This window comes from Sphingomonas sp. CROZ-RG-20F-R02-07, from assembly GCF_022662335.1.
Lineage (GTDB): Bacteria > Pseudomonadota > Alphaproteobacteria > Sphingomonadales > Sphingomonadaceae > Sphingomonas.
In genome coordinates this window covers 1-112625 of sequence record NZ_JAKNQJ010000007.1, presented here as the reverse complement: position 1 = coordinate 112625, position 112625 = coordinate 1, and the positions used below count along the sequence as shown (strand labels likewise).

The 112625-nt window shown below is 68.5% G+C and carries 106 protein-coding genes and 1 tRNA gene (1 of these 107 running past the window's edge); 62 read left to right on the top strand and 45 right to left on the bottom strand.

Annotated elements, in window-relative coordinates; genetic code table 11:
- Positions 1–373: the 5' portion of an alpha/beta hydrolase gene (locus tag L8H00_RS12210; RefSeq protein ID WP_242097614.1), read on the bottom strand. It extends 482 nt beyond the left edge of the window; the window shows 373 of its 855 coding nt (coding positions 1–373); its start codon is at positions 371–373; the stop codon falls past the left edge of the window.
- Positions 374–561: 188 nt separating this feature from the next.
- Here L8H00_RS12210 and parC point away from each other — a divergent pair, with 188 nt between their 5' ends.
- Both parC and L8H00_RS12200 read left to right on the top strand, forming a co-directional pair.
- Positions 562–2811, top strand: coding sequence for a DNA topoisomerase IV subunit A (gene parC / locus L8H00_RS12205; protein ID WP_242097678.1), 2250 nt, complete (start codon positions 562–564; stop codon positions 2809–2811).
- Between the two features lie 156 nt (positions 2812–2967).
- A complete protein-coding gene (locus L8H00_RS12200) occupies positions 2968–4542 on the top strand; it encodes an EAL domain-containing protein (RefSeq protein ID WP_242097677.1) in 1575 nt (524 codons plus the stop codon).
- Here L8H00_RS12200 and L8H00_RS12195 read toward each other — a convergent pair.
- Genes L8H00_RS12195 through L8H00_RS12180 form a run of 4 tightly spaced genes read right to left on the bottom strand, consistent with a single transcriptional unit; the run spans position 4515 to position 7437 of the window.
- Positions 4515–5717, bottom strand: coding sequence for a CCA tRNA nucleotidyltransferase (locus L8H00_RS12195; RefSeq protein ID WP_242097613.1), 1203 nt, complete (start codon positions 5715–5717; stop codon positions 4515–4517). The genes L8H00_RS12200 and L8H00_RS12195 overlap by 28 nt on opposite strands.
- The gene (locus L8H00_RS12190; RefSeq protein ID WP_242097612.1) at positions 5708–6304 is read right to left on the bottom strand and encodes a CoA pyrophosphatase; all 597 of its coding nucleotides are present in this window, start codon (positions 6302–6304) and stop codon (positions 5708–5710) included. The genes L8H00_RS12195 and L8H00_RS12190 overlap by 10 nt, the downstream gene beginning before the upstream one ends.
- Positions 6301–6888 (bottom strand): DUF1285 domain-containing protein, encoded by a 588-nt coding sequence (locus L8H00_RS12185; protein ID WP_242097676.1) that lies wholly within the window; start codon positions 6886–6888, stop codon positions 6301–6303. Before L8H00_RS12185 ends, L8H00_RS12190 begins: the two co-directional genes overlap by 4 nt.
- Positions 6889–6942: 54 nt before the next feature.
- On the bottom strand, positions 6943–7437 hold the full coding sequence (locus L8H00_RS12180) for an N-acetyltransferase (RefSeq protein WP_242097611.1): 495 nt from the start codon (positions 7435–7437) through the stop codon (positions 6943–6945).
- A gap of 77 nt (positions 7438–7514) precedes the next feature.
- Here L8H00_RS12180 and L8H00_RS12175 point away from each other — a divergent pair, with 77 nt between their 5' ends.
- The 3 genes from L8H00_RS12175 to L8H00_RS12165 are packed head-to-tail and all read left to right on the top strand — an operon-like array spanning position 7515 to position 8829.
- Positions 7515–8147: a glutathione S-transferase N-terminal domain-containing protein gene (locus L8H00_RS12175; protein WP_242097610.1), complete on the top strand. Its 633-nt coding sequence runs from the start codon at positions 7515–7517 to the stop codon at positions 8145–8147.
- Positions 8148–8185: 38 nt separating this feature from the next.
- A complete protein-coding gene (locus L8H00_RS12170; RefSeq protein ID WP_242097609.1) occupies positions 8186–8557 on the top strand; it encodes a dihydroneopterin aldolase in 372 nt (123 codons plus the stop codon).
- Positions 8558–8565: 8 nt separating this feature from the next.
- On the top strand, positions 8566–8829 hold the full coding sequence (locus L8H00_RS12165; RefSeq protein ID WP_242097608.1) for a Rossmann fold domain-containing protein: 264 nt from the start codon (positions 8566–8568) through the stop codon (positions 8827–8829).
- 2 nt (positions 8830–8831) lie between these two features.
- Here L8H00_RS12165 and L8H00_RS12160 read toward each other — a convergent pair whose 3' ends face one another.
- A complete protein-coding gene (locus tag L8H00_RS12160; protein WP_242097607.1) occupies positions 8832–9698 on the bottom strand; it encodes a hypothetical protein in 867 nt (288 codons plus the stop codon).
- A 257-nt stretch (positions 9699–9955) separates the two neighbouring features.
- On the opposite strand from L8H00_RS12160, the gene L8H00_RS18870 reads away from it, so the two are divergent.
- From L8H00_RS18870 to L8H00_RS12135, 4 genes are all read left to right on the top strand, one after another.
- Positions 9956–10594, top strand: a complete 639-nt coding sequence (locus L8H00_RS18870; RefSeq protein WP_347340728.1) for an energy transducer TonB — start codon at positions 9956–9958, stop codon at positions 10592–10594.
- A gap of 54 nt (positions 10595–10648) precedes the next feature.
- Positions 10649–11449: a MotA/TolQ/ExbB proton channel family protein gene (locus L8H00_RS12145; RefSeq protein ID WP_242097674.1), complete on the top strand. Its 801-nt coding sequence runs from the start codon at positions 10649–10651 to the stop codon at positions 11447–11449.
- Positions 11450–11547: 98 nt separating this feature from the next.
- Positions 11548–12030 (top strand): biopolymer transporter ExbD, encoded by a 483-nt coding sequence (locus L8H00_RS12140; RefSeq protein ID WP_242097606.1) that lies wholly within the window; start codon positions 11548–11550, stop codon positions 12028–12030.
- Positions 12031–12067: 37 nt separating this feature from the next.
- Complete coding sequence (locus L8H00_RS12135) at positions 12068–12493, top strand: biopolymer transporter ExbD (RefSeq protein WP_242097605.1); 426 nt, start codon at positions 12068–12070, stop codon at positions 12491–12493.
- A 94-nt stretch (positions 12494–12587) separates the two neighbouring features.
- On the opposite strand, the gene L8H00_RS12130 is transcribed toward L8H00_RS12135, so the two are convergent.
- Genes L8H00_RS12130 through dcd form a run of 3 tightly spaced genes read right to left on the bottom strand, consistent with a single transcriptional unit; the run spans position 12588 to position 14894 of the window.
- On the bottom strand, positions 12588–13319 hold the full coding sequence (locus L8H00_RS12130) for an ABC transporter ATP-binding protein (protein ID WP_242097604.1): 732 nt from the start codon (positions 13317–13319) through the stop codon (positions 12588–12590).
- The gene (locus L8H00_RS12125; RefSeq protein WP_242097603.1) at positions 13316–14320 is read right to left on the bottom strand and encodes a hypothetical protein; all 1005 of its coding nucleotides are present in this window, start codon (positions 14318–14320) and stop codon (positions 13316–13318) included. Before L8H00_RS12125 ends, L8H00_RS12130 begins: the two co-directional genes overlap by 4 nt.
- A 19-nt stretch (positions 14321–14339) precedes the next feature.
- Entirely contained in the window at positions 14340–14894 is a 555-nt protein-coding gene (dcd, locus tag L8H00_RS12120; protein WP_242097602.1) for a dCTP deaminase, read from the bottom strand.
- Positions 14895–15027: 133 nt separating this feature from the next.
- On the opposite strand from dcd, the gene L8H00_RS12115 reads away from it, so the two are divergent.
- Complete coding sequence (locus tag L8H00_RS12115; protein WP_242097601.1) at positions 15028–15357, top strand: hypothetical protein; 330 nt, start codon at positions 15028–15030, stop codon at positions 15355–15357.
- Between the two features lie 84 nt (positions 15358–15441).
- On the opposite strand, the gene L8H00_RS12110 is transcribed toward L8H00_RS12115, so the two are convergent.
- From L8H00_RS12110 to L8H00_RS12100, 3 genes are read right to left on the bottom strand one after another with little or no spacing between them, the layout of a single operon-like run.
- The gene (locus tag L8H00_RS12110) at positions 15442–15906 is read right to left on the bottom strand and encodes a cytidine deaminase (protein ID WP_242097600.1); all 465 of its coding nucleotides are present in this window, start codon (positions 15904–15906) and stop codon (positions 15442–15444) included.
- Entirely contained in the window at positions 15903–16586 is a 684-nt protein-coding gene (locus tag L8H00_RS12105) for a GH25 family lysozyme (RefSeq protein WP_242097599.1), read from the bottom strand. The genes L8H00_RS12110 and L8H00_RS12105 overlap by 4 nt, the downstream gene beginning before the upstream one ends.
- Positions 16579–17061: a UPF0262 family protein gene (locus tag L8H00_RS12100; protein WP_242097598.1), complete on the bottom strand. Its 483-nt coding sequence runs from the start codon at positions 17059–17061 to the stop codon at positions 16579–16581. The genes L8H00_RS12105 and L8H00_RS12100 overlap by 8 nt, the downstream gene beginning before the upstream one ends.
- Before the next feature lie 115 nt (positions 17062–17176).
- Here L8H00_RS12100 and L8H00_RS12095 point away from each other — a divergent pair, with 115 nt between their 5' ends.
- A complete protein-coding gene (locus L8H00_RS12095; RefSeq protein ID WP_242097597.1) occupies positions 17177–18667 on the top strand; it encodes a replicative DNA helicase in 1491 nt (496 codons plus the stop codon).
- A gap of 184 nt (positions 18668–18851) precedes the next feature.
- Here the strand turns inward: L8H00_RS12095 and L8H00_RS12090 are convergent, their stop codons facing one another.
- The 7 genes from L8H00_RS12090 to L8H00_RS12060 form a co-directional block, all read right to left on the bottom strand.
- Positions 18852–19610 carry a phosphoadenylyl-sulfate reductase gene (locus L8H00_RS12090; protein ID WP_242097596.1) on the bottom strand — a complete coding sequence of 253 codons (759 nt, stop codon included), beginning with the start codon at positions 19608–19610 and terminating at the stop codon, positions 18852–18854.
- The gene (locus tag L8H00_RS12085; RefSeq protein WP_242097595.1) at positions 19603–20052 is read right to left on the bottom strand and encodes a DUF934 domain-containing protein; all 450 of its coding nucleotides are present in this window, start codon (positions 20050–20052) and stop codon (positions 19603–19605) included. Before L8H00_RS12085 ends, L8H00_RS12090 begins: the two co-directional genes overlap by 8 nt.
- Positions 20045–21682 (bottom strand): nitrite/sulfite reductase, encoded by a 1638-nt coding sequence (locus L8H00_RS12080; RefSeq protein ID WP_242097673.1) that lies wholly within the window; start codon positions 21680–21682, stop codon positions 20045–20047. The genes L8H00_RS12085 and L8H00_RS12080 overlap by 8 nt, the downstream gene beginning before the upstream one ends.
- 63 nt (positions 21683–21745) lie before the next feature.
- Complete coding sequence (locus L8H00_RS12075) at positions 21746–22042, bottom strand: DUF2849 domain-containing protein (protein WP_242097594.1); 297 nt, start codon at positions 22040–22042, stop codon at positions 21746–21748.
- Positions 22039–22827, bottom strand: a complete 789-nt coding sequence (cobA, locus tag L8H00_RS12070; protein WP_242097593.1) for a uroporphyrinogen-III C-methyltransferase — start codon at positions 22825–22827, stop codon at positions 22039–22041. Before cobA ends, L8H00_RS12075 begins: the two co-directional genes overlap by 4 nt.
- Positions 22828–22918: 91 nt before the next feature.
- The gene (gene astD / locus L8H00_RS12065) at positions 22919–24334 is read right to left on the bottom strand and encodes a succinylglutamate-semialdehyde dehydrogenase (RefSeq protein WP_242097592.1); all 1416 of its coding nucleotides are present in this window, start codon (positions 24332–24334) and stop codon (positions 22919–22921) included.
- A gap of 37 nt (positions 24335–24371) precedes the next feature.
- A complete protein-coding gene (locus L8H00_RS12060) occupies positions 24372–25730 on the bottom strand; it encodes a protein adenylyltransferase SelO (protein ID WP_242097591.1) in 1359 nt (452 codons plus the stop codon).
- Between the two features lie 37 nt (positions 25731–25767).
- On the opposite strand from L8H00_RS12060, the gene L8H00_RS12055 reads away from it, so the two are divergent.
- From L8H00_RS12055 to L8H00_RS12030, 6 genes are all read left to right on the top strand, one after another.
- Complete coding sequence (locus L8H00_RS12055) at positions 25768–26646, top strand: alpha/beta hydrolase (protein ID WP_242097590.1); 879 nt, start codon at positions 25768–25770, stop codon at positions 26644–26646.
- Between the two features lie 34 nt (positions 26647–26680).
- Positions 26681–27787, top strand: coding sequence for a glycosidase (locus tag L8H00_RS12050; RefSeq protein ID WP_242097589.1), 1107 nt, complete (start codon positions 26681–26683; stop codon positions 27785–27787).
- A gap of 66 nt (positions 27788–27853) precedes the next feature.
- Positions 27854–28984: a glycosyltransferase family 4 protein gene (locus tag L8H00_RS12045; RefSeq protein WP_242097588.1), complete on the top strand. Its 1131-nt coding sequence runs from the start codon at positions 27854–27856 to the stop codon at positions 28982–28984.
- A 66-nt stretch (positions 28985–29050) separates the two neighbouring features.
- Positions 29051–30454 (top strand): nitronate monooxygenase, encoded by a 1404-nt coding sequence (locus L8H00_RS12040; RefSeq protein WP_242097587.1) that lies wholly within the window; start codon positions 29051–29053, stop codon positions 30452–30454.
- Between the two features lie 75 nt (positions 30455–30529).
- Entirely contained in the window at positions 30530–30763 is a 234-nt protein-coding gene (locus L8H00_RS12035) for an addiction module antitoxin (RefSeq protein ID WP_242097672.1), read from the top strand.
- A gap of 87 nt (positions 30764–30850) precedes the next feature.
- Positions 30851–31090, top strand: a complete 240-nt coding sequence (locus L8H00_RS12030; RefSeq protein WP_242097586.1) for a type II toxin-antitoxin system RelE/ParE family toxin — start codon at positions 30851–30853, stop codon at positions 31088–31090.
- Between the two features lie 4 nt (positions 31091–31094).
- Here the strand turns inward: L8H00_RS12030 and L8H00_RS12025 are convergent, their stop codons facing one another.
- Positions 31095–32105 (bottom strand): D-glycerate dehydrogenase, encoded by a 1011-nt coding sequence (locus tag L8H00_RS12025; RefSeq protein ID WP_242097585.1) that lies wholly within the window; start codon positions 32103–32105, stop codon positions 31095–31097.
- A gap of 97 nt (positions 32106–32202) precedes the next feature.
- Here L8H00_RS12025 and L8H00_RS12020 point away from each other — a divergent pair, with 97 nt between their 5' ends.
- Positions 32203–32694: an SH3 domain-containing protein gene (locus L8H00_RS12020; protein ID WP_242097584.1), complete on the top strand. Its 492-nt coding sequence runs from the start codon at positions 32203–32205 to the stop codon at positions 32692–32694.
- Positions 32695–32729: 35 nt separating this feature from the next.
- Here L8H00_RS12020 and L8H00_RS12015 read toward each other — a convergent pair whose 3' ends face one another.
- A complete protein-coding gene (locus L8H00_RS12015) occupies positions 32730–33917 on the bottom strand; it encodes an acetyl-CoA C-acyltransferase (protein WP_242097583.1) in 1188 nt (395 codons plus the stop codon).
- Between the two features lie 98 nt (positions 33918–34015).
- On the opposite strand from L8H00_RS12015, the gene L8H00_RS12010 reads away from it, so the two are divergent.
- The 12 genes from L8H00_RS12010 to L8H00_RS11955 all read left to right on the top strand — a co-directional run bounded on the left by L8H00_RS12010 (position 34016) and on the right by L8H00_RS11955 (position 51990).
- On the top strand, positions 34016–34267 hold the full coding sequence (locus L8H00_RS12010; protein WP_242097582.1) for a hypothetical protein: 252 nt from the start codon (positions 34016–34018) through the stop codon (positions 34265–34267).
- Positions 34263–35015: an A24 family peptidase gene (locus L8H00_RS12005; protein WP_347340730.1), complete on the top strand. Its 753-nt coding sequence runs from the start codon at positions 34263–34265 to the stop codon at positions 35013–35015. Before L8H00_RS12010 ends, L8H00_RS12005 begins: the two co-directional genes overlap by 5 nt.
- Positions 35012–35422 carry a hypothetical protein gene (locus L8H00_RS12000; RefSeq protein ID WP_242097581.1) on the top strand — a complete coding sequence of 137 codons (411 nt, stop codon included), beginning with the start codon at positions 35012–35014 and terminating at the stop codon, positions 35420–35422. Before L8H00_RS12005 ends, L8H00_RS12000 begins: the two co-directional genes overlap by 4 nt.
- 14 nt (positions 35423–35436) lie before the next feature.
- Positions 35437–36846, top strand: a complete 1410-nt coding sequence (locus L8H00_RS11995; protein WP_242097580.1) for a coniferyl aldehyde dehydrogenase — start codon at positions 35437–35439, stop codon at positions 36844–36846.
- Positions 36847–36928: 82 nt separating this feature from the next.
- Positions 36929–38995 (top strand): malate synthase G, encoded by a 2067-nt coding sequence (locus tag L8H00_RS11990; RefSeq protein ID WP_242097579.1) that lies wholly within the window; start codon positions 36929–36931, stop codon positions 38993–38995.
- Positions 38996–39091: 96 nt separating this feature from the next.
- Entirely contained in the window at positions 39092–41266 is a 2175-nt protein-coding gene (locus L8H00_RS11985) for a BamA/TamA family outer membrane protein (RefSeq protein WP_242097578.1), read from the top strand.
- A complete protein-coding gene (locus tag L8H00_RS11980) occupies positions 41266–45495 on the top strand; it encodes a translocation/assembly module TamB domain-containing protein (RefSeq protein WP_242097577.1) in 4230 nt (1409 codons plus the stop codon). Before L8H00_RS11985 ends, L8H00_RS11980 begins: the two co-directional genes overlap by 1 nt.
- A 58-nt stretch (positions 45496–45553) precedes the next feature.
- On the top strand, positions 45554–47029 hold the full coding sequence (locus L8H00_RS11975; RefSeq protein ID WP_242097576.1) for an NAD(P)/FAD-dependent oxidoreductase: 1476 nt from the start codon (positions 45554–45556) through the stop codon (positions 47027–47029).
- Positions 47030–47073: 44 nt separating this feature from the next.
- Complete coding sequence (locus L8H00_RS11970; protein ID WP_242097575.1) at positions 47074–47709, top strand: CerR family C-terminal domain-containing protein; 636 nt, start codon at positions 47074–47076, stop codon at positions 47707–47709.
- Positions 47706–48893, top strand: a complete 1188-nt coding sequence (locus L8H00_RS11965) for an HlyD family secretion protein (protein WP_242097574.1) — start codon at positions 47706–47708, stop codon at positions 48891–48893. Before L8H00_RS11970 ends, L8H00_RS11965 begins: the two co-directional genes overlap by 4 nt.
- 2 nt (positions 48894–48895) lie before the next feature.
- Positions 48896–50503, top strand: coding sequence for a DHA2 family efflux MFS transporter permease subunit (locus tag L8H00_RS11960; RefSeq protein WP_242097573.1), 1608 nt, complete (start codon positions 48896–48898; stop codon positions 50501–50503).
- Positions 50500–51990, top strand: a complete 1491-nt coding sequence (locus tag L8H00_RS11955; RefSeq protein ID WP_242097572.1) for an efflux transporter outer membrane subunit — start codon at positions 50500–50502, stop codon at positions 51988–51990. Before L8H00_RS11960 ends, L8H00_RS11955 begins: the two co-directional genes overlap by 4 nt.
- Before the next feature lie 45 nt (positions 51991–52035).
- On the opposite strand, the gene L8H00_RS11950 is transcribed toward L8H00_RS11955, so the two are convergent.
- Positions 52036–52935, bottom strand: a complete 900-nt coding sequence (locus L8H00_RS11950; RefSeq protein WP_242097571.1) for a hypothetical protein — start codon at positions 52933–52935, stop codon at positions 52036–52038.
- Here L8H00_RS11950 and L8H00_RS11945 point away from each other — a divergent pair.
- From L8H00_RS11945 to L8H00_RS11935, 3 genes are all read left to right on the top strand, one after another.
- On the top strand, positions 52885–53697 hold the full coding sequence (locus tag L8H00_RS11945; protein WP_242097570.1) for an EAL domain-containing protein: 813 nt from the start codon (positions 52885–52887) through the stop codon (positions 53695–53697). The genes L8H00_RS11950 and L8H00_RS11945 overlap by 51 nt on opposite strands.
- A gap of 685 nt (positions 53698–54382) precedes the next feature.
- Positions 54383–56167 (top strand): ATP-binding protein, encoded by a 1785-nt coding sequence (locus tag L8H00_RS11940; protein ID WP_242097569.1) that lies wholly within the window; start codon positions 54383–54385, stop codon positions 56165–56167.
- Between the two features lie 66 nt (positions 56168–56233).
- Positions 56234–56626 carry a response regulator gene (locus L8H00_RS11935; RefSeq protein WP_242097568.1) on the top strand — a complete coding sequence of 131 codons (393 nt, stop codon included), beginning with the start codon at positions 56234–56236 and terminating at the stop codon, positions 56624–56626.
- Here L8H00_RS11935 and L8H00_RS11930 read toward each other — a convergent pair.
- The gene (locus L8H00_RS11930) at positions 56623–57459 is read right to left on the bottom strand and encodes a class I SAM-dependent methyltransferase (RefSeq protein WP_242097567.1); all 837 of its coding nucleotides are present in this window, start codon (positions 57457–57459) and stop codon (positions 56623–56625) included. The two genes, L8H00_RS11935 and L8H00_RS11930, sit on opposite strands and share 4 nt — an antisense overlap.
- A 42-nt stretch (positions 57460–57501) precedes the next feature.
- Between L8H00_RS11930 and L8H00_RS11925 the strand changes: the two genes are divergently transcribed.
- The 6 genes from L8H00_RS11925 (at position 57502) to L8H00_RS11900 (ending at position 61046) form a co-directional block, all read left to right on the top strand.
- Positions 57502–58230 carry a ComF family protein gene (locus L8H00_RS11925; protein ID WP_242097566.1) on the top strand — a complete coding sequence of 243 codons (729 nt, stop codon included), beginning with the start codon at positions 57502–57504 and terminating at the stop codon, positions 58228–58230.
- A 31-nt stretch (positions 58231–58261) separates the two neighbouring features.
- Entirely contained in the window at positions 58262–58519 is a 258-nt protein-coding gene (grxC, locus tag L8H00_RS11920) for a glutaredoxin 3 (protein WP_242097565.1), read from the top strand.
- On the top strand, positions 58516–59340 hold the full coding sequence (locus tag L8H00_RS11915; protein WP_242097564.1) for a carbon-nitrogen hydrolase family protein: 825 nt from the start codon (positions 58516–58518) through the stop codon (positions 59338–59340). Before grxC ends, L8H00_RS11915 begins: the two co-directional genes overlap by 4 nt.
- Entirely contained in the window at positions 59337–59756 is a 420-nt protein-coding gene (locus L8H00_RS11910) for a DUF1178 family protein (RefSeq protein ID WP_242097563.1), read from the top strand. Before L8H00_RS11915 ends, L8H00_RS11910 begins: the two co-directional genes overlap by 4 nt.
- A 170-nt stretch (positions 59757–59926) precedes the next feature.
- Positions 59927–60910, top strand: coding sequence for a VacJ family lipoprotein (locus L8H00_RS11905; protein ID WP_242097562.1), 984 nt, complete (start codon positions 59927–59929; stop codon positions 60908–60910).
- 59 nt (positions 60911–60969) lie between these two features.
- A tRNA-Arg gene (locus L8H00_RS11900) sits at positions 60970–61046 on the top strand.
- Between the two features lie 407 nt (positions 61047–61453).
- Here the strand turns inward: L8H00_RS11900 and L8H00_RS18865 are convergent.
- Positions 61454–61588, bottom strand: a complete 135-nt coding sequence (locus tag L8H00_RS18865) for a hypothetical protein (RefSeq protein ID WP_277924414.1) — start codon at positions 61586–61588, stop codon at positions 61454–61456.
- 60 nt (positions 61589–61648) lie between these two features.
- Here L8H00_RS18865 and L8H00_RS11895 point away from each other — a divergent pair, with 60 nt between their 5' ends.
- From L8H00_RS11895 to L8H00_RS11880, 4 genes are all read left to right on the top strand, one after another.
- Complete coding sequence (locus L8H00_RS11895; RefSeq protein ID WP_242097561.1) at positions 61649–61918, top strand: hypothetical protein; 270 nt, start codon at positions 61649–61651, stop codon at positions 61916–61918.
- Between the two features lie 44 nt (positions 61919–61962).
- Positions 61963–62160, top strand: coding sequence for a hypothetical protein (locus tag L8H00_RS11890; protein ID WP_242097560.1), 198 nt, complete (start codon positions 61963–61965; stop codon positions 62158–62160).
- Between the two features lie 306 nt (positions 62161–62466).
- Positions 62467–62676, top strand: a complete 210-nt coding sequence (locus L8H00_RS11885) for a hypothetical protein (protein WP_242097559.1) — start codon at positions 62467–62469, stop codon at positions 62674–62676.
- Between the two features lie 102 nt (positions 62677–62778).
- Entirely contained in the window at positions 62779–63282 is a 504-nt protein-coding gene (locus tag L8H00_RS11880) for a response regulator transcription factor (RefSeq protein ID WP_242097558.1), read from the top strand.
- Between the two features lie 5 nt (positions 63283–63287).
- Here L8H00_RS11880 and L8H00_RS11875 read toward each other — a convergent pair whose 3' ends face one another.
- Together L8H00_RS11875 and L8H00_RS11870 are read right to left on the bottom strand one after the other, a co-directional pair.
- A complete protein-coding gene (locus tag L8H00_RS11875) occupies positions 63288–65777 on the bottom strand; it encodes an ABC transporter permease (RefSeq protein ID WP_242097557.1) in 2490 nt (829 codons plus the stop codon).
- Positions 65774–66475, bottom strand: coding sequence for an ATP-binding cassette domain-containing protein (locus L8H00_RS11870; protein WP_242097556.1), 702 nt, complete (start codon positions 66473–66475; stop codon positions 65774–65776). Before L8H00_RS11870 ends, L8H00_RS11875 begins: the two co-directional genes overlap by 4 nt.
- A gap of 50 nt (positions 66476–66525) precedes the next feature.
- On the opposite strand from L8H00_RS11870, the gene L8H00_RS11865 reads away from it, so the two are divergent.
- Positions 66526–67143, top strand: coding sequence for an arylesterase (locus tag L8H00_RS11865; protein WP_242097555.1), 618 nt, complete (start codon positions 66526–66528; stop codon positions 67141–67143).
- Between the two features lie 24 nt (positions 67144–67167).
- On the opposite strand, the gene L8H00_RS11860 is transcribed toward L8H00_RS11865, so the two are convergent.
- On the bottom strand, positions 67168–68103 hold the full coding sequence (locus L8H00_RS11860) for an oxidoreductase (protein ID WP_242097554.1): 936 nt from the start codon (positions 68101–68103) through the stop codon (positions 67168–67170).
- A gap of 118 nt (positions 68104–68221) precedes the next feature.
- Here L8H00_RS11860 and L8H00_RS11855 point away from each other — a divergent pair, with 118 nt between their 5' ends.
- Complete coding sequence (locus L8H00_RS11855; RefSeq protein WP_242097553.1) at positions 68222–69280, top strand: oxidoreductase; 1059 nt, start codon at positions 68222–68224, stop codon at positions 69278–69280.
- Complete coding sequence (locus L8H00_RS11850) at positions 69271–70461, top strand: MFS transporter (protein ID WP_242097552.1); 1191 nt, start codon at positions 69271–69273, stop codon at positions 70459–70461. The genes L8H00_RS11855 and L8H00_RS11850 overlap by 10 nt, the downstream gene beginning before the upstream one ends.
- Before the next feature lie 209 nt (positions 70462–70670).
- On the opposite strand, the gene L8H00_RS11845 is transcribed toward L8H00_RS11850, so the two are convergent.
- Genes L8H00_RS11845 through L8H00_RS11835 form a run of 3 tightly spaced genes read right to left on the bottom strand, consistent with a single transcriptional unit; the run spans position 70671 to position 74679 of the window.
- Positions 70671–72725 carry an alpha-glucosidase gene (locus L8H00_RS11845; RefSeq protein ID WP_242097551.1) on the bottom strand — a complete coding sequence of 685 codons (2055 nt, stop codon included), beginning with the start codon at positions 72723–72725 and terminating at the stop codon, positions 70671–70673.
- A gap of 59 nt (positions 72726–72784) precedes the next feature.
- Positions 72785–73852, bottom strand: coding sequence for an LLM class flavin-dependent oxidoreductase (locus tag L8H00_RS11840; protein ID WP_242097550.1), 1068 nt, complete (start codon positions 73850–73852; stop codon positions 72785–72787).
- A complete protein-coding gene (locus tag L8H00_RS11835) occupies positions 73849–74679 on the bottom strand; it encodes an aldo/keto reductase (RefSeq protein WP_242097670.1) in 831 nt (276 codons plus the stop codon). Before L8H00_RS11835 ends, L8H00_RS11840 begins: the two co-directional genes overlap by 4 nt.
- A 229-nt stretch (positions 74680–74908) precedes the next feature.
- Here L8H00_RS11835 and L8H00_RS11830 point away from each other — a divergent pair, with 229 nt between their 5' ends.
- The gene (locus L8H00_RS11830) at positions 74909–77341 is read left to right on the top strand and encodes a TonB-dependent receptor (RefSeq protein ID WP_242097549.1); all 2433 of its coding nucleotides are present in this window, start codon (positions 74909–74911) and stop codon (positions 77339–77341) included.
- A gap of 58 nt (positions 77342–77399) precedes the next feature.
- On the opposite strand, the gene L8H00_RS11825 is transcribed toward L8H00_RS11830, so the two are convergent.
- From L8H00_RS11825 to L8H00_RS11790, 8 genes are all read right to left on the bottom strand, one after another.
- Positions 77400–78650: an MFS transporter gene (locus L8H00_RS11825; protein WP_242097548.1), complete on the bottom strand. Its 1251-nt coding sequence runs from the start codon at positions 78648–78650 to the stop codon at positions 77400–77402.
- A gap of 50 nt (positions 78651–78700) precedes the next feature.
- A complete protein-coding gene (locus L8H00_RS11820; RefSeq protein WP_242097547.1) occupies positions 78701–79738 on the bottom strand; it encodes a LacI family DNA-binding transcriptional regulator in 1038 nt (345 codons plus the stop codon).
- A gap of 109 nt (positions 79739–79847) precedes the next feature.
- Positions 79848–80294, bottom strand: coding sequence for a periplasmic heavy metal sensor (locus tag L8H00_RS11815; RefSeq protein ID WP_242097546.1), 447 nt, complete (start codon positions 80292–80294; stop codon positions 79848–79850).
- Positions 80295–80296: 2 nt separating this feature from the next.
- Positions 80297–80695: a hypothetical protein gene (locus L8H00_RS11810; protein WP_242097545.1), complete on the bottom strand. Its 399-nt coding sequence runs from the start codon at positions 80693–80695 to the stop codon at positions 80297–80299.
- Positions 80688–81248, bottom strand: coding sequence for an RNA polymerase sigma factor (locus L8H00_RS11805; protein ID WP_242097544.1), 561 nt, complete (start codon positions 81246–81248; stop codon positions 80688–80690). Before L8H00_RS11805 ends, L8H00_RS11810 begins: the two co-directional genes overlap by 8 nt.
- A 105-nt stretch (positions 81249–81353) precedes the next feature.
- Positions 81354–81602 carry a hypothetical protein gene (locus L8H00_RS11800; protein WP_242097543.1) on the bottom strand — a complete coding sequence of 83 codons (249 nt, stop codon included), beginning with the start codon at positions 81600–81602 and terminating at the stop codon, positions 81354–81356.
- A 96-nt stretch (positions 81603–81698) separates the two neighbouring features.
- Positions 81699–83468, bottom strand: coding sequence for a chloride channel protein (locus L8H00_RS11795; protein ID WP_242097542.1), 1770 nt, complete (start codon positions 83466–83468; stop codon positions 81699–81701).
- Entirely contained in the window at positions 83465–85237 is a 1773-nt protein-coding gene (locus tag L8H00_RS11790; RefSeq protein ID WP_242097541.1) for an SLC13 family permease, read from the bottom strand. The genes L8H00_RS11795 and L8H00_RS11790 overlap by 4 nt, the downstream gene beginning before the upstream one ends.
- A 244-nt stretch (positions 85238–85481) precedes the next feature.
- Here L8H00_RS11790 and L8H00_RS11785 point away from each other — a divergent pair, with 244 nt between their 5' ends.
- From L8H00_RS11785 to L8H00_RS11760, 6 genes are all read left to right on the top strand, one after another.
- Positions 85482–87803: a TonB-dependent receptor gene (locus L8H00_RS11785; RefSeq protein ID WP_242097540.1), complete on the top strand. Its 2322-nt coding sequence runs from the start codon at positions 85482–85484 to the stop codon at positions 87801–87803.
- Between the two features lie 221 nt (positions 87804–88024).
- Positions 88025–91225: an efflux RND transporter permease subunit gene (locus L8H00_RS11780; RefSeq protein ID WP_242097539.1), complete on the top strand. Its 3201-nt coding sequence runs from the start codon at positions 88025–88027 to the stop codon at positions 91223–91225.
- Entirely contained in the window at positions 91218–92372 is a 1155-nt protein-coding gene (locus L8H00_RS11775) for an efflux RND transporter periplasmic adaptor subunit (protein WP_242097538.1), read from the top strand. The genes L8H00_RS11780 and L8H00_RS11775 overlap by 8 nt, the downstream gene beginning before the upstream one ends.
- Positions 92329–93753, top strand: a complete 1425-nt coding sequence (locus tag L8H00_RS11770) for an efflux transporter outer membrane subunit (protein ID WP_242097537.1) — start codon at positions 92329–92331, stop codon at positions 93751–93753. The genes L8H00_RS11775 and L8H00_RS11770 overlap by 44 nt, the downstream gene beginning before the upstream one ends.
- Complete coding sequence (locus tag L8H00_RS11765; RefSeq protein WP_242097536.1) at positions 93750–94343, top strand: hypothetical protein; 594 nt, start codon at positions 93750–93752, stop codon at positions 94341–94343. The genes L8H00_RS11770 and L8H00_RS11765 overlap by 4 nt, the downstream gene beginning before the upstream one ends.
- 122 nt (positions 94344–94465) lie before the next feature.
- Positions 94466–96397, top strand: coding sequence for a CocE/NonD family hydrolase (locus L8H00_RS11760; RefSeq protein ID WP_242097535.1), 1932 nt, complete (start codon positions 94466–94468; stop codon positions 96395–96397).
- 143 nt (positions 96398–96540) lie between these two features.
- On the opposite strand, the gene L8H00_RS11755 is transcribed toward L8H00_RS11760, so the two are convergent.
- The 6 genes from L8H00_RS11755 to L8H00_RS11730 are packed head-to-tail and all read right to left on the bottom strand — an operon-like array spanning position 96541 to position 102409.
- Positions 96541–98166 (bottom strand): hypothetical protein, encoded by a 1626-nt coding sequence (locus L8H00_RS11755; protein ID WP_242097534.1) that lies wholly within the window; start codon positions 98164–98166, stop codon positions 96541–96543.
- On the bottom strand, positions 98166–99155 hold the full coding sequence (locus tag L8H00_RS11750; protein WP_242097533.1) for a Gfo/Idh/MocA family oxidoreductase: 990 nt from the start codon (positions 99153–99155) through the stop codon (positions 98166–98168). Before L8H00_RS11750 ends, L8H00_RS11755 begins: the two co-directional genes overlap by 1 nt.
- The gene (locus L8H00_RS11745) at positions 99152–100108 is read right to left on the bottom strand and encodes a zinc-binding dehydrogenase (protein WP_242097532.1); all 957 of its coding nucleotides are present in this window, start codon (positions 100106–100108) and stop codon (positions 99152–99154) included. Before L8H00_RS11745 ends, L8H00_RS11750 begins: the two co-directional genes overlap by 4 nt.
- Positions 100108–101034: a glycosyl hydrolase gene (locus L8H00_RS11740; protein ID WP_242097531.1), complete on the bottom strand. Its 927-nt coding sequence runs from the start codon at positions 101032–101034 to the stop codon at positions 100108–100110. Before L8H00_RS11740 ends, L8H00_RS11745 begins: the two co-directional genes overlap by 1 nt.
- Positions 101031–101813, bottom strand: a complete 783-nt coding sequence (locus tag L8H00_RS11735) for a TIGR04290 family methyltransferase (protein WP_242097530.1) — start codon at positions 101811–101813, stop codon at positions 101031–101033. The genes L8H00_RS11740 and L8H00_RS11735 overlap by 4 nt, the downstream gene beginning before the upstream one ends.
- Positions 101810–102409: a histidine phosphatase family protein gene (locus L8H00_RS11730; protein WP_242097529.1), complete on the bottom strand. Its 600-nt coding sequence runs from the start codon at positions 102407–102409 to the stop codon at positions 101810–101812. Before L8H00_RS11730 ends, L8H00_RS11735 begins: the two co-directional genes overlap by 4 nt.
- Positions 102410–102620: 211 nt before the next feature.
- Here L8H00_RS11730 and L8H00_RS11725 point away from each other — a divergent pair, with 211 nt between their 5' ends.
- From L8H00_RS11725 to L8H00_RS11690, 8 genes are read left to right on the top strand one after another with little or no spacing between them, the layout of a single operon-like run.
- On the top strand, positions 102621–103736 hold the full coding sequence (locus tag L8H00_RS11725) for an SDR family NAD(P)-dependent oxidoreductase (RefSeq protein ID WP_242097528.1): 1116 nt from the start codon (positions 102621–102623) through the stop codon (positions 103734–103736).
- A complete protein-coding gene (locus L8H00_RS11720; RefSeq protein WP_242097527.1) occupies positions 103733–104803 on the top strand; it encodes an NAD-dependent epimerase/dehydratase family protein in 1071 nt (356 codons plus the stop codon). Before L8H00_RS11725 ends, L8H00_RS11720 begins: the two co-directional genes overlap by 4 nt.
- 23 nt (positions 104804–104826) lie before the next feature.
- Positions 104827–105900, top strand: a complete 1074-nt coding sequence (locus tag L8H00_RS11715; RefSeq protein ID WP_242097526.1) for a glycosyltransferase family 4 protein — start codon at positions 104827–104829, stop codon at positions 105898–105900.
- Positions 105897–107006 carry a glycosyltransferase gene (locus tag L8H00_RS11710; protein ID WP_242097525.1) on the top strand — a complete coding sequence of 370 codons (1110 nt, stop codon included), beginning with the start codon at positions 105897–105899 and terminating at the stop codon, positions 107004–107006. Before L8H00_RS11715 ends, L8H00_RS11710 begins: the two co-directional genes overlap by 4 nt.
- Complete coding sequence (locus L8H00_RS11705; protein ID WP_242097524.1) at positions 107003–108091, top strand: glycosyltransferase; 1089 nt, start codon at positions 107003–107005, stop codon at positions 108089–108091. Before L8H00_RS11710 ends, L8H00_RS11705 begins: the two co-directional genes overlap by 4 nt.
- Entirely contained in the window at positions 108088–109161 is a 1074-nt protein-coding gene (locus tag L8H00_RS11700; RefSeq protein WP_242097523.1) for a glycosyltransferase, read from the top strand. Before L8H00_RS11705 ends, L8H00_RS11700 begins: the two co-directional genes overlap by 4 nt.
- Positions 109162–109175: 14 nt before the next feature.
- Positions 109176–110192: a UDP-glucuronic acid decarboxylase family protein gene (locus L8H00_RS11695; protein WP_242097522.1), complete on the top strand. Its 1017-nt coding sequence runs from the start codon at positions 109176–109178 to the stop codon at positions 110190–110192.
- On the top strand, positions 110189–111199 hold the full coding sequence (locus tag L8H00_RS11690; protein ID WP_242097521.1) for a glycosyltransferase family 4 protein: 1011 nt from the start codon (positions 110189–110191) through the stop codon (positions 111197–111199). The genes L8H00_RS11695 and L8H00_RS11690 overlap by 4 nt, the downstream gene beginning before the upstream one ends.
- Before the next feature lie 6 nt (positions 111200–111205).
- Here the strand turns inward: L8H00_RS11690 and L8H00_RS11685 are convergent, their stop codons facing one another.
- Positions 111206–111469: a hypothetical protein gene (locus L8H00_RS11685; RefSeq protein WP_242097520.1), complete on the bottom strand. Its 264-nt coding sequence runs from the start codon at positions 111467–111469 to the stop codon at positions 111206–111208.
- A gap of 50 nt (positions 111470–111519) precedes the next feature.
- Here L8H00_RS11685 and L8H00_RS11680 point away from each other — a divergent pair, with 50 nt between their 5' ends.
- Positions 111520–112494 carry a flippase-like domain-containing protein gene (locus L8H00_RS11680; protein ID WP_242097519.1) on the top strand — a complete coding sequence of 325 codons (975 nt, stop codon included), beginning with the start codon at positions 111520–111522 and terminating at the stop codon, positions 112492–112494.
- Positions 112495–112625 lie beyond the last annotated feature (131 nt).

Sequence of the window (112625 nt, the reverse complement as noted above, 5' to 3'; positions counted from 1 at the left end):
CGCGGCGCGTGTCGAGGTGGAAGCGCGCCGCGTCCGCCCGCAGCCGGTCCGCGGCGGCCGCGACGTCGGCAAAGGTGCCGGGATAGCCGCCGCCGGCGCGATCGACGCCGCGATAATCGATGTTCCACACCGCGATGCCGCTGCGCCGCAGATCGGCGGCGATCCAGTTCATCAGGCTGCGGTCGGCGATGCTGGTCGTCCAGCAGCCGCCATGCACCATCAGCACCACGGGATGCGGACCTGCGCCCGCGGGCAGCCACATATCGACCTTCTGCATCTGGTCGGCGCCATAGGCGATCGTGGCGTCCGGCACGGGCTTTGCCCGCCCGACCAGATCGGGCCAGGTGAGCGGCGTGAACGGGGCGGCGGCCATGGCGGGACTCGGGAGCAGGAGGGCGGACGCGAACAGCGCGATAAGTTGGCAAAGGTGCCGCGCAGAGCGCGTGTTCGGGCGGGCAGGGGGATGGTTGTCGTGCATCGCCAACACCCTGGCAGATGCCGAGGCGAGAGGACAGGCGGGATGACAAAACGGGAACGGCCATGCTATCGCCGATCCCGACGATGGCCAGCGACTTCAAAGACCCTTTCGACGCGATCGTGGATGCGCCCTTCGACAGCGCGCTGAGCGAACGCTATCTCGTCTATGCGCTGTCCACCATCACCGCGCGGTCGCTGCCCGATGTGCGCGATGGTCTCAAGCCCGTCCACCGGCGGCTGCTATGGGCGATGCGGCTGCTGAAGCTCGATCCGGCGCAAGGCTACAAGAAATGCGCGCGCGTCGTGGGCGACGTGATCGGCAAATACCATCCGCATGGCGACCAGTCGGTCTATGATGCGATGGTGCGGCTCGCGCAGGATTTTGCGCTGCGCTACCCGCTCGTCGACGGACAGGGCAATTTCGGCAATATCGACGGCGATAATGCCGCGGCCTATCGCTATACCGAGGCGCGGCTGACTCAGGTCGCGATGGACCTGATGGACGGCCTCGACGAAGAGGCGGTCGATTATCGCCCCACCTACAATGGCGAGGAGCAGGAGCCCGAGCTGTTCCCGGGCCTGTTCCCCAATCTGCTCGCGAACGGCGCCGCCGGGATCGCGGTGGGCATGGCGACCAACATTCCGCCGCACAACGCCGCCGAGCTGCTGGAGGCCGCGATCCTGCTGGTCGACACGCCCGAGGCGGACGACGACGCGATCCTGGCGCATGTGAAGGGCCCCGACTTCCCGACCGGCGGGCTGGTGGTGGATCCGCCCGCGGTGATCCGCGAAAGCTATGTCACCGGGCGTGGTGGCTTTCGCGTCCGCGCGCGATGGACGATCGAGCGCGAAAAGGGCGGCGGCTGGCAGGTCGTGGTGAGCGAGATCCCGTACGGCGTGCAGAAGGGCAAGCTGATCGAGCAGATCGCCGGGCTCATCAACGACAAGAAATTCCCGATTCTGGCCGATGTGCGCGACGAATCGGATGCGGTGGTGCGGATCGTGCTGGAGCCGCGCAGCCGCACCGTGGACGCGGGCGTGCTGATGGACGGGCTGTTCCGCCTGTCCGATCTCGAGACGCGGATCAGCCTGAACCTCAACGTGCTCGACAAGGACCGCACCCCGCGCGTGATGTCGCTGCGTGAGGCGCTGGCGGCGTGGACCGAGCACCAGTTCGTCGTCCTGCGGCGACGCACCGAGCACCGGCTGACCAAGATCGCCGACCGGATCGAGCTGCTCGACGGCTATCTGATCGCTTATCTCAACCTCGATCGGATCATCGAGATCATCCGCACCGAGGACGAGCCTAAGCAGGTGATGATGGCTGAGTTCGGCCTGACCGATCGCCAGGCCGAGGCGATCCTCAACATGCGGCTGCGTTCGCTTCGCCGGCTGGAGGAGTTCGAGATCCGCGGCGAGCGCGACAAGCTCGACAAGGAACAGGCCGCACTGACCGCGCTGCTGGCGGACCCCAAGAAGCAGCGCGCGCGCATGAAGCGCGATCTGGCCAAGATCCGCGATCGTTACGGGCCGGAGACGCCGCTCGGCCGGCGGCGCACGGGGATCGAGGAAGCGGCGCCCACGCGCGACATCCCGCTGGAGGCGATGATCGAACGCGAGCCGATCACCGTGATCCTGTCGCAGCGCGGATGGATCCGGGCGCTGCGCGGCCATGCCGATCTCGCCGCCTCGGATGCCGCGAAGTTCAAGGAAGGCGATGGTCCCGCCTTCGCGTTTCACGCGCAGACGACCGACAAAATCCTGCTCGCTGCCGAGAATGGCCGCTTCTTCACGCTGGGCGCGGACCGCCTGCCGGGCGGGCGCGGCTTCGGCGAGCCGGTGCGCGCGATGATCGATCTGGATGGCGGGATCGGGATCGTCGCGCTGATGCCCGCCAACAAGGTGCAGCGGTTGCTGGTCGTGGCGAGCGACGGCCGCGGTTTTCTCGTGCCCGTCGCCGACGTGCTGGCCGAGACGCGCAAGGGCAAGACGGTCGTCACGCCGCGCGCGGGCGCGGTGCTGAAGGTGGTGCGGCCGGTATCGCCCGCGCATGATTACGTGGCGGCGATCGGCGACAACCGGCGAATGCTGGTGTTCCCCCTGAACGAATTGATCGAGCTTTCGCGTGGGCAGGGCGTGCAGTTGCAACGCTATCGCGACGCCAGCCTGTCGGATGCGATCACCTTCGTCTTCGCCGAGGGGTTGAGCTGGCCGATGGGCGGCGACAGCGGGCGGACGCGCACCGAAAGCGACCTCGGCCTGTGGCGCGCGGCGCGCGGCGCGGCGGGGCGGATGCCGCCCAACGGCTTCCCGCGCGACAATCGTTTTCAGTAATTCGTCGGGGCTTCCGGGGGTCTGCTTTAGAGAGGATTAACGAAGCGACGTTATTGCTTTGGGACAATGACCGTCGCTCTTTCCTCGATACACGCCGCGATGCTGGCGGACGATTCGATCGTGAAGAGCACGATCGAACTCGTTCCGATCCCGGCGATGGTGGTCGCGCGCGCGGTGCCGACGCTGGTGATCGTGGCGGCCAACCGCGCATCGCGGATCGCCGGGTTCGATGCCGCCGAAGGCGCGATGCTGTTCCACGCGCTGGGCGAACGGATCGAGCGGTTCCTGGATGGCACGGCGCCGGCGATCGAATTTCCCTGGAGCGTCGGCGAGGCGATCGAATCGCGCTATTATCAGGTTACGATCTCGCGATCGCCCTTCTGCCCGGCGGGACGCTGCGCGGTGATGATGGTCGATCAGACGTCGCAACGCCACACCGAACGCAGCCTGCGGCGCGAGATGACCACCGACAGCCTGACCGGGCTGCCGAATCGCGAAGGCTTCGGCAACCTGATCGAGGAAGTGTATGCCGACCGCGCCCATCACGCGGTGCTGGTGATCGATCTCGATCGGTTCGGCCAGCTCAACGCCTGTCTCGGCGGGCTGGTCGGCGACGAGCTGCTCATCACGGTCGCCCGCCGGATCAAGGGCGCGCTTCGCGCCTGCGACATGCTCGCGCGGATCGGCGGCGACGAATTCGGCATCCTGATGGCGCTCGACGACCATCCGGACGATGCGCATCAACTGGCGACGCGAATCCAGCGCTCGCTCTCCGCACCGTTCCGTCTGACCGATTTCGAGATCAGCGTCGAATGCTCGATCGGCATCGCTTTCGGTTCCGACGAGGGTGACGATGCCGAGGAGATGATCCGCCACGCGCAATTCGCGGTGAAGCGCGCCAAGGTCAGCGGCAAATCCGAATCCTACCAGCCCCAGGCCTTCGTGATCGCGCGCGAACAGTTCGGCATGGAGACCCAGTTGCGCCGCGCGATCGAGGAACGCCGGCTGCGGCTGACCTATCAGCCGATCCGCGATCTCTCGAGCGGGCGGATCGTCTCGTTCGAGGCGCTCGCGCGCTGGACCGGGCTCGACGGCCAGGATCACGATCCCTCGCGCTTCATCGCGGTGGCCGAGGAATCGGGGCTGATCGTTCCGCTCGGCCGCTGGGCTTTCGACGAGGCGGCGCGGACGCTTGCGGGATGGGACAAGGCGGCCGGCGGCGATTGCGGGGTCAAGGTGGCGGTGAACCTCTCCGCGATTCAGTTGCAGCGCGATACGATCGCTTCCGTCATCGAAAGCGCGCTGACCGCAACCGGTCTGTCGGGCGAGCGATTCACGCTCGAGCTGACCGAGAGCGCGATCGTCACCGATCCCGACCGGATCGCCGGCACGATGCGCGCGCTGAAGACGCTCGGCACCACGCTCGCGATGGACGATTTCGGCACCGGCTATTCCAACCTGGCGATGCTGCAGAAGTTGCCGATCGACATTCTGAAGATCGACCGCAGCTTCGTGACGGGCATGCTGGCGGACCGCGACAAGGTGGCGATCGTGCGCGCGGTGCTGAGCCTTGCCCAGGCGCTCGGCATGAAGACCACCGCCGAGGGGATCGAGACGATCGAACTCGAGCATACGCTGGCCGCGATGGGCTGCACCTATGGGCAGGGCTATCTCTATGCCCGGCCGCTGGAGCCGGACGCGGCCTATGCGCTGATCGCGCGCAGCGCCTGAGCGACCGCGTCGTCGGCGATTGCCGCGGTGCGCGCCGCATCGGGAAAGCCCTCGGCGATCCACCGGGTCTCGATCGCGCGCAGCGTGGCGGCGACCTGCGGCCCCTTGCGCAGCCCGCGTTCGACCAGCGCACCGCCCGCGATCGGCAGCGTGGGCGGCGTCCAGCCGATGACGGCGCGCGGATCCTCGCCCGCCAGCAACAGGCGGTCGACCGCGCTCGTCTCGCCGGCGCGATAGGCGAGCGCAGGGGGCCCTTCGCTGCCGATGCCGGCGCTGGCCGCCACCAGTCGCTTGCGGTTGGCGTTGGAGAGCTTCAGCCGCGCCGCCACGCCATCGGCCTGGGCGGGCGGCAGGATCGCGGCGAGGCGCCGGATCGGATCGGGCGCGACTCCCGCCGCGTGCTCGCGCGCGGCCAGCGCGGCGAGGCGTTCGACGCCCGCCGCGTCGATCTCGGGCAGCACCGCGCGCAGGATGCCTTGTTCCACCATCAGCCCGATCACCGGCACCGCGGCGGGCGCGACCAGCAGCTTCAGCATCTCGCTCGCGATCCGTTCGCGCGACAGCGCCATCAGGTCGTTCGCGCGCAGCCGGCAGGCCTCCAGGCCCGCAGCATCCACCACATCGCCGAAGCGCGCATGGAAGCGGAAGAAGCGCAGGATGCGCAGATGATCCTCCGCGATGCGCTGCAGCGGATCACCGATGAAGCGGACGCAGCGCGCGGCGAGATCGTCCAGTCCGCCGAAATAATCGGTCACCGCGCCAGTCGCCGGATCGGCATAGAGCGCGTTGATCGTGAAATCACGGCGTGCGGCATCCTCGCGCCAATCGTCGCTGAACGCGACCACGGCGTGCCGGCCGTCGGTGGCTACATCCCGGCGCAGCGTCGTCACCTCCACCGGACCCGATTCGAGGATCGCGGTGACGGTGCCGTGCGCGATCCCGGTCGGTGCCGCGCGGATGCGGGCCGCGCGCAGCCGGTCGAGCACGTCGTCGGGCAGCAGCCGCGTCGCCAGGTCGATGTCCTGCACGTCGAGGCCGCCCCCGAGGCCCAGCAGCGTATCGCGCACCGCGCCGCCGACGATCCGGGTCATGCCCTGATCCGCGCCCAGCGTGCGCGCAAGCTCCGCCAGTCCGGCGCGATCGCGCCATGGGGCGGGGGGTAGCGTCACGCCCATCGCAGCCGCCGCGCCAAGTTGACGATCATCGCCGCGGTCGCGCCCCAGATCCGGCGGTCGCCCCAGGTGATCTCGTAATAATGCCGCTCCCGGCCCTGCCATTCGACCGCGGCCTCGACATGGTTCGCCTCGTCCAGCAGGAAATCGAGCGGCACCTCGAACACGCCGGCCACCTCGGCGGCGCTCGGCACATAGGGGAAATCGGGGGGCACGATGCCGATCACCGGCGTCACCGCGAAGCCCGTGCCGGTGCGATACCGGTCGGCGATGCCGATCACCTGCACGCGCTCGGATGGCAGGCCGATTTCCTCGTGCGCCTCGCGCAGCGCGGCCTCGATCGGGCCGGCGTCGGTCGCGTCGATCCGGCCGCCGGGAAAGGCGATCTGCCCGGCATGGCGGCGCAGCGTATCGGTGCGCTGCGTCAGGATCAGGCCGGGCGACGCGCGATCGGTGACGGGCACGAGCACGGCGGCGGGCAGCAGCGTCTCGCCGCCACGCAGGTCGAGATCGTGCGAATCGGCGGTCAGTAGCACCGCGCCCGTCTCGCCATGCTCCAGCGCATGCGCCAGCCGCTGCGCCAGCATCACGGCCGAACCGGGAAGAAGGCGCCGTCGCTCCAGATGCCGGGTTCCGCTTCGCCCTCGGCGCCATGGTCCGTGCCGCCGCCGGCGGCGATCGCACGTTCGGCGAGTTCGTAATAGACCGGCCGCGCGACCAGCGCCTCCATCCCGCCGCGGACGTGGAGATAGGGGCGGGGGCCGTCCTCGCCATCGGCGAAGCGCAGCGCGTGCGCGGGGCCCGCGGTGACGAGATCGCCGGTGTTGAGCCGGAACGCGAGCCGCGCGTCCCGGCCCTCGCCGTCCGCCTTCATCTCGACCGCGACGAAGGGCGCGTCGTCCACCGCGATGTCGAGCTTTTCGACCGGGGTGACGAGCACGTAACGCCCGTCCGCCTCGCGCCGCAGGATCGTGGAGAACAGCCGCACCATCGCCTCGCGCCCGATCGGCGTTCCCTGGTGATACCAGGTGCCGTCGCGCGCGATCCGCATCTCGCTGTCGCCGCAGTGGGTGGGGTTCCATTTGTCGACCGGTGGCAGCTTCGCCTCGGCGGCGAGCCGCGCGATCTCGGCGAGGCTGAGGGTGGCGAGATCGGGGATGGCATCCATCGGCATGCGTCGCAGGTAGGCGCGGGGGCGGGGCACGTAAAGCGCCCAGCGGCGGGGTGCTCAGGCGGGCCCCAGCATCCCGGCGGCATCGGGCACGCCGGCCCCGCGCGCCAGCAGTCGGCGCATCTCGACCGGACCCGGCAGCCGCCAAGCGCCGGTGCGATCGGCGGTGAAGCCGAAGAAGCGACCATAATATTCCGGGTCGCCGATCAGCATCAGCGCGTCGAGGCCCTGCGCATCCGCGGCCTCCAGCGCGTGCGTCATCAGGGCACGGCCGATACCGCCGTCCTGCCAGCGCGGCTCGACCGCGACCGGGCCGACCATCACCAGCGGCACCGCGGCGCCCGCATCGGTGGCCAAGCGGATCGGCCAGCACTGGATCGTGCCGACGAGCGCGCCCTGGTCGATCGCGGCGAAGCTGAGCGCGGGGATCGCCGAGCCGCTGCCGCGCACCCGGTACGCCGTGCGCTGGTGGCGATCGAGCCCGAAGGCGTGATCGAGCAGCGCTTCGACGGCGATCGGCGCGACGTGCGACAAGGGCTGAAAATCGGTCACCGGCTTCCCCTGCCGGCGTGGACACAGCCGGCCGCGCGCCTTACCCCGCGCGGGCGACAGCGCAAGGGGAGCGATGGATGAAACTCTATGATGCCGCCTGGGCCCCGTCGCCTCGGCGGGTGCGCATCGTGCTGGCCGAAAAGGACATCGCCGTTCCTCGCATCGCGATCGACCTGCGCGCGGGCGAACAGCTCGGCCAGGCCTATCTGGCGATCAACCCGCGCGGCACCGTGCCCGCGCTGCTGCTCGACGATGGCGAGCTGATCGCCGATTCGGTCGCGATCTGCCGCTATTTCGAGGCCTTGCAGCCCGCCCCGCCGATGTTCGGGACAACGCCGCGCGACGTGGCGGCGATCGAGGGCTGGACGCGGCGGGTCGAGCAGGAGGGCTATGCCGCCGCCGTCTATGCGTTCCGCAACGGCAACCCGGCCTTCGAGGGGCGGGCGATTCCCGGCAAATGGCCGCCGATCGCGCGCCTGCCCGAACTCGCGGCGCGCGCGGGCGTGATGTGGGCGGCGTTCGTCGACGCGCTCGACGCGCATCTGGCCGATCGCGAATGGATCGCGACCGATCGCTACACCTTCGCCGACGTGAGCGCGCTGGTCGCGATCGATTTCGCGCGCGCGGCGCGGCTGATGGTGCCCGACGCCGCCGCGAACCTGCGGCGCTGGCATGCGGCGGCGAGTGCGCGGCCGAGTGCGGCCGCCTGACGCTTCCTTCGCCTGCCGTCTCTGCTAAGGCGCGCGGCATGGACGATACCCTGCAACTGGACGTGCACGACATCGAGGTGCCGGTGCTGACCGGCATTTATTCGGAGGAGACGCACCTGCCGCAGCCGCTGCGCATCTCGCTGACGGTGGATCTCGCCTGCCCGCCGGCCTTCGCGCCCGACACGCCGCTATCGGCCTCGAAGAACTATCTCGATCTGAAGCATGCCGCGACGACCGCGCTGCCGGTCGGCGTGCACTTCACGCTGATCGAGGGCGTGGCGGATCATATCTGCGAGACGCTGTTTCTCCAGGATGCGCGCGTGCTGCGGGTGAAGGTGAAGATCGTGAAGCTCGCAATTTCCGAAAACGGCGAATCGATCGGCATCACGCTGGTGCGCCACCGGCGATGAGTGTGGCGGTGCTGGCGCCCGCCGACGATATCGTGCCGCTGGTGCGCGGCGCCTCGGGCGAGGCGCTCACCATCGTGATCGCGCCCGGCCGCGATCGGCTGGCGCTGGCGCTGGCGCTCGCCGCCCTGCCGCCGCTCGCGATCGAGCGCGCGCCGATGCGCGTCAACGCGGTGCTGCCGCGCCCCGGCGCCGCGCCTGTCGATGTGGAGGCCGCGACGCATTTCCTCGAACGCGCGGTATCGACGACGGGGCAGGTGCTCGAGATCGGCTGAGATCAGCCCCGGGGCGGCTGGCTGCGCGCGCAGGGCCCGAGCGTTTCGATCACGAACCGGTAATCCGCGCGCGCCGAATCGGCGTCCGCGGGGGAGAGCGTGGCGGTGCTGTGATCGGGCAGAGTCGCGGGCAAGGTGCAGGCGAGCCGATACCAGAGCAGCGTTTCGGGCGCGGGCGCCGCGGCGGCTTCGTCGACGATCTCGCTTAGCGCCACCGCGAAGCGCGGCCGCTCGCCGGGCCGGCGCAGCACCGACAGCGAAACGGGGCGGCCGTCCGCCGTCGTCAGAAACACCTGCGTCTCGCCTTCGCCGGGTAGCGCCCCCGCCACATAAAAGGCGTTGCCCACCCCGGTGATGACCGGCGGCGCATCGGCGGCGAGCGTCGCGCGGGCGATCGTGCGCACGCGCGAGTCGAGCTCGGGAGCCCAGTCGCGCTGCGCCTCGGGGCCGACGAGCTGGAGCTGGCCCGGCGTCGCAGCGACGGACCGCGCGAACAGCAGCACGCGCGCCTTCTTGAACTTCGGCAGGCGGCCGCCTGGATCGGGCGCGACGTCGAGCAGGTAGCCGATCCGGGCGGGCATGTCGGTGGGGCCGCGCAGCAGCGCCAGCACGTCCGCCTCGACATAGAGCCGGACCAGGCCCGGTGCGAGCCCGGTGGCCTCCGCGCCCTTGATCCGCGTGGTCGACCGGATCGTGGCGTCCGCGATCACCGGGGCGGCCAGCACCAGATCGGCCAGATCGGCATACCCGATCCGCGAATGTTCAGTATCGGCGGGCACTTGCGCGCCGGCGGCGCTTGGCGCGGCGATCGCGACCAGCGACAGGGCGAGGACGAGGCGGGCATGGCGGCGGGGTCGGGCGGCGGTCATGCCCTCCCGGCTACGCCTTTTGATCTGAATGTTACAGAAACAAGTTGGTGGAGGGGCGATTGAACGTTTGTTGCGCCGACAAAGCGTTTGCGTGTCGGATAACGTAACGGTAGGACTCGGGCACTGCGCGGGGCCCCGAGGCCTCGGTGACAGACGGTTGGAAGCCTCCCGACGCTCCGGCGGAGGGGCCAGTCGTTGCAATTAGGGAGTGTCATTGCCGAATGGCTTATACTGACCAGAAGATGTCCGGGGGCAAGGTGACCGCGATCGTGATCGTGGTCCTGATCCATGTCGCACTGGGCTACGCTTTCATTACTGGTCTTGCATACCAGTATATTAAGAAGACGACGGAGAAGCTGAACACGTTCGACGTGGCGCCGCCGCCGCCGCCGCCGCCCGACGTTCCACCGCCGCCGCCTCCGCCCAACCAGCCGAACCTGCCGCCGCCGCCCACCACGGTGGTGTCGCCGCCGCCGATCGTGCCGCCCACCGCGACGTTCACGATGCAGACGACGCCGGTGATTCCGCCGAGCCAGCCGGTTGCGCCCCCCGCACCGCCGGCTCCGCCGAACCCCCCGGCACCTCCGGTGCGTGTGGTGTCGCAGGCGGCCGTGGCCAAGGGCAATCCGGGTCAGTATTTCGGGCCGGACGCCTATCCGCCTGCAGCCCAGCGTGCCGAGGCACAGGGCCGCGTGGTGGCGAAGCTCACGATTGGCACCGATGGTCGCGTGACCGACTGCACGGTTACGTCGTCGAGCGGCAATAGCGATCTCGACAACACCACCTGCCGGATCGCGAAGCAGAAGGTGCGGTATACACCGGCGAAGGACGAGAGCGGCGCCGCGATTGCTTCGACCACGACGTTGCCGGTGCGTTGGGTCCTGCCAAGGGACTGATTGTCGGAAGTCAGATTCATCTTTTAGCGATTGGTTCAGAAGGAAAACTCGATGATGCTCATTTCCATTCTCGCCGCGGGCGGCGAAGCGGCCGCCAAGGGCGCCAGCCCCTACGGCCTCCAGCAGTCGCTCCGCGAAGGCGGCCTGATTTCGCAGACCGTGTTCAGCATCCTGGTGCTGATGTCGATCGTGTCGTTCTACATCCTCTTCTCGAAGCTGTTCGAGCAGCAGAAGATCATGAACCAGGCCAAGCGCGTGCGTCAGGGCTTCTGGAACGCGAACTCGCTGCACGAGGGTGCGGCCAAGCTCGACAAGAACTCGGCCTACAAGCAGATCGTCGACGACGGTCTCGCCGCGCAGGCGCAGCATGCCAAGCTGACCGATCCGGTCGAGGCACATGACTGGCTGCATGGTTCGCTCGCCCGTTCGGAAGCGGCGATCAACTCGAAGCTGGGCGGCGGTCTCGCCTTCCTCGCGACGGTCGGTTCGGTCGCGCCGTTCATCGGCCTGTTCGGCACCGTGATCGGCATCTACCGCGCACTGGTGAAGATCGGCGCGTCGGGCTCAGGCTCGATCGACCAGGTCGCAGGCCCGGTCGGCGAGGCGCTCATCATGACCGCGCTCGGCCTGGTCGTCGCGGTTCCGGCCGTGCTCGCCTACAACTGGCTGCAGCGTCGCAACAAGTCGATCGCGGAAGACCTGTCGGCCTTCTCGAACGACGTGCTGGGCTTCCTGGCCTCGAACGGCGCGGTCCGCCCGGCGGCGCCCAACGCCCGTCCGACCAACGCCGCGACGACCAAGCCTTCGGCGACGACGACGGCCGGCCAGACCGGCGGCGTTCCGCCCCGCGCCTGAACGACCCGGCGCTCCGGGAGGATGGGCCCCCCCCCCCTCCCGGCGTACCCGCTCCGGCACCGATGCCGGTGGCTGAACGAAGATAGGATCATTCGCACATGGCGATGAGTGTTGGTGGCGACTCCACCGAAAAACCGATGTCGGACATCAACACGACGCCGCTGGTCGACGTCATGCTGGTGCTCCTCATAATCTTTCTGGTGACGGCGACCGTCGCGGTGCAGGCGGTGAAGCTGAAGCTCCCCGACGTCCGCTTCGATCCGACCACCACCAAGCCCGAAAACGTGTCGCTGTCGATCACCACCGACGATGCCGGCCAGTGTGCGGTCTACTGGAACATGACCCGCGTCTCGCATGACGAACTGCTCAACCGCGCGGTCGCCAAGCTGAAGACCGAGATCGCGCGCCAGGGCGGCGCCGGTGCCGCCGGCCTCGAATTGCCGGAAGCGCATATCCGCGGCGACGTGAACACGCCGTACAAGTGCATCGGTGGCGCGATCTACACGATGCAGAACGCCGGCTTCGCCAAGGTCGGATTCATCTCGTCTCCGCCCCCGGGCGAAGGCGTGACGCGGCTTTGAGCCCGCGTCCGTCCAGCGACATCAGGAGTAAACTAGCATGGCAATGAGTGGCGGCTCCGATGACGGCGAGCCGATGATGGAAATGAACATGACGCCGTTGATCGACGTCCTGCTCGTTTTGCTCATCATGTTCATCATCACGATCCCGATCCAGACGCATGCGGTGAAGGTCGATCTGCCGGTCAATTCCAAGAACAACCCGCCGCCGATCGATCCGCAGAAGAACAAGGTGTCGATCAGTGCGGACGGCCAGGTCGCCTGGAACGGCACCCCGGTCGACGAGGTGACGCTGCGTCAGTATCTTGACCAGACCGCGAGCATGAACCCCGAGCCCGAACTGCACTTCCAACCCGATCCGCAGGCGCGGTACGAGGTGGTCGATCGCACGCTGGCCGTGGTCAAGCGTTCGGCGATCAGCAAGCTGGGCTTCATCGGCAACGAGCAATATCGCAACGACTTCTAATCCCCGGATCGAAGACGGTGCGACAAAGGGGCGGTCCGTTGCGGGCCGCCCCTTTTCCGTTGGTGAAGGCCGGACGCGATGAGGCCCGCTACACTCAACGCGTGGCGCCTGTGCGAAGAATTTCGATCATTTCGCGCTCGAACGCCTGAGGCGCCTGCGTCGCGCGGCTGAGCGTCTCGGCATCGAACGTCAGCGCGATTCGGCCGTCCGCCAGGACCACGCCCGTATCGCAGCTCGCCGCCAGCAGGCCGAGATCGTGAAGCGCGGTGACGAGCGTCAGCCCGCGCCCGACCATCGTTCGGAGCGCCGCGCGCAGATCGAACGCCGCCACGGGATCGAGCCAGTTGAACGGCTCGTCGAGGATCACCGCGTCATGGCCGCCGGCGAATGCCGCCGCGATCGCGATGCGCTGCCGCATGCCCGCGGAACAATCGCCGATCCAGCGATCGCGAAGCGCATCGAGCCCCAGCGCCGCCCGTAGCGGCTCGAGTGCCGGCCATGGGTCGCGCGCACGGCCGCCGACGAGCGCGATCAGGTCGCGCGTGCGCAGCGAATCGGGCAGGCTTTCGGCTGGCGGCAGGAACCCGAAGCGCTCTGCGCGCGCGGTGCGATCGGCGGTTCGCTCCACGCCATCCACCCGACAGGACCCGCCTGCGGCAAAGGGCAGTCGTCCGGCGATGGCGCGCAAGAGGCTCGTCTTGCCCGATCCGTTCGCGCCGATCAGCCCGAACCACGATCCGGCCGCGATCGTCAGCGCGACGTTATGGACGACGCGCGTCCCGTCGCGATCCACCGACGCATCGTGCAGATGAACGGCCGGGGTCATGCGAGCAGCCATGTCCGCGCCGATGCGCGACGCCCGACACGCCAGAGCAGCGCGACGACGACCAGCGGAAGCGCGACCGGCATCGCCACGCCGACCAGCACGAGCAGCGCGCTCACGACCGAGACGAGACCATCGGCAAAGCGCCGGCGGTGGAGCCGATAGGTAAGGATGCGCAGCAGCATCAGCAGCAGGCCAGCGGCCGCCACCGCGACGATCAAGGCCGCGACCATCCCCCCGGCGATCGGCAGGCCGCCGCCCGCGCCGATCCCCGCCAGGGCCAGCGTGCCCCGGCCGCGGGTCGTGGCGATCCGGCTCCATCCCCAGCCGGCGGCGGTCTGGAACCGGATCGCCGCATCGTCCACGATCGTGAGCGCGAGCGTTGCGATCCCAGTCGCGACGGCCGCTACCGCCACGAGCATAGCGTGGCCCGATCCACCGAACCGCATCCCCAGCAGCACGAGCAGCAGCGCCGCACCGGCGGCGACCCCCGCATGCGGGCGGCCGAGCCATTCGCGCAGCGTCCGCCCGATCTTCGCGCCGCCCGGCGAGGGATGTGGAACGAAGCGATCGATCGCGCCGAACGCCATGCCGACCAGATAGCCGATCGTCGCCGCCACCAGCAGCGCCGGCCGCGCGCCGAGCACCAGGATCGCGAGCGCCGCCCAGCCATACGCGTGCCAGATCGCGGAATAGCGCCAGCGGGTCGCGCGGTGCAGCGCATCTGCTGCTAGCGGGCCGTCCGTTGTGTGATGCGCGAGCCGTGCCCCGATCGACCGGGCGACGGTCGCGCCGAACAGGACGCCGATACCGAACCCCACACCCGCCGCCGTCCGGCACGGCCGATCGGCCAGCGCGCCATGCGCCGCTGCGACCGGCAGGAGCAGCAGAAGCGCCAGCAGGGCCCGATCGTGCCAGCGCGCGAACGTCGCGCGCGCGGCGTTCGCGACGATCCGCCGGTCGTAACGGAACAGGCGATCCCGATCGGGTGCCGTTCGGTCCACCGCGCCCGTCAAGCCCGGCTTACAACTTGGGCAGCGTCACGCCGCGCTGGCCCATATATTTGCCCGCGCGATCGGCATAGCTCACCTCGCAGGGTTCGTTGCCCTGCAGGAAGAGAAACTGGCACGCGCCCTCATTGGCATAGACCTTGGCGGGCAGGGGCGTGGTGTTCGAGAATTCCAGCGTCACATGCCCCTCCCAGCCGGGCTCGAGCGGGGTGACGTTCACGATGATCCCGCAGCGCGCATAGGTGGATTTGCCGAGACAGATCACGAGCACGTCGCGCGGCACGCGGAAATATTCCACGGTGCGGGCGAGCGCGAAGGAATTGGGCGGGATGATGCAGCAATCGGTCTTGCGGTCGACGAAGCTGTTGGCGGCGAAATCCTTCGGATCGACGATCGCGCTGTCGACATTGGTGAAGATCTTGAAGTCGTCCGCCACGCGCGCGTCATAGCCATAGGATGACAGGCCATAGGAAATGCAGCCGTCGCGGCGCTGCGATTCGACGAACGGCTCGATCATGCGCTGGCCGATCGCGGCCTCGCGTATCCAGCGGTCGGACAGGACGGACATGCGGTGTTCCCTTCGCCCCGTCTTTGCGGGGGCGGCGCGGCGAGGGCAAGGGGCAGGCGGCGCGCACGTGACACGATCCGCGCAACCAATTTCGGCGCTGCGACGTTGAACGGCCGAAACAAAGGAGAACGACATGAAGAGAGCGATTGGAGTCACTGCGCTGGCGATGATGGTATCGGCCCCGATGCTCGCGCCGACATCGGCCTTCGCGCAGCGCGACGATCGCCGGTATGAGCGCGACGACCGCAATTATCGTGGCCGCGATGGCCGCCAGATCAAGTGCGGGTCGGGCAACGGCGCGGTCGGCACGATCGCAGGCGGCGTCGGTGGCGGGTTGCTCGGCAGCGCGCTGGGCGGCGGAACGCTCGGCACGATCGCGGGCGCGGGTGGCGGCGCGCTGCTCGGCCGGCATTTCGACAAGAAGAATACCGCGTCGAAGAACCGCAAGAACAACGGCTGCTGACCAGCCGAACCGGCCCTGATGGCCGGGTGAAGGTCACTACGGAAGACGGGACGGGTCGGCAGCCATGCCGGCCCGTTTCGCCGTTCAGCCGATCCCCAGATCGCGCGGCCCGAACGCATCGGGCAGCAATGCGGACAGGCGATAGCTGGTCACTTGCTCGCCCTCGGCCGCGCCGCAATGCACCGGCAGGTCGATCCCCGCCATCTGCGACGCCTCGTTCAGCACCTGGCGGCACCGGCCGCACGGGCTGACGGGGACGAGACCGGTCGGGCGGTTCCGCGCGTCCATCGCGCCGCCGATCACGCCCACCGCGACGATCTCGCGCAGCCGCCCCGCGGCGCTGGCGGTCGCGACCGCCACCGTCTCGGCGCAGAGCGATAGGCCATAGCTCGCATTCTCGACGTTCGCGCCGGTGACGATCCCGCCGTCCGCCATCAGCAGCGCCGCCCCCACCGCAAAGCGCGAATAGGGCGCATGGGCGTTGAGAGCGGCGGTCCGTGCCGCGGCGATCAGCCGAGTCGCATCGTCGTGCAGGTCTTCACCGTTCATGGCGCCACCACATCCCAATTCACCGGTCCTTCGACGCCCTCGATCCGGCGCAGGTCGCTCGCGCGCCACATCGCCCAGGGCCGCGCCGCATAGCCTGGCGAGAGGAAATCGCCCACCACCCAGACGGGACGGTGCAGCGTCTCCGACAACGCATAGGCCGACTCGACGGGCTTCGCGATGCGCAGCAGGATCGGCTTGCGGGTATGCGCCTCGACCATCGTGGCAAAGCGCGCGAGATCGGCGACGAGCGCCTCGCGCGCCGGACGCGCGGCGCAATCGTCGTGGAACGCGATATCGACCGCGGCGGGAAGCGCTTCGTCGTCGCGTGCCACCAGGGTGTTGAACGCGTTCGCTTGCGGCGCGGCCGGCTGGCAGAGCGAATAGACGTGCACCGCGCCGCGCCGCAGCCCGGCCTCGCCGATCGCTGCCCAGTTGGCCTCGAAGGCGGAGTCGCGCCGGTCCGCGCCCGACGTCGCGACGATATAGGCGAACGCTGCGCCGTTCGCTTTCACGCTGCCCCATTCGACGGGCGGCGCATCCTCGGGCAGGTCGATCCCCTGGAAGGGGTAGCGGGCGGGGGCGGGCGCCCAGTGCGTCGCCCAGCTCCACGCCGCGATTCCGGCGATGCCGATCACCGCCAGCAGCACGGCGACGCGCGCCAGGCCATAGCGATCAGCCACGGATGTGGAGCACGCAAATCAGCGTGAACAGCCGCCGGGCGGTGTCGAAATCGACCGCGATCTTGCCGGCCAGCCGCTCCATCAGCAGCTCGGCCGCTTCGTTGTGGACGCCCCGCCGGGCCATGTCGATCGTCTCGATCTGCTGCGGCGTGCTCGCGCGGATCGCCTGGTAATAGCTGTCGCAGATCGCGAAATAATCCTTGATCGGCCGCCGGAAGCGCCCGAGCGCCAGCACCAGAGTCTCCAGATGCGTGCCATCCTCGCGGTGCATGTGGATGCCGAGCCGCCCTTCCTCCGATTCGAGCTTGATCCGGTAGGGCCCGGCATAGCCGTCCGCCTGCGAACGCTGCGGCGCGAAATGATTGCCCTCGATCAGGTCGAAGATCGCGATCCGGCGTTCCTGGTCGATATCGGCCGAGCGCCAGCCGAGGCTGCGCTCGTCGAGCTCTACGGCGATGATCCGCGGGTCGGCCATGCGCCAGCGTTAACGAAGGTCGTATCGCCTGTCACTTGTCCCGATCACGACTTATCCCCATCATTCCGTCGCGCGCGGCTTGGGGCCGGGCGCGGCCGGGGGTACAAGGCCGGGCATGGCCACTCTCGCATTCCCCACGCCTGCCGCGCCCGAGCCGCAGCAACTGCCCCGCAACGTCGAGGCGGAGGCCGCCATGCTGGGGGCGATGATGATCGACAACCGGCTGGCGGACGATGTGGTCGACCGGCTCGACCCGGCGCATTTCTTCGAGCCCGTGCACGGCCGGATCTTCGCTGCGATCAAGACGCTGCGCGGCAACGACATGCTGGCGACGCCGGTGACGCTGCGCCCGATGTTCGAGGCGGACGAGGGGATGCGCGAGCTGGGCGGCCCCGCCTATCTCGCCGGGCTGACGGGCAGCGGCGCGGGGTTGATCGGCGCGCGCCAGTTCGCGCAGCAGATCTACGATCTCGCCATGCTGCGCAGCCTGGTGAGCGTGGGCCGCACCTTGGTGGAGCGTGCGATGGACACGTCCGAAGAGGTGAACCCGCGCGCGCAGATCGAACAGGCCGAGGAGGAGCTGTTCAAGGTTTCCGCCGACGGCGGCAGCGAGAACACCGTCAAGACCTTCGCGCAGGCGACCACCGCTGCGGTGAAGATGGCAGAGCGTGCGCTCAATTCGGGCGGCAACCTGTCGGGCGTGACGACCGGCATCGACTCGATCAACGCCAAGATCGGCGGCATGCACCATAGCGATCTCATGATCCTCGCCGGCCGCCCCGGCATGGGCAAGACATCGCTCGCCACCAACATCGCGTTCAACGCCGCGCGACGCTGGATGCGCGACATGGCCGACGGGATCGCGCCGGCCGATTCGGTGGGCGCCAAGGTAGCGTTCTTCAGCCTCGAAATGTCCGCCGATCAGCTCGCGACGCGTATCCTGGCCGAACAGTCGCGGATCAGCTCGGAAAATCTGCGCATGGGCAAGATCAGCCGACAGGAATTCGGCCAGCTCGCCGCCGCCGCCGCCGAACTCGAAAGCCTGCCGCTGTTCATCGACGATACCGGCGGGCTCAGCATCGGCGCGCTCCACACCCGCGTGCGGCGGCTGCAGCGGCGGCACAACAACGAGATCGGGCTGGTGGTGGTGGATTACCTCCAGCTTCTGACCGGTTCCGGCAAGAGCAAGGACGGCAACCGCGTGCAGGAAATCTCCGAGATCAGCCGTGGGCTCAAGACCATGGCCAAGGATCTGAACGTGCCCGTGCTGGCGCTCTCGCAGCTCAGTCGCGCGGTGGAGAGCCGCGAGGACAAGACGCCGATGCTGTCGGATCTGCGCGAATCGGGCTCGATCGAGCAGGACGCGGACATGGTGTGGTTCGTCTATCGCGAGGATTATTACGTCGCGTCGAAGGAGCCGAAGCGCCCCGTCGAGGGCGACAGCGCCAAGACCTTCGAGGATCATGCCGCCTGGGCGACCGAGATGGAGCGGGTCTATGGTCTCGCCGAGCTGATCGTGGCGAAGCAGCGCCATGGGGCGACGGGCAAGGTGCGGATGAAGTTCGATCCGACGATCACCAAATTCTCGGATCTGGCGGAATATTGACCCAAGTCCCTCTCCCGGTGGAAGAGGGAGAGCCCTAAGACGGGGTGACTGTTGGCTCGATCCAGCCTCTCAGTCCGTTCGTACTGAGCTTGTCGAAGCACCTGTTCCGCCGTTGAGGGTGTGCGTGTGGCACAGGCCCTTCGACGAGCTCAGGGCGAACGGATCAAAGTAACGTCATCAAACTCTAGAACACCGGTTCCTCGCCCGGCGCTTCGGGGACGTGGATGCCGCATTCCACCTTGTCCCATCCCCGCCAGCGGCCCGCGCGCGGATCTTCGCCGGGCTTGACCTTGCTGGTGCAGGGCGCGCAGCCGATCGACAAATAGCCTTGCGCCTCCAGCGGATGGCGGGGCAGCGCGTGCTTGTCGAAATAGGCCTCGAGCCGCGCCTTGTCCCAATCGGCCAGCGGGTTGAGCTTAAGCCGACCCTCGTCCGCCTCGAAGCGCGGGATGGCGGCGCGGGTCTTGGCCTGGAAACCCTTGCGGCCCGAGATCCATGCGTCGAACGGCGCGAGCGCACGGCGCAGCGGCTCCACCTTGCGCAGGTCGCAGCAGCCGTCGGGATCGTAGGACCAGCGCAGCCCCGTCGCATCGCGCGCCGCGAGCAGCCGGGGATCGGGGCGGAACACGCGCAGATCGGTGAAGCCCAGCCGCTCGGCGAGCTCGTCGCGGTACGCCAGCGTCTCGCCGAACATCTTCTGCGTGTTGGTGAAGATCACCGGCACGTCGCGATCGACCGCGGCGATCATGTGGAGCAGCACCGCCGATTCGGCGCCGAACGACGACACCGCGGCGATCCGCCCCTTCAGCTCGCCTGCGAGCAGCTCGGCGAGCAGATCCTGCGTCGCGACGCCGGTGAAGCGCGACTGCATCGCCGCCGCGTCGTCGGGCGTGAAGGCGGGGGACACGTCGATCGTGTCGAGCCGGCGCGCGGCATTAGCCATGACGCAATTTCCAGATCGGCACCGCGCCGGCCGCCGCCTTTTGATAATGCTGGTCGTAGCGGGTCAGCGCGCGATCCAGCGCGGCGGGATCGATCGGGGCTTCGGGCGCGAAGCTGTCGAAGCCGCAGCGCCGCATGAGCGGCATCTGGTCGACCAGTACGTCGCCCGCCGCGCGCAGCTCGCCGGCATAGCCGGCCTCGCGCAGGATCCGGCCCGCGCTGTAACCGCGCCCGTCGCGAAAGCTCGGGAAGCTCACCTCGACGAGTGCGAGCCGCTCGAGATAGGGCAGTAGCGCGCGCGCATCGTCGCCCGCCTCCAGCCGCACCGCCGTCGCGTTGGTCTGGCCGGCGAGGAATGCGTCGAGCGTGACCGCGGGTTCGTCGTGCGCGGCGTCGTCGCGGAAGCGGAGCAGATTGTCGGTATCGCCGGCGAGATCAGCCATAGATCGCCTCCTTGAAGCCTTCCATGCCGAGCCGGCGATAGGTGTCGAGAAACCGCTCGCCCTCGTGGCGCACGTCGAGATAGCGGTCGGTCACGCGCTCGATCGCATCGACAACGCCGTCTTCGGAAAAGCCCGGCCCGGCGATCTTGCCGAGGCTCACATCCTCCGCGCCCGAACCGCCGAGCAGGAGCTGGAAATTCTCCCTGCCCTTCTTGTCGACGCCCAGAATGCCGATGTGGCCGGCATGGTGATGGCCACATGCGTTGATGCAGCCGCTGATCTTCAGCTTCAGTTCGCCGAGATCGCGCTGTCGCGCCGGATCGGCGAAGCGCGCGCCGATCTTCTGCGCCAGCGGGATCGAGCGGGCGTTGGCGAGGCTGCAATAATCGAGGCCGGGGCAGGCGATGATATCGGTGATGAGATCGAGATTGGCCTCCGCCAGCCCGGCATCGACCAGCGCCTGCCACACGGCCGGCAGATCGGCGCGGCGGACATGCGGCAGGACGATGTTCTGCGCATGCGTGACCCGCAGTTCGTCGAAGCTGTAGCGTTCCGCCAGATTCGCCATCACGTCGATCTGTTCGGCGGAGGCGTCGCCCGGAATGCCGCCCGCGGGCTTCAGGCTGATCGTGACCACCGCATAGCCCGGCTGCTTGTGATCGCGGACATTCTGTCCGACCCAGTGATCGAACGCCGGTGACGCGTCCGTGTCGTCATGCGCGGGAAGACCGTCGGTTTCGAACGCTGGCGCGGCGAACATCGCGGTGATCCGCGCCAGTTCGGCGGCGGGCGGATCGAGCGCCAGCGCCTTCACCGCGGCGAACTCCTCCTCCACCTGGCGTGCATAGTCGGTCGCGCCGATCTCGTGGATCAGGATCTTGATCCGCGCCTTGTAGATATTGTCGCGCCGGCCATAGCGATTGTAGACGCGCAGGCACGCCTCGAGATAGCTCATCAGGTCGTCGGCGGTGACGAAGTCCTTGATTTCGGTGGAGATCATCGGGGTGCGGCCCATGCCGCCGCCGACGAAGATCGTCGCGCCCAGCACGCCGTCGCGCTTGGTCAGGCGGATGCCGATGTCGTGCAGCCGCATCGCCGCGCGATCCTCGTCCGCGGCGATCACCGCGATCTTGAACTTGCGCGGCAGATAGGTGAATTCGGGATGGAAGGTGCTCCACTGGCGGATCAGCTCGGCCCAGGGGCGCGGGTCGGTCACCTCGTCCGCGGCGGCGCCGGCGAACTGGTCCGACGAAATGTTGCGGATGCAATTGCCGCTCGTCTGGATCGCATGCATCTCAGTCGTCGCCAGCTCGGCGAGGATGTCGGGCGTGTCGGCCAGCTTGATCCAGTTGAACTGGATGTTCTGCCGCGTGGTGAAATGCGCATAGCCGCGATCATAGGTGCGCGCGATATGCGCGAGCATCCGCATCTGTCGCGCGTCGAGCGTGCCGTACGGAATCGCTACGCGCAGCATGTAGGCGTGGAGCTGCAGATAGAGCCCGTTCATCAGCCGCAGCGGCTTGAACTGGTCTTCGGTCAACTGCCCTGCGAGTCGGCGCTCGACCTGATCGCGGAACTCCGCGACGCGGGTGTCGACCATGGCCTGGTCGTAATGATCGTATTTATACATGAGCGTGCCCGGTGTTGTTCGCGCGAGGACGCGAAGGCGCAAGGAAGGAAGCGTGAACGATCGTCATATCACCCAGCTTCCCGCATCGGGATCGGCGGGTTTGAGCGTGAGATCGGGGCGCACCGTGGGGCCGAGCGCGCGGATACGGTCCTTGATGTGCGCGGGGCGGGGGCCGTCCGGGGTCATCGTGGCGTCGATCACATAGGCGACGGTCACGCGGCGTGCGCCTTCCTCGGCGCGTGCGATCGGTTCGCCTTCGGTGCCGACGTCGCCCGCCTCCTCGATATGGCGCGACCAGCCGCTGCCCGTCCACCAGATCACGTCACCCGTGGGCAGATCGTTGCCCGTCAGCAATTTCATGCCGCCGCCTCCGCCATTCGCGCCCAGCGCGCGAGCTTGTCCTCGGCGTCCGACAACTCGACCACCTCGCCGACGACGATGATCGCCGGGCTCTGCACGCCCTCGCGCGCCACCATCGGGCCAAGATCGGCCAGCAAGGTGCGCATCGCCCGCGCGCCCACCAACGTGCCGCGTTCGAGCACCGCGACCGGCATGTCGGGCGCAACGCCGTCCGCCATCAGCTTGTCGGCGATGTCGGTCGCGGTCGCGACGCCCATATAGATCACCAGCGTGCGCCCCTGGCCGGCGAGCCCCGCCCAATCCTGTTCGGACAGGCCCTTGCACTGGCCCGCGACGAACGACACCGCCGAACTGTGGTCGCGGTGGGTGAGCGGCAGCATCGCTTCCGCCGCACAGCCGAGCGCGGCCGACACGCCGGGGATCACCGCCACGGGCAGGCCGGCGGCGCGTACCGCCTCCACCTCTTCGCCGCCGCGGCCGAACACGAAGGGATCGCCGCCCTTCAGCCGCACGACGACGCTGCCCGCCTTCACATGCGCGACGATCAGCGCGTTGATCGCCTCTTGCGGCAGCGTGTGGCGCGCGCGCTGCTTGGCGACCGAGATGCGCTGCGCGGTGGCGGGCGCGAGATCCAGCACGCGCGGGTCGATCAGTCCGTCATGCACGACGACGTCGGCGATGCGCAGCGCCTCGACGGCGCGGACGGTGAGCAGGCCGGGATCGCCCGGCCCTGCGCCCACGAGGATGACGCGCCCGCGGGCGGTGGGATCGAGCAGCGTGGCCATGAGGCGCGATGTGGTGCCTGGCGGCGTTGCGGGCAAAGCAGCGATGCTTGGGTTGCTGTTAGACGGGCTATCCGCGTGCGCGTTCACGGTTTCATGCGTCGCGCAGGCCGATGCCGATCGCCGCGCGCGCCGCATCGGCTTCGTTCGACACCACCGGATAGGCGCAATAGTCCGCGGCATAATAGGCGCTGGGCCGATGGTTTCCGGACAGGCCGATGCCGCCGAACGGCGCGCCGCTGGAGGCGCCGTTGGTCGGCCGGTTCCAGTTGACGATGCCGGCGCGCGCATTGGCCCAGAACCGGTCGTACAGCGCGGGCGTCTGGCTGATGAGGCTGGCCGACATGCCGTAGCGCGTCGCGTTGGCCTCGCGGATGGCGCCATCGAAATCGTCGGCGCGGATCACCTGGAGGATGGGGCCGAACAGTTCGATGTCGGGGCGTTCGGCCATGCCGGTCACGTCGATCAGCGCCGGGATGAGGAACGGGCGATCGGGCACCGGCCGTTCGAGATGGCGGATCGGGCGACCGCCGCGCATCATGAGCGTGAGGAAGCTTTCGGTCAGCTGGTCGGCGGCTTCGTTGTCGATCACCGGGCCCATGAACGGCGCGGGATCGGCATGGGGTTCGTCCACGACGATACGGCCGATCAGCGTGTTGATGATGGCGAGCAGCGGATCGTAGAGTTTGGTATCCACGATCAGGCGCCGCGCCGCGGTGCAGCGCTGGCCGGCGGTGGCGAAGGCCGATTGCACGACAAGGATCGCCGCGGTGTGCAGATCGGGGGTGTCCCACACCACGATCGGGTTGTTGCCGCCCATTTCGAGCGCGAGCAGCTTGTCGGGCCGATCGGCGAAGGCGCGGTTGAGCGCGATTCCCGTGCGCGCGGAGCCGGTGAACAACAGCCCGTCGATACCCGGATGCGCGGCGAGCGCGCGGCCCTCCGCGGGGCCGCCGATCAGCAGGCGGATGCAGCCTTCGGGCACGCCCGCCGCGCGGTAGCAATCGACCAGGAACGCGCCGCAGGCGGGCGTTTTCTCGGACGGCTTGAACACCACCGCGTTCCCGGCGAGCAGCGCGGGCACGATATGGCCGTTGGGCAGGTGTGCGGGAAAGTTGAACGGCCCCAGCACCGCGAGGACGCCGTGCGGCTTGTGACGCAGCGCCATCCGGCTGCCCATCGGCGAATCGAGCCGGCGCTGCGCGGTGCGATCGGCATAGGCGGTGACGGAGATGTCGACCTTGGCGATCACCGAGTCGACCTCGCCGCGCGCCTCCCACAAGGGCTTGCCGGTCTCGCGGGCGATCAGGTCGGCAAAGGCGTCGGCGCGCTGGCGCACGACGTTGGCGAAGCGGCGCAGCGTTTCGATCCGCACTGCCAGCGGCTGCGCGGCCCAGGCCGCCCAGGCGCCGCGCGCCACCGCCACCTCGGCCGCGGCGTCGCCGATCGCGCCCCGCCATAGCATCGTGCCGGTCGCAGGTTCGTGGGAAACGAGTTCTGTATCCGCCATCCTCATGCCTCTGCCCGATCCGGCCGGGCTTTACCACTCATGCGAGCGCGGCGCCCATGGCGCAGATTGCCGCCACCTTCGCGTGGAACGGCGCCCAATCGTCGTCGGTGGCGATCGCGTCCCAGATCGCCTCGACCTCGTCGATCGGCATCGCGCAGGGCGCGCCCCGCCAATAGGGATCGGCGCGGTCCTTGCGCGGGCGATAGGCCGCGAGCTGGCCGCGCACCGGCCCCCATGGCCCGCCATAGCCGTCCGGCAGCGTGCCGCCGAACGCATCGAAGAAGAACTGGTCGATTCCTGCCCCGGTTTCGCGGAGCGCGCGCTCGACCGCCTGCACCAGCGCACGATCCGATTCGGCGTCATGCGGCGCGAGGCCCAGCCGCCAGAGGATCGCCGCCGTCACCTCCGCCTGATACTGCGCGGCGAAGCCGTCGAGCGCGGCGATGAGCGGATCGCTGTCCGCCAGGGGGCGCAGTGCGACGGCCAACTGCATCGCGTCCCAATGAATCGCTTCGGGCTGGCGGCCGAAGGCATAAAGGCCCTGGTGATCGAAATAGGCGGCGGTGAAGCCGGGATCCCAGGTCTGCGCGAACCGCCACGGGCCGTAATCGAAGCTCTCGCCCGTCACGTTGATATTGTCGGTGTTCAGCACGCCGTGCACGAACCCAGCGGCCATGTAGCGCGCGGCGAGGCGGGCAGTGCGTGCCACGACCAGCGTCAGCAGCCGGACGGGATCGTCGCCGTCCTCGTCATAGAGTTCGCGCAGCACATAGGCGGTGAGCGCGCGCAGGCCCGCCGTGTCGCGCGCGTAGGCGAGGCGCTGGAAGGTGCCGATGCGGATATGGCCGTGGCTCAGCCGCACCAGCACCGCCGAGCGGGTGGGCGAGGGCTCGTCGCCGCGGTCCAGCGCCTCGCCGGTCTCGATCAGCGACAGGCTTCGCGAGGTGGGCACGCCCAGCGCCTCGAGCATCTCGCTCGCCAGCACCTCGCGCACGCCGCCCTTCAGCGTGAGCCGCCCGTCACCGGAGCGGCTCCACGGCGTCTGCCCCGAACCCTTGGTGCCGAGATCCATCAGCCGGCCGCGATCGTCATGCATTTGCGCGAAGGTGAAGCCGCGGCCGTCGCCCAGATCGGGGTTGTAGTGGCGGAACTGGTGGCCGTGATAGCGTAGCGCCAGCGGCTGCGCGAGCGTGCCGGGCAGGGGTCGGAACCGGCCGAAATGCGCGCACCATTCGTCTTCGCTCAGCGTCTGCAGCCCGATCTCGGCGGCGGCCCGATCGTTGCGGAAGCGCAGCCGCGTTTCGGGAAAATCCGCTGCGGTCACGGGATCGTAGAAATCCGCCCCTAGGGTCTCGAGTCGGGCGGCGGGGCGATAGGCTTGCGGGTTCGTAGGCATGAAGCGATATGGAGGCGCCCTCTGCAAGGACGCAACCATGGCCGCCTATGAGAATCGCTATTGGTGGTCCGTCGACGGTTTGCGGCTCCACGCGCGCGACTATCCGGGCGGCCGCGAAGGCCAGCCGCCGATCCTGTGCATGCCGGGCCTGACGCGCAACGCGCGCGACTTCGATGCGCTGGCGGCGCGGCTCGCGGGGGCGTGGCGGGTGATCGCGGTCGATTTCCGCGGGCGCGCCGAAAGCGCCTATGCCAAGGACCCGATGACCTATGTTCCGCTCAGCTACGTGCAGGACATGGAGGCGCTGCTCGCGACGCTGTCGATCGACCGCTATGTCGCGTTCGGCACGTCGCTCGGGGGAATCGTCGCGATGCTGCTGGCGGGGGCGGGGCGCGCCAGCGTCGCGGGCGCGCTGCTGAACGATGTCGGGCCGGACATCGAGCCCCGCGGACTCGCCCGGATCCGCGGCTATGTCGGCAAGGGCAGCGTCTTTCCGACCTGGATGCACGCCGCGCGCAGCATCGCCGACACCAATGCCGACATCTATCCGGATTGGGAGATCGAGGATTGGCTGGCGATGGCCAAGCGGCTCTATCGGCTGAACAGCGCTGGGCGGATCGTGCTCGATTACGACCTGAAGATCGCCGAGCCGTTCCGCGTGCCGGGTGCCGAGACGGGGCCGGACATGTGGGCCGCGCTCTCCAGCCTGCGCGACGTGCCGACCCTGGTGGTGCGCGGCGGGCGGTCCGACCTGTTGTCGGCGGCCACCGCCGAGCGGATGGTGGCGGCGCTCGACCGCGCGGAATTGGCGACCGTGCCGGGCGTGGGCCATGCGCCGACGCTCGTCGAAGTGGCGCTGCACGATCCGATCGATCGCCTGCTCGCGCGGGTGATGCAGGAACCCGTGCCGGCCTGACGCGTCTGCTGGCATTCAATACGGGAGACCGATCGTGCTCGACCATCTGGTGTTCACCCCCGACGACGTCGATCTGTCGCGCTCGCCGCTGGCGGGGCGGATCGATGCCGAAACCTATACGCTGGGCGCGTTCAATCCGGGGCTGACCCGGCTGCCGAGCGGCAATCTGCTGATGATGGTGCGCGTGGCCGAGGCGCTGAAGACGCCGATCCGCGACGGCCATGTCCATGCGATCCGCTGGGTCGATGGCGGCTATGTGCTCGATCCCTGGCCGCTCGGGATGGTCGACACCAACGATCCGCGCAAGTTCGAGATGACGAGCAGCGGCTGGCGCGTGCTGGGGCTGACGAGCATGTCGTGGCTGCTGCCCGTCGAACTCGATCCCGAGGGGCGCCGCGTCGAGGCGGTGCATTATGACCGCGCGATCGCGCCGCGCGCCTCCTACCAATGCTATGGCGTGGAGGATGCGCGGATCAGCCGGGTGGACGGCCGCTATCTGATGACCACCTGTTCGGTCAGCCCCGAGCGCCATTGCACCACGCTCGATACGTCGGCGGACGGGCTAGACTGGCATCTGGACGGCATCGTGCTCGATCACCAGAACAAGGACATGCTGATCTTCGAAGGGAAGATCGACGGCCGCTACTGGGCGCAGACGCGGCCGCTGGGCGAGGTGTGGTTCGCCTATCCGCCGGGCAGCGAATGGCGCGCGGGGCCCTCGATCAACCTGGCGACCTCGCCCGATGCGCTCCACTGGAAGCCGAACGAGGCGCCGGGCATCCGCCCGCACGCCGCCACCGTCGCCACCGCGCGGATGGGGGGCGGGGCGCCGCCGATCCTGACGGATGCGGGATGGCTGACATTGTGGCACGGCGTCGAACCCTCCGGCCTCGTCGGCATCTATCGCACCTATTGGACGCTGCTCGACCGCGACGATCCGAGCAAGGTGATCCGCACCGACCACGCCCCGCTGATCGAACCCGCCCCCGCGCTGACCGAGGCGCTGAAGCACCAGATGTATGTCGAGAACGTCGTCTTCACGACGGGCATCGCGGACGGTGGCGACCATTATGTGGTCGCGAGCGGCGAGGCGGATCTCGCCTGCCGGATCACGCATGTGCCCAAGAGCGCCTTCGCCTGACCGTTCCCGGTTTTCGCGCGGGAGCGCTGGCTTGAAACGAGGCCTGCGAAACGGCATGCCGCTGCCATGCCGGTGAACATCCTCCATCTCCATTCCTCCTTCGATCTGGGCGGCAAGGAGGCGCGGGCGGTGCGGCTGATGAACGCGTTCGGCAGCGCCGCGCGGCACACCATCGTCTCGGGCATGCCCGAACAGACCAGCGCACGCGACGCGGTCGCTACGGGCATCGATTACGAGATCGCGCAAGACGCGCCGTCGCTCACCGGGCGGCCGTCGGTCGCGCGCTACGAGGCACTCGCGCGCTATATGCGGCGGTTCGATCTGGTGCTCACCTACAATTGGGGCGCGATCGACGGGGTGATGGCGCGCCGCGTGTTCGGCAAGGGCGCGCCGCCGCTGGTGCATCACGAGGACGGGTTCAACGCCGACGAAGCGGGTGGGCCGAAGCGCGAACGCAACGTCTATCGCCGGATCGCGCTGGGCGCCGCGGCGGCGCTGGTCGTGCCCTCGGAGACGCTGGAGCGGATCGCGCTGGAGTCGTGGAAACAGCCGGCGGCGAAAATCCACCGCATCGCCAACGGCATCGACGTCGCGGCCTATGCGCGCAAGCCCCGGCGCGGCGCGATCCCTGGCTTCGTCCCCGATCCCAAGACGGTGACGATCGGCGCGCTGGCCGGCTTGCGCGCGGTGAAGGATCTGGCGGCGCTCGTCCGCGCGGTGGGCGGCCTGTCGGGCAAGGTGCGACTGGTGATCGTGGGCGAGGGGCCCGAACGCGCGCGGATCGCGCAGGCCGCCGCCGCGATGGGGATCGCCGACCGGCTGACGATGCCGGGCTTCCTGCCCGATCCGCACGCCTATGTCGGGCTGTTCGACATCCTCGCGCTATCGTCGCGCAGCGAACAGATGCCGATCTCGGTGATCGAGGGCATGGCCGCCGGCCTGCCGGTCGCGAGCTATGCGGTGGGCGACGTGGCGGCCATGGTGTCGGTCGAGAACGCGCCGTTCATCGTGCGCGAACAGGACGAGGTGGGCCTGCGCGACGTGCTCCAGCCGCTCGTCGGCGATGCGGCGTTGCGCGCCCGGATCGGCGCCGCGAACCGCGCGAAGGCCGCGGCCGCGTTCGACGAGGCGCGGATGATCGCCACCTATCGCGCGCTGTACGAAGAGGCGCTGGGACGGGCGGGGGCGCTCGGCTGAATCGCAATTCGCTCGCGTTGGTGCGTCCGCGCGCTATATCGGCCGTATATGTCTTCGGAGGTACGCGTGTTCAAAGGCCTGAAGCCCATCGTCTATAACGGCCGCGAAGTCTGGCCGCTGGTGGAAGGTGGCAAGGGGGTCGCCGCGACCAATCATGCGTCCGCGGGCGCGTGGGCGGCGGCGGGCGGGATCGGCACGGTCTCGGCGGTCAATGCCGACAGCTACGATCCCGAGGGCAAGATCATCCCCCAGATCTACCGCGCGCTGACGCGCCGCGACCGGCACGAGGAGCTGATCCAGTACGCGATCGACGGCGCGGTGGAGCAGGTCCGCCGGGCGTTCGATATCGCCGGTGGCAAGGGCGCGATCAACATCAACGTGCTGTGGGAAATGGGCGGCGCGCAGCGCGTGCTGCAGGGCGTGCTGGAGCGGACCAAGGGTCTGGTGGCGGGCGTCACCTGCGGCGCGGGCATGCCCTACAAGCTGTCCGAGATCGCTGCGTCGCACCATGTGAGTTATCTGCCGATCGTCAGTTCGGGCCGCGCTTTTCGCGCGCTGTGGAAGCGCGCCTATTCGAAGGCGGCGGAGTGGCTGGCGGCGGTGGTTTATGAGGATCCCTGGCTGGCAGGCGGGCATAACGGCCTGTCCAATGCCGAGGACCCGCTAAAGCCGCAGGATCCCTATCCGCGCGTGAAGGACCTGCGCGATACGATGCGCGAGGGCGGAATTTCCGACGACGTGCCGATCGTGATGGCGGGCGGCGTCTGGTATCTGCGCGACTGGAACGACTGGATCGACAACCCCGAATTGGGCGCGATCGCCTTCCAATATGGCACGCGCCCGCTGCTCACGATGGAAAGCCCGATCCCGGAGGGTTGGAAGAGCAAGTTGATGGAGATCGAGGAGGGCGATGTGCTGCTCCACCGCTTCTCGCCGACCGGCTTCTATTCCTCCGCGGTGCGCAACCCGTTCCTGCGCGCGCTCGAGGCCCGGTCCGAGCGGCAGATCGCCTTCTCCACGCAGGAGGCGGGCGACCATGTGTTCCAGCTCGACGTGGGCGTGAAAGGCAAGAATTTCTGGGTGACCCGCAATGATCTGCTGCGTGCGCGCGGCTGGTTCGGTGAGGGCCATACCGATGCGCTGAAGACGCCGGACAACACGCTCGTCTTCGTGAGCCCTACCGAAAAGGGCGAGATTCGCAAGGATCAGGCCGATTGCATGGGCTGCCTCAGCCAGTGCAGCTTTTCGAGCTGGGCGGATACCGAGACCAACTCGACCGGGCGCCTGGCCGATCCGCGCAGCTTCTGCATACAAAAGACGCTGCAGGACATCGCGCATGGCGGAGATACCGATCGTAACCTGATGTTCGCCGGCCATGCCGCCTATAATTTCAAGCGCGATCCCTTCTATTCCAACGGCTTCGTGCCGAGCGTGAAGCAATTGGTCGATCGCATCCTGACGGGGGATTGAGCGGCGGATGCACGTTCGATTCGTCCCCATTATCTTCAAGGATGTGGACGGAAGGGAGTGAGCCATGCCTCGACGATGACGTTGAACGTGCGCATATCGGGTGCGCTGGGCGATCAGGTCGCGGCTAATGTGGGTGAGGATGGGCCGTACGAGAATGTCAGCGAATATGTCCGCGACCTGATTCGCCGCGATCGCCAACGCGTCGATGAAGAGCGGTTCCAGATCCTCAAGGCCGAACTGAAACGCGCCTTTACGGCACCCATAGTGAGTTTCGCGAATCCACGCCGGAGCATGTCTTTGCCCCGATAGCGGCCCGCGACGCCCGATGAGGCTATACCGGCTGCTTGGTTCGGCCGAGGAACAGATCGACGACATCTTGCTCTATTCGCGCGCGCGATGGGGCGAGCACCGGCACGGGCCTATATCGAAGCGCTCTATGTCGAGTTCGACGCCATCGCCGCACGCCGAAGGCCTCGGCGCCAATTGCCCGCCGCTTTCGAGATCGACGGATATTTCAGGCCCTATGAGCGGCACTTCATCTATTGGCGTGTGTTGGACGACACCATGATCGGTGTCGTGGTGTTTCTTCACGAACGCATGCAGCAGGTCGATCGGCTTCGCGAAGTCCTCGGCTGACCCGTCAGGCCCAACCTTCCAGCACCTGATCCGGCGGGCGGTGGCCATCGGCCCAGATGCGGATGTTCTGGATGACCTTGTCGCCGCTCGCCAGCCGACCCTCATAGGTGGCCGATCCCATATGCGGAGTCATCACCACGTTCGACAGCGCGAGCAGGCGCGGATCAATGCGGGGTTCGTGCGCCCATACGTCCAGTCCCGCGCCCGCGAGCGCGCCGCGTTCCAGTGCGTCGACCAGCGCGCCCTCGTCGACGATGCCGCCGCGCGAGGTGTTGATGACGAAGACATGGGGGCGCATCAGCGCGATCCGGCGACGGTCGATCAGGCCTTCGCTATCCGGATTGCGTGGGGTGTGGATCGTCAGGATGTCGATCGCGCCCAGCATGTCGTCGAGCGACGCATGCCAGATCGCGCCCAGTTGCGCCTCCAGCACGGCGGGCAGGCGGCGGCGGTTGTGGTAATGGATCGACAGGCCGAACGCGCGCGCGCGCTGCGCCACCGCCTGGCCGATCCGCCCCATGCCAACGATGCCGAGCGCCTTGCCGCCGATCCGGTGGCCGAGCATCCCGCCGGGCGACCAGCCCGTCCACGCGCCCGATCGCACCAGCTTCTCGCCCTCGGCCAGGCGGCGCGGCACCGAGACGATCAGCGCCATCGTCAGGTCGGCGGTGTCCTCGGTCAGCACGCCGGGCGTATTGGTGACGATGATCCCGCGCGCGCGCGCGGCCTTCAGCGCGATGTGGTTCACGCCCGCGCCGTAATTGGCGATCAGCCGCAGCCGATCGCCCGCGCCCGCGATCAGCGCCGCGTCGATCTCGTCGGTGACGGTGGGCACGAGCACGTCGCAATCGGCCATCGCGGCGGCGAGCGCGGCGCGGTCCATGGGCACGTCGGTGCGGTTGTTGGTCGTGTCGAACAGCGCCTCCATCCGGTCCATCGCCGCATCGGCCAGCTCGCGCGTGACGATCACGCGGGGATGGGGCACCTTGGGGCGGGACGGACGCGCATCGGGCATGGATCACGGCTTGGCGGAGGCGCAAGGTCGCGTCAACAACGCTTGAAGCGGGATGGGCACGGACGCTAGAGACCGACGCATCAAAGGAAATCCGGTCATGACGATCCGCCTCACCGCCGCGCTGACGCTCGCCTCGCTGTCGCTGCTCGCCGGGGTGGCGGACGCGGCCGACACCAAGCGCACCATGCCCTATTACGGCTCGATCGGCGCGGCGCGCGCGCGGATGCGCACCGGCCCGGCGCGCTCCTATCCTGCCAGCTGGCTGTACCAGCGGCCCGATCTGCCGGTGCGCGTGGTGGCGGCGTTCAAGGAATGGCGCAAGGTGGAGGATCCGGACGGCACGCAGGGCTGGATGCAGGCCAATCTGCTGCGCGACACGCGCACCGCCATCGTGCGCGGCACGCAGCCGATCCCGCTGCGCGAACGGCCCGCGGCGGGGGCGCGGCTCACCTGGCGCGCGGCGCCGGGCGTGGTCGGGCGGCTGAGCCAGTGCGGCAATGGCTGGTGTCGCTTCGACGTGCGCGGGCAGGCCGGCTATGCCGAGATTTCCGGGATCTGGGGCGTGGAGCCAACCGAAACGCTGCCCTGAACCGCCGGGGGAGTGCATCCCCCGGCATGGTTCGCTCAATGCATCAGTTCGACCGCCATGGCGGTCGCTTCGCCACCGCCGATGCACAGCGAGGCGAGGCCGCGGGTCTGCCCCGTCGTCTCCAGCGCGGAGAGCAGGGTGGCGAGGATCCGCGCGCCGCTGGCGCCGATCGGGTGGCCGAGCGCGCAGGCGCCGCCATGGATGTTCACCTTATCGTGCGGCAGGCTGAGGTCGCGCATCGCGATCATCGCCACCGCGGCGAACGCCTCGTTCACCTCGAACAGGTCGATATCCGCCGCGGACCAGCCGGCGCGTTCCATCGCCTTGCGCATCGCGAAGACGGGCGCGGTGGTGAACAGCGCCGGGCTGTGCGCGTGGGCGGCATGCGCCACGACCCGCGCGATCGGCGTGATGCCGAGCTTTTCCGCGACGCTCGCACGCGTCATCACCAGCGCGGCGGCGCCGTCCGAGATCGACGAGGCGTTGGCCGCGGTGATCGTACCGTCCTTCGAAAAGGCGGGCTTGAGCGTCGGGATCTTGGCGACGTCGCCCTTGGCGGGCTGTTCGTCGAGCGTCACGGTGTCGACGCCCTTGCGGCCCTTCACCTCGACGGGGACGATCTCGCGATCGAAGGCGCCGCTCTTTTGCGCACGCTGGGCGCGGTGCAGCGACTCGATCGCATAATCGTCCATCATCGCGCGGGTGAACTGATAGTCGGACGCGGTGTCCTCGGCGAAATTGCCCATCAGCTTGCCGGGTTCGTACGCGTCTTCGAGGCCGTCGAGATACATATGGTCGTACATCGTGTCATGGCCGATCCGTGCGCCGGCGCGGTGCTTCTTCGACAGGTAGGGCGCGTTGGTCATGCTCTCCATGCCGCCCGCCACCAGCAGATCGACCGAGCCGGCCGCCAGCGCATCGGCGGCGAGGATCGCGGCCTGCATGCCCGATCCGCACATCTTGTTGACGGTCGTGCCCTCGACATGATGGCCCAGGCCACCGAACACCGCCGCCTGTCGCGCGGGGGCCTGGCCCAGCCCGGCCGAGAGCACGTTGCCCATATAGATCCGCTCGATCGCATCGGCCGACACGCCCGAACGCTCCAGCGCGCCCTTCACCGCCGTAGCGCCCAGCTGAGTCGCGGCGGCACCGGCGAGGCTGCCCTGGAACGAGCCCATGGGCGTGCGGGCATAGGACAGGATGACGACGGGATCGGCGGCCATGGGAACTCTCCAGCTTTTATGTTGCAGTGCATCTAATGCGATCGGCGGCAATTATAAAGCGGTGGGACAAAGCGGCGGGGCGTGCGTAGGGGAGCGCCATGGATACGCTGGTCGTTGCTCTCAAATGGTTCGCCGCAGGCACGGGCATCGTCGCCGCCACGATCGTCGCCTGCGATATCGGCAAGCGGAACACCGGATGGGGCATGGTGCTGTTCTGCCTGTCGGCGGTGGCGTGGATCGCGGGCGGGGTGCTGACGCGCGATTGGGCGCTGGGCACGCAGAATGTCGTGCTGCTCGGCATCGATCTGATCGGCGTGTACCGCTACCTGGTGACGCCGCGCGGTGATTGATCCGCTTGTCCGGGGACTGGCACTGGGCGCGATCGGTGCGATTCTCGGCAGCTTCATGGCGACGCTCGTACTGCGCTGGAGCGAGGGCCGGTCGGTCATGCGCGGGCGATCCGCCTGCGACGGGTGCGGGCGGACGCTGCGCGCGCGCGATCTGGTGCCGATCGTCAGCGCCATGCTGCTGCGCGGTAGGTGTCGCGCGTGTGGCGGGCGGATCGATCCCTGGCATGGCCGGATCGAAGCGCTGGCCGGCCTGATCGGCCTGAGCGCCGGATTAGCGGCCGCGACGCCGGTGGCGCTGGCGGGTGCGGCGTTCGGGTGGCTGCTGCTGACGCTCGCCGCGCTCGATCTGCGGGCGCTGTGGCTGCCCGACCGGCTGACGGGCGCGCTCGCGATCGGCGGCGTCGCGACGGGGCTGCTGGGCATGGCGCCGGTGCTGGAGGATCGGATCGCCGGCGGCATCCTCGGCTATGCCACGCTGTGGGCGATCGCGCGCGGTTACCGGGCGTGGCGCGGCCGCGAGGGGATGGGCGGGGGCGATCCCAAGCTGCTCGGCGCGATCGGAGCGTGGCTCGGTTGGCGGATGCTGCCGGCGGTGCTGCTCGTCGCGTGCCTGGTCGGGCTGGGGGCCGTGCTCTTCGCCGCGCTGCGTGGACGGCCTATGGCGCGCGACACGCCGCTGCCGCTCGGCACGCTGCTCGGAATCGCGGCTTACCCGGCGTGGCTCGGCATGATAGTCCTCGCGTCATGATCGCCCTTCTGCTCGCGCTTCAGCTCGCTACCGCCGCTCCGCTTCCGCTGGGGGCGATCGGCAAGCAGGCGCTGCCGGCCAAGGGGTGCGCGGCGTTCCTCTGGAGCCCGGCGGATCGCACGCTGATCGCGATGGCGACGGCGGATCCTGCACGGTTGCGCCTGTCGATCGACGGCCGCGAGACCGACGTACCGCTCGTCGCCGCGCAGGGCCCGGGCGGCTTCGGCTTTTCGGGCAGCACGCAATATCGCGCCGGCGACGTGACCGCGACGCTCGACCTGACGATAGCCGAGCGGGCCGACCTGACCGCAGGCGCGGCGATCCCGAGCGCGACCTTGCGGCTCGAGCGGGTGGGCAAGGACATGGTGGTGATGCCGCTGGCCGGACTGATCGGGTGCACGGGCTGAGGGAGAACGAGACGATGGACGCGATCTTGGCGGCGCAGCGGGCCGCGTTCATGGCCGATCTTCCGGTGCCGTTGGCGTTGCGCAAGGATCGGCTGACGCGCGCGGCCGCGATGATCGCGGACCATGCCGACCGGTTCTGCGACGCGCTGTCGGAGGATTTCGGCCATCGCAGCCGCGACCAGTCGATGCTGACCGACATCGCCGCCTCGGTCGCCCCGCTGGTCCATGCGCGCAAGAGCCTCGATGGCTGGGCTAAGCGCGAGAAGCGGGCGGTCCAGTTCCCGCTCGGGCTGCTCGGCGCGCGGGCGTGGGTGGACTATCAGCCCAAGGGCGTTGTCGGGGTGATCGCTCCGTGGAATTTCCCGGTGCAGCTCGTGATGGCACCGCTGGCGGGGATCCTCGCGGCAGGCAACCGCGCGATGGTGAAGACGAGCGAATATACGCCGGCCACCGCCGCCCTGTTCGAGGAGATCGTCGGCGCCTATTTCGCGCCCGACGAGCTCGCCTTCGTCAGCGGCGGTCCGGCGGTGGGCGAGGCGTTCGCCAGGTTGCCGTTCGACCATCTGCTCTTCACCGGCGCGACCGGCATCGGCCGGCACATCCTCCACGCAGCGGCCGACAATCTGACGCCGGTGACGCTGGAACTCGGCGGCAAGTCGCCGGTGATCGTCGGCCGCGGCGCCGATATCGCGCGCGCCACCGAACGCGTGGCGCTGGGCAAGATGATGAACGCCGGCCAGATCTGCCTCGCGCCCGACTATATGCTGGTGCCCGCCGCCGACGAGGCGCGCGTCGTGCAGGGGCTCGTCGCGGCGGCGTCCGCCATGTACCCGAGCGTGCTGACCAATCCGGATTACACCGCGATCGTCAGCGACCGGCATCACCAGCGGCTGACCGAATGGATCGCCGACGCGCGCGACAAGGGCGCGCACGTCACCGTGGTGAATCCGGCGAACGAGGATGCCGGATCGGCGAACGGTCGCAGGATGCCGCTGCACATCGTGACCGGCGTGACGGATCAGATGACGCTGATGCAGGAGGAGATCTTCGGGCCGGTGCTGCCGATCGTTTCCTATGACGGCATCGACGACGCGATCGCGCAGGTGAACCGGCGCGACCGGCCGCTCGCGCTCTACCATTTCGGCCCCGACGCCGCCGAGCGGGCGCGGGTGATGGAGCGGACCATCTCGGGCGGGGTGACGCTCGACGACGTGATCTTCCACGTCTCGCAGGAAGATCTGCCGTTTGGCGGCGTCGGGCCGTCGGGCATGGGCGCCTATCACGGGCGCGACGGCTTCCGCACGTTCAGCCATGCGCGCGCGGTGTTTCGCCAGTCGCGCTTCGACGTGGGCAAGCTCGCCGGGCTGAAGCCGCCCTATGGCGCGGCGACGCGACGGGCGATCGGCATGCAGATGAAGCGATGACTTGAACCGCGCCCGCCGGCTCTTTAGGGCCGGGCGTCCTCCCCAGGCATATCGATCCGCAACCCGCATCCAAGGATTCCATATGCTCGACCGCGCTGGCCTCTCGGTGGCCGAACCGCTTGCCGCCTTTGTCGAAGCGCGCGTGCTCGCGCCGCTCGGGATCGATCCTGCCGGCTGGTGGCAGGGCGTGGCGGGGATCTTCGCGCGCTTCGCCCCCGAAAACGCGGCGCTGCTTGCCCGGCGCGATGCGCTGCAGGCCATGATCGACACGCGCTACGATGCGGGCGAGCCGGTGGACGCGGCGTTCCTGCGCGCGATCGGCTATCTGGTGCCAGAGCCGGCGCCGTTCGCGATCGGCACGACGGGCGTTGATGCCGAGATCGCGACGATGGCCGGGCCGCAGCTCGTCGTCCCCTCGCTCAACGCGCGCTTCGTGCTGAACGCGGCGAATGCGCGCTGGGGCAGCCTTTACGACGCGCTCTACGGCACCGACGCGCTGCCGGGCACCGCGGCGCCGTGCGGCTATGACGCGGTGCGCGGCGCGCAGGTGATCGCCGCGGCCAAGGCGTTCCTCGACGCGGCGGTGCCCCTGGCCGAGGGGCGCTGGGCCGAACTGGCCGGCGATCCGGTGCTGCGCGATCCCGGCCAGTTCTTGGGTCGGAACGGGCGGGACTGGCTGTTCGTCCATCACGGGCTGCATGTCGTGGTGGTGATCGACCCCGATCATCCGATCGGGCGCGGCGATCCGGCGCATATCGCCGATGTCGTGCTCGAATCGGCGCTGACGACGATCGTCGATCTGGAGGATTCGGTCGCCGCGGTGGATGCCGACGACAAGGTGGCCGCCTATGCCAACTGGCTGGGGCTAATGGACGGCACGCTGTCCGAGACGTTCGAAAAGGGCGGCGCGACGGTCACGCGCACGCTCGCGCCCGATCGCTGCTACGACACCGAGACGGAGATGCTGACGCTGCCGGGGCGCAGCCTGTTGTTCGTGCGCAACGTCGGTCATCTGATGACGACGCCGGCGGTGCGGCTGGCGGACGGCGCCGAGGCGCCCGAGGGCATCCTCGATGCGATCATGACCGCCACGATCGGTACGATCGACCTCCGGTGCCTGGGCCGTTACCGCAACAGCCGCACCGGCGCGATCTACATCGTGAAGCCCAAGATGCACGGGCCCGACGAATGCGCCTTCACCGACCGGCTGTTCGATGCGGTGGAGGATATTCTGGGTCTCGCGCGGCACACGATCAAGGTGGGCGTGATGGACGAGGAACGGCGCACCTCGGCCAATCTCGCCGCGTGCATCCATGCGGTGCGCGACCGGATCTGCTTCATCAACACCGGATTCCTCGATCGCACCGGCGACGAGATTCACACCGCGATGCGCGCCGGGCCGATGATCCCCAAGGCCGAGATGAAGACCACCGGCTGGATCAAGGCCTATGAGGATCGCAACGTCCGGATCGGCCTCGCGCACGGCCTTTCGGGGAAGGCGCAGATCGGCAAGGGAATGTGGGCGGCGCCCGACCGGATGGCGGACATGATGGCGCAGAAGCGTGCGCATCCGGCGGTGGGCGCGAACACCGCCTGGGTGCCGTCGCCCACCGCTGCCACGCTTCACGCGATGCATTATCACGAAATCGACGTGTTCGATCGCCAGCGCCGGATCGCCGACGAGGCGATCCCGCCGGTGGAGGCGCTGCTGGAGGTGCCGCTGGCGGCCGGGCGCAACTGGACGCCCGACGAGGTCGCGCGCGAGCTGGACAACAACGCGCAAGGCATCCTCGGCTACGTGGTGCGCTGGATCGACCAGGGCATCGGCTGTTCCAAGGTGCCCGATATCGACGATGTCGGGCTGATGGAGGATCGCGCGACGCTGCGCATCTCGTCGCAGCATATCGCCAACTGGCTGCTCCATGGCGTCGCCACGCCCGCCGATGTGGATGCCGCGCTCCAGCGGATGGCGGTGAAGGTGGACGCGCAGAATGCCGGCGATGCGCTCTACCGGCCGATGGCGCATCATCCCGAAGCGCCGGCCTATGCCGCGGCCCGCGCGCTGGTGTTCGAAGGGACGGCGCAGCCGAACGGCTATACCGAGCCGCTGCTCCACGCCTTCCGCACGCGGGCGAAGTTGCGAGGATGAAAAACAATGGCCGTTCGCGGAAACCTTTCACCCTCCGCGCGTTGCGTTTCGGTCGGAGGTGAGTCGAATACGGCCGCTTCTTTTAAGGGGGTAAGCTTGCGCGTCAGTTCGATCGGCAGACATCATTGGCTCGCCCTCGCGCTGATCGCCGCCGCCCCTGCATCCGGCCAATTGTCGAAACCCGGCACCGCTCCCGCCAAGGGTCCCGACGCGCCGCGCCCCGATAGCGGCAAGGCGGCCGACGCGAACGCGGCGAGCGCGTCCTCCAGCGACGCGCCGATCGTGCCGGAGGCCGAATTCGATGCGGCGCTGCCGCCACTCTCCGGCGACATCAACGCGCCGCTCGAACCGATGCGCGCGGGGACGCCCTCGGCGGGAACGTCCGCGACGGTCGCGCTTACGGGTGCGCCGGCGGGGCAGGTGTTGGCGCCGACCGGCCCGGAGGATCCGCAGCTGGCCCAGCCGCTGGTGCCGTTGGTCAATTTCGACGCCACGCCGCTTGACACCGCTGCGGACCTGAAGGGCAAGGACGCCCCGCAGATCCACTACGAGACCGAGGTGAAGGGGCTGGACAAGCTCGACCTCGACGCGCGGTTCAAGGCATTGTCAGCCCTGCGTCAGGGCGGCGGCAAGGCGGCGAACGCCACGCAGGTGTCGGCCCGCGCCCGTGAGGACGAGGCGCTCGCGGTGCGGCTGATGAAGTCGCTCGGCTATTATGACGCGTCCGCCGTCTCCAGCGTGGCGACGATCCCGGGCGATCCCGGACGCCTGCGTGCGACGGTGAGCGCGCAGCCCGGGCGGCTCTACACGCTGTCGTCGATCACGGTCGATGCGCAGCCGACGCTGCCCGCCGGGCTCGTCCGCAAGGAATTGCCGCTGAAGGTAGGCGATCCGATCCAGGCCGGTCGCATCCAGGGTGCCGAGGCGAATGTCAGCCTGACGCTGCCGCAGCAGGGCTATCCCTTCGTCAAGGTGGGGGACCGCGACATATTGCTGGACGATCAGAGCCCCAAGGCCACCGGCGCCTATACCTTGCCCGTCGACACCGGCCCGCGCGCGTCGTTCGGCAAGCTGGTCACGACCGGCGATCCCGTGTTCGGGCTCGATCATCTGAACGTCTTCCCCCGCTTCGAGCCGGGGCAACTCTATGATTCGCGGCTGGTGGACGATCTGCGCGACGCGCTGGTCGCGACCAGCCTGTTCGGCACGCTGTCGGTCGAGCCGCAGCGCACCGGCCGGCTGAACCCCGACGGCACCGAGCAGGTCGATCTGCTGGTGCGGCAGAGCGAGGGGCGCGCGAAGTCGCTCGCGGGCACGGCGGGCTATTCGACGGGCGAGGGCTTCAAGGTCACCGGCTCCTACACCAACCGCAACGCCTTTCCCGAAGAGGGCGCGCTCATCGTCACCGCGACGGGCGGCACGCAGGAACAGGGCCTGTCGGGCACGTTCAAGCGCTCCAACGCGGGCAAGCGCGACCGCACCGTCACGCTGACGGCCGCGGCGGACCATTCGAGCTATGACGCGTTCAGCGCCAACACGCTGACGCTGTCGGGCCGGATCAGCTATGATTCCACGCCGATCTGGCAGAAGACCTTCACCTACAGCTATGGCTTCGAACTCGTCGGCACGAACGAGAGCGTCTATGATTTCGGCGTGGGCGACCGGGTGCGGCGCAACTATTTCATCGCCGCGCTGCCGGGGCAGGTGGTGTTCGACCGTTCGAACGATCTGCTGAACCCCACCAAGGGCTATCGCCTCAAGATCAACCTCAGCCCCGAGACGTCGGTGCAGGGATCGATCAGCCCCTATCTGCGCTCGATGCTGGAGGGGACGGTCTATTATCCTGCCAGTACCAGCCTGACGATCGCCGGCCGCGTGCGCGTCGGCTCGATCGACGGCGTGGCGCGCGACGATCTCGCGCCGTCGCGGCGTTATTATGGCGGCGGCGGTGGATCGGTGCGCGGCTATGGCTATCAGCGGCTCGGGCCGCTCGATGCGCAGGGCAACCCGGTGGGCGGCCGCTCGCTCAACGAATTCGCGGTGGAGGCGCGCTACCGCTTCGGCAATTTCGGTGTCGTGCCGTTCTTCGATGCTGGCCAGGCTTATGCGAGCAGCCTGCCCAAATTCTCCGCGCTGCAATATGGCGCGGGCATCGGCGGGCGCATCTACACCAATTTCGGGCCGCTGCGCGTCGATGTCGCGACGCCGCTGAACCCGCGGCCGGGTGACAGCAAGGTCGCCCTCTACATCTCGATCGGGCAGGCCTTCTGATGACGGACGAAGGCGAAGCGACCGCCACGGTGGCGACCACGACGCGGCCCTTGTGGCAGCGCATCCTGAAATGGCTGGCGTTCGCGCTGATCGGGCTGGTGGTGCTGGTGCTGGCGATCGTGCTCGGGATCAATACCGATCCCGGCCGCCGGTTCGTCGCGGACAAGCTCGGCGGCTACACCACCGCATCGGGGCTGAACATCAAGGTCGGGCGGATCGACGGATCGCTCTATGGCCATATGATCCTGTCCGACGTGCGCGTCGCCGATCCGACGGGCGTCTTCCTCACCGCGCCGCGGCTCGACGTCGACTGGCGTCCGTTCGCCTATGCGCAGAACCACATCGACGTGCGTTCGCTCGATGCCGCGTTGGTGACGCTCGCGCGCAGCCCCGCGCTCAAGGCGACGCCCAGCGACCCCAACGCGCCACTGCTTCCCGATCTCGATATCGACATCAATCGGCTGCGCATCGCGCGTTTCGTGATCGGGGCGCCGGTCACCGGCCAGGTTCATGTGCTGAGCCTCGACGGTGGCGCCCATATCGCCGACCGCCGCGCGCAGCTCACTGCCGCCGCGGTCGCGCTGAAGGGGCCGGGGGTCGCCGGCGGCGACCGCCTCGCGCTCAAGCTGGATGCCGTGCCCGATGCCAACCGGCTGGATCTCGATGCGAAGCTGACGGCGCCGGTTGGCGGCGTCGTCGCGGGGCTCGCCGGGCTGAAGGCGCCACTCGCCGTCTCGGTGGGCGGCAAGGGAACATGGGCTGGCTGGCAGGGGCGCGCGATCGCGACGCTTGGCGGCGGGCAGCTCGCGAACCTGGCCGTCGCATCGCGCTCCGGCCATATCGAGGTGCGCGGCACGACCAAGCCGGGGCTCTATCTCCAGGGTCCGGTCGAGCGGCTGACGAGCCCCGAAATGGCGGTCGCGATCGACACCACGCTCGACCAGCGGCGTGCCGATACGCGGATCAAGCTCAGCTCCAGCGCGCTGGCGGTGGATGCCGGCGGCCTGATCGACCTCGCGCGCAACCGGTTCGGCAATTTCGCGGTCGATGCGCGGCTGCTCACCCCCGGTGCGATCGCGCCCGCGCTCGCCGGGCGTGACGTCGCCGCGCGCGTGGTGCTCGACGGCGCCTTCGCCACGCCGACGGTGGACTATAAGATCCGCGCCGCCGCGCTCGGTTTTGCGGGCACCACCGTGGAGGATCTCTATGCCGAGGGGCTGGCGCGGGTCGATGCCAAGCGCATCCTCGTGCCCGTCAAGGCGCGCGCGCGCCGCGTGACCGGGCTGAACGCCGCGGCGGGCGGGCTGCTCAACAACCTCACCGTCAATGGCGACTTCGCGATCCAGGGCGTCAACGTCCTCTCGGACAATCTGCACGTCCGCTCGAGCAACATCGATGCGACCGCGATCGTCGTCGCGAACCTGTCGACCGGGCGCTACACCGGCGCGCTGAAGGGCCGGATCAACGATTACCGCATCGACGGCATCGGCATCGTCAACCTGACGACCGACGCCAATCTGGTGACGACCCCGGCCGGCTTCGGGATCAAGGGCCGGGTGGTCGCCACCACCGCGCGGATCTTCAACGACGGCGCGCGCAGCTTCCTCGGCGGCAACGCGGTGATGCGGGCGGACGTTGGCTATGCGCCGAACGGACTCATCACCTTCTCGAACCTGCGGATGAACGCGCCACAGTTCCGCGTGACGCGGGGCGAGGGGCGCTATGCGCCGAACGGGCAGTTGCTCGTTTCCGCCGATGCCTATTCGACGCAATATGGCCCGCTCACCGCGCGCGTCAGCGGGACGGTGAACGATCCGGTGGTGCTGCTGGAGGCCGCGCATCCGGGTGTGGGCATCGGGCTCGTCGGGCTGAAGGCGCGGATCGTCGGCCGTGGCGGCGCCTATGCCGTGCTCGCCAGCGGCGGGACGCAATATGGCCCGTTCACCGCGGACGTGCTCGTCCGCCCCGGCCGCGAGTTGGCGGTAGACATCCACCGCGTCGTGTTCGCGGGCATCGTCGCCACCGGCCGCGTGGTACAGACGGTGGCGGGTCCATTCGCGGGGCAGCTCCAGTTCGCCGGATCGGGGCTGAACGGCCAGGTCGCGCTCGGTGCGCAGGGCAAATATCAGCGGGCCGTCGTCAACGCGCGCGCGGACAATGCCAAGATCCCGGGACCGGTGGATTTCACCATCGGCCGCGCGATCGTGAACGCCACGGCGGTGCTCTATCCGACCGCGCCGCAAGTGGTGGCCGACGTCCAGGTCGGCGATCTGCGCTATGGCGCCACCGTGCTGTCGGCGGCGCGTGCGAAGGTAAACTATGTCGGCGGCCACGGCACCGCGCAGGCGCTGCTCACCGGCTCCAACGGCGTGCCCTTCCGGCTTGCCGCCAACGCCCAGCTTTCGCCGAGCGACTATCTCGTCGCGCTGCAGGGGCAGGCGAATGGCATCGCTTTCCACACCGGCAACCCCGCGCGAATTCATGCGACGAAGGGCGTCTATGCGCTGGCGCCGACACAGATCGCGTTCGGGCAGGGCAGCACCGGCGGCGCGTTGCGCCTGGCGGGGCGCTACGGTGCCGGGCTCGCGCTTCAGGCGCGGCTCGACCGGCTCGATCTGTCGATCGCCAACGCGCTCATCCCCAATCTCGGCATCGCCGGGCAGGCAACCGGCAGCCTCGACCTGACCCAGCCGAACAGCAGCGCGATCCCCAATGCCGATGCACGGCTGACGATCGCCAATTTCCAGCGCACCGGACTTGCCGCCGTGTCCGAACCCGTCGACATCGTGTTCGCCGGCAAGCTGCTGCCCGATGGCGGCGAGGCGCGCGCGATCGTCAAGCGCGGCGGCACGCCCGTCGGGCGGATGGTGGCGACGCTGCGGCCGTTGCCGCCGGGCGCCGGCTCCTGGTCGACGCGGCTGATGGCCGCGCCGCTCTCGGGCGGGATCCGCTACAACGGCCCCTCGGCGGTGCTGTTCAGCCTTGCCGCACTGCCCAACCAGCAAGTGTCCGGCCCGATCGCGATCGCCGCCGATTTCGGCGGCACCGTGACCGCGCCGCGTATCAATGGCCTGATCCGCGCCGACAACCTGACCTATGACAACGAGACCTATGGCACCCGCCTGTCGCAGATGAAGATCGCGGGCCGGTTCAACAACGACCGGCTCGAACTGACGAGCCTCAGCGCCCGTGCGGGCGACGGCACGGTCCAGGCGCAGGGCAGCGTGGGCCTCGCCGCCGACAGCGGCTATCCGATCGATCTGCGGGCGACGCTCGACAAGGCGCAACTGGCCAAGAGCGATGCGCTCGGCGCGACCGCCAGCGGGACCGTCCACCTGACCAACGGCAAGGATGGCGGCCTGATCCAGGGCGACATCACGGTGCCCAATGCACGCTACGAGATCATCCGCCAGGGCGCGGCCGAAGTGCCCGAACTGACGGGCGTGCGCCGCAAGAGCGACATGGTGCCGGGCCGACCGACCGACCGACCGAAGCCGGCGCCCACCGGACTGTTCAAGCTCGATCTCCATGTCCGCGCGGCCAACCAGCTCTTCGTCTCGGGCATGGGGCTCGAATCCGAATGGTCGATGAACCTGCGGATCGGCGGCACCAGCGCCGCGCCGGTCATCACCGGCGGCCTCGATCTTGTCCGCGGCACCTATTCCTTCTCGGGCAAGCGCTTCGACGTGACCAAGGGCGAGATCCGCTTCCGCGGCGGCGCCCTGACCGATCCGGATATCAACATCGTCGCCTCCACCACGACGAGCGACATCACCGTGACGATCAACATCACCGGCACGGGCGAGCATCCGCAGATCGCGTTCACCTCGACACCGACGCTGCCGCAGGACGAGGTGCTGAGCCGCCTGCTGTTCGGCACGTCACCGACGAACCTGTCCGCCACAGAAGCGATCCAGCTCGCCGCGGCGCTTAATTCGCTGCGGGGATCGAGCGGGGGCGGGCTCAACCCGCTCGGCAAGCTCCGCTCGGCCACCGGGTTCGACCGGCTGCGCATCCTCGGTGCGGACCAGGCGACGGGTCGCGGCACGTCGCTGGCGGCGGGCAAATATATCAGCAAGAACATCTATGTGGAGATCATCACCGATGCGCGCGGCTTCACCGCCACGCAGCTCCAGGTGTCGCTGTCCCGCGTGCTGAGCGTGTTGTCCTCCACCGGTTCGTTCGGCGGCAGCAACGTCTCGGTCAAATATTCGCGAGACTTCCGCTAGACCGCGCGATAGGCTGCCATCCACCGAATAGAAGACCGGGTATGGTGGAGAGGCGCATATGACCGAACATCTCGACGTGATCGTCGTGGGGGCCGGCATTTCCGGCATCGGGATGGGCTATCACCTCCAGACGCGCTGTCCGGATCGCAGCTACGCCATATTGGAAGGGCGGGCGGCGATGGGCGGGACCTGGGACCTGTTCCGCTACCCCGGCATCCGCAGCGATTCGGACATGCACACGCTGGGCTTCGTCTTCCATCCCTGGACGGGGGCCAAGGCGATCGCCGACGGTCCTTCGATCCGCGAGTATGTCGTGGAAACCGCGCAGACCTATGGCATCGATCGGCATATCCGCTTCTCGCACCGGGTGACCAGCGCGACCTGGTCGAGCGAGGAGGCGCGCTGGACGGTCGGCGGCACCGGCCCCGACGGCGCGCCCGTCACGCTCACCTGCAACTTCCTGTGCATGTGCGCGGGATATTATGACTATGCGCGCGGCCACACGCCCGATTTCGCCGGCGCGGCCAATTTCGAGGGCATGATCGTCCACCCGCAATTCTGGCCGGCCGATCTCGATTATGCGGGCAAGGAAGTGGTCGTGATCGGCAGCGGCGCCACGGCCGTCACGCTCGTGCCTGAAATGGCGAAGCAGGCGGCGCATGTGACGATGCTCCAACGCTCGCCCACCTATGTCGTCTCGCGCCCCTCGGCGGACCGCGTCGCCGACTGGCTGCGCGAACGCCTGCCGGCCAAGCTCGCTTACGGTCTGACGCGGTGGAAGAACGTGCTGTGGGGCATGTTCTTCTTCCGTCTCGCCCGCCGCCGCCCGGAAAAGGTGAAGCAGCGCATCCTCGGCATGGTGCGCGAGCATCTCGGGCCGGATTACGACGTCGCGACGCATTTCACGCCGCGCTACAATCCGTGGGATCAGCGGATGTGCATGGTGCCCGATGCCGATCTGTTCGGCGCGATCAACGCCGGCACCGCGACCGTGGTGACCGACACGATCGACCGGTTCACCGCGCACGGCATCCGCCTCGCGTCGGGCGCGGAACTGCCCGCCGACGTGATCGTCACCGCGACGGGGCTGGAGCTGCAACTGATGAGCGGCGTCGACTTCCGCGTCGACGGTGAACCCGTCGATTGGTCGCGCCGGCTGCAATATAAGGGCATGATGTTCTCGGACGTGCCCAATCTGGCGTCGGTGTTCGGCTATACCAATGCGTCGTGGACGCTGAAGGCCGATCTGACCGCGATGTATGTCTGCCGCCTGCTCAACACGATGCGCAAGCGCGGGCTGCGGCAGGCGACGCCGTACAATGCGGATGCGGCGATGAGCACCGAGCCCTTCCTCGATTTCTCGTCGGGCTATGTCACGCGCGCGATCGATAGCCTGCCGAAACAGGGCGCGAAGAAGCCGTGGAAGCTGAACCAGAATTATGCGCTCGACATTCTGGCGCTGCGGCTGGGATCGGTGGACGACGGCATGCGCTTCTCGAACCCTGTCGCTGCCCGGGCACACGAGCCGGCCTGACACGCCGCTTGCACGGTTCGTTCGATCGAACTAAAGCGGCGGCCATGCACAGCCGCCTTCTCGACATCGCCATCGGCGAGTTCGGCAGCAAAGGGCTGGAAGGCGCCAGCACGCGCGGGATCGCTGCGGCGGCGGGCACGGCGATGTCGTCGATCACCTATCATTTCGGGGGCAAGGAAGGCCTTTATCTCGCCGCCGCCGACCGGATCGCGGAACGGCTGGCCGAGGATATGGGTGGCGTCATCGAAGCCGAAGGGATGGTCGACGATGGCGATCCGGCTGCCGCCACGGCTGCCCTCCAGCGAATCCTCGCCCGGCTGGCGGACAAGATCGGCGGCGCCACCGGGAGCGATGCGTCGCTGTTCATCCTGCGCGAGCAGATGAACCCCGGCGCGGCGTTCGACCGGCTTTACGGCGGCGTGATGGGGCGCATGCTGGAAACCATCGTCGCCTTGGTGTGCGCGGCCACGGGGCTTGCCGATTCGCGGGCGGCGCGGATCGTGACGATCACGCTATTCGGCCAGGTGCTGGCGCTGCGGGGATCGCGCGCCGCGTGCCTCCGACTGCTCGGCCAGGACGGGATGGACCCCGAACACCTGGCTGAGATAAAGGGCCGCATCGCGGCTAACACCGATGCCATTCTCGCCCGGCTGCGCGCCGAAGCACAGGGGACGTCATGAGCGATTCGAGCACCGATGAGGAGCGCAAGGCTTCGCACGACGATGCCCGTGGGGACGAGCATTCCGAGGCCGCCAGTCCGTCCGACGACGGCGGCAAGGACGATGGCGATGACGGCGAGGACAAGGCCGACAAGCCCAAGAAGCCGTCCATCTTCGCGAAGCCGCTCTTCTGGATCATCCTGATCGTCGTCGTGGCGCTGCTGGTCGTCGGCGGCGTGCTCTACTGGTTGCACGCCCGCCAGTATGAGACGACCGACGATGCGTTCGTCGATGCCCATATCGTGCGGATCGCACCGCAGACCGGGGGCACGCTGGTGGCCGTCGCCAATGTCGACAACCGGCATGTGAAGGCGGGCAGCCTGCTCGCGGTGATCCAGCCGACCGGCCCGCAGGCGCAGCTCGCCGAGGCGCAAGCCAATGTTGCGCAGGCGCAAGCCCAGGCGGGGCAGGCGCATGCGCAAGTGACCGCCGCGCTCGCCAACGAGGCGCAGGTGGCTGCGCAGGCGCGGGCGCCGCTCGCCGCTGCGATCAAGGCGCGGCAGGATCTGCAGCGCTACGAAACGCTGCTTCGCCTCGATCCCAATGCGGTCGCTGGGCAGCAGCTCGACGCCGCGCGCGCGACCGCGCGCTCGGCCGATGCCGATGCCGCCGCCGCCCGCCGCCAGATCGACAGCGCCGCCGCCAACGTCACCGTCGCGCGCCGCCAGATCGGTGCGGCGAACGCCACGGTCGCCGCGCGGCGCGCGCAGGTGCAGCAGGCGAACGTGACGCTGGGCAATCTCCGGCTGAAGGCGCCGGTCGACGGGCAGGTGGTGAACCGGTCGGTCAATCTGGGATCCTATGTCGGCCCCGGCACGCAGTTGATGGCGATGATCCCCGATCGGCTGTGGGTGACCGCGAACTTCAAGGAAACGCAGCTCACCCATATGCAGATCGGGCAGGGCGTGGCGATCCATGTCGATGCCTATCCCGGGGTCGATTTCGTCGGGCATGTCGATTCGATCCAGCGCGGCGCGGGGCAGGCGTTCGCGCTGCTGCCGCCGCAGAATGCCACGGGCAATTACGTGAAGGTGGTGCAGCGCGTACCGGTGCGCATCCTCTTCGACGTCAAGAACGGCGCCGATCCGCGCCGCTATGCGATCGGGCCGGGCATGTCGGTCGTTCCCACCGTCAAGGTGCGCTGAGCATGGCGGGCGCCGCCGCGTCCGGTGGCTGGAGCCCCGCGCGTTCGGCGGCGGGGCCCTATAGCCCGTGGCTGATCGTCACGATCATCTCGATCCCGACGTTCATGGAGGTGCTCGACACATCGATCGCCAATGTCAGCCTCGATCATATCGCCGGCGGCCTGTCGATCTCGACCGATCAGGCGACGTGGGTGCTGACGAGCTATCTGGTCGCCAACGCGATCATCATCCCGATCTCGGGCTGGTTGAGCGACGCGATCGGACGGAAACGCTATTTCCTCCTGTCGATCGCGCTCTTTACGCTCGCCTCGTTCCTGTGCGGCGTGGCACCCAATCTCCAGACGCTCGTCATCGCGCGCGTGCTTCAGGGGATCGGCGGCGGCGGCCTCGCACCCGTCGAACAGTCGATCCTGGCGGATACGTTTCCGCCCAAGCAACGCGGCATGGCATTCGCCGCGTTCGCCATCGTGGTGGTGGTGGGGCCGGTGCTCGGCCCGTCGCTGGGCGGCTACATCACCGAAAATGCCAGTTGGCACTGGGTGTTTCTCATCAACGTGCCGATCGGCATCGCGGCGTTCTTTCTCGCCGAGACGTTCGTCGACGAGCCCAAGGCGATGGAGGAAGACCGCCAGGCGCGCATGAAGAAGGGGCTGCGGATCGACTATTGGGGCGTGATCCTGGTGGCGCTGGGGCTCGGTTTCCTGGAGATCACGCTCGATCGCGGCGAGCGCGAGGATTGGTTCGCCAGCCCGCTGATCGTCGCCTCCGCCGTGACGGCGGGATTGGCGCTGATCGCGCTCGTCATCCGCGAACTGACGGTGGACGATCCCGTCGTCGATCTGAAACTGCTCGGCAACCGCAACTTCGCGATCACCGTGTCACTGATGGGGCTGACGGGCCTGATCTTGTTCGGGACGACGCAGTTGATCCCGCAGATGCTCCAGCAGGTGCTCGGCTACAGCGCGCTCGACGCGGGGCTGGCGTTGACCGCCGGCGGTTTCGCCACGCTGGTCGCAGTGCCGATCGCGGGGCGGCTGGCGGGATCGGTCGATGTGCGGCTGATGCTGTTCCCGGCCTTGCTGGTGCAGGCGGCGGCGCTGTGGAACCTGTCGCATTTCACCGCCGATATCAGCTTTTCCGACGCGGCGATCGCGCGCCTCTATCAATCGATGGCGCTGCCGTTCCTGTTCGTTCCGATCAACGCGGTGGCTTATGTGGGATTGCGGCAGAATCAGACCGCGCAGGCGTCGAGCCTGTTGAACGTCTTCCGCAATCTGGGCGGCACGATCGGCATCGCGTTTGCCCAGTCGCTGTTCGCCAACCGGCAGCAGGTCGAGCAGGCGAACCTTACCTATGTGACCAACCCGCTCAATCCCAATTACAACAATTGGTTGAGCGATGCGACGCGGGTGTTGGGCAGCGCGGGCGATGCGGTGACGACGCCGATGGCGGTGCTGTACCAGCAGCTTCAGCGTCAGGCGAACATGCTCGCCTTTCTCGACGTATTCCGTACGCTCATGGTGGTGACGCTCGTGCTGTCGCCGCTCGCCTTGTTCTTGAAAGTGGATCGATCGGGCGGCAAGCCGGCCGGCGGGGGGATGGGACATTGACGATCCGCAAGGCTGTTCTGCTGGCGGCGGTCGCGCTTTCGGGCTGCACGGTCGGGCCGAACTATCGGCCCCCCGCCGTCGATGCGCCAGCGGCGTTCGTCGAACCTCAGCCCGCGCCGGGTGCGGCGGTGGACCCGGCGACATGGTGGCGCGCGTTCGGCGATCCGGTGCTCGACGGCCTCGTCACGCGCGCGCTGGCGGGCAATCCCGACATGGCGGCGGCCGCCTCGCGCGTTCGCCAGGCGCGGCTGGGCGAGATCGCCGCGCGCGCGCAGGGGCTGCCGACCCTCGGCGCGACCGGCGGCGCAAGCCATGTCGAATTCAGCAAGAATGCGGGCTTCGCCTCGCTCGCCCAGCTCTTCTCGGGCGCGAGCGGCGGCGGTACGTCGGGCGGCGCGTCGAACACCGGCATCGCGCTGCCGGGCAGCGGGATCACCACCTTCTCCGCGGGCTTCGACGCGAGCTGGGAAATCGACATCTTCGGTGGCGTACGCCGCGGAGTGGAGGCAGCCCGCGCGCGCACCGAAGCCGCGGAATGGTCGCGGCGCGACGCGGCGGTGACGCTGGCCGCCGAAGTGGCGCAGGGATATTTCGCGCTGCGGCTCGATCAGGTGCAGGCCGCGGTGATCGCGCAGGAGATCGATCGGCAGCGCCGTGCCCTTGGCATCTCGGGCGAGATCGCGCGGGCCGGCCTCGTGCCGCCGATCGACGTGACCCGCCAGCGCGGGCGGATCACCGATGCCGAGGCGCGACTGGCGCCGGTGCAGGGCGATGCGGCCGTTCGCGTTCATGCCCTGGCCGTGCTGCTGGGTGCGACGCCCGAAGCGCTGGCGACCGAGCTGTCGGCGCCGTCCGCCGTCGCGGCGGGGCTGCCCGTCGTTCCCGCGGGCCTGCCGTCGGACCTGCTTCGCCGCCGGCCGGATATCCGCGCGGCCGAGCGGCAATTGGCCGCCGCCAACGCCGATATCGGCGTGGCGGTGGCGGATCTCTATCCGCGCTTCTCGTTGACGGGTGTGGCGGAGCTGATCTCCACGTCGCTCGCCACCCTGTTCGAGCGCGACAGCCTCCAACTGACGGGGTCCGGCGCGGTGACGTTTCCGCTCGTCGATTTCGGACGGCGGCGCGCGACGGTCGAGAGCCGGCGCGAAGACCGCGAACAAGCCTATCTACGCTACCGCTCGACCGTGCTGGTGGCGCTTCGGGACGTGGAGGACGCGTTGGCGCGACTCGAAGCGGAACGGCGGCGGCATGCCGCCCTCGAGCGCGCGCTGGCGGATCAGCAGACCAGTGCGAACGCGACTCTGGCACAATATCGCACGGGTTTCGTGGCGCAGGACAGTCTGCTGAACGCCGAAGCCCAAGTGCTGAGCGCGCGCGAGCAACTGGCGACCAGCGATGCCGATCTGCGTCAGCAGACCGCGGCGTTGTTCAAGGCGCTGGGTGGGGGCTGGGACACGACGCCCGTTCCGGCGCGGCCCTCTCGCTGAGGGCGTAGCGTCTCGATCCGAGACGGATCGTTATTCGCCGGATCGCTATTCGATGTCGGTGTCGCGCGAGTCGGCTCGAACATGTTGCGGCAATTCCGGCCCGAACGACCTCAAACCTTGAATATTCAAGGATTCTCGATCCTTCGGGCCGAAAGTCATCCCTTTACCAGGGACGAAGGCCGTCGCCGTAAACGAGCGAAATGAGAAATGCCAACATGCCAGTCTCCCTTGTTCTACACCCTTTCGGATGCATCCGCACAATAATGGATAACGAAACCTTAAACAATCCCCGTAACGATGGGGCAATAGTGTTGCCGGATCCGCCGATCCGAAATTAAGGATATCTTCAGTCCGACCCGATAGGCCGGGAGCATGAGTGATCCGCGGCCAGATCGTGACACGAAGACCGGTCGTTCCCGAGAGGGTGGCATCGCGGGGCCGGACCAAACGGCTTCGGCGTTCCGGGGGCATGATTGGTGCTTCATCGTCTTTGCCGAAATCGCGAATTTCGCCTTTTTGCGGCGCCACATGGGGCAGCCCCGCGCGAACCTGCTGGCGAAGGATGTCGCCGAGGTGATCGCACGGATTCTGCCGGAAAGCCGTGTCGCGATCGCTGCACGCGATACCGTGGAGATCAGCTTCACGGGTGAGTCGCGTGGTGATCTGGACGTGGTGCTGAACCGTGTCCACGATGGCTTCGCCAAGCCGCTCGACATCGACGGCGAGCCGCATCACGTCGATCTCGCGCTGGGTGCCAGCGCCGCCATGGCGCATGAATGCGACGAGGTTCGGCTGGTAGAAGAGGCGGAAGCCGCGTTGCGCGAAGCCCGTGTCGAGCGAACGACGATCGCGCGCGACATTGCGGAGGTGACCGCGGCGATCGACCGGATCGCGTTGGCCCGCGATCTGTCGGGCGCGATCGTGGCGGGCGAGCTGTTCCTGCAATATCAGCCCAAGGTTCACCTGCGCCGTCAGGAGGTCGCCAGTATCGAGGCGCTGGTCCGCTGGAACCATCCCGTCCGCGGCCTGGTCCTGCCAGGCGATTTCATTCCGATGGCGGAAGAGACCGCCGACATTCTGCCGCTCACGCTGTGGACGATCAACCAGGCCATCACCGATCAAGCCATTCTGGCGGCGAACGGACACGATCTCACGATCTTCATCAACATCGCCGGCAAGTTGCTGGCCGATCGCGCGTTCGTGCGCGAGGCCTGTGCGTTGGTGAAGACCAGCGGTGCGAAGCTGGGTTTCGAAATCACCGAGACTTCGGTGATCCGCGATCCGGAAAGCGCCATCCGTCACCTCAAGATCTTCGCGGAGATCGGGGTGGTCATCGCGATCGATGATTACGGCGCCGGGTTGTCGTCGCTGGCCTATCTCAAGCAATTGCCGGCGCGTGAATTGAAGATCGACAAGCTGTTCATCACGCAGCTTACCAGTTCCCACCGCGACCCACTGATCGTTCGCTCGACCATCGATCTGGCGCACGCGATGGAAATGGAAGTGGTGGCCGAGGGCGTCGAAACCGCCGCGGCCATGGCGCTGTTGTCGGTGATGGGCTGCGACCTCATTCAGGGCTTCCTCATCAGTCGGCCGATCGGTTTAGAGGCTCTTATCCAATTTTTGGATGCGGATCGCACGTTTCAATCCGTCACCAATTTTCCACTTTCCTTCGCCAAGCCGTCGAGCGTTCGAACGCGTGGCTGATCGGGTGAGGATCATCAGCGCGCTATCTGTGCTGCTATCGCTTCTATCCGTCCCCGCTGCATTGCTCAGCCAGAGTAAAGCGACAGAAACAGTGTCGGCATGCGATGCCGTAATTGCCGATGCCAAGGCGCATATGCAGACCGACTCAGGGGCCGCCGGTCGGATCGCGGTCAATGCTCGCCGTTGCGCACTGAAGATCGCCGATACCAGAGCACGCGGCATTGTGATGGCCAACGCGGACTGGCTGCGCGGTGAGGCGTATCTCCGCGTAGACGATATCAAAAATGCCGCTTTGTCGATTAGTAGAGCGAAAAAGCTGGCCCTCCAGTTAAAGCCATCCGGAAGGCTATATGGTGATATTCTGCTGTCTAGCGGGGGCATCCATCAAAGTCGCGGCGAGCCCGCGCTTGCTCTTGCCGATTATCAAGGCGCTCATCGCGTATACAGCAGCATCGGTGATACCCGGCAACAGGCTGTCACACGGGTTACGATGGGGTTGCTATATTATGATGCCAAGGATCTCAATTCAGCGCTGAAGTATCTCGATCAAGCGCAAGATATTTATAGCTCGGATGCGGCTTTGTCTGTCTCCATCTTCAACAACCGTGGACTCATCATGCAGGATCTTGGTCGCTTCCGCGACTCCGAGATCCAATACGCCAAAGCCCTCGCCCTCGCAGACCGCATGGGCAGCGCGCTCCTGCGGGCCCGGATTCTCGGCAATATCGCGCGCGTCCGGCTGAAGGCGGGGGATGTCGGGGGTGCCGATGCCGTCATCCGCCGGGGCTATGCGCTCACCGGCGATGGCGAGGCGGCGGTGTGGCGGTCGCAGTTCGTGGGGCTGGCGGCGCAGGCGGCGCTGCAGCACCATGCCTATGCGCGCGCGGCGACGCTGATCGGCGAACGGTTCGAGGGCGTCGATCCGGACACCACCACGCTCACCTTTCGCGAGGCGCACCAGACGGCGTACGAAGCCTATCGCGCTGTCGGCGATACCGAGCACGCGCTCGTCCATCTCGCCGCGCTGAAGCGGCTGGACGACAAGGCGACCGCGCTCGCCACGTCAAGCAACACCGCACTGATGGCGGCGCGGTTCGATTTCGCGAACCAGGCGCTGAAGATCGCCAAGCTTCAGGCCGAGGATCTGCGTCGCAGCGTCGCATTCCAGCGGGCGCGGGCGCAGTCGCAGCGCACGATCTTCCTGGGGGCCGCCGGCAGCAGCGTGGTCGTGATCGGGCTGCTTGTGTTCGCGTTGGTCACCGGCCGGCGCGCCAGGCGCAAGGTGGATGCCGCTAACGCCGATCTGGCGGTGACCAACGCCTCGCTCGCCCGTGCGCTGGCCGCCAAGACCGAGTTCCTCGCCACGACCAGCCACGAGATCCGCACGCCGCTGAACGGCATCCTGGGCATGACTCAGGTGATGCTGGCCGATCCGCGGCTGTCGCCGGACATCCGCGATCGGATCGGGATCGTGCATGGCGCCGGCACGACGATGCGCACGCTGGTGGACGATATTCTCGACGTCGCGAAGATGGAGACGGGCAAACTGACGCTGGAGCATATCGCCTTCGATCTCGCCGAGACCATCGCGGGCGCGACTCGGATGTGGGAGGATCAGGCGCGGGCCAAGGGCGTGGGCTTCACGGTCGATCTCGCGGACTGCCCCGGACGGATCATGGGCGATCCGGCGCGGGTGCGGCAGATCATGTTCAACCTGTTGTCGAATGCGTTGAAGTTCACCCCGTCGGGCGCGGTGCGGTTGCGGGTCGCCGCCGTGAGCCCGCAGGATTATGCGATCGCGATATCCGATTCGGGGATCGGCATCGCCGCGGCGCAGCAGGAGGTGATCTTCGAATCCTTCCGTCAGGCGGATGCCGGAACGACGCGGCGGTTCGGCGGCACGGGGCTCGGTCTGGCGATCTGCCGCAATCTCGCACGGGCGATGAGCGGCGATATCGCCGTTGCAAGTCGGGAGGGTGAGGGCGCGACCTTCACCGTCACCCTGCCGCTGGTGCACGCCGAGCCCATCGTGCCGCCGTGCGCGGCGGCGTCGCAGGGCGACGGGCCGGTGCTGCTGGTCGTCGATCGCAGTCCGATCGGGCGGAGCATGTTCCGCACGCTGCTGGCGCCGCATGTCGGCTTGGTGCGATGCGCGGCGAGCATGGACGAGGCCGTCGGGTGCATCGCGGCGGGGGGCATCGCGCAGGTGTTGCTCGACGAAGCCACGGTGCGCGATGCGGGCGATCCGGTCGAAACGGTGTCGGCGATCGCTGCCGCGGCCCGGCCTCATGGCACCGGCGTCGCATTGTTGTGGCAGGGAGCGGACGAAGAAGGCTGCCGGCATCTGGCGCAAACCGGCATCGCCCATGTAATCGCCAAACCGATCGGCGGCGGCGCACTGGCCGCGGCGATATTCGGCCCGAAAACGACGTCGAACGTAACGGAGTCGCTTGTGTCGCATGCGGCGTAGGCAGATAAGAAGCGCCAATATGATACATTTAAGCCCATGCATTGTCAGCCCGGAATTAGACCGGAAATGAACGTACTTTTCATCGAGGACGATCGGATGAACCGGCGCGTCGTCCACGATATGCTGAACGTCGCCGGCGCGACCATGGCCGAGGCGGAAAGCGCCGAGGAGGGTCTCGCGCTGATCGACGCGAATGATTATGCCATCGTGCTGGTCGATCTGCGGATGCCCGGCATGGACGGTATCACCGCGATCCGCCACATCCGTGCCCGAACCGACGCCAAGGCGAAGCTTCCCGTGATCGTCGTCACCGCCGATGCCGCCGCCGATCTGCGCGCGCGCTGCCTGGAAGCGGGCGCGGACGAGGTGCTGTTCAAGCCGGTGGCGATGGACGCGCTGTTCGATGCGATGGGCCGCATCCTCGCGCGCGGTGCCGAGGGCGGCGGGATGATCGCTTAGCCGGGGCGCCCGAGCGCTGCGCCCAGCGACGCGGTGGCGCTGCCGCGACGCGCGGGTTTGGGCTGCGACGGATCGGGCGCCCAGCCGGTGAGGAATATCAGGTCGAAATGTTCGCGCGTCCGCCCGTCGGCATCCGCCGCGGCGGAAAACGCGTGCGCGGCTGCGGCGAGCGCGCCGCGGGTGAGCGGCCGGCGTTCCATGAGCAGGTTGCTCGCCGCCATCCCGCGAAGATCTCCCAGCAGCCGAAGCATGTCGCCATAGCCCACCTCGAGCGCCTCGACATCGGCGACCGGCAGCGCGAACCCCGCGCGCATCAGCAGATCGCCGGCGGAGCGCACGTCGACCATTGGGTGGAGCCGCGCGACGGGCCGATCGGCCTCCGCCGTGCGCAGCGCGGCGCGCAGCCGGGGTAGGCTGTTGCCGCCGACGAAGGCGCCGAGAAACAGCCCGTCCGGGCGCAGCACGCGGCGGATCAGGCTCAGCGCGCCCGGCAGGTCGCCGACCTGATCGAGCACTCCGGCGCTTACCACCAGATCGAAGGAGGCATCGGCGAAGGGCAGCCGGTCCTCGTCCGCCTGAACGCCACCCGCGTGCGACGCGAAGAGGAAGCCGGAATCCACCCGCGCCACGCGCGCGCCCGGCGGCGGGGCGAAGGCGCCGTCGAAGCAGCCGCAATCGAGCACATCGGCAAAATCGCGCTTCACCGTATCCAGTCGGTCTGCGATCCCCTCGATCATGGCGGCGCGCAGGAAATCGTGCGCCGCAAAGCCGCGGACGGCGCGGTCGCGGCGCAAGCGGCGCGCGGTGCGATCGAAGATGTCGGGGCTGCTCACCGGAGCGCTTGTGCCGCGTCGCAGGGCCAGCGACAAGCGGGCATGGCGCGTTGGCTCGATCCGGTGGAGGCGATCATCCGCCTCGCGCTGCCGCCCCGCTGCGCGGGGTGCGGGGCGCCCGTCGGCGACGATCACCGGTTCTGCGCGACCTGCTGGGCCAGCCTCAGGTTTCTGGGGCCCCCCTGGTGCGCGGGCTGCAATCGCCCCTTCGCCTATGATCGCGGCGACGACGCCCGTTGCGCTACCTGCCTCGCCGATCCGCCACGCCACGCCGGGGTTCGCGCCGCCGTCGCGTATGGCGATGTCGCCCGCGCGCTGGCGCTGCGGCTGAAATATGGCGGCCGGACCGCGTTCGCCGAAACGATGGCGCGGCAGATGGTGCGAGTGATGCCGGGGGATGCCGATCTGCTGGTGCCGGTGCCGCTCCACCGCTGGCGGATCTGGTCCCGGGGGTTCAACCAGGCCGCGCTGATCGCGGGCGCGGTGGGGCGACGCTCGGGTGTCGCGCATGATCCGTCGGTGCTGCGGCGCGTGAAGCGCACCCCGATGTTGCGCGGCCTGAGCGGCAAGGCACGCGCAGGCGCCGTGGCGGGCGCGTTCCGCGTGACGGACCGCGCGCGGATCGTGGGTCGGGCGGTGGTGCTGGTGGACGACGTCCATACCAGCGGCGCGACCGCGGCGGCCTGCACGCGCGTGCTGCTGGCGGCGGGGGCGCGGTCGGTGACGATCCTGTGCTGGGCGCGCGTGCTGGACGAGACCGCGGTCGATTGACAAGACGGCCCCGCCGCCACATCTCGGGCCGATGGCAAAGGTCGAAATCTACACCAAGGCGTTCTGCCCCTATTGCTCGCGCGCGATGAAGCTGCTGGCGGCCAAGGGCGTCGTTCCCCAGGAATATGATATCAGCCTCGGCGGACCCAAGCATGCCGAGATGCTGGCGCGCGCACCCGGCCGCACGACCGTGCCGCAGATTTTCATCGACGGCACCCATGTCGGCGGATCGGACGATCTCGCCCTGCTGGAGCGCGAAGGAAAGCTCGATCCGCTGCTCGGCGGATGAAGATCGCCGTCCTCCAGATGACGAGCGGGATCGACCCCGCCGCCAATGCCGCCACGATCGTCGATGCGATCGAACGGGCAGCCGATGCCGGAGCGACGATGGTTTTCACGCCCGAAATGTCGGGCCTGATCGACCGGGATCGCGCGCGTGCCGCCGCGGCGATCGTGGCGGAGGCGGACGATCCGGTGCTGGATGCGGTTCGTTCCGCCGCGGCGCGCGCGGGCCTGTGGGTGCATCTCGGTTCGCTGGCGGTGCGCGCGGAGGACGGGCTGTTCGCCAATCGCGGCTTCGTGATCGACGCGAGCGGTGCGATCCGGGCGCGCTACGACAAGCTCCACCTGTTCGATGTGAATCTTCCGAGCGGCGAAAGCTGGCGTGAATCGGCGGCTTACGCGCCGGGCGCCGTCGCCGTCGTGATCGACACGCCGCTCGGGATGCTCGGGCCTACGATCTGTTACGACCTGCGCTTCCCCGACCTGTTTCGCGCCTTGAGCGATGCGGGCGCAGATATCCTGTCGGTGCCCGCCGCCTTCACCCGGCCGACGGGCGCGGCGCATTGGCACGTCCTGCTGCGCGCGCGTGCGATCGAGGCGGGCGCCTTCGTGGTCGCCGCGGCGCAGACCGGGCTCCATGCCGATGGCCGCACCACCTATGGCCATTCGCTGGTGATCGATCCCTGGGGCGACGTGCTGCTCGACATGGGCGAGGCGGCGGGACTGGGCTTTGCGCCGATCGATCCCGCACGCGTGGCCGACGTGGGCGCGCGCATTCCCGTGCGTGCGCACCGCCGCCCGATCCCGACCGTGACGCGGGTCCGGTGATCGTCTTCGATCTTCGCTGTGCGAACGCGCATGTCTTCGAGGCGTGGTTCGCCTCCACCACCGCTTATGAAGAGCAGGCTGGGGCAGGGCAGGTCCGCTGCCCATTGTGCGACGATCCCGACGTGACGAAGGCCGTGATGGCGCCCAACGTCGCCGCCAAGGGCAACCGCGTGTCGCATGCCGAAGCCAAGGCGGCGATCAGCGCCCTGGCGGCGGCACAGGCCAAGGCGCTCGCTTCGTCCTCCTGGGTCGGTGCCGACTTCGCGACTCGGGCTCGCGCAATGCATCTCGGCGAGGAGAAACACGCCCCGATCCACGGCCAGGCGAGCCTGGCGGAGGCGAAGGCGTTGGTCGACGAGGGCGTGCCCGTTGCACCCCTGCCGCTGCCGGTGGTGCCGCCCAAGGCGCTGAACTGATCCGCGCGGCCTTGCGGCGGGGATGAGCAGATGCGAGGGAAGGCGCACGCGGCCGGCATTCAGTTCGGTGACCGGCATCACGGCAGACGGACCGTGATCGCCAGTCATCGACGGGGCCGGACCGGCAGACCGGCGTTGCGAGGTCGCGGCGGGATCGGGGGGATTGCGTTTTGTACCTGCTGACCATGGCGATGTTCGTGACCGCCGCGCCCGTTCAGGCGGGCGATCCCACGCCGCAAGCCGATGTTCCCCAGGCAGCCACGGGCGCGGCATCGCCCCCGGCCGCGCCGCTCCACATCGCGAACCCGAGCGAACCGCCCCTGCCGGATCAGGCCCAGCGGCCGACTCACGATCCGGCGGGGAACGCGGATATCATCGTGCGCGCGCGCGATGTGTCCGACGCGCCCGATCCGCTGCGCGCGCTCAATGCCCAGTCGTTTGCCGCGACCGAGGCGGTGGACAAGGCGCTGATCGGCCCCGTGTCGATTGCCTACAAGAAGCATGTGCCCAGCCCCTTTCGCAGCGGCGTCCACAATTTCCTCTACAATATGCGCGAGCCGGTGGTGTTCGTGAACTTCGTGTTCCAGCACAAGATCGGCAAGGCGGCCGAGACGGTCGCCCGTTTCGCGATCAACACGACGGTCGGCGTGGCCGGTGTGTTCGATATGGCGAAGCGCCGCGCGTTCAAGCTTCCGCGGCGCGGCAACGGCTTTGCGGATACGCTCGGCTTCTACGGTGTGCCGAACGGGCCGTTCATGTTCCTGCCGATCGTCGGGCCGACGACGGTGCGCGACCTGTTCGGCGGTGCGGTCGACCGGCTCGTTCTGCCGCTCACCTTCGGCAGCCGCATCACCCGGCCGAGCTATGCGGTGCCCGCTGCCGTTCTGGGCGTGCTCGATCACCGTGCCGAATTCGATGAGACGCTGCATACACTGCACGACGGCGTGCCTGACCCTTATGAGAACACCCGCGCCTTCTATCTGCAGCGGCGTCAGGGCGAGATCGATCACCTGCGTGGCCGCAGCGATCGCAATTCCAGCCCCATGTCGGAAGCGCCGACCGCCCCGATCCGGATGCGCGGCGTTCATCCGGCGACCCCGCCATCCCCGGCCCCGGAGGCCCGCCCGCCCGAGAGTGCGACGCCCTCGCCCTAGGGGGCACCGACCACATCTAGATTGCCCCCTTGCGGCCCCTGCGCTATTTGCAGGCGCGCGTCCCCGTAGCTCAGTCGGATAGAGCGTCGGTTTCCTAAACCGCAGGCCGGTGGTTCGAATCCACTCGGGGACACCAACCTTCACCGCCAAGACCCGCAGAAATCCTTGGGTTTCACCAATGTGGTCGACAATCGGGCGAAGCGCAAGCGGGTTGGTTTTATGACAATCGACTGACAAGCGCCGGAACGGACAGCTTTCTGACGGGCAGGCGTGCACGGCCATCCGTCCAACGAGCGGTGTAGAAAACGCGCAGACGATCACACAATATCGTTGCCGGGTTCCCCGGCCTTCAAAGCCTATTGGCAAGGGTTGCCGGGTCGTTGATCCGGCATCATAGGTCTGACCCTCGGCCTCCATCCCGCTCAGCGGGGAGAGGCAACGAGTTGTGTGTATCGCGATCGACCATTTGGGCCGTGCGTAAGCATTATTGCGCGCTGAACCGCTTGGTTGGGGCGCTGATGGCCTGCCGAAAGCCGCTAGACATCAGATATCAAGGCCACGCCGTTCAATCTCGGCCCCGATCGCGTCCGCTATCGGGTCGCCGGCCTCCCTGCCGGATTGCTGATAAAGCGCGATCAAATCGTGGTCACCGATCGCTGCGAGGTCTTGTTCGATCACGTTGCCGCTCCCGTATTTCGACCCTCATTTGACAACCAAGTCAGCAGGCGACGCTCACTCATGTTATTGAGCGACCCCCTCGATGGTTACACAGGTTTCCTCCACGGCCCTTTGAGCTCAATAAAGGTGGTGGCGGCGATGGACGAATATGGTGCGAAATACTTTCGCGAACGCGAGGCGGAAGCCCGTAACCAAGCGGATCATGCGGCGACACGATCGATCCAAATTTTGCGGCTTAAATCAGCGGAGCACTTTGGCGCGCTTGCTTATGATGCGGAGCAAAAAGGCATCGTCACAAACATCGACGCCAGCGTAAGCCGCACAAGTTAGGGCAAGCCTGTAGACAACGTGAATGTAAATCGAGGAGCACCCCGATGATAGCTGTTACTGGTGAACGTAACGATTTGTCTTACTATTATCGCCGCCATGAGCAGTGCCAAAAGATGGCGGCGTCATCATTGGATCAAAACATCACGAAGATACACCTTGAACTCGCAGGCCATTACTCAGCAATGATTTACGAGATTGAGGCGATTGGTGCTCCGCTCAAACTTAAGCCGGTCCAGTCTTAGTAGCGCCACCAGCGCCCTCGACCATCACGCGACCCTTTTTCGTCGCTGCTATGCGAGCCGCCAATTGGCGTTTGATGCTCGCACCGACAAGGTTGGCGTGGACGCTGTCGTATCCGTTGCGGCGGAGCGTTCTTTTTATCTGAAACATCTTCGTGTGATATCCGTCGCCGGCTAACTCAAGCGCGCGCTGTATGACCGATTTGCACGAAATCCGCCTCGACCTGCCGCCCGACCTGCCGCTCGTGAAGGTCGATCCGCAGCTTCTTCACCACTGCCTTCTAAACCTGTTCGACAATGCCGGGCGCTATGCCGATCCGGGCCGCGATCATGATCGAAGGGCTGCATCGCTATGGCGAGCTGCGGCTCGTCCTGCTCGACCGCGGGCCCGGTCTGCCGATCGGCCGGGAAGGGGAGGTGTTCGAGACGTTCCGGCGCCTGGAAGGGTTCGATCGCGCTCCGGGGGCACCGGCCTCGGCCTTGCCATCGTCAAGGCGTTTGCCGAGGCTATGGGCATGAGCGTGGAGGCGCCAATAGCGACGATGCCGGGGGCGCTGCCTTCACGCTCGTCTTTCCGCCCGCGCTGCTCGGGCGCGAGCCGGCCGGGGGAGCCTTGCTCTGATGGCGTCCAAAATCCTCGTGGTTGATGACGAAGCGGCGATCCGCCGTTTGCTGCCCAACACGCTCGAGCGGGCTGGCTACGCCGTCGTCGAGGCGATCAACGGCAAGGAAGCGCTGGCGCGCGCCGGTGCCGATCGGCCCGATGCCATCCTGCTCGATCCCGGCCTGCCGGACCGGGACGGCCTCAGCCTAATTCCGCTGCTGCGCGAGGGCGGCGACGCGGTCATCCTCGTCGTCTCCGCGCGCGACGCCATTGAAGAGAAGGTGGCGGCGCTCACGCGCAAGGAGCACGACGTGCTCGCCATCCTCGCCCGCCATATCGGCCGCGTGGTCACGCACGAGCGCATCATCGCTGCCGCCCAGGCGGGCGAGGAGGACCCGTGCATCGAATGTCTGCGGATCGTCGTGCGCAACCTGCGCCAGAAACTCGAGCCTGCAGGCCAGGTCGGAAGCGTGATCGCGAACGAGCTCGGCGTCGGATACCGTCTGCAATCGGACGGCTGATGCCGCTACCCGTCCCGCAACGCGGCGGACGGCCGTGCTCTGAGGGCCGGCAGGCTCCCCACGAGTCCGGTTGCGAGGATCATCGCCAGCGCGCCCGCAAGCGTGGCCGCCACGGTATCCCACCGCGGCGCCCAGACCATGCCGAACGTCTGCGTGACCACATACCAGCCGGCGGCAGAGCCCAGAAACAGCGCGACCGAGGCCAGCACCAGGGATAGAATGGCATATTCGATCGCCTGTGCACCGAGCACTTGGCGACGGCTGCCACCGAGCAGTTTCAGGATGACCGAATCATAGCGCCGGCTGCGGCCCGATGCGGCGATCGCACCGATCAACACCGCAATTCCGGCCGCGACCGTGACCGCCGCCGCCACCCGGACGGCGAGCGCGATCTGGGCGAGGGCCGTGCCCAGTTGCGCGATCACGTCGCCGACGCGGATCATCGTCACCGAGGGCAGCGCGGCGGCGACGCGGCGGGCGATCGCGCCGTCGCAGGCCGGCGGCGCATAGACGCTCGCCAACAGGCCGTGCGGCGCTTCCTCGATATAGCCGGGCGAAAAGACGATCGCGAAGTTCAGTCCCAGACCGCCCCAGTCGATCTTGCGGAGGGCCGCGATCCGCGCGGGAACGTCGACGCCCAGGATCGATATGGTGATGGTGTCACCCACCTTGAGGCCGAGCGCGGTCGCCGCCCTGTCCTCGATCGATACCAGCGGCGCACCGTGATAGTCCGCCGGCCACCATCGGCCCGCGACGACGGTGTTGCGCGGCGGCAAGGTCGCCGACCAGGTGATCGTCCGGTCGCCGCGCAGCACCCATGCGCCTTCCGGCAGCGTCTTCATGTCGACGACGCGCATGCCGTGAAAGGCGACGATCGATCCGCGTAGCGACGGCACGGCCTCGATCCTGGCGTCGGGCGCCGCGGACTTGACGGCGCGGGCCAAGGTCGTCGCATCCTCGGGTTGGAGGTCGATGGCGAAGAAGCGCGGCGCCTTGGCGGGTGCGGCGTTGCGCAGCTCGAACGCCAGGCTCGAATCGATGACCGCGAGCGCCACGAACAGCGACAAACCGAGGCCGAGCGCCACGACGAGCCGATCGGTCTGTGCACCCGGCCGGTGGAGGTTGGCGACGGCGAGCCGGAGCAGCGGACGGCGCGGGCGCGGCAGCCTGGCGGCCACGACGCGGATCGCCGCCCCGATGGCCCATAAGAGCATGATGACCGCGAGGACCGCGCCGATGAAGCCGAGCGCGAGCAGCCGGTCCGACGCCGTCAGCACCGCGAGCGCGACCAACGCGGCAACGAGCAGCGCCATGATGGCCGTTATGCGAACCGACGGCAGGCGGCGGGTGACGAGCGCATCGCGCAACAGCGATGCGGCGGGCACGGCGCGCGCACGGGCGAGTGCCGGCAGCGCGAAGAGCAACGCGACCAGCAACGCCAGGATCGCGGCCGTCGTCAGCGGCAGCGGATACAGCGTCAGCCGCGGCAGCACCGGCAGCGCCGTTCCGGCGATCGCCGTCACGATCCACGGCACCGCCGCGCCGGCCACCAGGCCGCCGCCTACGCCGATCGCTGCCACTAGCCCGAGCTGGATCAGGAAGATGGTGGCGATGGTCTGCGATCGCAGGCCCAGAACCTTCAGCGTGGCGATGATCTGCGTCTTGCCTGCCAGATAGGCCGCCACACCGCTGCCCACGCCGACGCCCGCGATCGCCAGCGCGGCCAGGCCGACGATGAGCAGGAACTGCCCGAGTTGGTCGATGCCGCGGCGCAGCCCGCCAGCGGATTGGTCGCTGAGCTTGGCCGACCACCCCGCGCCCTGGAAGCGGCGCAACAGCCGATCCCGCACGGCCGCCGCCGCCTCGGGATGGGTGAGGGCGATGCGGTAATGGCTTTCATAGAGGCTCCCGGGCTGGAGCAGCGCGGTCGCGTCGAGACCCACCGGATCGACCAGAGCCGGCGGCCCCAGCGTGAAGCCCGCGCCGAGGCGATCGGGCTCGTCGGCGATCAGGCCGATCACGCGCAGCGGGGCGGAGCCGATCCGCAGCGTGTCGCCCGGCCGGACGTTCAGCCGATCGGCCAGCGCCGGTGCGATCGCGACCTCGCGTCCGTGCGGTCGAGCGGCCAGAGCGCCCGGTGCGAGCCGGAATCGCCCGACCAGCGGCCATGCCGCATCCGCGCTGCGCAGATCGACCAGCGCCGCCGCGCCGCCCGCATCGGCCATCGCGCGCAACCCGACGACCTCCGATACGCGCCCGATCCGGCCGAACGCCGCCAGCTCTTCCACGGTCGCGCGCCGCTGCGAGACGCTGAACTCGATGTCGCCGCCCAGCATCTGCCGGCCGTTTCCGTCGAGCGCGGCGATCATGCTGGCCGCAAGGCTGCCGATGCCGGCCAGCGCCGCGGTGCCCAGGAACAGGCACACCGCCAGCAGCACGAGCCCGCGCCCGCCGCGCCGCAGATCGCGCAGCGCCAGGCGCCAGGCAAGGCTCACCCGTTGCTCCTATCCGCGACGATATGGCCGTCGGCGAGCTGGATCACGCGCGCGCACCGCGCCGCCAGCACGGGATCGTGGGTGATGATGAACAGCGTCGCCCCGCTTGCCGCATGGCGGGCGAACAGCAGGTCCATGATCGCGGCGCCGGTCGCGGTGTCGAGATTGCCCGTCGGCTCGTCGGCGAAGATCAGCGGCGGGCGGGCGACGAGCGCGCGGGCGATGGCGACGCGCTGCTGCTCGCCGCCCGACAATTGCGCCGGATAATGGCGGGTACGATGACCGAGCCCGACCGTGGCGAGTTCCGCCTCGGCGCGGGCGAAGGCGTCGCTTTGCCCCGCCAGCTCGAGCGGCACCGCGACGTTTTCCAGCGCAGTCATCGTCGGCAACAGGTGGAAGGCCTGAAGGACGATGCCGATCCGCCCGCGCCGCGCGACCGCGAGCCGGTCTTCATCGAGCGCGCCGAAGTCGAGCCCCGCCACGGCGATGCTGCCGCCGCTCGGCCGCTCCAATCCGGCGAGCACCGCCATCAGCGAGGATTTGCCCGATCCCGACGGACCCAGCAGCGCGACGCTTTCGCCCGATGCGACCCGCAGATCGATTCCGCGGAGGATGTCCACCCGCGCCGGCGCACGGCCGAGCGACAGCGACACGTTGCGTGCGACGATCAGCGCGCTATCGGTGGGAGATGAAACCATCGTTCCGTCTTGGTCGATCCGGGGTTCGACGGCAATTGCGGCATGCCGCGATGCTCACTTTGGTCGCGATCCTGTCGGGCGCTCCGGCTGCGGTCGCGGCGGCGCCCGCGCCGCTGATCTGGGCGTTCGGCGACAGCCTGACGGCCGGTTACGGCCTCGCGCCGGATCAGGGGTTCACGGCAAGGCTGCAAGCCGCGCTGCGCGATGCCGGCGTTCCGGCGACGGTGCGCAATGGCGGCGTCGCCGGCGATACCGCGGCGCAAGGGCGGGCGCGGCTGCGCTGGGGATTGCGCGGCCTCGGCGGGGCGCCCGATCTGGTTCTCGTCGAACTCGGCGCCAACGACATGCTGCGCGGCCTCCCGACCGCGCAGACCAAGGCCAATCTCGACATGATCCTTGCCGAGTTGCACGCCCGCCGCATTCCCGTGCTGCTGATCGGCATGCGTGCGGCGCCGAACCTGGGGCGGGACTATGTCCGTGCGTTCGACGCCATGTACCCCGCGCTCGCCAAGACGCATGGCGTGCCGCTCTACCCGTTCTTCCTCGACGGCGTGGCGGGCCACCCGCGTCTGATACAGGCCGATGGGCTGCATCCCGATGCGGGCGGCGTGGACGTCATCGTACGACGGCTGCTGCCCACGCTCGTTCGCCTCACGAAGCGGCACTGACCATCCGGCGCCTAAGCCGGTCCGTCAGCCCCGGGCGTCCGGATAGTCGGCGCTGAGCGCCAACGCGCGATCGGCTTCCACCTCTTCCAGGCGTTTTCGGAAAACATCCACGGCCGTGTCATAGGCGAACTTGCCCAGCACGAGGTGTTGCGGCGGCACGTCGCGCAACACCGCCTCGATCATGGCCTCGCCGGCGCGTACCGGATCGCCGGGCTGCTGGCCGCTATAGCCGCTGGTCGTGCCCATCCGCGCCGCTGCCGTTTCTGCATAGGCATCGATCCGGCTCTCGGTCTGGATCAGGGAGCGGCCGGCCCAATCGGTGCGGAACGGGCCGGGCTCGATGCAGGTCACGCTGATCCCGAGCGGTTCCACTTCGGACGCGAGCGACGAGGACCAGCCCTCCACCGCATGCTTGGTGGCGCTGTAATAGCCGCTGGCTGCAAAGCCCGTGATGCCGCCGACCGACGTGACGTTCAGGATGGCGCCGCCTCCCTGTTCCCGCATGAGCGGCAGCACGGCGCGGGTCATGGCGAACAGGCCGAACACATTGGCATCGAACTGGGCGCGGATTTGGGCCTCCTCGCCTTCCTCCACGCTGGACTGATAGCCATAGCCGGCGTTGTTCACGAGCACGTCGATGCGGCCGAACCGCGCCTTGGCCTGCGCGACGGCGGCGGCGATCTGGTCGGCGTCCGTGACGTCGAGCGCCACCGCCAGTGCGCGGCCGTCGCTCGCTGCGGCCAGATCCTCGACGCGGTCGGCGGAGCGGGCGGTCGCCACGACCCTCCATCCACGGGCGAGCACGAGCTTGGCCAGTTCGCGACCGAAGCCGGTCGAGCAACCGGTGATGAACCAAACGGGATCGGTGGGAATCGTCATGGAAGAACCTCGGATAAGGACGTGCGACTGGAACGTCCGGGCGGGTCGCTGGAGCCAAAGTTTTTCGAGCGAGCGCTGCATGGCTCGGAATAATCGTGTCGGACGGCGGAGTGGAACGTTGGCGAGACTCCGCTGTTCGCGGCGGTGACTCTACCCTGTGGCCATCACGCCCCGGCGGCAGACCAAGGAAGCGAATGCGATGAACGATCCTCTGCGCGTCGGCCTGCTGGGCTATGGCTTTTCGGGCAAAACTTTCCACGCGCCGCTGATCGCCGCCTCGGACGGTCTGACGCTGTGCGCCGTCGCATCGCGCGATGCCGCAAAGGTGCATGCCGACCTGCCGGGCATCCGGGTCGATGCCGATCCGCTCGCCATCATTCGCTCGCCCGACATCGATCTGATCGTGATCGCCACGCCCAACGAAGCGCATGCGCCGCTCGCGCTTGCCGCGATCGAGGCCGGCAAGCATGTGGTGATCGACAAGCCGTTCGCGCTCGACCTGGCCGAAGCACGAAGCGTCCTCGCCGCGGCGACGCGCGCCGACCGGCAGCTTTCGGTGTTTCACAATCGGCGCTGGGACAGCGACTTCCTCACCGTCCGCGACGCGATCGCCGCTGGCGTGGTCGGCGACATCGTGCATTTCGAATCGCATCTCGATCGTTTCCGCCCCGAGGTCCGGGATCGCTGGCGCGAACGCGCGGGGCCGGGCAGCGGCGTCTGGTTCGACCTCGGGCCGCATCTCGTCGACCAAGCGCTGCAACTCTTCGGCTTGCCCGATCTGATACAGGCGAGCCTTGCGTGCCAGCGGCCCGGCGCGGTGACCGACGATTGGGCTCATGTCATCCTGTTCTATGGGCAACGGCGCGTCATCCTGCACGCCGGCATGCTCGTCGCGGGGGGAACGCATCGCTTCGTCGCCCATGGTACGGAGGGCAGTTTCGTGAAGCGCCTGCCGGATCGGCAGGAAGCGTTGTTGCTCGGTGGCACGAAGCCGGGCGCGGAAGGCTGGGGTGCGGATCCCGACGGCCTCACCATCTACCGGCACGGGACGGAACGCACGATCCCGGCGACCCTTGGCGATCAGCGCCGCTTCTACGATAGGCTTGCCGCTTCGCTTCGAGGAGCGGGGGCCGCGCCCGTGCCGCCGATCGAGGCGCTCGCGGTCATGGCCGTGGTGGAAGCCGCAAGCCTGTCGTCCCGCGAACGCCGCGCCGTGGAATTGCCACTCACCGCCGAGGAGCGCGCGGCATGGCGATGAGCGGCGAAGCGCCCGCACCGGGCATCGGGCCGGGCCTGACCGCCGTCTTCTCCATCGCCTGCGGCCTGATGGTCGCGAACCTCTATTATGCGCAGGCGTTGATCGGCGAGATCGCGCCGGCGCTGGGCCTGCACGGCGCCGTCGCCGGTCTGGTCGTCACCGCGACCCAGCTCGGCTATGGGGCGGGCTTGTTCTTCGTCGTCTCGCTCGCGGACCGGGTCGAGAACAAGCGGCTCATCCTGGCGCTGACGGGCGGCGCCTGTTTCGGGTTGCTCGGCACGTGGCTGGCGACGGGCGCGGTGAGCTTCCTGTTGTTTTCCTTTCTCACCGGGTTCTGCTCGGTCGGCGCACAGATCATGGTGCCGCTCGCCGCCCATCTGGCGCCCGAGAGCCGGCGCGGCCGGATCGTCGGCAACATCATGGGCGGGCTGATCGCCGGGATCATGCTGGCGCGCCCGCTGGCGAACGGGGTCGCCGCGGTGGCCTGCTGGCGCACGATCTTCGGGCTTGCCGCGATCGGGATGGCGGCGCTTGCGCTGCTCGTCAGTCGCACCGTTCCGGAACGCCGCCCGCAGCCCGATCTGCGATACGGTCAGCTTCTGCGATCGAGCGTTCGGCTGTTGGTGAATACCCCGGCGATCCGGCGGCGCACGGCCTATCAGGCGACGATGTTCGCCGCGTTCAACCTGTTCTGGACGGCGGTGCCGCTGCTGCTCGCGCGGCGCTTCGGTCTGGGCCAGGGCGGTATCGCGCTGTTCGCGCTGGCCGGTGCCGGCGGCGCGCTGGCGGCCCCGATCGCCGGGCGGCTCGGCGACCGGGGCCATGTTCGAGCGGGCACGGCGGTGGCGCTGAGGGCCGCGATCGGTGCCTTTCTCCTCGCCGGCTGGGCCGCGGCGGCGCATGCGCTGATCCTCCTCGCCGCCGCGGCCGTGCTGCTCGACGGGGCGACCCAATTGAACCAGGTGCTCGGCCAGCGCGTGCTCTTCTCGATCGCGGCCGAGGCGCGCGGCCGCATCAACGCGGTGTACATGACCATGGTGTTCCTGGCCGGCGCAATGGGTTCGATGCTCGCGACATTGAGTTTCGAGCGGGGCGGCTGGACGGCGACGGCCTCGGTCGGCGCCGCGCTGGTCACGGCCGCACTCGTCCTGTTCTCGACCGAACGCCGGGGCGCGGTCTAGAGTTTGACGACGTTAATTAACCCGTTCGCCCTGAGCTTGTCGAAGGGCGTGCGCCGCATGCCAACGTTGGACTGCGGAGAGCGTGCTTCGACAAGCTCGCACGAACGGTAGAGAGACTGGATCGACCTAACGTCATCCGACCCCAGAAATGCTGCGATGTTCGGTGACGGTCTGAAACAGCGCCCGCCCGACGCCGCACGCCGCCGTCATCATGGTGCCTCGGCGGCGAGCGCGGTGAACAGCGCGGCGTGGTCGCTGCCCTCGCGCCAGAAGACCGGCGGCCGGCCGAGCGGGGCTGCGACCTCTACCGTCTGGCCGCCCGCGAACCGCTCGCCCGACCAGAGATGCACCCAATGCGCGCCGGCAGGAAGATAGGCGGCCCAGCGGTCGCGGTCGGGCGCGATCACGGGTGCGACGATCAGGTCGCGGCCATAGCCGAACTGGGTTTCGATCCCCCAGCAGCCGGGATCCTCTTCCCAATCGAGCAGCAGCGCGCGCTGGAGCGGCAGGCCGGTTTCCGCGGCCTCATCGCACAGCGCCCCCACATAGGGCGCGAGCGCGGCGTGGACGCGCGTCATCGCCACGAAATGCGCGAGCACCGCCGGATCGCCGTCGAGCTGGAGATTGTCGTCGGGACGATTGCCCTCATGGCTGCGCATCACCGGCGAAAAGGCGCAGAGCTCGCTCCAGCGCATCAGCAGTTCGGGCGTGCGGACGTTGCCGTAGAGGCTGGTATAACCGCCGAGATCGCTGTGGTGATAGGCGTTGCCGAGCATGCCGGACGACAGTGCCGCGCGGATGACGGTGCCGATCCCGTCATGGCGCGAGAAATCGACGCACTGATCGCCTGCCCACAGCAGCGGGCAGTGGCGCCCCACGCCGGTGAACCCGGCGCGCATGAAGAACAGCGCGTCGCCGGTGCGCCCGCGCGCGGCGATCGCGCGGGCGTTCACCTCCGCCCAGATCGTCGGCCATGCGTTATGCGCCAGCATGCCGTCGGTGCCGTCGTGAAGGCGGATGTCGGTCGGCAGATACTCGCCGAAATCCGCCATCCAGCCCGACAGCCCGTAATCGAGCATCTCGCGGCCGATCACGCGGTCGGCGAACCAGTCCGCTGCGGCGGGATTGGTGAAATCGACGATGCCGCAATCGAATTCGCCGAAGTCCACGATATAGGGCGCGTCCGCGTCGCGGCGCAGCACCAGATAGCCGGCAGCGACCGCTTCGGCATAGAGCGAGCCGTCGATGGCGAGATAGGGATTGACGTAGCCGAGGAAGCGGATGCCCCGCTCGGCCAGCGCCGCGATGTGCGCGCGCAGCCCCGGATAGCGGGTCTCGTTCGCCTTCCAGTCCCAGAACAGCCGCTTGCCGAAGCTGGTGACGCGCAGGCCCACCCAGTCCTCGCACCAGAGCCCGGTGACGACCGCGCCGGCTGCGATCATCGTCTCCATGCGCGCGAAGCTTTCCGCCCCCTGCTTCAAGCCGAGGATCGCGCCTTCATAGGCCCAGCCGGGAAGGCGGGGCTGGCGGCCGAAGCGGCTGGATAGCTGGGTGACGATGCCGGCGAAGCGCTCCGCCGCGAAGAGCTCGATCCCGGCGGGGATCGCCCATGATTCGATCTCGTGGAACGCGGGGTCGCGAAAGTCGAAACAGCTATAGGCGGTCGTATCGAGGTGCAGCGCATAATGGCGTGACGAGACATAGGTCGGCTGCGGATAGTTGGTGTTCCAATAGTCGCCGCCGGACCGGCTATCGCGATCGCACTGGAAGGTCATCAGCGTGGACTTGTCGCGCCCTACGCCCGGCTCCGAGGTCCAGAGCGGGAAGCGGCGACCGGCCATGTCGAAATAGGATAGCTGTTCGCCACCGCCCCATAGCCGCTCGCCCGGCTCGGCGACGCAGCGCAGCCAGAAGCGGTTGAGCGCGGGATCGAGCGCGGCGATCGCCAGCCCGGCATCGGTCACGGTGACGCGCAGGAGCGGGGCGCCGGTGGCCGTCGCCGCCAGCGTCACCGTGTCTCCGTCGACCGCTGCGTGGGCGAGCGGCACGCGCGCATCGAGCCGGTCGGAAAGGACATAGTTGCCGCGGTACATGTCGATGTCCGGACGGCCGATCCCGACGAAGACGGCCGGGCGGGCGGGGCGGTGGCTCACCACCGGCATGTCCCCGACGAACAGATCGAAGCCCCCGTCGACCGCGATCAGCCGGAGCCGCGTCGTGCCGCTCATACCAGCAACGAGCGGAGAGGAAGCGCTGGCAACCATCGACAACTCTCCCTTGGCGCCTGCCGCGGCTTCGTCGGCGCGCGGTACGGCGCCGTTCCTCAGTCCAGCGTCAGTGGGCCGTGCCGCAGCTTGGGCAGAACGTGGCGGGCGAACAGATCGGCCTCGGCGGCATGCGGATAGCCCGACAGGATGAACGCTTCGATCCCCATGTCCTGATACATCCGCAGCTTGGCGAGGACCTGATCGGGATCGCCGACGATCGCTGCGCCGCAGCCCGACCGGGCGCGGCCGACCCCGGTCCATAGATTCTCTTCGGCATAGCCGCTTTCGCTCGCATTCTCGCGCAGCGCCGATTGGGCGGCTACCCCCATGGAGGTGGTGTCGAGCGACTTGTTGCGGATGGCTTCGCCCTCGGCCGCATCCAGCTTCGACAGCAGGCGGTCCGCGGCGGCGCGCGCCTCCGCCTCGGTGTCGCGGACGACGACATGCGCGCGATAGCCGAATTTCAGCGTGCGGCCGTGCCTGGCCGCGCGCGCGATCATGTCGTCCATGATCGCCCGGACGGCCTCCTGCTTGTCGGGCCACATCAGATAGACGTCGCAACCCTGTGCCGCGGCCTCGCGCGCATCGGGCGACAGGCCGCCGAAATAGAGGGGCGGGCATTTGCCGGATACCGTCGAGACGGCGGGAGCGTCGAGCTTGAGCTGCCAGAATTCGCCCTGATGATCGAGCGGTCCGCCGTTGAGCAGCGTCTTCAGGATCTGCATCGCCTCCAGCGTCCGCGCATAGCGGGGCGCGGAGGCGAGTTTCTCGCCGGGGAGATCGGACGAGATGATGTTGACGGTCAGCCGTCCGCCCAGGATGCGGTCGATGGTGGCGATCTGGCGCGCAAGCTGGGGCGGCCAGCTTTCGCCGATACGCACCGCCATCAGCAGCCGGATGCGGCGCACCATGGTCGCGATCGCGGCGGCGAAGGCGGTGGTGTCGATGCCAAGCGCATAGCCCGACGGCAGCAGGATATTGTCGAAGCCGCCGGTTTCAGCCTGAAGCACGATGTCGCGGCAATGCTCCCAGGTCGATTTCAGCTGCGGATCGGAAACGCCGAGGAACTCGTAGTCATCGTCGCAGAGCGCCGAAAACCAGCTCACTTCGCACGCGGCCGTCATGGCAGTTTCTCGCCCAGGCTCGCCTCGAGAACCGCATACCATTCGGCCCGGGTCCATCGTGGCGTATAGGCGTCCGGTATCTTCGCGATCCTGGATGCGTTCTGGGTTCCGACGATCGGGATGGGGCGCGCCGGATGCGCCATGATCCAGCTATAGGCCGCGGCTGCGCGATCGACGCCGGCCTCGTCGGCCTTCGCGTCGAGCAATGCCGCGACCGCCTGGGCGCGCGCGTCCTGCGGATCGGCGAGCCGTCCGCCGCCGAGCGGGGACCAGGCGAGCACCGCCATCCCCCGCTCCATCGCCTGGTCGAACAGCCCGTCGAACAGCGGCGTGACGGCCAGCGCGGAGAATTCGGGCTGATGGCTGACCAGCGGCGCCGTCAGGAACGAGGCCAGCGCCGCCGTCTGCGCCGGGGTGTGGTTGGAGACACCGATTGCCGCGATCTTGCCCGCGGCGCGCGCATCGTCCAGCGCCCGCGCGACCTCCTGCGGATGCGTCAGGAGATCGGGACGGTGGATCTGATAGAGATCGATCCGCTCGCAGCCGAGCCGCGACAGCGACGCGTCGATCGCCTCGGCCAGGTACGAGGCGCGCGAGTCATAGGGCACGCCCATGCTGATGCCGCCCTTCGTCGCCAGCACCATGCGGTCGCGCAGGGCCGGCGCCTCGGCCAGCACCCGCCCGAGCAGCGTCTCGGCCGCACCGAACGACTCGCCATTGTCGGGGCCGTAGATGTCGGCGGTGTCGAGCAGCGTGACGCCGGCGTCGAGCGCCGCTTCGACGAGGATGCGCGCCTCGCCGACGTCGTCGCCGCCGAACCGCCACATGCCCCAGGCGATGGTGCTGATGGTGAGGCCGGTGTCGCCAAGGGCAACAGTGCGATCGGGAGGAGCGATGTAAGACACCGTTGTCTGATGGCGCAAAATCGGCCTAAAGAAAAGCTAAATGGCGGCGTGATGATCGCCAATGCAGCATGCGGACATGCCAAAGGGTGTGGGCGTCATGGCAAGACATTGGATTCGCTGGAAAACCAGTGGTGCGTTCAGGAGAGGAATGATGATGAAGGTTGCAACGACGCGAATCCTGATGCTGCTGGGGGTCGCCGCTCCGGCGTTGCTGGCCGCTCGGCCGGCCGATGCGCAGGACGCGCAGGCGTCCGTCTCCGGCGGCGTCGCTTCCAGTCCGGCACCGCAAGCCGCCGCCGAGAGCCCGCCGCCCCCCGGCGTCGCGGCGCAGCCGGCCGAGTCCCAACCGGAGGCCGCTCCCACCGGCGATATCGTCGTGACCGCGCAGAAGCGCAGCGAGCGGTTGCAGGAGGTGCCGATCGCGGTGTCCGTCGTCAGCGGCGCGGCGCTTTCGGCGCTGGGCAAGCCGGGGCTCGAGGGCGCGGTCACGCTGGTGCCCGCGCTCAATTTCCAGAAATCGGGGACGACGCTGAACCAGTCGCTGTTCCTGCGCGGCGTCGGCACGACGACGTTTTCGATCGCCGGCGAGCCGTCCGTCTCGACCGTGGTCGACGGCGTGGTCTATGCGCGATCGGGCGAGGCGTTCGGCGATCTGGTCGATATCGAACGGCTCGAGGTGCTCCGTGGGCCCCAGGGCACGCTGTTCGGCAAGAACGCCTCGGCCGGCGTCATCAACATCGTGTCGGTACAGCCCACGCGCGATCTGGGCGGCTATGTCGAGGGTGGCTATTTCACGAACGGCAACGAGGCGCGCATTCGCGGCGCGCTCAATCTCCCGGTGAGCGACACGCTGCTGACGCGCTTCACCGGCTTCTACGGCCGGTACGACGGCAACATCCGCAACGTCGCGACCGGCGACCGCGTGAACGGTTACGAGCATTACGGTGCCCGCGCGCAGGTGAAATGGATGCCGAGCGACCGCACGACGGTGGCGCTGATCGGCGACTATCACCGCGACGACGACAATTGCTGCGCCGAGGTGATCGGCACGGGCGCGCTGAACGCGGCCGGCGCGGCGATCACCAGCCCGGCGTTCGCGGTGCTGCCGACGCCGCTCGGCGACCGCACGCGCGCGGTGAACCAGAATCTGGTCACCCGCACGAAGGAGGAGGGCTATGGCGTCTCGCTCCAGCTCGACACCGAACTGGGCACGCAGACGGTGACCAGCATCACCGCCTATCGCGATTACCGGAACACCGAGATCCGCGACGGCGATTTCCTGCCGCAGGCGTATGTCGGCTTCAACCAGCTTCATGACGTCGGGCCGCAGACCGGCAACACGTTCAGCCAGGAACTGCGCCTCACGTCGCCGGCGCACCAGTTCCTCTCCTATGTCGTCGGGCTCTATTATTCGCGGGCGGAATCGGAGCGGATCTATTCGCGCGCCGACATCGCCTGCAACGGCGCCGCCACGCCGACGGTTCTGATCCCCTGCGGCACGGCCGGTGCGCCGGCGACGACCACGCCCTTCGGCCAGTCCGATTACGGCTCGGTGTTCAAGAACATCGCCGCCTTCGGCCAGGCCACCGCCAATTTCACCGATCGGTTCCGCTTCATCGGCGGGATGCGCTGGACGGCGGATCAACTGAATGTGTTTCTCACCCGCACGACGGCGCTGGCGGGTCCCGGCATCCAGCCGAGCTTCCCCATAACGGCGACCGGCACCGGCACGCCGGCGAGTGCGTTCACCAACAAGACGACGAACACCAACCTGTCGGGCAAGGCGGCGCTGCAGTTCGACGTGACTCACAATGTGACGGCCTATGGCGGCTATACGCGCGGCTATAAGGGGCCGGCGTTCAACGTCTTCTTCAACCTGACGGCGACCGGCACGAACGTGATCGCGCCGGAAACCTCCAACAGTTACGAGGTGGGGCTGAAGAACACGCTGTTCGGCGGCAAGCTGGTGCTCAACATCGATGCCTTTTATGCCAAGTACGATAATTTCCAGGCGAACAACCCCGATCTGGTCGCCGGTGTCGTCGTCACGCGCTTCACCAACGCCGGCAAGGTCTCGACGCGGGGCGGCGAAGCGGACATCGTGTTCCGCCCGGTCGCCGATCTGTCGCTCTCGGGCGGCATCGCCTACACCGATGCGCATGTCGACCAGTTCCTCCAGGCGCCCGGTGCGGCGGCGACGGCGGTGATCCCTGCCGGTACGTCGCTGCCGTTCGCACCCAAGGTGAAGGGTTCGCTCGGCGCCGATTACCGTTGGCGCACGGGTCGGGCGATCGACCTGTTCCTGGGGGCTCAGGGCAATTACCAGTCCAAGCAACTCGCGCTGTTTTCGCCCGACCCGGTGCAGCGCCAGCTCGGCACGATCCACTCCTATGGCCTTGTCAATCTGTCGGCCGGAATCGGCGATGCGAAGGATCGCGTTCGCCTGACCTTCCAGGTCCGCAACCTGCTCGACCAGAGCTTCGCGGCGGCGATCCAGAACGGCGGCCCATCGGGCTCGTACCGTTACCAGATCCCGCGCGACGCGGACCGCTATTACGGGGTGACCGGGCGCGTGAACTTCTGATCGTTCCTGCCCCCGAGGGATCGAGGCGGCCCCGGGCGATCCCGGGGCCGTTTCGCTGTCAGTGGCTCACCGGCATGACGCGCGCGGCGCCGGGTTCGGCCAGCGTCAAGTGCGGCACCAGCAATTGGACCAGCGCGAGGCCGACCAGATACGAACCGCCGCACAGGATCAGCAGCGGCGCATAGCCATAGCCGTTGTCGAGCGAGAAACCGGCGGCCTCGAGCATCGCCATGCCTGTCAGATTGCCGGCAAAGGCGCCGATCCCGATGGCGGTGCCGATCATCCGCGACGGGAAGATATCCGCCGTCATGCCGAACACGTTGGTCGAGAATCCCTGATGCGCGAACAGGGCCAGGCCGAGCAGCGACGCGGCGACCCAGGCATTGTCCGTCAGCAGCACCAGCGGCACCGGCAGGATCAGCACGGCATAGACGAGCATCGATCCCTTGCGCGCGCGATCCATGCCGATCCCGCGCGCCAGCAGCCATGTCGGCAGCAATCCGCCGCTGAGCGATCCCAGCGCGGCAAGCAGATAGATGAAGGCGATCGGCAGCCCCAGCGCGCCTTGCGACAGGTTGAACAGGCGGTGGAACAGATCGGGCATGAAGAACAGCAGGAACCACCAGCATTGGTCGCTGAGCGCCTTGGCGGCGATGATGGCCCATTGCCGCCGATCCCGCAGCATCGCGCCCCAGGGCACCCGGTCGGCGGGCGCGTCGTCGGCGGGTGTGGTGGTCGGCCCGGCCCGCGACGTGACGATCAACCAGATCACGACCCAGACCAGCCCGAGGCCGCCGGTGAGCAGAAACGCGGCGCGCCAGCCGAGCCAAAGCGCCAGCGGCGGGATCGACAGCGGCGCGACGACCGCGCCGAAATTGGAGGCCATGTTGCCGATGCCCAGCATCAACGATCGCCGTTCGGGCGGGAAATAGATGCCGGCGGTCTTCACCTGCGCCGGGGTGCCGATCGACTCCGCGGCCCCCAGCAGCGCACGCACCCCGACGAACCCCGCGACGCTGCCGACCAGCGCATGCGCCATGCCCGCCAGGCTCCACGTCGCGACGCCGATCGCGAACCCCTTGCGCAGGCCGATCCGGTCGATGAACCAGCCTGTGCCGAGAAACGACACCGCGGCGCAGAATTGGAAGGCGGACGCCATGTGGCTGTAATCGCGGTCGCTCCAGGCGAAATCGGCCTGCAGCATCGGTTTGAGCAGCGCGATGACCTGCCGGTCGACGTAGTTCAGCATGATCGCCGCGAATGCGAGGGCGACGATCGCCCACCGCCTGGCATCGACGCGCTCTTCCATCCCGGTCTCTCCTTTATATCGACAACGGTGTCATCTAACCGACCGGCCGGTCAAGCCGCAGGCGGCGCAGCGGTCGACTCCCGGACGACCAGTTCGTAATCGAGGCGCCGTTCCCGGGCGCCGCCGGGGGTGAGCAACAGATCGGCAGCGGCCGCCGCGAGATGCCGGACGGGTTGGCGGATCGTCGTCAGCGGTGGCCAGACGATTTCGGCCAGGGGGGCGTCGTCGAACCCCGCGACCGACAGCATCGCTGGCACCGCGATCCCGCGGCGATGCGCGGCGACGAGCACGCCGGCCGCCATGTCGTCGCTGGCCGCGAAGATCGCGCTGGGCGGGGCGGGCAGGTCCAGCAGCGCATCCGCCGCCGCCTTTCCGGACGCGAAATCGAATTCGCCCTGGCGGATATAGTCGAGATCGACGGCGATGCCGGCCTCCGCCAACGCCCGCAGATAACCCGCCAGGCGCTGGCTCGACGCGGCGTAGCTTCGCTCGCCCGTCACGAACCCGATCCGGGCATGACCCAGCCCGATCAGGTACGCCGTCATGTCGAACGCCGCCTGTTCGTTGTCGATCGACGTCGCCGGAACGTGATCGATCCGCGCGCCGGGCTGCAGGCGGACGAAGGGGATGGCGCGTCGCTCCAGTTCCTCGATCACCTGGCGATCGTCGCAAGCCGGCGGCGCCAGCACGAGGCCGTCGGGGTGCGCCTGGTCGATCAGCGCGACGATGTCGCCCAGCAGGGCGGGCGACGATCGATCATAGGGCTGCGCGATCATCCGCACCTTGTCGCGTCCGCACCGTTCGCGCACGCCGGCCTGCACCTCATACACGTACCAGGGGTTGGGATTGTCGCAGATCAGCGCGATCTGGTGAGATCGACGTCCGGCCAGCGCGCGCGCGGCCTGGCTCGGCTGAAATCCGATCTCGGCCATCACGGCCTTCACCCGCTCGCGCTTCTCGGCGCTGACATAGGGTTGATCGTTGATGACTCGCGACACCGTCTTGAACGACACGCCGGCCAGCCGCGAAACATCGCGGATGGTCGGCCGGTGGGTGACGGGGCGGGCGGGGCGTTCGAGCATCGCCATGGTCTAGGCAGGACAGGGCGGCCGGGGAATAGCGCTTTGCCGCGGCCGTCGCACGATCGAGGCGGGGCGATGCCCGACGATGCTATGCTTCGGCCTCGGGCCGACGCCGTTATCGCCCGATCGGGCGGGCCCGTTCGGCCCGGCGATCCATCGCATCGGCCAGCTTCGCGCGATTGGCGGGGGACAGCGTTGCGGCATAGGCGATGGCGCGCCGTTCGACCGCGGCGCGCACCGCCATGTCCGACGTCCGGGCGCGATCGAGCGCGCCGGCGACGGCGTTCGGGTCGAGGGTGGGCGCACGCAACAGCGTTGCCGCTTCGGCGCGGGCGTCGCGCCCGTCGAGGATGGTCGGGCGCATCGCCCGCCGCGTGTCGCGCAGCGCCTTGCGGAACGACTGGCGTTCGGCCGGGGGCAATTCGACTCCCGCGATGCGCAAGGCGCCCGCGGCGATCGTGCCGCCCCCTCGGCGCAGCGACACGACGCCCGCGATCAACGCCGCCGCCAAGAACAGGTTGAGGAGGACGGACAATGCCAGCGCGGTGCGGATCCTGCCCATCCTCAGCCGTCCTGCGCCGCGACGTCGCCGAACGACGTACTGCCATCAGTGGCGATGTCGATCGGCGCCGCCACGGCCACGGTGGCGATACCCGCTCCGGCGCCCGCCAGCGCCGCCGCGACACCGATACCCGACCACCATAGCCGCGCGCGCGCCGTGATCGCGCCCGGAAGCATCGCGCTGCGCACGATCCGGTCGCGCAACGCCGCATTGGGCGCGGGCACGCGCCACCGGTCGAGCGTGGCATCGAGTGTCGCGGCTTCACGCAGGATCGCGACGGCTTCGGGATGCGCCGAAAATCGCAGCGCGGCGTCGCGTTCGCGCTCGGGCCAGCGCGCGATCACGCCGCCATAGGCGTCGGCGAGCGCGCGAAAGCGTTCGAGGGACAGCGGTTCAGTCATGCACGTCGCGTTCCTGCGCAGGGGCGAGATGGTCGCGCAAGCGGCGTCGGCCACGCGCCAGCAACGATTCCAGCGCCTCCACGCTCACGTCCAGCGCGGCGGCGGCCCGCACACCCGAAAGATCCTGATAATGGACCAGCAGGATGGCCTCGCGCTGCCGTTCGGGCAAGGCGGCGATCGCCTCCGCCACGGCATGGCCGCGCTCTGCCGCGATCAGGCCGGCTTCGGCATCCGGCGATGGGTCCGCCCGGTCGGGCATCGTCTCGCCGGTCGCATCCCGGCGCCGACGGAGCCGATCGCGGCACAGGTTGAGCACCACGGTGTGAAGCCAGGTATCGAACCGCGCATCGCCGCGTCGCCACGTCTTCGCCTGCCGCCATGAACGGACGAACGCATCTTGCGCGACATCCTCGGCCTCGGCGCGGTCGCGCAGCACGCGCGTCGCAAGCGCCAGGATGCGCGGCAATTTCGCCACGACCAGCATGCGCGTCGCCGATCCGTCGCCCCGGCCGACGCGCGCGATCAGCTCGAAATCGGGATCGTGGTCGTGCAACCCTCAGCGTTCCTGGCCGTCGAACCACCACGATCTGCTCCCCGTCATCGAACCGCAAGGCCCGTCGGATCGGGGGAGCCGGGGCAGGCTCCCCCGACAAGGGGTTCAGCGATAGCGCCAGCCGCCATGCCAACGGTCGCGATGCTGCCAATAGCGGCGGCCATCCCAATAACCGCGGCCATGATAGTAGTTGCCGACGACCACCGGGCCACCGAAGCCAGGCCCCCGATTGGGGCGGCAGCCATTATAGGGCCCGCGGTGGAAGCCGGGGCCGCAGCCCTCGCGGGAGTCCGCGGTTCCGGCCGCTGCGACGGCGACGCCGGCCGCGAGGATCAATCCGATCATACGCTTCATGGGACATACTCCTGTCTTGCTCGGGCGCTTCGTTTGGCGCCGTACAGGGTAGAACGCAGCGATCCGCGATTTCCGTCGCGCATCCGCCAAATTTTTTCAGGCCTCGCCAAACAGTTCGCGCTGGCTGCGTTCGAGTTCGTTGGCATAGCGCTTGCGCACATGCGCCTCGGTGAGCGTGCCGAGCAGCGCGCCATCGGCCGCCACCACCGCCAGATCGTCCACGCCCAGCCGGTCGAACACCTGCATGACCTCGGTGATGTTGCGGGCGGGATCGATCGTCTCGTCGGGCCGCCGCGCGAGCGTGGCGGCGGCCGCGTCGCAGTCGACGCCGTCGGCGAACGCATCGGTGGTGGCGACGATGCCGGCATAACGATCCTCCGCGTCGAGCAGGATGATCCGGCCGGTCGAGCCGAGCGGCACGCGGCGGCGCAGCGCGGCGATGGTGATGGCGGCAGGCGCGGTCACCGGGGCCGCGCGCATCATCGACCGCGCGGTCAACTGGCGCACCCAGCCGATGTCGCGCGCCGACCGGATCACCTCGCCGCGCAGATGCAACCGCCAGGTGGAGAAGCTGTAACCGAAGAGTTCGCGCACCACCGCGCTCGCCACCAGGGATGCGGTGAGGACGATCGCGGCGAGCTGGAAGTCGCGCGTCGCCTCCAGCACCAGGAACGTCATCGTCATCGGTCCGCCGATCACCGCGACCGCCAGCGCCGCCATGCCCACCAAGGCCGCGTCCTGCGTCCACAGATGCGGCGCGCCGGGCAGCAGGATTTCGGTCGCGCCCGCATAGATCCGGCCGACCAGGACGCCGAGAAACAGCGAGGCGAAGAATAGCCCGCCGCGAAACCCGAAGCCGAGCGACACCGAGGAGGCGAGCCATTTGAGGGCGAGCACGCCGCACAGGATCAGGATCGGCGCATCGCCCGCCAGCGTCAGGTGCAAGGCGCCATGGCCCGCCGACAGCGCCTCGGGCGAGAGGAAGGCGATCGGCATCAGCAGCAGCCCGCCCAGGAAAGGTCGGGCCGCGGCGGGCAGCCCGATCCGCCGCACGCCCGCCTCCACCAGGCTGACCGAGCGCATCAGCGCGATTCCCACGAACGCGCAGGCGAGGCCGATGCCGACGAACGCCAGATAATCCATGTTGCGGGTGACGCCCACGCTCGACACGGTGATGAGATAGGGCACCCCGCCCAGACTGCGCGCGGTCGCCACGCCGGCGATCGCGGCGGCCGCGACGGGCGCGATCGCCGCCGGGGTATAGGCGCCGATCACGATCTCGAACGCATAGAAGGCGCCGGTGAGCGGTGCGCCGAACGCCGCGCCGATGGCGGCGCCCGCGCCTGCGCCCACCAGGATGCGCAGATCGGACCGGCGGATGCTCAGCCGCCGCCCGATCACCGAGGCGAGGCCGCCGCCGACCTGCGCATAGGCGGCCTCCAGCCCCACCGACGCGCCGAAGCCGTTGGATGCGAAGGTCTGCGCGGTGACGCTCAGGCTGTCGCGCCACGGCACCGCGCCGCCGTGCAGCGCATTGGCTTCCACCACGTCGACCGGGGTGCGGCGACGCCAGCGTTCCAGCGCATATTGCAGCAGACCGAGCACCGCGCCGCCGGCGGGCAGCGCCAGCAGCCGCGACCAGGGCAGATGCGGCATCGCGCTCAGCCGCATCTCGCCCGGCAACCCGAACAGCAGCGCCTGCAGCGCGTGCGCCGCCGTGCCGAGCGCGACCGACAGTCCGCCCGTGACCGATCCCACCACCACCGCGAGGATGATGAACGTCGCCTCGCTGCGGCGCAGCCTGCGGCGGAACGCGGTGGCCTGGCGGAGCAGCGTGCGCAGCGGGGCGGGCATCCGGCGGGTCATGTGAGCGGCCAGACCCAGGCGATCAGCGGAACGCCGACCAGGATAACCATGATCGACAAGGGCAGCCCGAGCTTCCAGTAATCGCCGAACCGGTAGCCGCCCGGGCCCATCACGAGCGTGTTGCACTGATGGCCGACGGGGGTGAGGAAATCGCAGCCAGCCCCCGTCGCCACCGCCATCAGGAACGGATCGGGATTGAGGTGGAGCCGCTGCGCGACCGAGACCGCGATCGGCCCCAGCACCAGCACGGTCGGCGCGTTGTGAAGGAACGGCGAACAGGCCATGGCGGTGACCATCAGCGTGCCCAGCACCAGCAGCGGCGCGATCCCCGTCAGCAGATGCGCGAGCCCTGCGGCGATCAGCGCGGTGCCACCGGTATGCTGCACTGCTTCGCTCAGCGGCGTCAGCGCGCCGATCAGGACGAGCACTTCGGGCTCCAGCGCGCCATAGGCCTCGCGCATCGGCAGCGCGCCGATCGCCACGATCATCACCGCCGCGCCGAAGAACCCCGCCACGACGGGAATCGTGCCCGTGCCGATCAGCAGGATCGCCGCCGCCAGGATGGCGATCGGGCCAAGCCGCTGCCGCCGATCGCCCAGCTTCACGACGCGTTCGGCGAGCGGCAGCAGCGACAGCGTGCGCATGAATTCGGGAAACGCCTTTTCGCCACCCTGGATCAGCAGCACGTCGCCCGCCTTCAGCGTCACTTCGCGTAGTCGCTGCGTGATGCGTTCGTCGCTCCGCCCCACGGCAAGCAGCTTGACGCCGTAGCGATCCTGCATCCGCGTGCGGGCGGCGGACTGGCCGATTAGCTCGGATCCGGGCTGGATCGTCACCTCGATCGAGCGGACCTCTTCGCTCGGCTCCTCCGCCACGTCGCGGTCGTCGCGCGCGGGGCGCAGCGGCAGGCGTGCGAACATGCGCGCCAGCCCCGCGTCCTCGCCCTCCAGCACCAATATGTCGCCCGGCATCAACGCCGCGTCGGCGGCGGCCGCCACCCGCACGCCGCCGGCCCGCACGATCGCGGCGAGCGTCACCCCGTCGCGCCCGAAGTCCAGATCGGCGATGGTCGCGAAAGCCGGGTCGAGCGCGTCGGGCACGGTCGCCTCCGTCGCATAGGCGGCGTCCCCCGCCAGATCCGCGATGCCCGCCGCGGACGGCCGGTCGCGCGGCAGCACCCGCCAGCCGATCGACACGACGACGAAGCCGAGCAGCGTCAGCGCGAGCCCCACCGGTGCGAAATCGAACATCGCGAACGGCTTGCCCAGCGTTTCCTCGCGCACCTGGCTGACGATGATGTTGGTCGACGTGCCGACGAGCGTGACGAGGCCGCCGAGCAGCGACATGAACGCCATCGGCATCAGCAGGGCGGAAACCGAGCTGCCCTCCGTCCGTCCGAGCTTGATCGCGGTCGGCATCAGGATGGCGAGCGCGCCGACATTCTTGGTCACCACCGACAGCAGCGCCGTCGCCCCGGCGAGCGCGGGCACTTGCATCGCCAGCGAGGTCAGATGCGCGAGCAGCGGGCGGATCGCCGTTTCCACCACCCCCGATCGTGCGACCGCCGCGCTGATGACGAGCGCGGAGGCGATGATGACGACCACGTCACTGGTGAAGCCTGAAAACGCCGCCTTCACGGGCACGATCCCGATCGCCATGCCGATCACCAGCGCCACGAGCGACACCAGGTCATAGCGAAACCGGCCCCAGGCGAAGGTCGCGACCGTCCCGGCGACGAGGGCGAAGGCAAGGATCTGCGGAGTGGTCAACGCGGGCTTTCGGAAACGATGGCGACTGCAACGACGCAAGCGCCGCCGCGGTGCCACCATGGAGCGACGCCCCGCCCTGCGCCAGTGCGGGATTGCGGCGGGTGGGCGACGGACGATGGTAACGACCTTGTCACAAAACCGCCACGCCGTCGCTCTAGAGGCCGCCCGAGGGCAGGCGCGGGACGATCAGGGATCGACCGGGCACCGCCGATCCGGGGATCGGCGGACATAAGGGGACAGAGACATGCGTGCGTTCGGAACGATGCTGTGGTGTGGCGTGGCCGCAGGGGCACTGGTGGGGATCGCACCCGCCTATGCGCAGGATGCGCCGGCCGGTGCGCCCATGGCGGCCAGCGGGCAGGGCGACCAGCCGGCCGACGGCGTCGCCGACGTGGTGGTCACCGCAGAACGGCGTTCCGAAAATCTGCAGCGCGTGCCGGTGTCGGTGGGCGTGGTGAGCGGGGCGGACCTGCGCGCGTTCCAGGCCAGCGGCGACGACACGCTGCTGTCGCTGTCGGGCCGCGTGCCGAGCCTTTACGCCGAGACGACGACCGGCCGCATCTTTCCGCGCTTCTACATTCGCGGGCTCGGCAATATCGATTTCTATCTCGGCGCCTCGCAGCCGGTGACGATCATCCAGGACGATGTCGTCCTCGAACATGTCGTGCTGAAATCCAATCCGGTGTTCGACGTGAGCCAGGTCGAGGTGCTGCGCGGGCCACAGGGATCGCTGTTCGGCCGCAACACCACCGCGGGCATCATCAAGTTCGACACGCTGCGCCCGACGCAGGATTTCGAGGGCCGCGCCTCGGCCTCCTATGGCAGCTTCAACACGGTGACGTTCGACGGCGGCATCGGCGGCCCGATCGTGGCGGACAAGATCGCGTTCCGCCTGTCCGGCCTCTACCAGCACCGCGACAATTACGTCGACAACGTCTATTCGGGCCCGAGTGCGGACAGCACCCCGGTGCCGCGCAAGGACGCGATGGGCGGCTTCAACGACCGCGATATCCGTCTGCAATTGCTGCTGACGCCCACCGACAGCCTGTCGATCCTCGGCTCGGGCCATGCGCGCGACTATAACGGCACCTCGACGCTGTTCCTGCGCGGCGCGCTGACCAAGGGCAGCAACCAGTCCAGTGCCTCGCGCACCCAGGTCGCGTTCGACGAAGGTGACGACAATCCTCAGGCCTATCACACCTATGGCGGCTCGGTGAAAGTCGCCTATGATTTCGGCGGGCCGACGCTCACCTCGATCACCGCCTATGAAACGACGCACGGCTATAGCCGCGGCGACACCGATGGCGGCGCGGCGGCCAACTTCCCGGTCAACGGCGTGGCGAACGGCTATGGCCAGAGCCAGGGCCAGATCCGCTATCTCGACCAGTGGACCGAAGAACTGCGGCTGGCGAGCGCGTCCGATCGGCCCTTCACCTGGCAGGTCGGCGGCATCTATTTCAGCAACGTCGATCTGACCGAATTCGACCAGCGCGCCTATTTCCTGACGACCGCGGCGCGCAATCCTAACAACTATGTGCTGCTGCGCGACGTGAACACCTCCTGGGCGTTCTTCGGCCAAGCCAGCTACAAGATCCTGCCCGATCTCACGCTGACGGTCGGCGGCCGCGAGACCAAGGATACCAAGCGCACCGCGCTGCTCCAGACGGCGAACACGGTCGCGGGCGTCTCCACCTATACGGGGCGCCGCTACGTCCGCCTGTCCGACACGCAGCCGAGTTGGGATGCGAGCCTGCTCTATCAGGCAACGCCGGATCTCAGCCTGTATCTACGCGCCGCGCGCGGGTTCCGCGGCCCCACCATCCAGGGCCGCTCGGCGGTGTTCAATTCCGATTTCACGACGGCGAATTCGGAAACGAACACCTCGTTCGAAGGCGGTTTCAAGAGCGTGATGTTCGATGGCAAGCTGCGCCTCAACGCCACCGCCTTCGCCTATACGGTGCGCAACATCCAGTTGAACGGCAATGACGTGAACGGCAACGGCGTGCTGTTCAACGCCGATCACGCCAACGGCTATGGCGTGGAAGGCGATGCCGAACTGCGCCTGATGCGCAACCTGACGCTGACGCTCGGCTATAGCGCGCTCAGCACGGAAATCCGCGACAAGAACGTCTATGCACAGGTGTGTGCGCTCAACGGGCAAGTGGTGTGCACCGTGCTCCAGCCCACGATCAAGGTGGGCGCGAACACCTTCGCGCAGATCAACAACAGCCCGCTGCCGAACGCCCCCACCTATAATTTCAACGCGACGGCGCGTTACGATATTCCCGTGACCGCGAACGGCAAGCTGTTCCTCGCGACCGACTGGAACCTGCAGGGCTACACCCAGTTCGTCCTCTACCGTTCGGCCGAATTTTCCTCGAACGGCAATTTCGAGGGTGGCGCGCGGATTGGCTACAGCATCGACAATGGCCGCTACGAGATCGCGGCCTTCGCGCGCAACATCACCAACGCGCGCAACCTGAAGGGCGTGATCGAGAATTACCTGGCCGCCGTGTACAACGACCCGCGCGTGATCGGCGTCTCGCTCGCCGGCCGCTTTCGCTGAACCAAAGGGGGTTCCGGCCGGCCGGAACCCCTAACATGACAGGTCGATGAAATAGGGCAGCCTTGATGTCGATTTTGGCTTTCGCAATGCAGCATTTGCGGTAGAAACGGAGCGTTCATCGATTCAGGTCTCGTCTTGATAATCCCAGAACCACTTTCCGGTCTTACGCTGCACTGCGCCATCGTACGGCGCTGCGCCGGCGGCGCATCGGGTGTCGCGCGATGATCGGCATCGTTCGGGTCGCGCTGTCGCGGCCGCTCACCTTCATCGTCATGGCGATCCTGATCGCGATCGGCGGGGTGTTGGCGGCGATCCGCACGCCCGTCGATATTTTTCCCGACATCCGCGTGCCCGTGATCGCGGTCGCGTGGCAATATAGCGGCCTGGCGCCGGCGGACATGGCCGGCCGGATCATGACGCCGTTTGAGCGGACGCTGACGACGACGGTCAACGATATCGATCACGTCGAGAGCCAGTCGATGCCCGGCATCGGTGTGGTGAAGATCTATTTCCAGCCCAAGGCCGACATCCGCACCGCGACCGCGCAGGTGACGAGCGTGTCACAGACGATCCTGAAGCAATTGCCACCCGGCATCACGCCGCCGCTGATCCTGAACTACAGCGCGGCGACGGTGCCGATCGTCCAGCTCGCTTTGTCGGGCAAGGGGCTGAGCGAAGGCAAGCTGTTCGATCTGGCGCAGAACCAGATCCGCCCGGGCCTCGTCACCGTGCCCGGCGCCGCGATCCCCTATCCCTCGGGCGGACGCCAGCGCCAGGTGCAGATCGACCTCGATCCGCAGGCGCTCCAATCCAAGGGTCTGTCCGCGCAGGACGTGGGCAACGCGATCGCCGCGCAGAACCAGATCAACCCCGCCGGCTTCGCCAAGATCGGCGGTCTCCAGTATAATGTCCGTCTCAACAACGCGCCCAATTCGATCGACGAGTTGAACGACCTGCCGGTAAAGGTGGTGAACGGCGCGACGATCTATATGCGCGACGTAGCGCATGTGCGCGACGGATCCGCGCCGCAGACCAACGTCGTCCATGTCGACGGATCGCGTTCGGTGCTGATGACGATCCTGAAGAACGGCTCGACCTCGACGCTGGCGATCGTCCAGGGGATCAAGGACGCGCTGCCCAAGATCCAGGAGACGCTGCCCTCCACGCTCAAGATCGTGCCGATCGGCGATCAGTCGCTCTTCGTGAAGGCTGCCGTTTCGGGCGTGGTGAAGGAAGGCGCGATCGCCGCGGCGCTGACCAGCCTGATGATCCTGCTGTTCCTGGGATCGTGGCGCTCCACCGTCATCATCGCGATCTCGATTCCGCTCGCCATTCTGGCGGCGATCATCGCGCTGTCCGCCACCGGGCAGACGCTCAACATCATGACGCTGGGCGGCCTCAGCCTCGCGGTCGGCATTCTCGTCGACGATGCGACCGTCACGATCGAGAACATCAACTGGCATCTCGAGCAGGGCAAAGGCGTGACGGAGGCGATCCTCGACGGCGCGGCGCAGATCGTGACGCCGGCCTTCGTCTCGCTGCTGTGCATCTGCATCGTGTTCGTGCCGATGTTCTTCCTGCCCGGCGTCGCGGGGTTCCTGTTCGTGCCGCTGGCCCTCGCCGTCGTCTTCGCCATGATCGCCAGCTTCGTCCTGTCGCGCACGCTGGTGCCCACGATGGCGATGTACCTGCTGCGCCCGCATGGCGACGGCAGCGATCACGACCAGCACGCGGCGGGTACGCCGGGGTCCCGCAACCCGCTGGTGCGGTTCCAGCGCGGGTTCGAGGATCGCTTCGAACGGCTGCGTCGCGGCTATGGGGGCCTGCTCGAACGCGCGCTGGGCACGGGCAAGCCGTTCGTCTTCGGCTTCCTCGCCGTGGTGCTGCTGTCGTTCCTGCTGGTGCCGTTCCTCGGGCGGAATTTCTTCCCGGCGGTCGATGCGGGGCAGATCACGATGCACGTCCGCGCGCCGATCGGGTCGCGGATCGAGGGTACGTCGGCCGAGTTCGACCGGATCGCGCAACGCGTGCGCCAGATCATTCCGGCGAACGAACTCGTCTCGCTGGTCGACAATATCGGGCTGCCGGTCAGCTCGCTCAACACCGCCTACAACAACTCCGGCACGATCGGCCCGCAGGACGGCGACATCCTGATCCAGCTCGCCGAGGGGCATGCGCCCACCGCGGATTATGTCCGCCGAATGCGCGAGACGTTGCCGGGTGCGTTCCCGGGCAGCACCTTTTCGTTCCTGCCCGCCGACATCACCAGCCAAATCCTGAACTTCGGTGCGCCGGCGCCGATCGACGTCCAGGTGTCGGGCAAGGATCAGGCGGCCAATTATGCCTATGCGCGGGCCATCATGCGCCGCATGGCGGCGATCCCCGGCGTGGCCGATGCGCGCATCCAGCAATCGGCGCGCTATCCCGAACTGCGCGTCGCGGTCGATCGCAGCCGGATGAGCCAATTGGGCCTGACCGAGCGCGACGTGACGTCGAGCGTCGCCTCGTCGCTGGCCGGCACCGGCCAGACCGCACCGGTCTATTATCTCAACCCGCAGAACGGCGTGTCCTATTCGGTCGTCGCGCAGACGCCAGAATATCGCGAAGGCTCGATCAGCGACCTGTCGAACATTCCCATCACCGGCACGGGCCCCGGGCCCGCGCAGGTGCTGGGCGGCATCGGCGGGATCACGCGTGCCACGTCGGACGCGGTCGTCTCGCACTATAACATCGCGCCCGAGGTCGATATCTTCGCGACGCCCAACGGGCGGGATCTGGGCGCCGTGGCGGGCGACATCCAGCATGCGATCGACAGCATGAAGGCGCAGGCGCCCAAGGGCGTGACGGTGACGCTGCGCGGCCAATATGCGACGATGACGACCGCCTTCTCGGGGCTGTTCTTCGGCCTGATCGCGGCGATCGTGCTGATCTATCTGCTGATCGTGGTGAACTTCCAGAACTGGCTCGATCCGTTCGTCATCATCACCGCGCTGCCGGGTGCGGTCGCCGGCATCGTGTGGATGCTGTTCCTGACCGGCACGACGCTGTCCGTCCCCGCGCTCACCGGCGCGATCATGTGCATGGGCGTCGCGACCGCCAACTCGATCCTCGTCGTCAGCTTCGCGCGCGAGCGGCTCGCCGAACTGGGGAACGCGACCCAAGCGGCGATGGAGGCGGGGATGACGCGTTTCCGCCCCGTGCTGATGACCGCGCTCGCGATGATCATCGGCATGCTGCCGATGGCGCTGGGGCTCGGCGAAGGCGGCGAGCAGAACGCGCCGCTCGGCCGTGCCGTGATCGGCGGGCTGATCGTCGCGACCATCGCCACGCTGATGTTCGTGCCGGTGATCTTCAGCCTCGTCCACCGTCGCCGCGACCGCACCCGGCTCGCCGAACCGAATCTGGAGCCCGTCCATGTCTGAGCCCCGCCGCGGCTCCCTCAAGACCGTCGGCATCGTTGCCGCCATCGTCGCGCTGGCGCTCGTCGCCTGGGGCATCGTCAGCCGCAGCCGGTCCGACCGCCAGCTCGCGACCTGGACGAGCGCGCAGGACACGCCCGTGGTCAGCGTCATCCACCCCGCCGCGGAAGGCAGCGCCGATGCGCTGACGTTGCCGGGCAACGTCCAGGCGTTCAACAGCGCAGCGATCTTCGCGCGGACCACCGGCTATGTCCGGCGCTGGCTGGTGGATATCGGCGATCACGTCCGCAGCGGTCAGACGCTCGCGATCCTCGATGCGCCCGAGGTCGATCAGCAGGTGCTCGCCGCGCGCGCCGATCTGGCCACCGCCGCCGCCAACCGCAGCCTCGCTGCCTCGACCGCCACGCGCTGGAAGGATCTGCTGGCGAAGGACGCGGTGTCGAAGCAGGAGACGGACGAGAAGATCGGCGATCTTGCGGCGAAATCCGCGATCGCCAGCGCCGCGCAGGCGAACGTCCGCCGGCTCGGTGCGCTTCAGGGCTTCACCCGGATCGACGCGCCGTTCGACGGCACCGTCACCAGCCGTTCGGCGCAGATCGGCGCGCTGGTTACCGCGGGCAATGCGGCCGCGGCGCCGCTCTTCACGGTCGCCGATTTCAGCCGGGTGCGCGTCTATGTCCGCGTGCCACAGGCCTATTCGGGCGACGTTCATCCCGGGATTCATGCGGTGCTGACGGTGCCCGAATATCCGGGCCGCGACTTCGACGTGACGCTGACCCGCACCGCCGGCGCGGTCGATCCGGCATCGGGCACGGTGTTGGTGGAATTGCAGGCCGCGAACGGCGATCGCGCCTTGAAGCCCGGCGCCTATGCGCAGGTGAAGTTCCCGGTCGGCGCCGGCGGCGGATCGGGCGTGCGCCTGCCGTCCAGCGCGCTGGTGATCGGCGCCAAGGGCACGCAGGTCGCGGTGGTGGGGCCGAACGGCCGCGCGCTGCTCAAGACGATCACGATCGGCCGCGACGATGGCGACAGCGTCGAGATCAGCGCCGGGCTGACCGCGGCGGACCGGGTGATCGACAATCCGCCCGATTCGCTTCAGACCGGCGATGCGGTGCGGATCGCGGCGGGCGGGGCGAAGCGTGCGCGCTAGGGCCGGGCTGGGGCTCGCGATTTCCGCCTTGCTTGCGGGGTGCTCGCTCGCGCCGGCCTATGACGTGCCGCCGAGCCAAGCCGCACCCGCGTACAAGGAAGGCGGTCCATGGCAGTCCGCGGCCGCCACGATCGTGCCACCGGGCCGCTGGTGGGAGGCGTTTGGCGATCCGGTGCTGAGCGGGCTGGAAGACCGGATCGAGCGCGACAATCCCTCGCTCGCCGCGGCGGTGGCGCGCTATGACGAGGCGCGCGGCGCGCTGGGCGTAGCGCGCGCGGCGCGGGTGCCGAGCGTCGATCTGGCCGTCGCCGCGGAGCGCGCACGCGTTTCCGCCGAACGGCCGCTCGGCGCCACCGGCGCGCAGACCTATAACGATATCCGCGTCGGCCCGTCGCTCAGCTACGAACTCGATCTGTTCGGCCGCGTCCGCAATTCGGTGCGCGCCAGTACCGCCGATGCGCAGGCGAGCGCGGCCGATGTCGCCGGCGTGCGGCTGGGGCTACAGGCGAGCCTCGCGGACGATTATTTCCAGATGCGCGGGCTCGATGCGCGGATCGTGCTGCTGCGCCAGACGGTCGCCGCGTTCCAGCGCGCGTCCGACCTGACCGACACGCGCCATGCGGGCGGCATCGCTTCCGGGATCGACGTCAGCCGCTCCGCCAGCCTGTTGCAGAGCGCGCGGGCGGAGTTGTCGGCCGTGTCGGGCGACCGGGCGGCGTTCGAACATGCGATCGCGGTGCTGATCGGGCAAAGCCCCTCGAGCTTCGCCATTCCCGTCGTCGATGGGCAGGCGCCGCCGCCCGCCATTCCGGTGGGCATCCCGTCGACGCTGCTGGAGCGCCGGCCCGACATCGCCGCGGCGGAGCGGCGGATCGCCGCCGCCAATGCGCGGATCGGCGTGGCGCGCGCGGCCCTCTATCCCGCGCTCACGCTCGGCGTAGGCGGCGGGTTCGAGACGGCCGGCTCCGCGGTGATCGGCGCCTCCACCGGCTTCTGGGCGCTAGGCCCGCTGACCGCGGCGCTGTCGATCTTCGACGGCGGCGCTCGGCGGTCACGCGTCAGGATCAGCCGCGGGCAATATGACGAGGCCGCGGCCAATTACCGCAGCACCGTGCTGACCGCCTTCCGCGAGGTGGAGGACGATCTGGCGCGCACCCGCGCCGCGACCGAGCAGGAGGGCGAGCAACAGGCCGCCACCCGCGCCGCCGAGCGCACGCGCGATCTCGCGCTGATCCGCTACCGCGACGGCGCGTCGGATTATCTCGACGTGGTGACCGCGCAGACCGCCGCACTGGATGCGGAGCGCGCGTTGCTGCAGATCCGCACCAACCGGCTGCGGCTTGCGGTGGATACCGCGCGCGCGATCGGCGGCGGGGCGTGAGACGGGCGATGGCGGCGGCGGCGATGCTGCTGGGCGCCGCGCCGGCCGCGGCGCGCGAGCCGCTGTTCATCAGCCCGATGGGCGAGCCGTTCCGCGCGGCGCATGGCCCGGAGCGGATCTGGTTCGACGGCGCGGATGCCGATCATGACGGCCACATCACGCGCGCCGAGTTCGCGGCGGATGCGCTGCGCTTCTTCGCGGTGCTCGATGCGAACCATGACGGCGAGATCGATCCGGCCGAGATCGACCGTTACGAGACCGTCATCGCCCCCGAGATCCGCGTGGGCGAACGCCGCGAGAGCGAGGGCGAGGCACCGATGCGGCACGAGCGCGGCGGCGGTGGCGGGCAGGGCATGCATTTCGGCAATGGCGGCAGCCCCAAGCCCAAGGTGAAAGTTAGCGAAGGTGCCGCGCGCTACGGGTATCTAGACCTGCCCGAGCCGGTGGCGGCGGCCGACGGCAACGGCAATCGGGGGATCGATCGTGCCGAGTTCGTCCATGCCGCTGAGCAGCGTTTTGGGGTGCTGGATCGCAATGGTGACGGCGCGATCATGCGTGGCGAACTGCCCCGGCTTTCCGCCGCGCGGTAGCCGCGGCGGCTTGCCATGTCGGATCGGTTGCCACCGCCATTCCAGCGGCTTACTCCCTGAACATCATGCCCGGCCGGAGGTTCGTGCGACAGTCCGGCGGTGCCGACCCCGAAAGGATATCGATGCGGCTCGCTCTGTCTCTGCTTCTCGCCTCCACGTTGCTCGCTTCGGGCGCACAGGCGCAGACCGCGGCCAAGGACGCGTCCGTCCGCACCGAGGCCGCCGCGGGCGATATCCCGGCGAAGTTCACGCCGCCCGTCGTCGCCGATTTCGACAAGCGCGAGGTGATGATCCCGATGCGCGATGGGGTGCGGCTTCACACCGTCATCATCGTGCCGACGGGCGCCGCGCACGCGCCGATCCTGCTGACGCGGACGCCCTACAACGCCTCGGGCCGGGTCGCGCGCACCGACAGCCCGCAGATGGTCAACGCGCTCGCCGAGGGCGACGAGCTGTTCGTGAAGGCTGGCTATATCCGCGTGTTCCAGGATATCCGCGGCAAATACGGGTCGGAGGGCGATTACGTCGTCACGCGCCCGGTGATCGGCCCGCTCAACCCCACCAAGGTCGATCACGTCACCGACGCCTATGACACGATCGACTGGCTGGTGAAGCACCAGAACCTGCCCGAATCGAACGGCCGCGTCGGGATGCTCGGATCGAGCTACGAGGGCTTCACCGTGGTGATGGCGCTGCTCGCGCCGCACCCGGCGCTGAAGGTCGCCGCGCCCGAAAGCCCGATGGTCGACGGGTGGATGGGCGACGACTGGTTCCATTACGGCGCGTTCCGGCTGACCAATATCGGCTGGCTCGGCAGCCAGACCGGCTACAAGGGCGCGGGCAAGGCGCCGCCGTCGGGCGGCTATGACGATTACGAGAATTTCCGGAACATCTCGGCGGGGGACTGGGCAAAGAAATCGGGATATGACCAACTGCCCTTCTGGAACCGGATGTCGCAGCATCCCGCCTATGACGCCTTCTGGCAGGGGCAGGCGCTCGACACGCTGCTCGCCGCGAACCCGTCCAACGTGCCGACGCTGTGGGAACAGGGGCTGTGGGACCAGGAGGACATGTGGGGCGCGATCCATAGCTGGGAGGCGCTGAAAAAGGCCGGGCACCTGGGCAACAACCATCTGCTAATGGGGCCGTGGCGGCATAGCGGGTTCAATTACAACGGATCGTCGCTCGGGCCGCTCGAGTTCGACGGCGACACCGCGCTCCAGGCGCGGCGCGACATCCTGCTGCCCTTCTTCAACCATTATTTGAAGGACGGCGCGCCCGCCTATGATCCACCCGCTGCCACGATCTACAACACCGGCGCGAACCGCTGGGATCGTTTCGCCGCCTGGCCGAGCGTGTGCGAGGCGGGATGCGCGGGCCCGCTGACGCCGATCTATCTCGGCGCAAACAAGGCGCTGGGCTTCGCGAAGCCCGCGCGCGGTGAGGACAGCTATGTCTCCGATCCGGCCGATCCGGTGCCGCACCTGCCGCGCCCGGTGAATTTCGGCGACGGCCGCTGGCCGACCTGGCTGGTGAGCGACCAGCGCTCGGTCGACGGACGCACCGACGTGCTGAGCTATCGGACCCCCGTGCTCGCCACGCCCGTCGCGGTGTCGGGCGTGCCCTGGGCGGACATCTTCGCCAGGACGACGGGAACGGACGGCGACGTGGTCGTCAAGCTGATCGACGTCTATCCCGACGAGATCGCCAGCAACAAGGCGATGGGCGGCTATCAGCTCGCGATCAGCCTCGACATCTTCCGGGGCCGCTATCGCGACAGCTTTTCGAAGCCAAGCGCGATCCCGGCGGGCAAGGTGCAGGAGTATAAATTCCGGCTGCCCGCGGTGAACCACGTTTTCCTGCCCGGCCACCGGATCATGGTGCAGGTCCAGTCGAGCCTGTTCCCGCTCTACGACCGCAACCCGCAGACCTTCGTGCCGAACATCTTCTTCGCCAAGCCCGGCGATTACAAAAAGGCGACGGTGAGCGTCGAACATGGCGGCGCGAGCGCCAGCGCGCTGTGGCTGCCAGTGGTGCCCGCGCCGGCAGGTTAGCAGCTAGCGATGTAACCTAACCCCGTTCGCCCTAAGCCTGTCGAAGGGCCTGTGCCACACACGAAGGTTCGCCTGTGGAGCGCGTGCTTGGACAGGCTCAGCACGAACGGAGTAGAAGAATGGATCGACTCACGTCGTTCGCTCTACCCCGCGACCAGCGCCGCCGCCTTCGCGGCATAGGAGTCGCTTTGTGCGGCGGCATCGGGGGCGTAGCGCCACCAGCCGCGCTGGAAGCCGAGATAGCAGGGCAGTAGACAGGCGACGAGCGCCTCGGCCTCGGGGCGATCGGGCATGACGGCGGCGATCAGTGTCGCGCGATCGAGCGACGGATATTCGGCGATCGCGCCCGCCAGGTCCCACGCAATATCCTGCGGCCCGACCAGATCATGCGCCTGCGAATGATCAATCGCGTCGGTCTTGCGCAGGCCGTCCGGCCCCGTGATCCATTCCCAGCGGTGAAGCCGCGCATCGCCGTGGACGGCGCGGACATGATGCTGGAGCGCGGTGGGGTCGACGCCGTCGAGTAGCGCGCCGATGCCGGCCACGTCCGCCAGATTGTGCCGTGCCACCGCCACCAGCGCCGCCAGCGATGCGCCGGGAGGGGCGGGAAACGCGGCTGCGCGAAACGCCAGATAGGCGGGCAGCGCGGCGATGATCGCCGCGTCGCCGGCCGGTGCGGCGCCGTCGATCCAGCGTTCGAGCAGGAAACCGTGGCGCAGCGCCAGCGGCTCGGCGGCGAAGCCGGCGGCGTGGAGCGCGCGGGCACGATCGAACTTGGCGGCGGCCTCGTCGTCCAGCCCGACGAACTTCAGCAGATAGTCGCCACGCGCGGTCGTCAGCCGATATTTGCGTGCCTCGCGGTTCGGATCGACCGGCGCGTCGCTGCCGGGCGCGCGCCAGCCACCGCCTGAGACGTCACGCAGCGGCGCGGGAGGCGCGCCCGTCACGTCCGCGAACCAGCCGGAAAGACGCGGCAGCACGACATCCTCGAACCGCGCCACGGGGGGGTCGGCGCCGTCCCACCGCGTCCGGTGCGCGGGCGAGGCCTGGGGCCCGAGCGGCCCGTCATGGCTCGGCAGGAAGCGGATATCCGTGACGCCGATGCCGGCCAGCCAATCCGCCGCGCCACCGAGCGAACTGCCAGACAGGCCCGGTCCTTCGTCCACCAGCACGAACGGCCGATCGCGCAGCGCGGTGAGCGTCGCGGCGAGCGCGGGGTCGATCGCCAGCGTGCGCGCGAACACGTCGCCCACCGGCCGTACCGTGCAGACGAACGCCGCGTTGCAGACCGTCGCGGCCAGCGCCGCGAGCCCGGTGCCGATGCTGCGCAGCCCGATCACCACCGCACCCTTGGGCAGCGCCGCTGCCGCGGCGAGGTAGAGCTCGGGATAGAGCGCGTAATAGGCATAGCCCTCGCACCGCCGGATCGTTACCCGATCGGGCAGCGCGTACGCGTCGAGCGTCGGCAGCGCGGGGCAGGGCTGGTCGGCATGGCCGCTCGACCAGGATCGCTCGATCGCCCGCGCCATCGCACGCAGCGCGTCCAGGCCGGCCGCGGCGAGCGGGCCGTGCGCGTCGGCGCCGGTGGTGGCGAAGGCGGCATCGGCGAGCCCCTGGACGACCCCCGACATCGCGACGAATAGCCGGACGAGTCGCTGGTGCCGCTCGATGGCCGCCTTTCCGCCGTGCAACGCCTGTCCGCGCGCGATGCAGGACGCCCATTCCGTGCGCGGATCGACCACGCGTTCATGGTCGCCATAGACGAGCATCAGCGCGCGGCGGCGTAGATCCGGTCGAGCACGCGCGACACCGCGACGACCGTCTCGCTGTCCGGATCGAAGCGTGGTGATTGCGCCAACCGCCTCGCCCAGGCCGCGGCGGCGCGACCGCCCCAGGCGTCGGGCGGCGTCGCCAGCGTCTCGCGCGTGGTGCCGGCGAAGCGTTCGGCGGTGAAATCGTAGAACGAGCCGCCGACGTTGCGAAGCGCCGCCCCGCCGTCGCGCCCGTAAAAGGCCGCCTCGATGACCGCATCCTGCCCGGCATGGAGCCGCCACGAACAGGCGAGCCGCACCACCGTGCCGGTCGCGAGCACGATGCTGGCAAGCGCGAAATCTTCGACCGCGACGCCCGTAAGCGGCCGGCCATCGGCGAAGAGCTGTGCGCAGACCGGCCCGTCGGCCGCGGGGAAGCCCAGCGTCCAGAGCGCGAGATCGACGAGATGGACGCCCAGATCCATCACGCACCCGCCGCCCGATTGCGCGCGATCGTAGAACCACGGCTTGTCAGGGCCGTAGGCGTTGTGGAACGTCAGATCGACCGCATGGATCGGCCCGAGCGTGCCATCCCGCACCAGTGCAGCGATCGCTTCCATCCCCGCGGTGTGGCGGTAGGAGAAATCGACGCCCAGCAACCGGTCCGCCGCTTTGGCCGCGGCGACGACGCGCGCGGCCTCGGCGGCGTCGCGGCCGAGCGGCTTTTGGCAGAACACGGCCACGCCCGCTTCGAAGGCCGCGGTCGCCTGATCGGCGTGGAGTGCGCTGGGGCTGGCGATCACGACGCCATCGACGCCGAGCGCGAGCATGGCGTCCAGCGACTCGACCGCCATCACGCCGGGGGCGAGCGCCTGCGCCTCGACGACCATCGCGGGCGCGGGATCGGCGACCGCGACCGCCTCGATCGCGCCGGTGTCGAGCATCGCCTGCATGCGGTGGCGGCCGATCCAGCCGACGCCGAGGAACCCCACCCGCGGCCGGCTCATGCGAACATCACCAGCGCCTTCACGAAGCCCTCGGGCTTGTCGCGCGTGGCGTCGATCGCATCGCCGAGCCGCTCGATAGGGTAACGGTGCGAGTAGAGCGGCGCGGGGTCGAGCCGCCCGCTCGCCACCGCCGCGACCGCCTCGCGCAGCCCGCGCAAATTCACTGCCGGATCGCGTTCGTGCGCGTTCACCACGTCGATGCCCTTCCAGTTCCAGTCCTGCATGTTGACCTGGCGGGGGCCATCCTGGTGATAGCCCGCCACGATCAGCTTGCCGCCGATGCCGACCAGCGCCGAGGCGAGGTCGAGCGGCCATTGCTTGCCCACCGCCTCGATCACGCGCGCGCACAGCGCGTCGCCGGTCAGCGCCTTCACCGCGTCGATGATCGCCCAGTGATCGTCCATCGGGATCGTCTCGGCCGCGCCGTAATGCCGTGCGAGCGCAAGCGATTCGGGGCGGCGCGAGATCGCGATCACCCGTGCGCCCGCCTCGGTCGCGAGCCGCGTCAGCACCGCGCCGAGAAAGCCGATGCCGACGATCGCCACCGTCTGCCCCGCCTGGATGTCGCTGCGGCGGAAGATGTTCATCGCGCAGCCGAGCGGTTCGCCGGGAAAGGGCTGGCCGGCGAGTTCGGGCGGCAGCGGCACGACCGCATCGGCATCGGCGACGTCATATTCGGCAAAGCTGTTGCCCGACAGCAGCGCGACCCGCTCGCCGACCGCGCGATCGGCGACGCCCGCGCCCACCGCGTCGATCACGCCCCAGCCTTCATGGCCGAGCCCGCCCGGCGCGCCGGGGAAGCTGGACCAGGGCTGGCCGGCATAGGGCTCGACGTTGGACGCGCACACGCCGCAGCCTTCGAGCTTCACCCGTACCTGCCCCGCGCCCGGCTCGGGCGTGGCGACATGTTCGATCGCGAGCGTGGCCGGGCCGGTGAGGATCGCCGCGCGCATCAGCCGGCCGCCTGTACGGAGAGGGTCTGGGCGGAGAGGGCGGGGGCGTAGCGGTCGATCATCCACGCGCAGAAATCGGCAAAGGCCTGCGGCTCGCGCGGCGGGCTCGTATGGTGCGGCGCGACGCCCAGATGCTCGGGCGTGAAGCAGAAGGTGACGGTCACGTCGAAATCGGTGAGCGCCTCCATCTGCCGGTCGAACCAGTCGGTCGCGTTCGGGCGGAAACTGTCGGCCCAGCTGAGGCCGGTGCGCAGCTTGCGCGTGCCGAGCCGCTTCATCCAGGCGACTGCCTCGTCCAGCCGCGGATCCTCGTAATGGAACCACTGCATCAGCCCCATCTCGCCCGCGACCTTCGCATAATCGTCGAGCGCGGGCTTGGGGGTGCCGTCCTCGCGGATCAGGCCCATGTAGAAATGCCGGTAGTAGGACGATCCCTCCGCCTCGCGGTGGCGCGTCGTCGCGCCCCAGCTTTGCGGCAGGTCGTAGAGCGAATACCAATAGACGCGCGGCACGCGGCCGAGCAGCAGCTCGGCGGTGCGCCGGATGCCGAACACCTGCACCTCTTCCGCGCCGAACGAGCCCACGCCCACCTCGGTGACCCAGACCGGCTTGTCCGTCACCGCCTCGATCTCGGCGACCTTGTCGGGCCAGGCGTGGATCGGCCACAGATTCCAGTCGAGCGGAAAGCCGTGCACCGCGACCGCGTCGACCGCGTCCAGCGCGCCGTGCCGTTCCAGCCGCTTCACCCATTCGGGGTCGATCGGTGACATGCCGCCCAGCACGCGCGTGATCGCGGGGTTGGCGGCATGGATCGCGCGGCCGGCGCGCACCACCGTGTCGGAAAAGATCGCCCAGTCGGGGTCGATCTCGGGGTCCCAATGCGATTTGTTGTTGGGCTCGTTCCAGATCATCGCGGCTTCGATCATGCGGCATCTCCACGGGCCGGGTACACCGCGGCCGGCCCGAACTCCACATAGGGAACGGGGGCGACGCGGCAGATATAGACTTCCTCTTCGGGATGGGCCTCGATCGCGAAGCCCGCCGCGCGCAGCATCGCCTCGCTGCCCGCGCGATTCGGCGCCCACCAGTTGGTCCAGTCATGCGCATATTCGCGCTCGATGAAGTGCATCCGCGGATAGGCCGGATCGTCGAAGATCGCGGGCGGCTTGAAGCTGCCGGGGGCGTGGAAGGGGTGGTCCTCGGGCACGTCGATCACGGCGTTGCTGCCGCGCTGCATCGTCTGGAACAACAGCATGTCGCCCACGACATGCTCGCGGATCAGGTCGAGCGCGAGCAACGGATGGCGCAAATGATAGAGCACGCCCATGAAGATCACGAGATCGAACCGCTCGCGAAGCGCCGCCACGTCATAGACCGAAAGCTTGGCGAACTCGATCCCCTCGAAGCCCAAAGCCGCGCTCGCCAGCCGCGCCTGTGCCAGATAGCGATCGTCGCTGTCGATCCCGAGCACGCGCGCGGCGCCGCGGCGCTTCATCTCGACCGAATAGAAGCCGGCGTTGCAGCCGATGTCGAGCACCGTCTTGCCGCTCATGTCCGCCGGGAGCGCATCGGCGAAGCGGCGGAACTTGGAGCGAGGATAATCGCCGAGGAAATGGTCGGGCGCGGTGGCGATGCCGTCGCCCAGATCGATATTGTGGAACCACGGCGCGAGTGCCGCGACCTTCGTGGCCAAATCGGTCGTCATCGATAACCCCCTTCGTTCAGGCTCAATAGCTGGCCACTGCCGTCGCCATCCATGGCGATACGCGTCACCGATGCCGGCTCCACCGCGAGGCGCAGCAGGCGATCGAGCGACAGGCCGAGCAGATGGCACACGATCGCACGGATCATGTCGCAATGCGTGACGATCGCGGTGCAGCCTAGCGGTTCGTGCGCGGCGATCGCCGCCAGGTGGTGGACGATCCGGACCTGCGCGTCCGCCATGCGCTCGCCGCCGGGCGCCGTGCCCGTGGCGCGCGCGCCGTTCCAGTCGTCCCATACGGGATCTCCGGCCAGCGACGCGAAGCTCCGCCCGGCCCAGTCGCCGAAATCGATCTCGTCGAGCGCGTCCTCGGTCGTGACGGTCAGGCCGTGCGGCACGGCGATCGCCTGCGCCGTCGCGACCGTGCGTTCGCGAGGGCTCGATCGCACCGCCGCCAGCGGTTCGGCGCGCAGCCGTTGTGTCAGGTCGTCCGCCTGCGCGCGGCCGGCCGCGCTCAGTTCGAGCCCCGGCAACCGACCGGACAGCCGCTGCCCCACGTCATTATGGGCCGCATGGCGGATCAACAGAAACGTCGCCACGCGGGCCAGGTCCTCCCTTGGGCAACCGCGAACCGGCGCCAGGGGCCATACACCCGACAACCCAGCTAAGTTCCTTGATGCAAATCAGTGCATGATGCTGGAATGTCTGGAACAAAGATGAACAAGATGCCGTTCGAAGGGTTCGTTCGTCGCAAACCAGAAAGCACGCCATTCGCATGATCTTGTCAACGCCCTTCGCGATCCGCGCCGCATGAGCGAAACGATCCTCATCACCGGCGGCGCCGGCTTCATCGGCCGGGCGGTGGGCAACGAACTGCTCGCGCGCGGCAACCGGGTACGGGTGCTCGACAGCCTGATCGAGCAGGTACACGGGGTCGTCGACGGCTCCAAGATGCTCGACGGCGAGATCGAGTTGATCCGCGGCGACGTGCGCGACGGCGATGCGGTGACGCGGGCACTCAAGGGCGTCGACAGCGTGGTGCATCTCGCCGCCGAGGTGGGCGTCGGCCAGTCGATGTACGAGGTGGAGCGTTACACCTCGACCAACGATGTCGGCACTGCGGTGCTGTTCGAAAAGCTGATCGACCATCCGGTGCGCCGCGTCGTCACCGCCTCGTCGATGAGTATCTATGGCGAGGGGCTCTACCGCGATGCCGATGGCGCGCTGGTCGAGGATGCGGAACGGCACGGGCTGAGGGACGGGCTGGCCAACTGGGAGCCGGTCGACGCGCAGGATCGCCCGCTGAGCCCGGTGCCGACGCCCGAATGGAAGCGGCCCAACCTGTCGTCGATCTATGCGCTCAACAAATATGTGCAGGAGCGCACCACGCATATCATGGCCGCGCCCTATGGCATGGAGGGCGTGTGCCTGCGGCTGTTCAACGTGTATGGACCGGGGCAGGCGCTTTCCAATCCCTATACCGGCGTGCTGGCGATCTTCGCCTCGCGGCTGCTCAACGGCCAGCAGCCGATGATCTTCGAAGATGGCGAGCAGCGCCGCGATTTCGTCCACGTGTCGGATGTGGCGCGGGCGTTCGCCGATGCGCTGGTACTGCCGCAGGCGAAGGGCGGCACGTTCAACATCGGATCGGGCCGCGACCGTTCGGTGAGCGAGGTGGCCACCGAATTGGCGAAGGCCATGGGCAAGAACGACTTGACCCCGATCATCGTCGGCAAGGCGCGGGTGGGCGACATCCGGCATTGCTTCTGCGACACGCGGCTGTCCGCCGAACGGCTCGATTTCCAGGCGCGTGCCGATTTCGGCGAAGGTCTGGCCGAACTCGCCGAATGGGTGGCGCAGCAGACCGCGCACGACCGCGTCGACCAGATGCGCGCCGAGCTTGAAGCCAAGGGGCTGGTCGCTTGATCGACCCGCGGCCGATCCTCGTCACCGGCGGCGCCGGCTTCATCGGATCGAACCTCGCCGATCGCCTGGCCGGCGAGGGCTATCGGGTGCGTGTCTATGACGTGCTGGCGCGCGCCGGCGTGGACGCCAACCTCGTCTGGCTGAAGGCCCGTTACGGCGACCGGATCGAGGCGGTGATCGCCGATATCCGCGATGCGGATGCGCTGGCCCGCGCGGCATCGGACGTGCAGGCGGTGTTCCACCTCGCCGCGCAAGTGGCGGTGACGACGAGCATGGTGGATCCGCGCGCCGATTTCGAGATCAACATCCTCGGCACGCTCAACCTGCTGGAGGCGCTGCGCGCGCGCGGCGAGCGGGTGCCTTTGATCTTCGCCTCGACCAACAAGGTCTATGGCGACCTGATCGACCTCGAATTCGACACCGGCGATCACGGCTATGTCCCGCGCGATCCCGCAATCCGCGATCACGGCATCGGCGAGGCGCGGCCGCTCGATTTCCACACGCCCTATGGCGTGTCGAAGGGCGCGGCGGACCAATATGTGCTCGATTACGCGCGCAGCTTCGGCGTTCCGGCGGCGGTGCTGCGGATGAGCTGCATCTATGGTCAGCGCCAGATGGGCACCGAGGATCAGGGCTGGGTGGCGCATTTCCTGATCCGCGCGCTCGAAGGCAAGCCGATCACGCTCTATGGCGACGGGCAGCAGGTGCGCGATATCCTCGACGTGTCCAACGCGGTCGACGCCTATGTCCGGGCATGGCGGCGCATCGATGCGGTGGAGGGCCAGGCGTTCAACCTCGGTGGCGGCCCCGCCAATGCGGTGAGCCTGCGCCAGTTGCTCGGCCATATCGGCGATCTGATCGGCCGCGAGGTGGAGATCGCCACGTCCGACTGGCGCGCGGGCGACCAGCGCTATTTCGTCGCCGACACGCGCAAGGCCGAAGCCGCGCTGGGCCTCGCGCCCAAGGTGGCGTGGACCGACGGCGTGGCCAACCTCGCGCGCTGGCTCGCGACCGAGCGCCAGCTCAACCTCCCGGTGGGGCAGGCCATGGAAACCTCCGCCTCGTGAAAGGTGCCGTCACCCGATTGTTGATGACCACCGACACGATCGGCGGCGTGTGGCAATATTCGCTCGATCTGGCGGATGGGCTGCGGCGCCACGGGATCGAGACCCTGCTGGCGATCACCGGCCCCGCGCCCGATGCGGGCCAGCGGGCCGAGGCCGAAGCGGTGGCGACGTTGGTCGATGCCGAACTGCCGCTCGACTGGCTGTGCGACGCGCCCGCGCCCGTGCTCGCGGCGGGCGAGCGGCTGGCGGCGCTGGCTGCCAGGCTTCGGGTCGATTGCGTCCAGCTCAACATGCCGACGCTCGGCGCGCGGACGCGGTTCGGCGTGCCGGTCGTCGCGGTGACTCATGGTTGCGTCGCCACTTGGTGGGAGGCGGCGCGGCAGGAACCGCTCGGCGCCGATTATCGCTGGCAGCGCGCGCTGATGCGCGAGGGACTGCAGGCGGCGGACGCCGTCGTGGCGCCCAGCATCGCCTATGCCGCGACGGTCGCGCGGCATTACGGCCTGCGCCGGCTGCCGGTCGCGGTGCACAATGGCCGCCGGCCGCTGGGCGCGGCGGGGGAGGGGCCGTCCGCGCCGCACGCCTTTACCGCAGGGCGTTTGTGGGACGGGGTGAAGAACACCGGCCTGCTCGACCGCGTCGCCGGCGCGATCGCGGCGCCGTTCCGCGCCGCCGGGCCGGTGACGGGGCCGCATGGCGAGACGGTGACGATCGATCATCTGGTCGCGCTTGGCCGCCTCGACGCGGCGACCCTGGCGGGCGAGCTGGCGCAGCGGCCGGTCTTCGTGTCGGCGGCGACGTTCGAGCCTTTCGGGCTGGCGGTGCTGGAAGCGGCGGCGATGGGCTGCGCGCTGGTGCTGTCGGACATCGGCACGTTCCGCGAGCTCTGGAGCGATGCGGCGCTGTTCGTCGCTGCGGACGATGCGGAGGGCTACGCGACCGCGATCCGCCGCGTGCTGCACGACGCGCTGTTGCGCCGCGATCTGGAGCAGGCCGCCGCCGAGCGTGCGCGCTTGTACATCCCGGCGGCGATGGCGGCGAGCATGGCGGGGCTCTACGAGAGCCTGGCCGATGCGCGGCGCAGGGCGGCGGCATGAGGATCGCCTATCTCACCCATTCGCTGCGCTCGTGCTGGAATCACGGCAACGCGCATTTCCTGCGCGGCGTGCTGCGCGAACTGATCGCGCGCGGCCACGACGTGTGCGCGTTCGAACCCGAGGGGTCGTGGAGCCTCACCAACCTGATCGCGGATGCGGGCGATGCCGGGCTGGAGCCGTTCCGCCGCCATTATCCCGAGCTGCAACCGATCGTCTTCGATCCCGCTGCGCCGCACGACGCGCTCGTCGACGGAGCGGACGTGGTGATCGTCCATGAGTGGAACGACCCTGCGCTCGTCGCCGCGATCGGCGCGCTACGCGCTGCGGGTGGCCGGTTCACGCTGCTGTTCCACGATACGCACCACCGGGCGGTGAGCGATCCCGACGCGATTCGGGCCTTCGATCTGTCGGGCTATGACGGTGTGCTGGCGTTCGGCGACACGCTTTCGGCGGTGTATCGCCGCTGGGGCTGGGGCGACCGGGTGTGGACCTGGCACGAGGCCGCCGACACCCGCCTGTTCCACCCGCCCGCCGAGGAGGGCGCGCGCGACGGGCTGGTCTGGATCGGCAATTGGGGCGATGGCGAGCGGACGGCGGAGCTGGAGGAATATCTCTTCGCCCCCGCCGCGACGCTCGGGCTGCCGCTCGACATCTACGGCGTCCGCTATCCCGACGAAGCGCGCGCGATGCTGGCGCGGCATGGCGCGCATTATCATGGCTGGGCGCCCAATGCCGAGGCGCCTGCGATCTTCGCGCGGCATTTCGCGACCGTCCATGTGCCGCGGCGTTATTATTCCACGATCCTGCCGGGCATCCCGACGATCCGGATGTTCGAGGCGCTCGCCTGCGGTATCCCGCTGGTGTCCGCGCCCTGGGAGGACAGCGAGGGGCTGTTCCGCGACGGGCAGGATTATCTGCGCGCCGCCGATGGTTGCGAGATGACGACCCAGTTGCGGACGCTCGCCGAAGATGGGGCGCTCCGTGCCGCGATCGTGGCGTCCGGCCTCGAGACGATCCGCACGCGGCATAGCTGCGCCCACCGCGTCGACGAATTGCTGGCGATCCTCGCCACGCTCGGCGCGAGCCCGAAAGAGACCCGCCCATGAAGATCGCCTTTTACGGCTCCAGCCTGGTGTCGTCCTACTGGAACGGCGCCGCGACCTATTATCGCGGCATCCTGCGCGATCTGGCCGCGCGCGGCTATGCCATCACCTTCTACGAGCCCGATGCGTTCGATCGTCAGCAGCACCGTGACATCGATCCGCCTGAATGGGCACGCTCCGTGGTGTATCCCGCCACCGAAGCGGGGCTGCGCGGCGTGCTGGCGGAGGCGGGCGCGGCCGACATCGTCGTGAAGGCGAACGGCGTCGGCGTGTTCGATACCGAATTGCTCGAAGGCGTGGTGCGCCAGAGCGCGCCGCACGCGCTGCGCATCTTCTGGGACGTCGATGCCGCGGCCACGCTGGACGAGATGCGCGCCAATTCCGATCATCCGGTGCTGAAGGCGCTGCCCGATCTCGACATGGTGCTCACCTATGGCGGCGGCCCGCCGGTGATCGACGCCTATCGCAGCTTCGGCGCGGCGGAGTGCGTGCCGGTGTACAATGCGCTCGATCCGACGACGCACCACCCGGTCGCGCCCGATCCGCGCTTCGCCTGCGATCTCGCCTTCCTCGGCAACCGCCTGCCCGACCGAGAGGCGCGCGTGGAGGAATTCTTCCTGCGGCCCGCGGCATCGCTGCCGGGGCAGGATTTCCTGATCGGCGGCAATGGCTGGGACGGCAAGGCGATGCCCGCCAATGTCCGCCACCGCGGCCATGTGTACACCGCCGAGCACAACGCGTTCAACTCCACCCCGCGCGCGGTGTTGAACGTCGCGCGCGATTCGATGGCGCATGTCGGCTTTTCCCCCGCGACGCGCGTGTTCGAGGCCGCGGGTGCCGCCGCCTGCCTCATCACCGACGCATGGGAGGGGATCGAGCAGTTCCTCCAGCCCGACCACGAGGTGCTGGTCGCGCGCGACGGGCAGGACGTGGCTGAGCATCTGACCGCGCTCACCCCCGAACGCGCAAGGGCGATCGGCGATGCCGCGATGAAACGCGTGCTGGCCGAGCACACCTATGCGCTGCGCGGTGCGCAGGTCGATGCGCTCTTCCGCGAACATGCCGCGCGCGCGGTGGAGGCGGCATGAGGCTCGTCGTCCTGGGCCTCAGCCTGTCCTCTTCCTGGGGCAACGGCCATGCGACCACCTTCCGCGCGCTGCTGAAGGCGTTCGCCGCGCGCGGGCACGACATCCTGTTCCTCGAACGCGACGTGGCCTGGTATCGCGACCAGCGCGACGTGACCGATCCCGATTATTGCCGGCTGCGCTTCTACGACGATATCGACGATCTGGCGCGCTTCACGCCCGAGATCGCCGAAGCCGATGCGGTGATCGTCGGCTCCTATGTGCCGCAGGGCGTCGCCGTCTCGCATTTCGTGCAGGCGACAGCGGGCGGCGTGAAGGCGTTCTACGACATCGACACGCCGGTGACGCTCGCCAAGCTGGAACGCGGCGATTTCGAATATCTCGACCCCGCCGTGATTCCCGGCTATGACCTCTATCTGTCGTTTACCGGCGGCCCGACGCTGGAACGGATCGAGCGGATCTACGCCGCGCCGGCAGCCCGCGCGCTCTATTGCTCGGTCGACCCTGCGCTCTATGCGCCCAGCGGCGCGGCCAAGCGCTGGGATCTCTCCTATCTCGGCACCTACAGCGCGGATCGCCAGCCCACGCTCGACCGGCTGCTGCTGGCACCGGCGCGCGCGCGGCCCGATCTGCGCTTCGTCGTGGCGGGCCCGCAATATCCCGACACGATCGACTGGCCCGCCAATGTCGAGCGGATCGCGCATCTGCCGCCGGCGGCGCATGCCGATTTCTATTCCGCCTCGCGCTTCACGCTGAACGTCACCCGCGCGGACATGATCGCGGCGGGCTGGTCGCCCTCGGTCCGGCTGTTCGAGGCCGCCGCCTGCGCCACGCCGATCATCTCCGATCTCTGGGAAGGGCTCGACATGCTGTTCGCGTTCGGCCGCGAGATCGTGCCCGCGTGCACCACCGACGACGTGCTGGCGGCGCTCGACGGCGCGGATGCCGATTCGATCGGCCGTGCGGCGCAGGCGCGCGCGCTCGACCACCACACCGCCGCGCACCGCGCGGCCGAACTCGAGACGTATCTTCAGGCGGTCGCGCAGGCGCGTGCCCTGGCGGACGTCGCATGACCTTGGAGACGATGATGACCCCAGCCGATGGCGACCTGATCCTCGTGGCCGGTGGGGCGGGCTTCATCGGCTCGCATCTGTGCCGCCGCCTGCTCGACGAAGGGCACCGCGTGCTCTGCATCGACAATCTGCAGACGTCGCGCGAATCGAACCTCGCGCCGCTGGAGGATCATCCCGGCTTCACCTTCGTCCGCACCGACATCGTCGAGCCCCTGCCCGAGGCGGTGCTGGCGCAGGCCGGGCGGATCACCCGCATCTACAATCTCGCCTGCGCCGCTTCGCCGCCGCAATATCAGGCCGATCCCGAGCATACCATGCTCACCAACGTGGTCGGCACCAATCGGCTGCTGCGGCTGGCCGAACAGGCGGGTGCGCGTTTCCTGCTCACCTCGACGAGCGAGGTCTATGGCGATCCCGAGGTTCATCCGCAGACCGAGGATTATCGTGGGTTCGTCAACTGCACGGGGCCGCGCGCCTGTTACGACGAAGGCAAGCGTGCTGCCGAGACGCTCAGCTTCGATTATGCGCGCGCCGGTCGCGCCGCGGTGCGCGTCGCGCGGATCTTCAACACCTATGGGCCGCAGATGCACCCCGATGACGGGCGCGTGGTGTCCAATCTGATCTGCCAGGCGCTTTCGGACCGGCCGATCACCATCTATGGCGACGGCAGCCAGACGCGGAGCTTTTGCTACGTCTCCGATCTGGTCGACGGGCTGATGCGGTTGATGGAATCAGAGATTGACGGGCTGGAGCCGGTCAATCTGGGCAATCCAGTGGAGCTGACGGTACGCGATCTGGCCGATCGCGTCGTGGCGCTGACGGGCAGCACCAACGACGTCGTCTATCGCCCGTTGCCCCAGGACGATCCGCGCCGCCGCAAGCCCGATATCGCGCGCGCGCAGGCGGTGCTCGGCTGGCAGCCGCGCGTGCCGATCGAGGAGGGGCTGGTGCAGACCTGCGCCTGGTTCGCCGACGAGCTGAAGCGCGAGACGCCGGTGTGGCGGCCCGAGCCGGAACGCGACGCCGCATGAAGGTCGCGATGCTGGCGCCGATCGCGTGGCGCACCCCGCCGCGCCATTATGGGCCGTGGGAGCTGACGACCAGCCTCTTGACCGAAGCGCTCGTCGCGCGCGGCGTGGAGGTCACGCTGTTCGCCACGCAGGACAGTCTCACGAGCGCCACACTGGCGGGCCCGGTGCCCGCACCCTATGAGGAAGATCCGGCGATCGACGCCAAGGTGTGGGAGATGCGCCACGTCGCTCATGTCTTCGAACGCGCGGCCGAATTCGATCTGATCCACAACCAGGCCGATTTCGTGCCGCTCGGCTTCAGCCGGCTGGTGAGGACGCCGGTCGTGACCACGATCCACGGTTTCTCGTCCGATCGCATCCTGCCGATGTACGGCGAATATCAGCATGACGTGGCCTATGTCGCGATCAGCGCGGCGGACCGGCATCCGGCGCTGCGCTATGCCGCGACGATCCATCACGGCATCCGCGTGGACGATTTCGCCTTCGATGCGCAGGGCAGCGACGACCTGCTGTTCTTCGGCCGCTTCCACCCCGACAAGGGCCCCGAACAGGCGATCGCCGCGGCCGCCGCCAGCGGGCGGCGCCTGCGAATGGCGGGGATCGTGCAGGATCGCGGCTTTTTCGAACGCGCGGTGGAGCCGGCGATCGACGGCGACCGGGTCATGTATCTGGGCGCGGTCGGCGGCGAGGAGCGGGTGCGCACCCTGGGTGCGGCGCGCGCGCTGCTCCACCTGATCGCGTTCGACGAACCCTTCGGCCTCTCGGTGGTCGAGGCGTTCGCCTGCGGCACGCCGGTGATCGCCAACCGCCGCGGGTCGATGTCCGAGCTGATCGACCACGGCGTCACCGGCTTCCTGGTGGACAGCCCCCAGGAGGCGGTGGAGGCGATCGCGCGGGTCGACTCGATCGACCGTGCCGCCTGCCGCCGCGCCGCGATCGAGCGTTTCTCGGTCGATCGCATGGCGGACGAATATCTGGCGCTCTACCGGCAGATCCTCGGCGGCTGAACGCGCTCAGTCGTCGTCCGTGCCGGCCGCGGCCATCGCCATGAAGTTGCGCGCGGCATCGCGGTCGGCGGCATGTGCGAACGCCACATCGAGCGCGGGCGCGACGCCCAGCAGGTGCATCAGCGACCACAAGGCGAAGCGCCGCCCGCGATCGCGCTCCAGCCCGAACTCGACGCGCAGCCGATCCACGCCCGCCTCATAGGCACCGGCGCCCAGCGCGCCGAGATCGGCCTGGCCGAAATAGCGGACGAGGAGCGTGTCGAAATCCATCGCGCCGCCTATAGGCCGGCGATGCACCATCACCAACCGCGCACGCCGGCATGAACCGCACCGCGACCGTCGCGATCGTCATCGGGCTCGCGCTGGCCGCGACGTTGCTCGCCACCAACGATCTGGGCGCGATCTGGGCGGCGCTGAAGGGCGCGGGGTGGGGCATCCTGATCGTGATCGCGCTGCACGTGCCGCAGACCGTCTTCTCCGCGCTCGGCTGGCGGCCGCTGATCGCGGGGCAATCGCGGTTCGGGACGCTGTATCTGCTGCGTTGGGTGCGCGAATCGGTCAATTCGCTCCTCCCCGTCGCACAGATCGGCGGCGATCTGGCGCGTGCGCGGCTGCTCGGGCAGCGTGGCGTGGCGCTGAAGGACGCGGTCGCCTCGTGCATGGTCGATCTGTCGCTGGAGACGGTGGCGCAGGCGCTCTTCACACTGATGGGCGCCGCGCTGCTGCTGGGCGGCGCGCATGATGCGCATGCGCTGGAGATAGGCTTCGGCATGGTGGCGGGGATGGCGGCGATCGCGATCGGTTTCGTCGTCGCGCAGCGCTTCGGGCTGTTCAAGCTGGTCGAGCGGCTCGTCGGGCGCTGGTCGGAGAAGCATGGCGGGCAGATCGGCGATCTCACCGGGCTGAACGATGCGGTGGTGGGGCTGTACCGGCAGTCGCGGCGGCTCGGCTGGTCGACATTGTTCCACCTCGGATCGTGGATCGCGGGCATCCTCGAAACCTATGCGGCGCTGCGCATCCTCGGTCTCCACCCGGGCTGGCGCGAGGCGGCGATCATCGAATCGCTGGGGCAGGCGGTGCGCGCGGCGGGGTTCCTGATCCCCGGCGCGCTCGGCGTTCAGGAGGGCGGGCTGGTGCTGATCGGGGGAATTTTCGGGATCGTGCCGGGCACCGCGCTCGCGCTGTCGCTCATCCGCCGCATCCGCGAGCTCGCGCTCGGCCTGCCGGGGCTGGCGGTCTGGCAGCGGATGGAGAAGGCGTCCGCCAAGGATGAAGGTTCGATGACAAGCGCATAACACCGGGATGGTTCCGGCTTGTGTTCGCGCATCCGGCGCTTAGGAAGCGGGGCAGGAGTTCGTTTATGCCGCCATCCACCCCCCTACTCGACACGATTCCGACGCCGTTGGAGCTTCGGGCTTTGGAGCCC

Excerpts from the sequence above, each read along its gene's own strand:
- L8H00_RS12185 (WP_242097676.1), bottom strand. The coding sequence starts at position 6,888 with ATGCCGATGGATGCCATCCCCGATCTCGCCACCCTCAGCCTCGCCGAG.
- L8H00_RS12110 (WP_242097600.1), bottom strand. The coding sequence starts at position 15,906 with ATGAACGGTGAAGACCTGCACGACGATGCGACTCGGCTGATCGCCGCG.
- L8H00_RS11935 (WP_242097568.1), top strand. The coding sequence starts at position 56,234 with ATGAACGTACTTTTCATCGAGGACGATCGGATGAACCGGCGCGTCGTC.
- L8H00_RS11820 (WP_242097547.1), bottom strand. The coding sequence starts at position 79,738 with ATGGCGATGCTCGAACGCCCCGCCCGCCCCGTCACCCACCGGCCGACC.
- L8H00_RS12175 (WP_242097610.1), top strand. The coding sequence starts at position 7,515 with ATGAAACTCTATGATGCCGCCTGGGCCCCGTCGCCTCGGCGGGTGCGC.
- L8H00_RS11780 (WP_242097539.1), top strand. The coding sequence starts at position 88,025 with ATGATCGGCATCGTTCGGGTCGCGCTGTCGCGGCCGCTCACCTTCATC.
- L8H00_RS12090 (WP_242097596.1), bottom strand. The coding sequence starts at position 19,610 with ATGGCTAATGCCGCGCGCCGGCTCGACACGATCGACGTGTCCCCCGCC.
- L8H00_RS12170 (WP_242097609.1), top strand. The coding sequence starts at position 8,186 with ATGGACGATACCCTGCAACTGGACGTGCACGACATCGAGGTGCCGGTG.
- L8H00_RS11690 (WP_242097521.1), top strand. The coding sequence starts at position 110,189 with ATGAAGGTCGCGATGCTGGCGCCGATCGCGTGGCGCACCCCGCCGCGC.
- L8H00_RS12200 (WP_242097677.1), top strand. The coding sequence starts at position 2,968 with ATGGTGGTCGCGCGCGCGGTGCCGACGCTGGTGATCGTGGCGGCCAAC.
- L8H00_RS12195 (WP_242097613.1), bottom strand. The coding sequence starts at position 5,717 with ATGGGCGTGACGCTACCCCCCGCCCCATGGCGCGATCGCGCCGGACTG.
- L8H00_RS11855 (WP_242097553.1), top strand. The coding sequence starts at position 68,222 with ATGAACGATCCTCTGCGCGTCGGCCTGCTGGGCTATGGCTTTTCGGGC.
- L8H00_RS11925 (WP_242097566.1), top strand. The coding sequence starts at position 57,502 with ATGGCGCGTTGGCTCGATCCGGTGGAGGCGATCATCCGCCTCGCGCTG.
- L8H00_RS11740 (WP_242097531.1), bottom strand. The coding sequence starts at position 101,034 with ATGATCGAAGCCGCGATGATCTGGAACGAGCCCAACAACAAATCGCAT.
- L8H00_RS11810 (WP_242097545.1), bottom strand. The coding sequence starts at position 80,695 with ATGACTGAACCGCTGTCCCTCGAACGCTTTCGCGCGCTCGCCGACGCC.
- L8H00_RS11825 (WP_242097548.1), bottom strand. The coding sequence starts at position 78,650 with ATGGAAGAGCGCGTCGATGCCAGGCGGTGGGCGATCGTCGCCCTCGCA.
- L8H00_RS12045 (WP_242097588.1), top strand. The coding sequence starts at position 27,854 with ATGCCGGTGAACATCCTCCATCTCCATTCCTCCTTCGATCTGGGCGGC.
- L8H00_RS12010 (WP_242097582.1), top strand. The coding sequence starts at position 34,016 with ATGGATACGCTGGTCGTTGCTCTCAAATGGTTCGCCGCAGGCACGGGC.
- L8H00_RS12115 (WP_242097601.1), top strand. The coding sequence starts at position 15,028 with ATGAAGAGAGCGATTGGAGTCACTGCGCTGGCGATGATGGTATCGGCC.
- L8H00_RS11865 (WP_242097555.1), top strand. The coding sequence starts at position 66,526 with ATGCTCACTTTGGTCGCGATCCTGTCGGGCGCTCCGGCTGCGGTCGCG.
- L8H00_RS11850 (WP_242097552.1), top strand. The coding sequence starts at position 69,271 with ATGGCGATGAGCGGCGAAGCGCCCGCACCGGGCATCGGGCCGGGCCTG.
- L8H00_RS11960 (WP_242097573.1), top strand. The coding sequence starts at position 48,896 with ATGGCGGGCGCCGCCGCGTCCGGTGGCTGGAGCCCCGCGCGTTCGGCG.
- L8H00_RS12075 (WP_242097594.1), bottom strand. The coding sequence starts at position 22,042 with ATGAAATTGCTGACGGGCAACGATCTGCCCACGGGTGACGTGATCTGG.
- L8H00_RS11775 (WP_242097538.1), top strand. The coding sequence starts at position 91,218 with ATGTCTGAGCCCCGCCGCGGCTCCCTCAAGACCGTCGGCATCGTTGCC.
- L8H00_RS11795 (WP_242097542.1), bottom strand. The coding sequence starts at position 83,468 with ATGACCCGCCGGATGCCCGCCCCGCTGCGCACGCTGCTCCGCCAGGCC.
- L8H00_RS11695 (WP_242097522.1), top strand. The coding sequence starts at position 109,176 with ATGACCCCAGCCGATGGCGACCTGATCCTCGTGGCCGGTGGGGCGGGC.
- L8H00_RS11750 (WP_242097533.1), bottom strand. The coding sequence starts at position 99,155 with ATGAGCCGGCCGCGGGTGGGGTTCCTCGGCGTCGGCTGGATCGGCCGC.
- astD (WP_242097592.1), bottom strand. The coding sequence starts at position 24,334 with ATGGCGGATACAGAACTCGTTTCCCACGAACCTGCGACCGGCACGATG.
- L8H00_RS12035 (WP_242097672.1), top strand. The coding sequence starts at position 30,530 with ATGACGTTGAACGTGCGCATATCGGGTGCGCTGGGCGATCAGGTCGCG.
- L8H00_RS12055 (WP_242097590.1), top strand. The coding sequence starts at position 25,768 with ATGGCCGCCTATGAGAATCGCTATTGGTGGTCCGTCGACGGTTTGCGG.
- parC (WP_242097678.1), top strand. The coding sequence starts at position 562 with ATGGCCAGCGACTTCAAAGACCCTTTCGACGCGATCGTGGATGCGCCC.
- L8H00_RS11785 (WP_242097540.1), top strand. The coding sequence starts at position 85,482 with ATGCGTGCGTTCGGAACGATGCTGTGGTGTGGCGTGGCCGCAGGGGCA.
- L8H00_RS11915 (WP_242097564.1), top strand. The coding sequence starts at position 58,516 with ATGAAGATCGCCGTCCTCCAGATGACGAGCGGGATCGACCCCGCCGCC.
- L8H00_RS11815 (WP_242097546.1), bottom strand. The coding sequence starts at position 80,294 with ATGGGCAGGATCCGCACCGCGCTGGCATTGTCCGTCCTCCTCAACCTG.
- L8H00_RS11885 (WP_242097559.1), top strand. The coding sequence starts at position 62,467 with ATGCCGATCCGGGCCGCGATCATGATCGAAGGGCTGCATCGCTATGGC.
- L8H00_RS11860 (WP_242097554.1), bottom strand. The coding sequence starts at position 68,103 with ATGCAGCGCTCGCTCGAAAAACTTTGGCTCCAGCGACCCGCCCGGACG.
- L8H00_RS11990 (WP_242097579.1), top strand. The coding sequence starts at position 36,929 with ATGCTCGACCGCGCTGGCCTCTCGGTGGCCGAACCGCTTGCCGCCTTT.
- L8H00_RS11840 (WP_242097550.1), bottom strand. The coding sequence starts at position 73,852 with ATGACGGCCGCGTGCGAAGTGAGCTGGTTTTCGGCGCTCTGCGACGAT.
- L8H00_RS12145 (WP_242097674.1), top strand. The coding sequence starts at position 10,649 with ATGCTCATTTCCATTCTCGCCGCGGGCGGCGAAGCGGCCGCCAAGGGC.
- L8H00_RS11705 (WP_242097524.1), top strand. The coding sequence starts at position 107,003 with ATGAAGATCGCCTTTTACGGCTCCAGCCTGGTGTCGTCCTACTGGAAC.
- dcd (WP_242097602.1), bottom strand. The coding sequence starts at position 14,894 with ATGTCCGTCCTGTCCGACCGCTGGATACGCGAGGCCGCGATCGGCCAG.
- L8H00_RS11685 (WP_242097520.1), bottom strand. The coding sequence starts at position 111,469 with ATGGATTTCGACACGCTCCTCGTCCGCTATTTCGGCCAGGCCGATCTC.
- L8H00_RS11870 (WP_242097556.1), bottom strand. The coding sequence starts at position 66,475 with ATGGTTTCATCTCCCACCGATAGCGCGCTGATCGTCGCACGCAACGTG.
- L8H00_RS11890 (WP_242097560.1), top strand. The coding sequence starts at position 61,963 with ATGATAGCTGTTACTGGTGAACGTAACGATTTGTCTTACTATTATCGC.
- L8H00_RS12095 (WP_242097597.1), top strand. The coding sequence starts at position 17,177 with ATGGCCACTCTCGCATTCCCCACGCCTGCCGCGCCCGAGCCGCAGCAA.
- L8H00_RS11745 (WP_242097532.1), bottom strand. The coding sequence starts at position 100,108 with ATGCGCGCGGCGATCCTCACCGGCCCGGCCACGCTCGCGATCGAACAT.
- L8H00_RS11800 (WP_242097543.1), bottom strand. The coding sequence starts at position 81,602 with ATGAAGCGTATGATCGGATTGATCCTCGCGGCCGGCGTCGCCGTCGCA.
- L8H00_RS11880 (WP_242097558.1), top strand. The coding sequence starts at position 62,779 with ATGGCGTCCAAAATCCTCGTGGTTGATGACGAAGCGGCGATCCGCCGT.
- L8H00_RS11845 (WP_242097551.1), bottom strand. The coding sequence starts at position 72,725 with ATGGTTGCCAGCGCTTCCTCTCCGCTCGTTGCTGGTATGAGCGGCACG.
- L8H00_RS11970 (WP_242097575.1), top strand. The coding sequence starts at position 47,074 with ATGCACAGCCGCCTTCTCGACATCGCCATCGGCGAGTTCGGCAGCAAA.
- L8H00_RS11940 (WP_242097569.1), top strand. The coding sequence starts at position 54,383 with ATGGGCAGCGCGCTCCTGCGGGCCCGGATTCTCGGCAATATCGCGCGC.
- L8H00_RS11980 (WP_242097577.1), top strand. The coding sequence starts at position 41,266 with ATGACGGACGAAGGCGAAGCGACCGCCACGGTGGCGACCACGACGCGG.
- L8H00_RS12015 (WP_242097583.1), bottom strand. The coding sequence starts at position 33,917 with ATGGCCGCCGATCCCGTCGTCATCCTGTCCTATGCCCGCACGCCCATG.
- L8H00_RS11755 (WP_242097534.1), bottom strand. The coding sequence starts at position 98,166 with ATGCTCGTCTATGGCGACCATGAACGCGTGGTCGATCCGCGCACGGAA.
- L8H00_RS11830 (WP_242097549.1), top strand. The coding sequence starts at position 74,909 with ATGATGAAGGTTGCAACGACGCGAATCCTGATGCTGCTGGGGGTCGCC.
- L8H00_RS12020 (WP_242097584.1), top strand. The coding sequence starts at position 32,203 with ATGACGATCCGCCTCACCGCCGCGCTGACGCTCGCCTCGCTGTCGCTG.
- L8H00_RS11975 (WP_242097576.1), top strand. The coding sequence starts at position 45,554 with ATGACCGAACATCTCGACGTGATCGTCGTGGGGGCCGGCATTTCCGGC.
- L8H00_RS11715 (WP_242097526.1), top strand. The coding sequence starts at position 104,827 with ATGACCACCGACACGATCGGCGGCGTGTGGCAATATTCGCTCGATCTG.
- L8H00_RS11680 (WP_242097519.1), top strand. The coding sequence starts at position 111,520 with ATGAACCGCACCGCGACCGTCGCGATCGTCATCGGGCTCGCGCTGGCC.
- L8H00_RS12085 (WP_242097595.1), bottom strand. The coding sequence starts at position 20,052 with ATGGCTGATCTCGCCGGCGATACCGACAATCTGCTCCGCTTCCGCGAC.
- L8H00_RS12025 (WP_242097585.1), bottom strand. The coding sequence starts at position 32,105 with ATGCCCGATGCGCGTCCGTCCCGCCCCAAGGTGCCCCATCCCCGCGTG.
- L8H00_RS11710 (WP_242097525.1), top strand. The coding sequence starts at position 105,897 with ATGAGGATCGCCTATCTCACCCATTCGCTGCGCTCGTGCTGGAATCAC.
- grxC (WP_242097565.1), top strand. The coding sequence starts at position 58,262 with ATGGCAAAGGTCGAAATCTACACCAAGGCGTTCTGCCCCTATTGCTCG.
- L8H00_RS11760 (WP_242097535.1), top strand. The coding sequence starts at position 94,466 with ATGCGGCTCGCTCTGTCTCTGCTTCTCGCCTCCACGTTGCTCGCTTCG.
- L8H00_RS11735 (WP_242097530.1), bottom strand. The coding sequence starts at position 101,813 with ATGACGACCGATTTGGCCACGAAGGTCGCGGCACTCGCGCCGTGGTTC.
- cobA (WP_242097593.1), bottom strand. The coding sequence starts at position 22,827 with ATGGCCACGCTGCTCGATCCCACCGCCCGCGGGCGCGTCATCCTCGTG.
- L8H00_RS11770 (WP_242097537.1), top strand. The coding sequence starts at position 92,329 with ATGCGGTGCGGATCGCGGCGGGCGGGGCGAAGCGTGCGCGCTAGGGCC.
- L8H00_RS11895 (WP_242097561.1), top strand. The coding sequence starts at position 61,649 with ATGTTATTGAGCGACCCCCTCGATGGTTACACAGGTTTCCTCCACGGC.
- L8H00_RS12030 (WP_242097586.1), top strand. The coding sequence starts at position 30,851 with ATGGGGCGAGCACCGGCACGGGCCTATATCGAAGCGCTCTATGTCGAG.
- L8H00_RS11965 (WP_242097574.1), top strand. The coding sequence starts at position 47,706 with ATGAGCGATTCGAGCACCGATGAGGAGCGCAAGGCTTCGCACGACGAT.
- L8H00_RS12130 (WP_242097604.1), bottom strand. The coding sequence starts at position 13,319 with ATGACCCCGGCCGTTCATCTGCACGATGCGTCGGTGGATCGCGACGGG.
- L8H00_RS12060 (WP_242097591.1), bottom strand. The coding sequence starts at position 25,730 with ATGCCTACGAACCCGCAAGCCTATCGCCCCGCCGCCCGACTCGAGACC.
- L8H00_RS12000 (WP_242097581.1), top strand. The coding sequence starts at position 35,012 with ATGATCGCCCTTCTGCTCGCGCTTCAGCTCGCTACCGCCGCTCCGCTT.
- L8H00_RS12080 (WP_242097673.1), bottom strand. The coding sequence starts at position 21,682 with ATGTATAAATACGATCATTACGACCAGGCCATGGTCGACACCCGCGTC.
- L8H00_RS11995 (WP_242097580.1), top strand. The coding sequence starts at position 35,437 with ATGGACGCGATCTTGGCGGCGCAGCGGGCCGCGTTCATGGCCGATCTT.
- L8H00_RS11835 (WP_242097670.1), bottom strand. The coding sequence starts at position 74,679 with ATGTGGCGGTTCGGCGGCGACGACGTCGGCGAGGCGCGCATCCTCGTC.
- L8H00_RS12100 (WP_242097598.1), bottom strand. The coding sequence starts at position 17,061 with ATGGCCGACCCGCGGATCATCGCCGTAGAGCTCGACGAGCGCAGCCTC.
- L8H00_RS12135 (WP_242097605.1), top strand. The coding sequence starts at position 12,068 with ATGGCAATGAGTGGCGGCTCCGATGACGGCGAGCCGATGATGGAAATG.
- L8H00_RS11725 (WP_242097528.1), top strand. The coding sequence starts at position 102,621 with ATGAGCGAAACGATCCTCATCACCGGCGGCGCCGGCTTCATCGGCCGG.
- L8H00_RS11700 (WP_242097523.1), top strand. The coding sequence starts at position 108,088 with ATGAGGCTCGTCGTCCTGGGCCTCAGCCTGTCCTCTTCCTGGGGCAAC.
- L8H00_RS12160 (WP_242097607.1), bottom strand. The coding sequence starts at position 9,698 with ATGACCGCCGCCCGACCCCGCCGCCATGCCCGCCTCGTCCTCGCCCTG.
- L8H00_RS12140 (WP_242097606.1), top strand. The coding sequence starts at position 11,548 with ATGGCGATGAGTGTTGGTGGCGACTCCACCGAAAAACCGATGTCGGAC.